This window comes from Bacillus suaedaesalsae (assembly GCF_016890225.1).
Lineage (GTDB): Bacteria > Bacillota > Bacilli > Bacillales > SA4 > Bacillus_BS > Bacillus_BS suaedaesalsae.
On sequence record NZ_JAFELM010000036.1, the window covers coordinates 57,672 to 173,014 of the forward strand.

Below are 115,343 nucleotides of genomic sequence, written 5' to 3' on the forward strand. Positions count from 1 at the left end.
ATTGGTAAAATGGACGATGCACTCATTGATAATTCATCTAATCCTAATGCCAGCAATATAGGTGTTGCTTTTTTCTCCCCAGCCATCTCACCACACATACCAGCCCACTTTCCTTCCTTGTGGGCAGCCTCAACGACCATGTTTATTAGCCGTAGTATTGAAGGATGATATGGTTGATACAAATAGGACACTCGCTCATTCATACGATCTGCTGCCATTGTATATTGAATTAAATCATTTGTCCCGATGCTAAAGAAATCAACTTCTATCGCAAATTGGTCAGCAATAATCGCAGCTGAAGGAATTTCTATCATCATACCAATTTCAATCTCATCGGAAACTGATGTTCCTTCTTTTTGCAACTTTTCTTTCTCTTCTAAAAGTATAGCTTTTGATTGTCTAAACTCTTCAACTGTTGCAATCATCGGAAACATTACTTTTAAGTTACCGTATTGACTAGCACGTAGTAATGCTCGGAGTTGAGTTCTAAAGATGCTCTGTTCATCTAGACATAAACGAATAGCACGGTACCCTAGAAATGGGTTCATTTCTTTTGGCAAATGCATATATGGAAGTTCCTTATCTCCCCCGATGTCAAGCGTACGAACAACTACTGGCTTTCCTTCCATTCGTTCAAGTACTTTTTTATATGCATCAAATTGCTCTTCTTCCGTTGGAAGTGAGTCACGTCCCATATATAGAAACTCTGTACGATACAACCCAATGCCTTCAGCACCGTTATTTAACACACCTTGAACGTCTTCTGGGGTACCAATGTTTGCAGCTAACTCTACATGATGGCCATCCTTCGAAACCGTTTGCTCTTGTGTCAACTTTGCCCACTCTTCTTTTTGTTTCTGATAGTCACCGTGTTTTTGTTTGTATTCTGCTAACTCCGCTGCAGTTGGATTTACAATGACGAATCCATTTAATCCATCAACGATGAGCATGTCACCATTTTGAATAGAACTAGTTACAGCCTTTGTCCCCACAACTGCAGGAATTTCCATTGACCTAGCCATAATCGCTGAGTGAGACGTTCTGCCACCTATATCTGTTGTGAATCCTTTGACAAAGTTTCGATTAAGTTGTGCCGTATCAGATGGTGTTAAATCCTCTGTAACAATAATCACTTCTTCTGATATCAAGCTTAAATTCGGAATGCTCACACCTAATAAATACCCTAGAATACGTTTCGTTACATCCCGTATATCTGCAGCACGTTCCTTCATATAGTCATTATCCATTTGCTCAAACATTTGAACAAACATCGAAGAGACTTCTTGGACGGCAAATTCTGCATTAACTTTTTCAGTCTTAATTTTATCCTTGATGGGATTTATAAGCTCTGGGTCACTTAACACTAAAAGATGGGCAGCAAATATTGCTGCCTTATCCTCACCAAGTTGTATATTGGCTATTTCTTTAATCTTTTCTAAATCCGTGTTCGATTTCTGAAGTGCTATTACAAGACGTGCTAGCTCAGCCTCTACATCACTGACCTCAGATTTTTCTATATTTAGATTTGGATGCTCCAGTTTGTATGCTTTTGCAATCGCAATTCCACCAGATGCAGCAATCCCTGTTAGTTGTTTCATTTCTATTCCCCTAAACCTTCTCTTTTCATCGCCTCTTCAACGGCTGCGATCGCCTCACCTGCGTCCGACCCTTCTGCAGATACAGTAATTTTGCTCCCCTTTGGTACACCTAAAGACATAACGCCCATAATAGACTTAAGGTTAACTGTTCTTCCGTTATATTCTAAGTTGACCTCACTATCAAACTTACCTACTGTTTGTACAAGTACCGTTGCTGGTCTTGCGTGTAATCCTGATTCGCTTGTAATTGTAAATGTTTTTTCTGCCATATTCATTCTCCTTTAATTCGATTAATCAATCTAACACAAGTTTAACGCAAAGCATGAAAAGCTATTCATATAACAAAACTCCGCCTTTCAATTGAATGAAAGGCAAAGTTCTCGGGGATCCATTATTTTACTTCTTTCTTCCAAAAACCAACCATAAGTGCAGTCACGATTGAACCAATCGCAATGGCTAACAGGTAAAGGAATGGATTACCGTTTACTGTCCAAAATACGAATAGTCCACCGTGTGGAGCAGGTAAACCAATTCCAAATAACATAGACAAAGCTCCAGCTAGAGCAGATCCAACGATGATAGATGGAATCACTCTACCAGGATCTGCTGCTGCAAAAGGAATGGCACCCTCTGTAATAAAAGAGGCACCCATAATATAGTTTGTCTTTCCAGCATCACGTTCTGCTTGAGTGAACTTTCTCTTAAATAAAGTTGTTGCTAATGCTAAACCTAGCGGAGGAACCATACCTCCTGCCATAATCGCAGCATGTGGCGCAAAGTTCCCTGCATCAATCATAGCAATACCGAATGTAAACGCAGCTTTATTGATTGGGCCACCCATATCTACTGCCATCATTCCACCGAGAAGTAATCCCATTAAGACTAAGTTTCCTGTACCAAGCCCTTGCAACCATGCAGTTAATCCTTCATTTAACGCACGAACAGGATCAATAATAACAAACATCATCAGTATTCCAGTCAAGAGAATCCCAAATAGTGGATATAATAGAACTGGCTTAATACCTTCTAATGACTGTGGTAGTCCCTTGAACAAATACTTTAATAGAACAACTAAATATCCTGCTAAGAAACCAGCGATAAGACCACCTAAGAAGCCAGCCCCACCTGTAGCTGCCATAAATCCACCGACCATACCTGGAGCAAACCCTGGTCTGTCAGCAATACTCATCGCAATAAACCCGGCAAGTACAGGAATCATTAATCCAAAGGCATTTCCTCCACCGATTGTCATTAAAGCTTCAGCAATCGGATGATAGCTTGGGTCGTTAGGATCAGCAGATTTGATTCCAAAGAAGAATGAAAGGGCAATTAAGATACCTCCACCTACAACAAATGGCAGCATATTTGAGACTCCATTCATTAAGTGCTTATAAAAGCCTGAGCGCTCAGAACGCTCTCCCCCGTCACTATCCTTTTCAGTCGTTGAACTTTGTAAAATAGGTGCATCACCAGCTGCAGCTTTGTTTAAAAGCTCTTCTGGCTTGCGAATTGCTTGTGTAACTGGAACTTGAATCACGGGCTTACCTTTAAAAGGTGTTAAATCTACCTTTGTATCAGCAGCCACAATAATTGCCGTTGCTTTTTCTATTTCACCAGGAGTTAATCTGTTTTTCACTCCACTTGAACCGTTCGTTTGTACCTTAATATCTAGACCTAGTTCTTTCGCTTTTGCCTTTAGTGAATCTGCAGCCATATACGTATGAGCAATCCCAGTTGGGCATGCCGTAACAGCTAAGATTAAATCAGATCCCTTTGATACTGGTTGATCATCCGGCTCTTCAGCTGCTTCTTTTTCGTCAATTGCTCTCAGCACATCTCCTACTGTTGTAGCAGATTCAATTTTTAAACGGAACGCTGGGTCCATTAAAAAGGAGGATAGGCGAGATAATGTTTCTAGATGCTCATTATTCGCTCCTTCACTTGCTGCAATCATAAAGAACAGATGACTTGGCGCCCCATCTAACGCTTCATAATCAATGCCTTCTGTTGAACGACCAAATGCGATGGCTGGAACCTTTACAGCATTTGTCTTTGCATGAGGGATGGCAATTCCCTCACCAATTCCTGTTGTACTTTGTGCTTCACGAGCTAATATGGCTTCTTTATATTTTTCTTTATCGTTTAAGCGGCCAGCAGAATCAAGTTTATCTACTAATTCCTGAATCACTTCTGCCTTTGTTTTTGACTTTAAGTCTAATAGGATTGTATCTTCTCTTAAAAGTTCTGTTATTTTCATTTTCTTTCCCCCTTATTCCACTACTTCTATCTCAATTTGTAGTAGAATCTTCTCCACATCTTTTTTCTCACATAAGTCAGCTGAAAATGCTGTCGCTGTGCCAGAAGCTACACCGAAACGGAAAGCATGTTCAAACGTTTCACCTAAAGTGAGTGCTGCTAAAAAGCCCGCTACTGTTGAGTCTCCAGCTCCTACTGAATTTTTCACTTCACCCTTTGGAACTTGTGCAGTCACAACCATATGATGACTTACTAATACAGCACCTTGTCCGCCCATTGAGATGATGATGTTTTGCGGACCTCTTTCTAATAGCTTCCTGCCATATTGAATAGCCTCTTGCTTTGTTTCAATTTTGGCCCCTACAAGCTCTCCTAATTCATGATGATTAGGCTTAATTAAGTAAGGCTTGTATTGCAGTACTTCGTGTAACAATGTCCCAGATACGTCTGCGACTAAAGGAATCCCCTTCTCATTACAAAGAGTGGCAAGGGATTTAAAGAATTCTAGTGATACAGATGGTGGAAAACTTCCTGCTAGAACAAAGTAATCTTTCTCAGTAAGGGAAGAAACTTGTTCGTACAAAGCTTCTTGGTGGTCTTTAGAAATGATAGGCCCACTGCCATTTATTTCTGTTTCCACATCCGCTTTCAATTTGATGTTAATTCTAGTTGGTTCTTCGTGTTGAATAAATGAAGTTGAAATGGATTCTGATTGCAAATAACTTTTTATATAGTCACCTGTAAATCCACCTACAAAACCTAGGGCAACACTATCAATTCCGAGCCGCTTTAAAACACGGGAAACATTAATTCCTTTACCACCTGGATAAAACGCCGTTTCATTCGTTCGATTTAATTCCCCAAGTTTTACGTCTTCTACTGTAACTACATAGTCAATCGAAGGGTTTAATGTACATGTGTATATCATGCTGTCACAACCTCTATTGATGTTTTACTTTTATATTTTGAAAGAATTTCCGCATCTATATCATTTGTTAAAATAGTAGCTTCATTCAAATTTGCGACTTTTGCAAAGGTTACTTCATTAAATTTTGTATTATCAGCTAATACGTATGTTTTTTGTCCAAGATGAATGGCAAGCCCTTTAATGCTTGCTTCTTCGGGATCTGGAGTTGTAAATCCATATTCTAGGTGAATTCCATTTACACCGATAAACGATTTATCGAAACGAAATTCCTTCAACCCATTCATTGCCCCAGCACCAACTAATGCCTTTGTTTTTTTCTTGATATAACCGCCTGTTAAGAAGGTTGTTATATTTTGATCCAAAAGTGCTTCAAGGTGTGTGAGTCCATTCGTTACTACTTTTATTTCCTTTGCTTTTATATGTGGAATCATTTGAAATACAGTTGTGCCTGCATCAAGATAAATACAATCACCATCATGAATTAAACTTGCTGCATAGCGAGCAATCGCTTCTTTCTCATGGAGGTTTTTGGTAGATTTCTCTGAAATACTTAGCTCTTCACCCTTTTGAGTAAGTAAAGAAGCTCCTCCATGAACACGCTTTAATTTTTTATCTTTTTCAAGTTGATCTAAATCACGGCGGATTGTAGATTCTGATGTATTCGTTGCTTCTACTAAATCCTGAAGCTTGATAACATGCTTCAACTCTAACAATTCCAAGATAATACGATGTCTCTCCGGCGTGAGCACGAGACCACCTCCTCATAAATCAACGAGTAACCTTGATTCCATCATAATGAAATCCCTTTCAACTTTCAATCATTTTCTATCATTTTCATTCAAAAAGAATCAGTTTCGTTCACAAAAACGTTCATGAATAACCAAGATCAACTAAACAAACCTATTTATGGGAACAAATAGCGCATGCGCCCCGTTTAGCCTCAGGCAAAGCAAATGTTCCGGTGTCCCTCTTTTTATATGACCTTAGGCTGGGTGCTGGAGCTCGATTAAGACTACACAAAAACATAAGGTGCACTCCATACTTCTTAAACTGAATGAAAAAGCTGTTAGAGTTCCCCCTAACAGCTCTTCCTCATTATTTGTGGTGGCGATGTTTATGACGATCCCACTTAGGTATATAATTATTTTCCTCTAGTTCCTTCATATGTAATTCCATTTTTTCAAGAATGAACTTTCCTTTTTCCTCTGTAAATACACCATATTCAACATACTTTGAAACTACCTCTTTTTTCTTCTCATATACCTCGCGATGTAACGCAGCAAGTTCTTCCTTTTGTTCAGCTGTTAACGTTACCTTTGGAGCTTGCTTTTGCTGGTCTGTATTGGCTGCTGCAGATGAACATGTGATAGATAAAGTGACTAGCATCATCGAAACAATCGTCATGAACTTTTTCATCAATTATTCCTCCTTTAATCATTCCTCTTTTAAGATGATTTGTTAAATTGAAGGAAAACATGCATAAAATAGAAAAAAAGTGCTAAATACTAGCACTTCTTCCAGTGAGAAACGAGAAATAATTCTTTTTATATAACGTTGCAATTTTATTCAGGAGAAACGCTGGGATTCTTTTCGGAAATAATGGTAACGAATAATATTTCGTATAAGCCAATTTCAAATCCCCCCATTGGCTGCATTGTTTTCTTTGTCTAAATCTTGCTACATCAATGAGTATAATTTTTTCATCTTTTGTAATGAATATATTTCGCAAATGGATATCTGAAGGATTCAAACCTCGGTCACTAGCAAGTTTCAAGGCTCGGTCAATCTCGTTTATATGCCACGAGGTGATTTTTTTCCCTTTTGTTAAACAAGTGAATAACGTCATTCCTTCGATATAATCTATGACAATATAATTGTTGCCTTCTGCATATAAGCTTGGAAAATAGGCTATACCCTCTAACTGTCTATATATCTCAGCCTCTTCTTTTGCTATGACAACAAATTCAGGAAAGAAAATTTTTATGACTTTCTTTGTATGTTTTATTCGAAAAACAAAAGCACTTCTTCCTTCCCCAACATATTGTAAGGAAGGGTCAATATTGAGTAGTGTCATGGTGTCACCTTTTCGTGAAAACACAACACTTGCTGCAAGCTGTTCGTATGATTTCATGTGTTTCCCTCCAGGTTTGTGACAATACAGTATATGTCTTACATATAAAAAGAGGCACTTGACCTATAAAATAGAGTACAAATGTCTTATGGTCTATTGTACAACTTATTTCTTATTGGTGCCAGGCACCACCCGGATTTTGTCGAATTATCTTCATTGATTCCAAACAAAAAACCACGGTTTTTAGGCCGTGGTTTGAATTATATGTTATTGGTTTTGGGCTAAATGAAATTCTTTTTTAATTTTGGTAAGTAATTCTGGATTTGTTAATACGTCGTACGCTGTTAGTGCCATTGTTTTGGCACCAAGGATCATTCCTTCGCGGCCCATGTCGCTCATGGCTGCTTGTTGGAATCCTGGTGTGTGGCATGCGTGTTTTTCAGTTGTGATTTGGACATATGGGTGAATGGCAGGTACAACTTGGCTTACATTTCCCATATCAAGTGAACCTGTATCTCCTTCGCTTGAATAAATTTCTTCTGGGTTTACTCCAAGTGAGAGAAAATTTTCTGTAAATGTTTCAGATAGCTTGGTGTTTGTAATCATATCGTCGTATGAGAATTCATAGTTTGATATTTCAACATTTGCTCCTGTTGCTAGTGCTGCTGCCCTGGCACATGCTTTTACTTTTTCTACTACTTCATTTACATACGTGCGGCTGGATGCTCTCACATAAAACTGAGCAACTGCATAATCAGGTACGATGTTTGCAGCTTTTCCACCTTCCGGAATTATACCGTGAATTCTCACGTCAGATTTTACATGCTGTCTTAATGCATTGATGCTATTGAACGTCTGAATCACGGCATCTAAGGCGTTGATCCCTTCATGCGGGGCAGCTGCTGCATGTGCTGCTTTTCCGGAAAATTCAAATTGAATCGCATCCATTGCGAGTGAGCTTCCACTTTTTCGATAATGATCAAGTGGATGAACCATCATCGCAACATCTAACTCATTAAATACTCCAGCCTCTGCCATTGTAACCTTTCCACCACGAGTTTCCTCAGCAGGGGTTCCATACACGATCACCTTACCTCCCGTTTCATGGAGAACAGAACTAAGCCCAATACCCGCCGCAACAGCTAACGTACCAATTAAATTATGACCACATGCATGACCAAGACCAGGTAGTGCATCATACTCTGCCATAAATCCAATGGATGGACCAGGTTTTCCGCTATCATAAACTGCTGTAAATGCGGTCTGCAAATCACAAGTACCTATTGTTACATCAAAACCATGCTTCTGAAGTTTATCTGATAACACCTTACACGCCTTAAACTCCTCGTGCCCCAGCTCCGGGTTATTCCCGATATACACACTAATATCATAAAAATCACCTTTAAGTTCCTCAATTGAATCAAGTATTCTACTCTTCAAGTTCACCATGAACGACTCCTCCTCCATTTCAACCTTCTTTCCTTTATAGTAAAACAAACTACACCATTTAAGCTATTTATTTTCACTAAACAAACGTTTGATTAATACCTCACTTTCACACTTTAAAGGAGTGGGGGCCTGGCCCCCACTCCTTTAAAGCGTTAAAAAGCCCTGTTCACAGTTTATCGTGAACAGGGCTCCTGAGTTTATTATTTTAAACCTGCTTCAATCTCTTTCACCATTTCAGATACTGAGATTAAACCTCCACCTGAAAGGTACCAGTAGTTAGGGTCAAGGTACACTATGTTATCGTCTTTGAATGCGTTTGTTCCTTTTACTAAGTCATTATCAATTGTTTGTTTTGCAGATGATTGACCACCAACTGCAGCACTACGATCAATAACGAATAAGTAATCAGGATTCTTCTCAGCAATGTATTCAAATGATACGTTCATTCCGTGAGTTGAAACTTCAATTTTTTCATCAGCAGGCTTCACACCGAATACATCATGAATAATACCAAATCTTGAACCAGCGCCATATGCACTAATGTTTCCTTCGTTCGCTAATACGATTAAACCAGTTTTTCCATCGTTTGTAGCTTTTTCATTTAAAGCTTTAATCGATTTTTCAACTTTAGCAAGCTCTGTTTCTACTTCCTTTTCCTTACCAAAAATTTCACCTAATTGCTTAGAGTTAGCAGTGAACGATTCCATGTATTTAGAAGTATCTACACCCATAAAAATTGTCGGTGCAATTTCTTGTAAATCTTCATATAGGGCTTGTTGTCTTCCAGAAATAATAATTAAATCCGGAGCAATTTCACTAATCTTTTCAAAATCAGGTTCTTTTAAGCTTCCAACATTCTCATATGTGCTTTCTGTGAATTTTGAAAGATATTGAGGAATGTTTGCTTGAGGTACACCTGTTACTTCCACACCAAGCTTATCTAATGTATCTAGTACTCCAAAATCAAATACAACTACTTTTTCTGGGTTTTTCTTTACAGTTGTTTCTCCTAATTGATGTGTAACTGTAATTTCTTTTACTTCTTCTGTCTTTGTCTCATCTCCAGAAGCTGTAGCTGAAGCTGTTTCAGTTGTGTTCTTTGTTGTACTGCTTCCGCAAGCAGCCATGATCATTGTAAACGTTAATAGTAAAACAAAAAGCATCATTTTTTTCATTTTTTTCTCCACCTTTGTTTTTATATTTTATGAAAAATAAACTGCAATCTTCTTCTTATTAATCTCTTGAATATCAATATCCATATCATAAACATCCTTTAAAACAATCGAATCTATGATTTTATCTGTCACACCTTCTTGAACTACTTTGCCATCCTTTAAGGCTACAATGTAGTCGGAATAGCTAGAAGCAAAGTTAATGTCATGCAGAACGATTACAATCGTCTTACCTAACTCATCTACCATTCTACGAAGTACCTTCATAATTTGAACAGAGTGCTTCATATCAAGGTTATTTAATGGTTCATCTAAAAGGATGTATTCCGTATTTTGAGCGATGACCATCGCAATGTATGCTCTTTGACGCTGACCTCCACTTAATTGATCGAGAAACTTATGCTGCATATCTTCGAGCTCCATATACTGAATGGCTGCATCAATTTGCTCCATGTCTTCCTTCTTTAAACGACCCTGTGAATAAGGAAAACGTCCAAAGCTTACTAAATCCCGAATCGTTAAACGAATGTTAATATGGTTCGTTTGTTTCAAAATTGAGATTTTCTTAGCTAAATCATTACTTTTGTATTCGCCTACCTCTTTACCATCAATTAGGATCTCTCCCGTATCCTTTGAAAGAAGTCGACTAATCATTGATAAAAGTGTACTTTTCCCTGCACCGTTCGGACCGATAAAGGAAGTAATCTTTCCTTTTTCAATCTGAATTGATACATTTTCGACAACACGTTTATTTCCATATTGTTTTGAGACATTCTTGACTTCTACCATGATTTATTCTCCTTTAATAGTAGATAGATAAAGTACACTCCACCAATAAAGTTAATGATGACACTAAGAGTTGTTGAGAATGTAAATACTCTTTCAACAATCAGTTGACCACCAACTAAGGCAATGATACTGATAAGTATGGAACCTGTAAGTAAATGCTTATGCTGATGTGTTTTTAAAAACTCATGTGCGACATTGGCAACAAGCAAGCCTAGGAACGTAATGGGACCTACTAGCGCAGTAGATACTGAAATTAAGATAGCTACAACGATTAATAATCGTTTAACTACATAGTCATATTCGACTCCCAGATTAATTGCCTGCTCTTTTCCTAGTGATAACACATCTAGGAATTTCGTAAATCTCATTACATATACCATTACAGCTGCAACCGTGATAAACGAAATCAATAGAAGGTCTGTGTTAATGTTGTTAAAACTAGCAAACATTCTGTCTTGCACAACTAAGAATTCATTTGGGTCTATTAATACTTGCATGAATGTTGTAATACTGCCGAAAAAGGTTCCAAATATAATACCTACTAATAATAGAAAGTAAATATTTTGTCCTTCTCTCTTAAACAGGAACTTATACAACAGACCTGCAAAAAACACCATTAATAATACAGAAAGAAAAAAATTAAGGCTTGGGTTCATAACAGTCAAATTCATGGATCCAAATAGAAAAATTAAGAACGTCTGAATCAACATGTACAATGAATCTAAACCGATAATACTCGGAGTTAAGATTCTGTTATTGGTTATCGTTTGGAATATCATTGTAGAAAAGGCAATGACTGCTCCAGTTAATACGATTGCTAATATCTTTTCGGTTCGTCTTGGAAGTACATAGTCAATATTTGGACCTATATCAATAAAGAGAAAAATTGCGATTAATATAATGGATAAAATGGCTAATATAATGAGTTTCGCTGTTTTATGCATAAGCTTTTTTTCCCTTCAAGATGAGATACAGGAATATCCCACTTCCAATGACACCAACCGTGACACCAATTGGTATTTCATATGGATAAATAATGACTCTGCCCAGAATGTCACATAGTAGTACGAATATCGCTCCAATTAAGGCTGTATGTGATAAGCTGTTTTTCAAATTATCTCCCTGATACATGGTGACGATGTTAGGAATGATGAGTCCTAAAAACGGAATCATTCCTACAGTTAAGATTACTAGTGATGTGATCAATGCAACGATGATGAGCCCGAAATTGACTACAAATTTGTAATTGAGTCCTAGATTAATAGCAAATTCTTCTCCCATTCCAGCAATCGTAAACTTATTTGCATACAGATAAGCAATAATGACTAACGGAATCGAAATATAAAGTAGCTCGTATCGTCCCTGAATGCTCATGGAAAAATTACCTTGTAACCATGATGACATGTTCTGGATCAAGTCATTTTTATAAGCAAAGAAGGTTGTAATCGAGCTAATGATGTTACCGAACATTAACCCTACTAGTGGTATGAAAATCGTATCTTTGTATTTCACTTTATCTAGTATCTTCATAAAGATAAACGTACCTAATAAAGCAAAGGCAAAGGCAACAAGCATTTTCACAATAGGGCTAGCAGCTGTGAAAAGCATTAATGATACTAAGATTCCCAATCTTGCAGAGTCCATCGTTCCAGCAGTTGTAGGCGAAACAAATTTGTTTCGAGTTAGCTGTTGCATGATCAATCCACAGATACTCATACTCACGCCGGCAATAAGAATACTGACTAACCGTGGAAAGCGACTCACAACTAAGATTTGAAACTGATCTTCACTCAAATGAAAAAGGTCCAATGGCGAGATGCTTTTGACTCCGATAAATAAGGAAGTGAGTGATAATATTATTAGTAATATAAATAGATATCTCTTTTTCATAACTCTATCCTTCCATTCGTATGTACGTTTCTCGAAATCCCTTTCATTTTTTTGCGAAAGAGAATCATTATCAATCAACTGCAAAAAAAATAGATAAAGAGAATCATTATCAATGATAAACAAAAAATAATAAGGTTTGCACAACCCCAATACAAATGATAATCATTCTTAATTAATCCGTCAATACTTATTTATAAAAATACTTGTTACAACAAGTATTTTTATAAATAAGTATTAGCTTAGGTTTTTTCTAATTTTGTCTAATACACGTAAACACGTTGCCATATCTTGGTTTGTAATACCTATACTTGCTTCACTAACTGTTTTGCTGGCATTGAATAAAAGTGAATTCATCATGTCTTTGGATGCATCGGTTAAATAGATAATATTCGTTCTACCATCTGTCGGGTGTGATACTCTCTTAACAAGATCCCGCTTTATCATATTGTCAATTAATCGTGATGTACTAGGCTGGTCCTTCTCATTAATAATCGATAATTTTTGCTGTGTAAGTCCATCCTCTTCATATAATCGAAACAAGACTTGCCACTGCTCATGTGTGACAGGAAGTCCATCCTTCCTGAAATTTTGATTTAAACGGTTTGTGATTAATCTACTTGCATGAAACAACTTATATCCTAATGATTCATCTAATTTATATTTCTTATAATCCATTTCATACCAACCCCATTAATAAATTATTTATATTATACATTCTCCTTTCACATATAGATATATGAGTCGAAAAACTCCCCATAAAATTATCTTTAATTAAAAATAAATCATTGACGAATTCAAAATACTGTCATATAATTTATCTCATAATCATATATCTTGAATTAAAGATATACAAATTAAAAATAATAAAAAGGCAGGTAATAAACTATGACAGTTTCAAATTGGGCATTAGACGCAAGTCACAGCAGTGTAGATTTTTCAGTAAGACATATGATGATTGCACAAGTAAAGGGTTCTTTTAACGAATTCTCTGCTTCTATCTCTGCAGATCCACAAGATTTAACAACAGGTTCTATTCAATTTAATGTTGAATTAGCAAGTGTTGACACACGTAGTGAAGATCGTGACAACCACCTACGTTCAGCTGACTTCTTTGAAGTTGAGAAGTATCCTACAATGACTTTCTCTTCAACAAACATTGAAAAAGTTGATGAGGATGAATACAAAGTAACAGGAGACCTTTCACTTCACGGTGTAACTCGCCAAGAAACATTTACTGTAACGTATGAAGGTACTGGTAAGGATCCATGGGGTAACGAAAAAGTAGGTTTCAGTGCAGAAGGTAAATTAAACCGTAGTGACTATGGTTTAACTTGGAACGCTGCATTAGAAACTGGTGGAGTTCTTGTTGGAGACCAAATTAAAGTATCTCTACAAATCCAAGCTGCAAAGGCATAATTTATCATGCAAATGGCTAGTACCTTCTAAAGGTGCTAGCCATTTTTTATTCCCCTCACGCTTGCCAGTGCCACTGAATACAATGAAGTATTCTACTTGGATTTGGTGGTGTTTTTTCATCATGAAGCTTCCTACTATTCTATCTGGCCCAATTTTGCGAAAGGTAGATTCTACCGGTATTCACATTTGGTTAGCAACAAGCTTTCGCCTACAAATGAAGGGTGAATTATATCAAATTCATCAAAAAGAAGATTCAACTTATTCCTATCAATTACTAAGTAATCACAGTGAAGTGAAAACGATTCATTTAGGAAAAAACCTATATATGAATCTAGTAAAAATATCACCTGTTACCAAAAGCTTTCCTTCCGATGTTTTACTAGGTTATAACCTTCTGTTTAGTAACGGTACGAAAGTTTTTGATTTAAGTGATTATGGTCTTCTTACACCGAACTCTCCAGATTCAATCGTTTACGGTGAGCTTCTCTATCCTTCTTTTTTTATTAATAGCAGTGAAAACTCAACTCTATTATATGGTTCATGCCGGAAGTTCCATGGAAAAGGTAATGACACGCTAGTTAGTGGTGATCTCCTTCTCCTGGAAACATACCTTGATTTAGAAAAACGGCCTCACTCTTTATTTTTATTAGGAGATCAAATTTATGCAGATGATGTAGCAGATCCGTTATTTTCAATCATTACAAAATTAAGCAAGAAGTTAATTGGAAAACGTGAAGTTCTCAGTAATCTCGACCAGCGATTAAAGGATGAACCCTTTTCCACCAGTATCAATCAAATTAACGGACGACAATTTATTATGAAAAATTTTTGTTCCTTTACGTCAAGTAGTGCACAAAATCATCTAATGAAGTTTGGTGAATTTGCAGCGATGTACTTGTTGTCGTTTAGTCCAGCACTATGGGAATATCTACAGGCAAACAACATGTACCCTACTTTCGAAGAGGAAGTGGCTAATAACAACGTTTATTATATGTTCCCAAACACAGAACCCTATGCTTCAGAGAGGCTTAAGGAACATCAAAAGCTCGAGGCACGCTACAATGAGCACTGGGAAGACATTCAATCTACCATTACAAATTTTACGAATGTTAGAAGATTACTAGCCAATACGCCAACATATATGATATTTGATGACCATGACATTACAGATGATTGGAATCTATCTGCAGATTGGGAAACACATGTATCTGAATCACCTCTAGGCAGTCATGTCGTTACAAATGGTCTTGCTGCCTATTGGGCATTTCAAGGGTTCGGAAACTCACCTGAAGATTTTGATGCCAGCTTTCTTCGAACGATGACGAGATATTTTAAAAAATTTACGGTTAACTCCTCTACTTATCATCAATGGAAGGAGCTTTTAACAAACTTTCAATCGTGGCATTTTGTTGCACCAACCGTTCCTAAAACATTATTTCTCGATACGAGAACGAGAAGGGATTTTGACTTCATTCCAAAGCCTATAAAAATTGGAAATATGATGGAGGAAAATTTACGTGGCCCTATTCTCATTAGTGATCATGGATGGCATGACTTAACGAAGAGCTTAGTAAAAAGCGGCTGGAGAGGAAATCAACCACTTGCCATTGCTTCTCCTACTCCTTTGTATGGAATTGGGTTAATTGAATCAGTATTGAATTCATATGTGTACCCTATGCGTGCTCTCGGGATACCAGTTGACCATGCTTTAGATTATGAAGCCTGGAAATACAACGGGAAAGGTTTTAGTGAATTTTTACGTCACATTTTCACATGGAAACCAAGTACATGTATTATCCTTTCAGGAGATGTCCATTACGCCTCTTCATTAAGAACGACCGTACAATCACAATCGGGCGAAGAAGCAACGATACTTCAATTCACAAGCAGTCCCATCAAAAACATGAGCTTCGCAGGTATTTGGGGATTTCTAATGAAAAGTGCAATATGGTTCAACACATTAAAGAGGAAAAAGAAAAACCTTCAACGTTTTTGTATGAATGACTACCAAATGATGCTCCAAAATAAAAACACGAAAACTCCCCTCCTTTTTCATTGGAAGGAAACGATTAAATATTTATCCACGAGTACCGACTCTATTATTGAAACGAATAACAATATCGGACTACTCAGTCTCACTGAACACTCAGCACAAAATTCTTTATTATCGTATAGAGACTTTGAGAAACATGAGACCGCTTTTGATGTTGTTACACTAAAGGATGGGGTATAAAGTCAACCTAGTAAGATTAGTGTCAATGGTTCACAAAGGCTTAGAGATATACGCTTCTAAGCCTTTGTTCTCAGTAAGTTGTATAACATTTTCTTTTTACTATAACCTCTTACACTACTTCTAGAACAGATAACTCTTTATAAACAAGCTGACTGTCTATAGACAAAACCTCTTTTGGTTTTGGACCAAACCACTCAAGTGAGGCATCAAGGTCCCTTATTAACGGTAAAAGAGTGCTGTAATCAACAGCCCCTTCGAATAGATGCGTCATCCCTACTCTTGATCCATACGCAGCATACACGTTATTAGGTTCAAAGACAGAGAGCTGATTTCTAGAACTAATATTCTTTAAATGAACATGTGAGATAAACGGCTTTAGCTTTAAAAAAGCCTCCACTACATCACAACCAGATTCCCAGACGTGTAGGGCATCAAAATTAATCCGTAGTGCAGGATGATCGACTTCTTCTATAAGCCGAAGAGTAGCAGGAACTGAGTCTGCAAGTGTTGACGGATGTGTCTCAATTACAAGCTGTTGACCATATTGGTGAACATATTGTGCAGCAAACTTCAGTTGCTGGGTAACTTCTTTATACATCTCTGGTGTTACTTTTTCACTTCCAATTTGTCCGGCAAAAACCCTTAACTTAGACGAATTAAATGTTTTGCCCAGCAATGATAAATCTGCTATATGTTCCTTCATCACATCAAATGAGTCTGTGAAGGGAACATATCCACTAATCATGCTCACTGGCAAACCATTATCGTTAAACAGGTTGTGATTGTTCCATCCTTCTTCTACTAAGTGCTTGGCATGGATTCCCCACATTTCAACTCCTTGAAAACCGCACTTACTTGCCCATTCAACTAATTCATGAATGGAAAACAGATGATGGCGGAACGAAATTGTACAAAATGAAAGCTTCATGTCATCACTTCCTCCATTCTATCTATTGTGCACGTACTTGTTCGCATAGTAGCCACTTGTTATAGCAATCTACTAAACCTTGTTTTATCTTAAACTCTCGTGCATTCTGTTCATCTAACTTGTTTTGGATAAGTGGTATCTGATTATAGTCACTAGTCATGGCGAGTTTCATAGCCCGGTATTGAACCGTTGTGTATCCTTTAACGAGTAGTTCAATCTCGTCACACCATAATTCAAATTCCATTTCTTCCATACTAATTTTGTTTGCAAAGTAGGCAAAGGCATGCTCATAGGCATATTTACGGATTGCCAGCACTGGTAGCTGCTTAAGAGCATTACCTAACTCTGACAAGTGATGCTTTCTATCTCCAACTGTATAAGCCTCAATAATAGAGCTGACTGCTTCTGTCATAGGATTATAGCTTCTCTTTAAGCATGTATTAAAATACGCTTCAATCGTCTCGTTCGTAGGTTGATTAATTTCTTTTGCATCAAAATAGTAGCCTCCTTTAACAGAAGGCTCCCTAATAGCTGCTAAGATTCTCTCCTTTGGCAAGGCTCCCTCCCATCTAAAATCAGGATCAAACATAAACCACTCTTCGGGATCATCAGTAGTCTCTAGCATGACATAATGAGGAAATGGACTTTGGTGAAACTTATTTTCTCGCTCAGGTAACTTTGAGAGATCGAGCATGACCATTACATGACGATAGGATTCCTTCTCTTCCATCATCTCAACAAGCTTTTCTATATTTTGCTGCTTTGATATACTTTCGTCATACCATTTCTTAACACGTATCCCATACAACAGTTCATACCATTTACAAAAATAATCGTGACTAATGTTTTCGGAATGATATGTAAGCTCCATTTTCTCTGTGATATCAAAGTCTGCATCCCACACACCAAAGTAGTAGGGCCTGTGATCTACATCTGTTGCCTTTTTTATGACCTCACACACGCAGCTTACGAAACAATGTACTTTGATCATGCCACTCCTCCATCAACCAAACTCCTTCTATCTTTTATAAAATCTATTAAGCTCGCTACAGTCTCAAAATCTTTTGGATTTAATGTATGATCAGGAATCGTTACTCCAAGCTTCAACTCTAAAAGAAGTATAAGTTGAAGTATCATAACAGAATCTAAATAAAGGTCCTGATTAAGTCGAGCTTGTTCTGAATAGAGAGAAAGGGTTTCTATATTCAGCTCAGTTTGTAAGATTTCATAAATAACATCGTTAATTTCTTGTCGATTCATACTCCATCTCCTTTACTAGTTTCCTACTGATTTTCCCGTTCGGTAGAGTGGGTATATAATCTACTTGATGAAACTGGATAGGGATTTGATGTGGTGCTAGACGCATTTTGCACCACTCTCTCAGTTGGATAGGATCAATCCTTTCACAAGCAGTAAATGTCACGCAAACTCGTTCGCCAGCAAAAGAATCTGCTTTTTTATACACAACCGCTTCCTCTACTCTTGGTTCTTGTAATAAGACATCTTCAACTTCCTGTGGATATACATTCAAGCCGGCAACATTGATCATATCGTCCATCCTACCTAATAAACAGAGAAGTCCGTCCTCATTGACATATCCGATATCTTTTGTATAGACAACTGTACGCCCTAGTTGAACTACTATCTCCTTTGGCTGCTCCTGTTTCCCCGTCTCTACTATAAGATGTGACAAAGGTAAACCCATTTCAGAGGGATGACTTACATCCGGATGAATGGAGATACACCCGACCTCTGAACATCCATATTGTTGATAAACATGGGTACTAGCCCTATGGAGTAATGAGAACCAAGAATCTGGAAAGAACATTCCTGAAGTCATCACAGCATGAATTCTTTGCTTTGAAGGAAGCAACTGAACAAGTGTATGTATGAAAGTTGGGCTACCATATAAGACATGCTTAGGATATTCCTTACATTTGTTAATCGTGTAATGAGGATAAAGATTCGTAATGATCACTGGTTCTACATTTCGTTTGAGTGCAGCTAACACCCCACTTATTAATCCAAAGGAATGCGTAATTGGACATGTGATAAGTGGTGTAACATCCACACCAAAGGGAAGCTGTCTAACATAGCTATCAAGCTCCTCTTCAATGGACTGCCATGAACGTTCTATGCACTTTGGCTCCCCAGTTGTTCCAGAACTCATTTGTACTAATACACCCGATTGTTCCTCTAGATCATTTGGTAAATATATTACTTCTTCCAAGGAACCATACAATAAGAGATGACAGCTTGCTTTTTCTGCCTGTCGAAGGGCTGCCTCTTTCGGTGTGGATGGATGAATCGGTGCGAGTGATCCTCCTTTTTCCTTTATATATAAGCTGAGTGAAATAAAATGGAAGGGATGAGTTAGACAAACCCCAATTCTTTGGTTAGAACATTTTTTAAGAGCATCTAATTGATCAAAGGTGCAAAATAATGCTTCAACATCTTCACTAGTAAAATAATCATCATTTATATACAACAAGCCTTTTTCCTCCTTACAGTGTGGCAAATGGATTCGAAATTACATGGCGAAATTCTCCTTTTTCTCTATGTAATTTCTTTGCTAGTAACGATTCTGCATAAATGTTTCCTTTTTTATATCCAATCGCAGCATGCCTTCTCCTCATCTCTGGAAATCGTGCAAGATGGGATTCTATTGCCGAGTCCACCATGCTCAATTGGTTACTTTCCGAAACGCCGTAGTAATGTTCTATGAGCATCATGAATTCCGAGAGATTAAAAACAAATAATGTATCCATTAAAAGTTCTCTTAAAGCTTCAATAGAAGACATCCAATATGCTTCATCATCCTTTGCCTCCTTGTAAAAAGGATGAAGGTCTCTAAAATTCGGCTTATTATGTGGGTGAAGTAAAAATTCCTCGTTGTATTCTATGCTTTCATGAAAATCTCGCAGAATTATTCGCACTGGCCAGCCCTCACGGTGAACAAGAATCATGTTTTGCGCATGTGCTTCTACAGCTATACCGTGGCAGGCTAGTAGGTGCCAAGTAGGAACAATTGCCACATTAATAAGCTGCATGATCCAAGCTTCCACTCCATAGTCATTTATCCAATCATTTATAAAGGGGCGACTGTCTTCTTCCATTAGCGAAATAGCAGTGAACGGTATTGCCTTCTCACCCTCTTCCAAACATGAGCTCACACTTTGTCTCCATATGACGTTAAGCTGATCTAATAAATATGATTGAATTTCGGGAGAATCTTTTAACACCACACCTCCATACTCCTCCAGTATGCTGAGTCTTGCTTCTACGCTTAAATATTCATCACTTTTAATAATCGTTCGAAGCCATGTTGAAATAGCTCTTGCTGAGTAGATGGAGTGAACAGGTATGGTTCGTTGGGAAGATGTGTTAACCATGTTTATCGGCAGTTTGACAAATGCTTTTCTATTATTGGTTTCATTCCAAAGAGTACGAACTGATTGAGTGGCCCGATATCGGTCTCCAACTTGACCGAGCGGTATGATTTCCTTCTTCTTTAGTAATTGAATCATATTTTGATCACTCAGTAGCTTCTTCCACTGCCAAGGATGGACAGGGAAAAAGATATAGTTCTTCACGCTTCCCCCTTTATCACGTAGCATCCGTTGTAACTGTTGTAAAACACTTTCTCCTAACTCATCTCTCCAAAAGGATTCCTCATTAGCTGCCAAAAGCTGTGCCTTTTCCTTTTCTACTGCAATCCACTGCAGTTGAAATGAATGCCCATATTCTGGACCGTACATCTGATGGTCCTGCAGTGAGAAATTAGTTCGTGCTTTAAAGCATGGATGATAAGGATGGCCTTCTATGACAGCTGATTCTAACTCTTCGTAGGATAGCAATCTTCTATTTTTAATTTTTTTATAGTACTCACTTAATACTATTGTCTGCTCCAACTCTTTCAGTAACTGGCTCTTCATATACTCATCACCTGGAAGTTCATGAACAATTTTTTGTAGCATTGTCTTCTCTTTATCTTTGTCTAGGTTGTTCGCTACTTCCTTTAACGACTTAATATTTATACTATAGCGATCAAAGGCTCTTTTCCTACCTTCAACGGAAAATACTCTGCTTTTCCCATATATGTTAAACTGCATACTCCCATCAACCTTACATTCTTCTTCCACAACCAGTAAGCATTCAAAGAGTATTGCCTCTACTAATTGACGAATCACTCTAGCCTCTGCTGCACTATGAATTTCCTGAGCTTGCTGCATAGGCATGCTCCCTTCTCTGACTGCTATGATTTTGAAGAGGATTAGGAATGGTTGTGTATACAGCCTGTTCTAGATTTGCTGTCAACTCATCTACATTATGCAAGCTTGTGAGTAGATTGGCTTTATATGCCAGCTCTTCATTCGTTAACAGAGCTTGAATTAATTGTTTGCCCACTCCAGATAAATCCTTTTGTAAGACAGCCAACTTATCACATACACACTCTACTAAGTCTGTTTCCTCTATTAATTCATCCACTCCAAATCTATGAATAATAGAGAATAGATGATTTACAATCATATAATAAGTAAATCGTTCGTTAATAATCGTCTCATCATAAAATAACTCTAGTGTTTCCTTCAAACTTGGTTCATATGATGTTAACTGTTTCTTATAACGAGTTGATAAATAATAGCCTTGATTATCTCGGTAATAAAAAATCGATGGATATCCATCTTTTGAAATCGACAAAATACTATTTTGCTGATGTGCTTCTAAAGCAATACCATACTGATCATAAAGCTGGAGTAGCGGAATGATTACACAATCAAAATATGTGCTAAACCATTTCAAACTTACCTCCTTTAGTGAGGTACCTTCTGAGTGAGATATGTCTTGAATCAGGTTCTTAAGTGGTGAACTTTGTCCTGGTAATGGTTCCTGCACTAAGGCCGCTATTGATATTCCATTTGCATCGTCCTGAAACACATTTTTTCGCAAAATTAGTTCAAATCCTGATTCTTTTTGCTTTGGGAAACGAACCGTCAAATATGCTGGATCATCAATGACTTGGAAAGAAGGATAACTTTCCACAAAGTCAATGGTACGTATTAATTTACTCATGATAACCCCTGCTTTTAGTTCACTCATTTTGTTCACTCGCTTAGAATTTGTGATCTTCACTGGAATAGAAAACTTTAACATCCACTTTTTTTCCTGATGATAGACAGTTCGAATTGAAGAAGTGGGTACTACGTAACAACCCGCTAAACCTATATTCGTAATAAGTCCTTCTTTCATTGCCTTCTTAACTGATGGTTGATGAAGCAGCCACTGTGCTTGAAGTGGATGAACCGGAATATAGATGTCATCATGCAGAGTGAGATCTTCATCTTCTAGAAATTCTTGAATCAATATACTAGGAGCCAAAAGCTCTGCTGAATCCTCTTCAATTAAGGAGCGGTCTATACGAAAATAGTACAATTGAAAGCGTCCACAAAGTTCAGGTGAGAAGAGCTCATGCTGCCAATCACTCATGCCTTGACGGCTCTTGGGTGTTGGATGCAGCCAATGTCCAAATAATAAGGATTGCTCTGTTTCTATAAAACTGGCATGTGGGCTATACATATAATGCGAGTCATTTTTCCTTCTCGTAATAAATAGTTCCATTAGTTGAAGGCTGTTTATTAAGCGAAGCGTCAGCTCCTCGTATTTGGAATCAAACTCAAGCACACATTTATTTGTTTTCTGTAAGTGAAGCTCATAAATGAAAAGGAGCATCATAGACAGGTAGTTTTCTTGTTTCCAACTTTTTTGTTCATTCGAATACTTAAAAGCTGTACCAAATGTATGTCTTCCAGTTTCAGACTTATAGTTAACTTCAATTGCATAATGTAGCTTTTGGTTCGGTAATGTAATCTCAACGATTTCTTTCCCTGTTATATGTTCAGGCACTATATTGCCTAGAATCCAATCTTCTCTTTTCAACCACCTACCCTTATCAACTTCTCTCAAATATCCGTTCGTAAATGCTTGAAATGAAGCAAATTCAGCAATTTGTCTTGGAGACTGTTGCATGATAAACCTTCCTTCCTTGGGTCTATGGTCCTAATAGATGAGAACTATTCTCAGTGAAAAACAAAAAAAATATAGATGTTTTATTATGAAGATGGTTCTTATTTTCATAAGAACCATCTTCACAGTAGTTTTATTCACCTAATAGAATAGCTTGAATTTCCTTTAGACCTTTTTGCCTTTCGATTGGATCCCAAAAGCCCCATGTTGTTGAGAGGGTATGTACATTCTTATTTTTAACAGCTGTTAGATTATTCCAAACTTCACCTTGTGTGACAGTATCGTAAAACTCACCACTATTAAAATAAGTGACATCAATAATATGATCAGGATTGTACTTTGCAAGTCCTTCAATGGATATATTTTCGCCAAAATCGTTTGGAAGCCCTTCTGCAGGAGTTAGCTGTAAATCCTCAAATAATAGGGAGTTCGTTGCATGATTGATTAAGCCGTACACACGGATATCCTTTTTATTGATTGCTACTGCCATGAACTTCTCTTCCCCAACTTTTTCTTTAATATTCTTACCTATCTCTGCTGCTTCTGTCTCTAAGTCCTTAATAACCTTTTTACCTTCTTCAAGTTTCCCTACTGCTTCGGTTACCTTAAGATGATCTTCCTTCCAATCTCCTCCAACCTCAACTACCACAGTTGGAATTGTTTCAGATAATTGGTCATACAAAGGTTTGTACCTGTCACTAATAATTAATAAATCAGGATTTAATTTAACTATTTCTTCCGGGTTAATTTCATCTGCATATGGCAATGGTGTTACTCCTTGTAGTTCCTCTACTAAATGTGGTGGAAACTCATTATCATAAGCCATCACAGCAAATGGTTTTACGCCTACTGATACAAGTGATCCCTCCCATGATACATGCGACAAAAGGATTACCTTCTTAGGATCTTTTGGAACTTTCGCTTCACCATACAAATGCGAAACAGTTATCGTGTCATTTGCATCTTCCTTTTCATCCGATGTGCCTTGGCTTACCTCAGTGGATTTTGTGTCATTTTCTCCACTGGATTTCATTGAATTATTACCGCAACCGGCTACAAAAATTACCGTGAGCAGTAGAATACTTAACATACTTAATAAGTTTTTCATGATTATCCCCCTGAATGTGAATGATTTTCATTATCAATGATAAGTATTATCAATTAGAATGAACATAGCCATTTTCAACAACTTGCATGGACATTCTTATCATCCAGCTAATCACTCAACATGTTTGGTAAAAAATTGATAAAAATCATGAATCATGTGCTTACGCCCAAGCGGTCCCCATGGGTCCCACTCCAAACTATTCGGAAAGAAGACTTTCTTTTGCTCGGAAGCCTTTAACCTTTTCCATTGTTCCGTTGAAGTAATTTTTTGTACATCACATTCGTGACTCCATAAGATTAATATGTAATCAGGATTTATATTGCAGAGTTCTTCAAGACTAATTGTGACATAATAACTTTCCGGTACCGAAGGATGTGGAGTAAAGCCCAGCGTCTGGTAGAAAAATTGGACAAAGGCATGATGATTTCGCCCATATAAGCGAATTTCATTTTCCCGAATCCAGATGATTACCCACTCCCCGTTTCTCATTTTAGAGGATAAGCACCTTTTTAAGTTATCTTCAAGCTGCTCTATTTCACCAATAATACGTTTTACTTTATACTCCATTCCAAACAGTAAAGCCAGCTCTTTTAAATAACCTTCCCAGTTTGAGTGTTGTGGAATCGAAATTAAATTTGTTTGCTGTGTCCATAATGAGCTCTGCTCATTACTCGGATGAAGAACTGTTTTTATAATCACGTCAGGATGAGATTGTATTATTTCATCCCGATTAAATGGCTTTTCTGCATTCAATAAGTATGTGCCTTCTAGCTCCTCCACTAAGTATGAGGGTATTCCCTTTGTTAATGGGTATGTAGTTGGATAGGCTGGAGCCGCAACAGGTTGAATACCTAGTGCTACCAAACAATCTTGTAAAAAAAGTTGACTGACAACGGCTACTTTCTTTTCTCTTCTTTTAATGAACTCCGCCGGAGGTATTCCTACATGTTTTTTAAAGAATCGACTAAAATAAAATTCATCCTGAAGACCAATTTGGTGTGCTATTTCCTTTAATGTCATATCAGTTCCCTGTATTAAAAGCTCTTTAGAACGTCTTACTCTCTCTTTATTCATGTACTCCTTTGGTGTTAAGTTCATTTTCTTCTTAAACGCCCGGGTAAAGGAAGTAGGCGTCATTCCAACTTTCATGGACAGCTCACCTATCGAAACACTTTCGTAAAGGTGTTGTTTTATGTAGATAGCTACTTCCTCTATTCCATCTACTGCTGATTGATCCGTTACAACTTCAAAGAGGCTCCAGATAAGTTGATAATATCTGCATTTTTCTGAGATGGATGTTGCCTGTTGCAGTTTTAATAGCTCTTTCCACGTTGGGAGTATTTTCACCTGTGCTACTTCAGCAAAACAGAAACCATCCGTAATCGTTAAAGATGAAAGTAAGTCCTCTCCCATGTCTAGTTTGTATATCGTTAACTTTGATACCGCAGTTATCACTTCTGAAGTTCTTACTAGTTTTGTCATGCCTCCTTTAAGCTCTTCCACGACATCAAAGTGAGAAAGCCAACCTGTTCCTTCAACGATGTAAATTAACAATCTGTCACTACATAAAGAATTCAGTGTATACTGCTGACCTCTTAGTATCGTTAAGCAATCAACCCGTGTGAAAGTTGCTGCTTTCTTTGTTGTGGACAAATAAGTCACCCTCTTCATTTAAAATTTATTGACAAAGTTAGGAAATAAATAGTAGATTAGTAGTCATCAATGGTGAAAATGATAATCATTTTCACTAAAAAAAAGGAATGATGAATATGTCCAGCAGTCCTCATTCAGAAGTGAAAAAAGAGGATACCTTTGCTCCAGGTTCGTTTGCCGTTAAGCTGAAGTGGCCGTTACTAGGGTTAATCTTTGTATGTATAAGTTTTATACTTTCTATCGGTTTTGGAGCAATTCCCATCTCATTTAAGGTTATCCTTGACTCATTTCTTTCCTTCCAACCCGATAATATGGAGCATCAGTTAATTCGTGAGGTTCGATTACCGAGAGCGATTACGGCATTACTTATTGGAATAGCACTTGCGGCGGCTGGCGCTATAATGCAAGGTATTACTCGCAATCCGTTAGCCGATCCATCAATCATTGGAATCACACATGGAGCTGGCCTTGCCATTGCTATTTATCTCGCAGTATTTTCCACTGGTTCGTATTGGGTACTTCTTATCTGGTCCTTTGCCGGATCTGCAATTGCTGCGTGTATCGTTTTGGCTTTTACAGTCATATCGAAGGATCGAACATCTCCTGTAACGTTAACACTAGCTGGTGCTGCCCTTAGTATGCTTTTTAGTGCATTGTCTACAGGAATTGCCATTCATTATCAATTATCACAAGATTTAAGCTTTTGGTTTGCAGGTGGTCTATCTGGAACAAAGTGGATGCACGTCACTATATTAATTCCTACTGTGATTATTGGACTCATCCTTTCAATGTGGATAAGTAGACCTTTAACAATTTTATCAATGGGTGAGGATGTTTCGAGCAGTCTTGGCCAATCGAATGCAAAGATTCGAATCATTGGACTTCTAGCAGTTATTATCCTCTCCGGGATAGCTGTTTCGATAGCTGGAATGATTGGCTTTTTAGGTCTCATTATTCCACATATTGTACGCTTACTCATTGGCAGTGATTATAGGTGGATCATCCCTTGCAGTGCAATATGCGGGGCACTTCTCCTTATCATTTCAGACATCGGGGCAAGGATGGTTAATCCTCCGTTTGAAACGCCAGTTAGTGCCATTACTGCCATCTTAGGTGTACCTGTTTTCTTATATTTATCTCGCCAAAAGAGGAGGTCGTTGTAGTGAATAACCGTTCCTTTTCCATACGTCCCTTGGCATGGATGGTATTTTTTTCTCTGCTTATATGTGTAATTTTTGTTACCAGTTTATCCACTGGTGTTTTATCCATTAGTGTTCGTGACATAATACTGACTATTTCAGGAAATGGATCTGCTCAGCAGGAGCTTGTTCTCTTTGAACTCCGATTACCGAGAATGATACTTGCCATTTTAATTGGAGCAGGTCTGGCTTTATCGGGTGCCATATTACAAGGATTGTCTCAAAACTCCCTTGCGGATCCCGGTATACTTGGAATCAATGCAGGGGCAGGTCTGGCTGTTGTTTTATGTATATACTTTTTGCAAAGTCAGTCTGATAGTATTGTCTTGCATTCTCCCTACTTCCTCCCTCTGTTTGCATTTATAGGAGCGATGACTACTGCCGTTCTTATTTATGTTTTCTCGTGGAAAAAAGGAGTAGATCCCGGTCGCCTGCTGCTAGTAGGAATTGGTATTAATGCATTATGCGGGGCATTACTTATTATCTTCCAGCTGAAAATGGATCCAAGAGATTTTCAAAAAGCAACCATATGGTTGATAGGGAGTATTTGGGGAACGCAATGGAATTATGTATATGCACTACTACCATGGCTGCTACTGATTGTGCCAATTTCCTTTTTCAAAAGCAGAACTCTTAATGTATTACTTTTAAGTGATTCTATTGCAAAAGGACTTGGTATGAAGGTTGAATGGCAACGGGCCTTTTTACTTTGTACTTCAGCTGCACTTGCTGGAGCTTGTGTTTCTGTTGGGGGAGGAATCTCTTTTATCGGTTTACTTGGACCTCATCTCGCAAGACGTCTCATAGGCTCTAACTATTACATTCTGCTTCCACTTTCAGCTTTAATTGGTGCGTTACTCGTCTTGTTGGCTGATTTAATTGGGAAAAATCTATTAGCACCCGCAGACATTCCAGTTGGTGTAGTTATTTCAATTATTGGTGCACCCTATTTGTTAGTTATGCTCCTTTCTAGAAAAGGAACATCTTTGAAGGCATAAAAGGGAGGTATCTCCCTTTTAACCTATTTCTTGTGGATCTTTATATGTCTTTTGACCGAGCATGTTGTATACTTGCTGGTTACCTTCTAATATGTACGCCGGTCCTGGTTTACCTTGATTTTCACGATGTCCTTGGAGATGGATTTCACTCGTTTCCCATGCCTTCCAATTTTCTTCAGATTCCCACCGAACGAGCACGATTACTTCTTCATCGCCTCTTCTTTGTTTCTTTTTAAACACACTTAAATCAATAAAACCCGGCTGTTCTTCAATTACACCACGTCCTGCAAATCGTTCCACCATCTTATCTGCATGACCTTCAGTCACTTTAAATGATTTTAATTGTAAAAACATGAATATTCCCTCCTTTTCTTAATACGTTCATTATAAATGAGAATAATTATCATTTTCAATACATTTTTACAATTATTTGCTTTTTTTGAATTGAATGCTAGTTTGGTAGGTTATTATTTGTGCTTAAAATTCTTCAACTCTTACCAAGACTCTAATATTTTACTGGTAATAAAAAAGAGGATGTCCCATAAGTCTTGAATCGTTGACTTTGGGCTATCCTCGCTTTTGTATTACTCTATTCCGTCAATACTAATTTTCTTTACCGGTAAGAAGTCTTCACCAGTGTCCAAGTAACTAATTTGAACACGATCCCCTTCTTGCAAATAAATTACCAGGGGTTCATTTTCAGATGAAACAATAAAGTTTTGACGAGTATTTAACAAGAATGAGACGACTGTGTAATCCCCATTCTTTTCCTTATACACTCTCTCTATCGTTCCACTCGTTTTCTTTTCCTCCGCATCAGAGCTGCCATCTACGGTACTTCCTCCTCTTTGAAGCGATGTTTTGTACTTTTTCAATGCATCGTTTGGAGTATTACCATATACAGAGATTTCAGGATTTGCTGCAGATACAATGAAGTAATTTTGCAAGAATCCGTTTGAATCTAATACTGGTGCTAACCAGCTAGCTTCTCCATAGAAGTTATACAGAATCGGCATCGCTCCATGCCACTTTTTCTCAATGAACTTCTTTTCTATAATCTGTAAGGCACCTTCAGAATCCATATACGATTCTTCTAGATTTCCAGTATAATACGTTGCTTTTCCGGTTCTTCCATTTGTGAGAGAGTACCCTAACATCGAATCGACACCCTCTTTTGGACTTGAAAAGTCAGTGAAGTAATACATATCTCCCGCTTCATCAAATATCGGGCTGACATTTGCCTCTGTACCTTCATCAGAAGGCAGCTTCACATCTGTTTTCCCAAAAATACTGTTCCAAAACCCGTGTACATAGTTTCCAAAATAACTATTTTGTAAGCTTACAGCTTCCGGGGAAACAGAACCATCTATAAATGCTGGAACTTCAGATAACGGATACAACTCCGCCCGACCGCTTTTAGGATTTACGACGACAACTCCCTTTGCAACAAACCCGTTTCTTGCAGATACAAACTCACCAAAGGTTCGAATGTAATGTGGAGCTCCTTCATCATCAATCTCTAATTGTGGATCACCATAAAAAATATATGTCGGATATTCCATTCGGATTTTTCTATCTATATTTTTATGGAAATAAGCAGATGGAGTATAATTCATGTCTGCTTTAATGAATTTAGGATTTGCTGATGAATCAGTGGCACTTAAACTAAAATAACCTGGAATTTTATCTCCATTCACCCATTTAAAAAATCCTGAAAACTCAACTGGTGCAATATATACAAATTCTCCATTGATCTTTTGAATTTGCAGGTTGCCAAGTTCATAGTAACTCGTATTCGGGACCTGACCAAATGCTTTTCTCATCTTATTACGAGCAAATTGAGGTGGTACACTTGCAGGAGTTTTTGAGTCATCGAATGCTGTAATCTCTGTTTTTTGATCCATCTTAGCAATTTCGTACTTCTCATTTGCGTTAAATATTGTCGCCGATAACATATAAATCGCCAAAAACAGCGTTCCAATAAATAAGACGGCCTTAAACACTCGTTCTTTTCCAGAAGCTAAGAGTGCTCCTGCACCGGTAATCACAATTGAATACATCCATAACGATGAAAAGTTCCGATCCAGATTACTGAAGTAGTAGAAAGCAAAGGTTAAAGGTATGATTAGAACTAGTGTAAAAATAAATCCAGATTGTCTATACTTGCTTTTCTCTTTTTTCTTATGATTCGTGAAGGGTAGCACAATGATTGCTGTAACTAACCCAACAATTAGGGAAAATAAAAATATATTGCCCATTTACGTTCTCCTTCCAAAACTGAGTTAGTAGTTTATACGTTTCTATCTTCTCAAAAGTTTCATTTAATTTTCCAATAGATTAACAACTATTTTTTCAAACGGAATATTCTATTTAGGATTTTTATATGATACATTGGATGGGGTTAGTGGTTTTGGAGAAACTTGGATAAACTGGTATTTATTTTGTGAAAAATTGTTGAATCCTACTTAACACTACATACGTATTACATGACAGGTATACAAAGGAGGGAAAGGTTTATGGAAAGTAAAACAAAGAGGCTTCTTGCAGGAGTTACAGCAGCTGTTGTAGCCGGTAGTTTGGTTGGTTGTTCAGATGCAGAGAATCGTACTGCACCACCTACTGATACAGATTGTGATGAATGGGACTGGGATAATAGTGATGGCGTATGGGAATGTGATGACAACTCTTCACGTTACTACGGACATTTTTTCTACGGTGGAGGCTTTTTTCGAAGCAAAAGTGCCTTATACTCAAGTCCTTCTTATAAAAGCTATAAGAGCAGCTCCAGTTTTCAAGGTGGTAAAGGATTCGGAAGTGGCAGTAGCTTTAGCGGAAGTTAATCATGATATTAGTTGGGAGGAAATAAAAAATGGGTAATCTGTTACAAAGCTTTTCTATTTATGCATTAACGGCATTGGGAGTATTTATTGCGGCAATGTTAATAATCGTCTTGGTTACACGTCATAAAGAGTTTGAATTAATTGGAAAAGGAAACCAAGCTGCCGCTTTATCATTTGGTGGTAAACTACTTGGTATTGCCTTCGTTCTTGGTTCAGCTATTACAAACTCTGTTTCGTTATTAGACATGGTTATTTGGGGTGTAGTTGGACTTGTCGCTCAATTACTATTCTTCTTCATCTCAGAACTCATTACGATTCGTTTTAGTATTTCAGATGCTATTGAAAAAGACAACAAGGCTGTTGGTATCTTATTATTGCTTTTATCTTTATCTGTTGGGTGGATCGTGGCAGCTTGCTTAACTTATTAAACTATAAAAATCTGCCCCATTTCTAATGGGGCAGTACTTTTATTCTGTTACTTTCGTTACATAAACTACATAACATTTACGGTCTTCATCCATTTCAGCTGAATCTCTGACCATTTGGCCATAGCCTGGAACTTCAATGACATCTTTTAGCAAATAGCGAATTGCCTCCCAATGTGTGTTCAGTTGAAACGTATGAAGAAGGGTCATCTCTCCAATATTTCGATATTGCCTGATTTCCATATGAATTCCATTTGGGTATGTTTTCTCATTCGAAAATTTTGTGGCCGCTCCTTTTTCTTGAATAATTAATACTTCTTCATCTCCAGCCATTTCATTTGAATATAACTCATATTCTCTTCCATCCTTAATAAAAAACTCACAAAGCTGACGGGCATATATTTCATCTTGCTCAATTGTAGAGGTAGAATATTCATAAAAAGGGATATACGACGTACCTGATTGTATGTAATACACCATTGTCTTCACTATAGATTCCTCCCATTTCTTAATATAAAAATCATACCATTATTGACCTATCGAAAGAAACCGATAATGTATAATGGAACTTACTAGATAACAAAAGGTGTTGGTTACATTGAATTTACAAGAACATATCGATAAAAGAGAAAAATTTTATCATCAAGTACCGGAATTTTGGGCAGATTTATACGGCCAAGAATATGGTCTTTACGATGTTCACCTTGTAGACAAGGAGTTCGTGCGTCAAGCAAGAGAATTCGCTCATAAAATGGGACAGCTTTTTTTCAAAACAGCCAGTCTACTTCGCTCGGAGACAATTGGTGAAGAAACATTTTTAGAAATGGGGTATCCAAAGGAAACCATTAAGTTTATGAGACAAGTTGGGATCTCTGCCGAAACTGTAATTGGACGGTTTGATTCCGTTTTTGTTGAAGGTACTCATAAACTATTAGAATTTAATGCAGATACTCCCACTTTTATTTACGAGCTTTTTAGAATGAACGGTAGGGTTTGCGAAGAGTTTGGGTATAAAGATCCTAATGTGAATGAAGAAGAAGTATTGAAAAATACCGTGCAGCAAGCAATCAAAGATTCTTATAAATTATTAAATCGCTCTCACTACCCTAACATTGTATTTACCTCACACCACGACCATGTGGAGGACCGAAATACACTTCTTTATTTAATGGAGCAATCAGGACTTCGGGCAAACTACGTCCCTCTTCACGAACTAACCATTATAAAAGGTGAAGCATTGCTTGATAACGAAGGTCGTCCCATAGATGTTTTATATAGGCAAACGTTTCCTATTGAGAGTTTAATTTTAGATGAAGATCACGAAACTCATGAAAAAATCGGATTACAACTGATGGATCTAGTACTTAAGCGGAAACTTGCAGTTGTAAATCCTCCAAGTGCCTTTTTATTACAAAATAAAGCCGTCATGTCGGTTATATGGGGCTTGCATGAAGAACAATCACCGTTCTTTTCTGAAGAGGAACATAGTTGGATTCAGGAGCATTTTTTACCAACGTATCTTGAGCCAGATGCATTTTTAAAAAATAAAGTGAAGTTTGTGAAGAAGCCTATCTTTGGTCGCGAAGGTGATACGGTTGAAATCTTTGATGGAAGTGGAATGAAAGTCGAGGAGGAATTGCAAAAAAGCTATACTCACTACCTCTCTGTGTATCAAAAATACGTTGATTTACCGAAAACAACATTTAAAACGGTTAAAGGTGTAACAGAAGGTCACATCATGGTAGGGACATTTTTATTAAACGGTGAAGCAAGTAGCATAGGGTTTAGAGTCGGTCACCAAATAACAAACAACCTTAGTTATTTTCTACCCGTTGGAATGAACAAGTAAGGAGGAGTTTTATTGTTTTTCTTTGCGAAGTTTTGGCAGCAGGTTATGAATTTAAGTTTTTTCGTAGTCTTTATTTTTACTTTTATTATTCTTTCATTGTCTGCAGGAATGTTTTATATCGTAGAACCCGAGACATTTCCTACGTACTTCGATGCTTTTTGGTACACAATGACAACCGCAACAACGGTCGGATACGGTGATTTTTATCCAACGTCTACGTTAGGCCGGGTCATTGGAATGTTCTTTTATATATACGGTATTTTGCTATTAACCATTTTTATCGGAAAAATGCAAAGTTCGGTTATTCAATACAAGAGTGCACGGGAGGAAGGAAGAATGGATTTTCATAAAAAGGATCATTTTGTATACATTGATTGGTCGAAGCGAACGAAAGAAGCAATTGATGAAGTGCTAACGGCTGATCCAACGTGTCATATTGTTTTAATTGATGAGGCGTTAGAAAAAATTCCGTACGATCACCCACATGTTCACTTTATCTCTGGAGATCCTTCTGAGGAAAAAACGTTACTAAGAGCCAACATATTAGAAGCGAAACGAATTGCCATATTTTCAGATGATTCCATTGATAAACCAACACTTGCAGATGGAAAATCATTATTAATTGCAACCGCAGTTGAATCGCTATCAGAAAAGCACGGCAAAAATTTACATACGATTGTTGAAGTGATGAAGGAAGATAACATCCCTAAATTTAAGCATGTGAAAGTGGATGACTTTATCTTATCAAATGAATCAGTTTCTAGATTAATCGCAAATGCTACAATTAACCCTATGTCGAGCAATATTTTTAATCAGTTGTTGAGTAAACAGTACGGTGAAGATTTATATGAAATTCGAAGAAAACCTCATTGGAATACGTACCGAGATGCGGCAATGGAGCTATTTGAACAAGGAGCTACCCTTATCGCTGTCGGCATGCATATGGATGTGGCGAAGCGAGCGAATGAACATTTAGCAGATTCAGATCGCTTGTATATTGTGACGAGTGGTGAAAAGGCGAAGAGTTTGATGTAATATATAACAAAGTCCCTTCTCTGTTGGTGAGAAGGGACTTTAATTTGTTTATCTAGCTTTTTTTCTACGGAAAAACCAAACGATAAATGTAATACCACCAATAGCGATGAGTGCATACGCAATGTTAGAGTAGATGTCCATGTAATATAGGATATCTTCCCATGACTCCCCTACTGCTGCTCCTACACATACAAGTACGATGTTCCAGATTAATGTCCCGATTGTTGTGAAAACGAGGAACAAACCAAAGTTCATATTGGACATCCCTGCTGGAATGGAAATGAGGCTTCGAATTAATGGAATCATTCGGCAAAATAAAACCGTCCAATAGCCGTATTTATCAAACCATGCATCCGCTTTATAAATATCATCTTTGGATACTCGAAGAATGTGTCCCCAGCGGTCTACGATTTTCTCAAGGCGTTGAACATCGAGTAAACGACCTACACCGTATAAAATGATTGCTCCGAGAACTGAACCTAGTGTGGCAGCGATGATGACTCCAGGGATGGTTAAATCCGTTGTTGTTGTCATAAAACCACCAGCTGTTAACACTACTTCCGATGGAATCGGCGGGAAGATGTTTTCTAATGCAATCAATAGTAATATTCCAATATATCCGAACTGCTCCATAAATTCCGTAATCCAAGTTTGCATGCTAATCCTCCAAAATTACATTAAAGTTGTACTAGTTGTTTTAGTTCCTCGTCTATTTGATATGCTTGTATGTTTAAACTTATGCTTGTTTTATGAGTTACTTGTCTTCTACTACATGTTATTGTATCAAAGATTGTCTTATTTGCTAGCCTTTTATAAATTTTCTTCATTTGTAATGGGGTGAGTGTTGGACGGGGAAGCATGATCTGGCGATATTTTTATTTTTTTGGCGAAGTCCGCTTTTTTTCTGGCGATTTCAGAATTTTTTTGGCGATATGCTGCTTTTTTCTGGCGAAATTTTGATTTTATCAGCTTTTTGTAAATATTAACCATATTATAACTCAACCCAAAAAGAACTACCTAGCAGGCAGTTCTCTTTTCGATGCAATCGTATTTACTATAAAATTAACGAGTTTTTCAGCCTCAATACCTCTATCGTCTTTTAACGCAGAAAACTCAGTAACTTCCAATCCGACTAGTCTAGGATCCTTCAGAAGTTCTTTTAGTAACATAGAACATTCTTGGTATGTTAGTCCTTCTTTGCTTGGTGAATATGCTGCTGGCATTTCTTTTTCATTGATGACGTCAACATCAAGATGGAGCAGTATTTTCGTATCTTTTCCACACTTCTCTAACACTCTTTGAACCGCAGCGTGAATTCCGAACTGTCTTAACAAGGGAAGAGAGATTGGATCAACTGCTGTTTGAGTGTAACCGGTTTGACATCCAATTACAGTGAAGTTATTCGCACTAAGGTGTTTTGGCCAAAATATATTTGCGTGTGTCAGAAACCACAACCCCATCGCAGCAGCTCCTACACAGTTCTCCGGCTCAGGAGCCACATCATCAACATGGGCATCGATTACAATAACATGAACATCCTCACCAAACTTCTCTGTTAAATTTGTTGTCGTCCCGACTATGATACTACAATCTCCTCCGAGAATCAGCGAGAATACATTCTCTTCAAATAGCTTTGCTTTTGTAAGTTCTTCCCACACCAACCTCGGTCCTGGGTAATGACGAATCGGTGGGGTATTATGTCTTGGCAAAAAGTTCGGAAGGGTAATATCGCCATAATCCGTCACCTCTGATACTTCCTCCAACTTGCTAATAAGTCCCGCTTCCCTCAAAGCCATTGGACTCAACTCAGTACCCGAAAACAAAGCTCCCATATTCGTCGGTACCCCTACAACATTAACCTTCATGCCCAAACCCCTTTAACAATTTACTACTTTAAAGGAATGGGGGCCAGGCCCCCATTCCTTTAAAGTGTTGAAGTGAAGAGGGGTATGATTTTGTCATACCCCTAAAGAATGATTTTATTTTTCAACGTATGCCCATTTGTATGATACTTCTGGACCGAAGGAGTGAATGGGTACATTTTTTACGAATTGTTTTTGTAGTAGTGATGTACCACGTTGGTAAAGTGGTGCTATTGCTGCGTCTTCTTCTAACAGGATTCTTTCTGCTTCTTGAATTGCTTCAAAGCGTGCAACTTGATCGCCTGCTAATGTTGTTTTTGCATCGTTGATCAACTTATCGAATTCAGCGTTCGAGTATCCCATCTTGTTGTGTCCACCGTCTGTTACCCAAAGATCCATAAATGTCATGGCATCTTGATAGTCGGGCCCCCATCCAGATAATTGGATATCATAATTCATGGCATCATCTATCTCTAAACGTTGCTTGAACGGTACGTTTAATAGCTTGATTGTTAAGCCAGGTAAATTTGTCTCCAGCTGATTTTTGAAATACTCTTGCGTTTTCATCGCTGTTTCAGTGTCTCCGCCTAATAACTCAAGCTCAATGGAGCTTTCTCCTAATGCTTGTAATCCTTTTTCCCAATGCTCTTGGGCGACTTTTACATCACCATTTAAAAACTCAGGATTTTTCACGCGGAAGTCTTCTCCTGTATCTGGGTGTGAAACAAAGTCCTTTGGTACTGCAAAATAAGCTGGAATTGAACCGTTATTTAAAATAACATCTGTAAAACCTTGCTTATCAATTGCCATACTAATCGCTTTACGAATATCTACATTGGCCAGTGCCTCACGCGTTTGATTGAACTTAAAGAAGAATAGCGTTGGCTCTCCATACGTTACTAAATCTTCATGATCTATATATTTTGATACATAGTCAGAAGCCAAGCCTTGAGTTCGATCAATCTGTGCTGTTTCATATAAACTCACTGCTGTTGCAGGGTCTTTTACGACCTTTACCACTACTTCATCTAGCTTTACAGTTTCTGAATCCCAATATGATTCATTCTTTACTAGCTTCCATCCTTCTTCATGCTGCCATTCTTCTAATGTAAAAGGTCCGTTATAGATTAAGTTCTCACTTTCTAGTGCATAGTTTTCACCTTGCCCAGTACGGAACTCTTCATTTTGTGGTAAAAATACCGCAAACGTTGTAAGTGATAAGAAATAAGGTGTTGGTTTTTCAAGTGTGACTTGTAATGTTTTTTCGTCTTGTGCAACTACACCTAAGTCTTCTACTTTCATTTCACCTTCTGCAATCTTAGCTGCGTTTTTAATATCACCCATGATGAAGTTATACTGTGATGCACTGTTTGGATCTACTACTAAACGCCATGCATATACGAAATCATGTGCAGTTACGGGTGTTCCATTTGACCATTTAGCATCTCGTAGTTTAAACGTATACACTAAACCATCTTCACTTACTTCATGACTTTCAGCTATTCCAGGTGTCGGTTGGTTATTTGTGTCTAAACGATATAACCCTTCAAATACTTCGTTCATTACTTGGAACGCTACTGCGTCAGTACCTTGAACAGTATCCATTGTTGGAATCTCAGCTGTTTCAATTGTGCGAATCACTTGTTTTACTTCACCAGCTTCATCTGAACCATTCTTCTTGCCTTCATTACTAGTTCCTCCGCTACATGCTGTAAGGAACATACTTAATAGAAGGGATAAAGCTAAAAGTATTGACCCTTTCTTGTTCATTGATTCTACCCCCTAGCTAGACTTTCCAGGTGAGCAAATTTTATATCTTTCCATTATGATCACATCTTAATTGAATCTCTTATTCCGGCATGATGAGATTGTAATTTAGGGAGGTTACAAGTCTATCCAACCGGTCGTTTGGTATTCGACTTAAGACATTTTCTTAATGGTTGCTTCTGGATGTTTTTATCATATCGCCTTCCTTCACAATTGTAACCAACCAATTGGATATTACTTAACCAACCAATTGGTTAATATTTTATTAATATAAGGAATTTATAGATAAACTGATGAAATAATTGGTGTGGAAATTACCAACCAATTCGGTTATACTATAATAAATAGAATATAATGGAATTTTATATAGGAGGTTTCACGATGAACGTTGTGGTGAACACAGAGTTAAAGGTTCCTCTTTACAAACAAATCGCCCAGCAATTAGAGTTACATATTTTAAATGGGGAATTAGCAGCAGGATCGATTTTACCGACTGAACGAGATTTAGCTCTACGAATAGGCGTGAATAGAAGCACAATCACCACTGCTTACAATGAACTTAGACAAACAGGACTTGTTTATTCTAAACAAGGAAGCGGCACCGTGGTTAGTGAACATATATGGGATATTGTTCCGAAAAATTTAATTAACTGGAATCATTCTCGTAATGTAACGTTTACTCCAACACAGCCTTTAACGAAACGAATTTTAGAAGTTAGTAAACATCCAGAAATCATTAATCTTGCAAACGGAACTTTACCTTATGAACTACCCGAACACCAGGTAAAGCAAATTTTCTCAAACTTATCTGATGCGTATAAAAATGAATCGAATTCTTTCATAGATTGGAAAACGAGAGAAGTGTTGAGTTCACATTTAAAGAAAGATTGGCACCTTCCTACATCGCCTAACAATATTTTATTAACTTCAGGAATCAACCAATCTATGCTTTTACTCATTCATTGCCTGCTTAACCCAGGAGATGCAATCGCTGTAGAGGGGCCTTCTTACACATACACAGTCAAACTTTTCGCATCATTTGGAATTAAAATTGTAAAATTACCTGTTTATGAGGATGGAATTAATCCAGAGGAAGTTCGCGAATTATATAAGCGTCACCGAATTCGAATGCTTATGACAACACCTACCTACCAAAATCCGACCGGGGTGGTAATGAGTCTTGAAAAACGAAAAGAACTGCTAGCTGTAAGTAATGAATTAAAGATTCCAATTATCGAGTTCGATTGCACAAGCCCTTTGAATTTCGCGACTGAACCAGTTCCACCATCACTTTATGAATTAGATGAAACGAACGAACTGGTGATTCATATTGGTAGTTTCACAGATACGCTTGGACCGAATATAGAATTAGGCTGGATCCTTGGATATCATACAATCTTCGAACATATAAAAGATGCAAAATATCAAATGGGTCTCGGACCGTCACGCACGACGATGCAGTTTACCGCGGCATATATCCAAAGCGGATTTTGGAACGGAAATCTCCAAACATTGAAGGACACATTAAGTCATAGAAGTAATCTTCTCCATTCATTCCTTCAACAATATGTCGGCGATAAAATTACGTATCAACGTCCACTAGGCGGTCTAAATTATTGGTGCTCACTCAATATGGATTTACATCATGAGAATGAATTAATGGAAGCATGCATTCATCAGGGAGTCATTATTGTACCAGGAACTGTTTACGGGGCTGAAAAGGGATTCGTTCGTTTTTCAATTGCGAATAGTGAGGACAATCAAATTGAAGAAGGTGTGAAGAGATTTAGTAAGGCGCTTAAGAATATTAAGAAGTATGTTTAACCACAAGATAAACGGCCCTCCACTGGAAGGCCGTTTAAACTATTTTTGAACATAAACAGAGACAGAACCACCATTCACAAAAAATTGTCCCCATCCATCACTGTTAATTGTAACTGTATTTGTACGATTGCCGGTCATATCATACCAAACTTCTCCAGCATTTCGAGTTCCTACATACATCCATTTCGATCCGCCTGGTCCATCTGTAATGAGAGTTGCGAGACCTGAATTTACGCGAGAACCCTCCCCTTCTCTTGTCCATCCAACGATATCCCAATGATCTAAGTAATCATGTTGTGTGCCATAGGCATAGTTTTTACGAGCTGTTAAAAGTGGATCAATTTTAGATTTCAACGCTGGAATTTCATAACTCGTGTTTCCATTCGTACCATAATAATCCCCGTAAAAAACAGAAGGATATCCCTGGCCACGAGTTAAAATAAAGGCATACGCCAAAGGTTTAAACCAAGAGCTTACGACTGATTCAAGTGACTGACCTGGCTGAGAATCGTGATTTTCAACAAGAGTCACTGCAAGTGTAGGATGACTCGCCACAACTGTGCCATTTAAAATATTTCTCATATCGTAATTCCCGTTGCTAGTTGAAGCATAATGGAAATTGTAATGCAAAGGTGCGTCAAATATAGAATGATTATAATTTGTTTTAGCTAAATAGTTATTTAAAGCATTGATATCATTTTGCCAGTATTCAGCGACTGTAAACATCTCTTTCCCAGTTTGTGCTCTAACATGGCCTACCCAATCACGTAAATAATCATGTTTTATATGTTTAACAGCATCTAAACGAAAACCGTCTAATCCGAGCTCTCTCGCATACCATGTTCCCCAGTTTTTCATTTCGTTCGCTACGTCTGGATGACTAAAGTCTAGATCAGCATACATGAGGTAGTCGTAGTTTCCTTTTTCTCCAGAGACCTCCCAATCCCATGCCTTTCCAGTACCTCGAAACTTATAAACTCGATTCAAATCTCTTCTTTCATCCCAATCAGTTCCATCAAAATGATACCATCTCCACTTAAAGCTAGAGTGGGTATTTCCACGCCCTGGAAAGTTGAATCCTGTCCATGCATCAATTTGATAGTCACCTGATGATTCAATATTTCGGTTGTTTGGATCTACTTCAACAGCCGTTACGGCCTCTGTATAATCCGCTCCACCTTTATGATTCATGACCACATCGCCATAAACTTGAATATTTTGGCTATGTAAAGCAGAAATAGCTGATTTCAATTGTGACTTCGTACCATACTTCGTTCGGATTGTTCCTTTTTGATTGAACTCTCCTAAATCATATAAATCGTAAGCACCATAACCGACATCATTTTGCGTTGTACCTTTATAAGCAGGCGGTATCCAAACTGCTGTTATACCTTTACTTGCTAGATTTGAAGTATCATTTTGCAATCGTGACCAGTGAGCACCATCATTGGGTACATACCACTCAAAGTACTGCATTAAAGTTCCGTTATTAGATGTTGCTGCATTTGCTGGCTGTTGGCCAGCAAAAGAAGGCAATAACAAAATAAGAGCTAGAATTAATAATAAACCAATCTTAAACTTTTTCATTTCTATCTCATCCTTCCAATAAGTTTATGAAAACGTTTGCACGTTTATAAATATTATTATAATTGGCATTTATGTCCCTTGATAAGTCCAATATTCTCATATTCTAGTTAAATCGTTCTAAAGATAGATATGTAAAAAATAAGAAATAGATTTTATAGACTATATATATAAAACTCAATAGTTACATAGTTGGAATAATGTTATGACTGTAACTGTGTTGTAACTGAATGCGGTTAGTCTAATGTAGATTTTTAAAAAAGAGGAGGAATCTATATTGTTAAAAGTAAAACAGGCAAGGCATCTTTTAATTATTTTAACGCTTCTCATCTCTTCCCTAATTCCCTTTACCTCTACTACACTCGCTGCAGGTCAATTTCTCTCGTATAGTCACAATAATAAATCGTATAAAGTTTACGTCCCAAGTGGATATCAAAGTGGAAATCCCGTTCCTATGGTTGTCATGTTACATGGGTGTACACAAAATCCAGACCAATTTGCCACAGGAACAAAAATGAACGCAATTGCTGAAAGAGATACCTTCATTGTCGTTTATCCTGACCAACCTTCTTCTGTTAACCAAAATAAGTGCTGGCAGTGGTTCTTATCTGGACATCAGTCACGCGGGGTTGGAGATCCAGCTCATATCGCAGGAATTACTCAAAAGGTGAAGCAAAACTTCTCTATTGATTCGGAAAGAGTGTATGTTACAGGATTATCTGCCGGGGCAGCGATGTCTGTCATTATGGGAGCAACTTATCCTGATATATTTGCTGCCATTGGGGTTGGGGCTGGACTTGAATATAAGGCAGCAACTTCTGAAATCAATGCATATAGTGCTATGTCTGGCGGTGGACCAAATCCTGTACAACAAGGAACTGCTGCATATCATGCAATGGGGTCGTACGCAAGGGTTGTTCCAACCATTGTTTTCCACGGCACATCCGATTACACTGTATACCCTGTTAACGGGCACCAAGTAGCCTCACAATGGGTACAAACAAATGATTTAGCTTCTGACGGGAATGATAATAACAACATTGATGATACTCCAGATGAAACAATTACAGGTCAAGTACCTGGTGGACGAAGCTATACAAAATATATTTATAAGGACACAACCGGAAAGTCGATCGTGGAGAAATATATGATCGAAGGGATGGGGCATGCATGGTCGGGTGGAGATGTTGCCGGTTCCTATACTGATCCAGGGGGACCAAACTCAAGTGAAATCATGTGGCAATTCTTCAAAAACAATCCGAAAAGTGGGGCTGATACAACTCCTCCAAAAACGACTCCGTCTCGAGCAGGTGGAACATTTTCAAGTTCTTTAACAGTCGAGTTGAATACAGATGAACCTGCTACAACTTACTATACAACAGACGGCAGTACACCAACTACCAACTCAACAATCTATACCACACCTATTTCCATTCACTCAACAACAACATTAAAATTTTTCAGTATTGACGGATTTGGAAACAAGGAAGCAGTGAAATCAGCATCCTACACAATCTCAAACTCTAGTGATACTACTGCCCCCATTACTACGGCATCACCAGCCGGTGGTACGTATGCAAATTCAGTAACCGTTCAATTATCGTCAAATGAATCCGCTACTACCTATTTTACAACGGATGGAACTACTCCTACTATGAACTCGACTAAGTACACAGGGGCTATAACTCTTACCACTAACACAACTCTTAAATTTTTCAGTGTGGATTCAGCAGGAAATATAGAAGGGACGAAGACAGAAACCTATACCATTACCAATACGAGTAATACAGTATCTTTCTCTAGTATTGGTCAAGAGGATGGGTTTGTTGGAATGTATTTAGCTGATGGACTTAGTAACACTGTACTCAAGGTTGGTGATAAAGGGATGAGTAACCTTGATACGTACAGGAGTATATTATCCTTTGATACGAGTGGATTGGATGATAGCGCAACAATATCGAGTGCAAAACTTCGTATTTATCGAAAAACAATGACCGGTACAGTTAATTCTTTATCACTGAGTATCATAAAAGGCTATTGGTCAACCTCGAGTAATCTCGAGCAATCAGACTATGGAGCAACGCCTTCATCTAATGGAGCGCTCGATATATTAACTATGGCTGTTCCTTCTGTCAACAATTCCTATACAGAAATTTCCATCCCGATAAGTGCGTTAACATATGTAAACAAAAATGGACGTACTCAATTCCGAATAAAAGGAAATACATCTGCAAACTTTGCTTCCGATGTGTTAGAGCTTTATGGAGGTGAGAGCGGGATATACGCACCACAGTTGATCATTACAACGAACTAAAATAGAGGTTGGGACAAAACTAAAACACGATACTCAAAGACGAACAATTTCAAATTAGATAGCCTTTTAATACAGCTGTTAATATCCGTGCAAGACTTCGCTTTCCGCGGGCGGTTGGTGAGCAGTTCCTCCCTGCGGGGTCTCACCTAACTCGCTTCTCCCGCAGGAGTCTTCGTCTTACACTCCAATTAACAGCTAAAACATACTTAAAACAAAACTAGTCTCTAACAAAACAAATAAAAAAATCCGAACTCATTCAAATCCTATTAAACGAATTTGAGATGATTGTTCGGATTTTTCTTCGCCGAAAATACTTTTGGAACAGCCTCTACCAATTACTCTTTCACAAACTCCTTTGTACTTCTCACCGTATCAATTGGACGAACGAGCTTTTCGATTTGTTCGCGTTTTGGTTCAAGGAATGGCGGAAGTGATAGCTTTTCACCAAGTGTTTCGTATGGTTCATCTCCCATAAATCCAGGACCATCTGTTGCAAATTCAAATAATATTTGTGGAGCTACTCTTACATATAAAGACTCGAAGAAATATCGATCTACATGACCTGATGTTTGGAAACCGAATTGCGGAATACGGTTAATCCATTCATCTAAAGCTGCACGATCTTCTACTCTGAAAGCAACATGATGAACAGTTCCGAATCCTTGTCTTGCAAGAGGAAGAACCGTATTATGTTCGACAATTACTTGTGCACCGTTGCCCCCTTCACCTACTTCAAATAAATGAAACGGTCCATCACTTGCAATTTCCTTAAATAATAAAACTTCCTCCAGCACCTCTTTAAAATAATCAAAATTTGAAATTCGAATAAAGGTTGGCCCAAGTCCCGTAATCGCATACTCTAACGGAATCGGCCCCTTCTGCCATGGTGTTCCAGTCGCTACTCCTTCATTGAATTCATCTGAAATAAGCTGATACTGTTGACCATCAAAATCAACAAAGGAAACTGTCTTTTTTCCAAACTGTTCTTTAATTCCTGTATGCTTCACATCAAGTTGGTCAAAACGCTTCACCCAATACTGTAACGCTTCATCAGTTGGTACCCGGAACGATGTTTTCGAAATCTCGTTCGTTCCATGTGTCCCTTTTGCAATACCAGGGAAATCGAAGAACGTCATATCCGTACCAGCACTTCCTGTATCGTCTGCAAAGAATAAATGATAGGTTTGGATATCATCTTGATTTACTGTTTTCTTTACTAATCTCATTCCTAATACATAGGTGAAAAATTCATAGTTCTTCTCAGCACTACTTGTAATGGCCGTAACGTGGTGGATTCCTTTTAAATGATTCAAAATATCTCCTCCAATTTGGATGTCTATATTTTATAGTTTACCTTATTGTCCCTATTATTACTCTTAATTAAAATATCTTTAACTCGAGATAAATATATCATGTTTTTTTTGCATCGTCAAATTATACATAGTTTCATTGGAAAGCTACACTGTAAAACAAACGCCCAAATTCATATTGTTGGGGTTTTATCTATTCCATTCTTCTAGTTTTAGCATAGGTTAGTTAATGGAAACAAGGAGGTGATTAGATAAATGAGTGAAGCAGTTGGAGGTACAGGATTCGGATACGGCGGTGGATTCGCCCTTCTTGTTGTATTGTTTATTCTTTTAATTATTATTGGATCTTCTTATGTAGGTTCAGGATACTAAAAGAATCACCTGTCTTTATTACAAGAAAAGTGTATATGGAAAAAACTGAATTGAGTTCTATAATCAATCCGAGTCTTATCATGAAAAAAGCTATCAGATTATTGATAGCTTTTTTCTACATTCTTTAGGGTCCTTTCGATAATAAAATCCTTCATCGGTTGTCATAAAAGATTACCAGTGTTTCCCTCGCCTCGGCCAACGTGTTGTAATCTTCTAGGCGGTTCTATCATAAAATGGGTGATAATCACATTCTATAGTGCACGATTTGCGAAGGTGTAAAGAAATGATTCGGGGAGTGTATTAAAATGAGTGTACTAGTTTTAGGTGGAGCAGGATATATTGGGTCACATGCAGTTTATCAATTAATAGATCAAGGGGAACATGTAGTAATTATTGATAATCTAGAAACCGGACATAGAGAAGCGATTCATCCAAAGGCAAGTTTTTATGAAGGAGATATACGAAATATCAATTTCCTTCGCTCAGTATTTGAAAATGAAACGATCGACGCTGTTATTCATTTTGCTGCCAATTCACTTGTTGGAGAATCAATGGAAGACCCGTTAAAATATTTTGATAACAATGTATACGGAACACAAGTATTGCTTAAGGTTATGGTTGAACATAATGTAAAAAAAATTGTATTCTCCTCCACTGCAGCAACATATGGAGAACCAGAAACAGTACCGATTACTGAAACTGTTCCAACACACCCTACGAGTACGTATGGTGAAACCAAACTTACGATGGAAAAATTAATGAAGTGGACAGAACAGGCTCATGACATCAAATATGTCTCTTTACGTTACTTCAATGTTGCAGGTGCAAGGGAAACAGCTGAAATCGGTGAAGATCACAGACCGGAAACTCACTTAATCCCAATCATTTTACAAACGGCGTTAGGTCAGAGATCTCATATTACGATCTTCGGTGAGGATTACGATACGCCTGACGGAACTTGTATTCGTGACTACATTCACGTTGAGGATTTAATTCAGGCACACCTTTTATCATTAAACTACCTAAGAAACGGTGGAAAAAGTGATGTATTCAATCTTGGCAGCAGCCAAGGATTTTCAGTCAAAGAAATGATTGAATCAGCAAGAAAAGTGACAGGTAAAAACATCCCAGCTAAAATCGGCTTACGTAGAGCAGGTGATCCAAGTGTACTAATCGCAAGTTCTGAAAAGGCGAAACAGACGTTAGGCTGGAATCCGACACGTACTTCAATTGAAAATATTATCGAAGATGCCTGGAGATGGCATTCTACTCATCCACATGGATATAAAAAGGTTGTGCCCAAATGATTTACCCTTCTTTCTCGTCTCAGTAGCGACGAGTGATCAAACAATAACCATTCATCCCTAATGGAATCCAACACACTAAATCGGACAAAACACTGTAGGAATGCTTCTACAGTGTTTTTCACTCTAAGATAGGAGTGCATTATGTGGCATCGGCAATTAGACCCATACAGAGTATCTTTAATAAAACAATCGATATACGCCTTCAGCTATTTAATTAGAAAACTCAACTATCTCAATTTGATTCCCACTAGGGTCTTCAATTATATAATAACTCCCTGGTGGACAAGGTTTTGGTTCATCAAAGAGTACTTTTACCCCCTTCGACTTCATAGCATTGAAATCCAGTTGAATATCGTTGGAAAGAATCCCTATTAATACGTTATTCCCGCTATTCGTTGTCTCTACTTCCTCTAAAACAATCGGTACTTCCTCGTGCACTAGACTTACAATTTTTTCTCCGTAATACTTGGAAACCTTAAAATCTAGTACAGTTGTATAAAATTCAACCGCTTCTTGTAAATTGACAACTTTCACTGTTAGTACACAGACTTTGTTTAACATTTTATCCTCCTATTTTAAAATCCTATCTATACTTAAATTAAACTTTTGAATTGTAATTCCCTGCAAAATGAAAAAAGAGTGCAAACAATTTTGTCTTGTTTGCACTCTAACTAGTTCTTCACTTATTCATATTTTTATAGTAGCTTTATACTCAATGGATATATATAAGGTTCTTCAGGCTCTGTGATTTTCTCCCATTTTGTAATCTTAATAATTGGCAGCTCCATGTCATTGTATGTTGTAAGTTCAATGACTCCCTCTGCCTTGATCCATGTATCTACATCAAGAGAAGAGGCTTCTGGAAACTCTGATAAGAATCCTATGATACTAGCATCTGCCACACAATGAGTAATAATAAATCTTGAAATAACCAATTGTTCCGGTGTGAAACCTTCTTCTTTATAGACAAACCCGTTTAATTCTATTTTTCTTCCCTCGTATTTGCTAATATCTTTGTGCATTTCCTCATAATAAGCATTATATACGAAGTCATCCATTTTAATAGTTTGGCTATCTTCTAGTTTACTTATTAATTGGTCATACTCTTCTTGAGAGATTGTTTTTTGGTTTTCTAATAAAGGACTTTCAAGAAAGCTTTCGTCTTCTAAACTATCAATTGAGCTACTTGTATCCTCTTGTGTAACATCTTGTTTCTGTTCAACGGTCTCTTTTTTCTGTTGTTGATTTGAAAGGATTGCCATCCCCCCTTTTTTGCTTGCAACTGCTGCATCAAGCGTCTTAGGTGGAAGGAAGAAACCTGTTAAAAGTGGGGTAATGATTACACAATAAGACACTAGTTTTTTTACATTAAATTTACTGTCCCCATGGTCGTGGGTACATGTATGATCGTGATGCTGACAATCATGATGATGTCCTTCTACTTTCGCTGTCCATATTCTTGTTACTTGTATAAAGAAAAGAATTAAAAATAATATAGAAGCGATCTGACTTAAAGCTTCATATTTCGGATTAATAAACTTTGTAATTTCACCTGTGAAATGCATGTTAAAAAGAAGAGCAGAAAATGCAAGTAGTATCAATGCTCTCACTGCCTGTTGAAAATGAAATTGCATGAATATCCCTCCTTATAAAAAGCTCTGTACGAGTAGTAACGTGACAAACACAACCGATGCTACTACTCCAAGTACGAACATAACAAATTTAAAGCGGAAAACACTCATCATTATTAGTGTATTCTTTAAATCTAGCATAGGACCAAAAATTAAAAATCCGAGGATTGAATGGGTCGGAAATAAACTACTAAAAGAGGCACCGATAAACGCATCTGCTTCCGAACATAACGATAAAACAAAGGCTAGTCCCATCATGACAAGCAACGATGAAACCACTCCACTTCCAGTTTCGAGTAACGCTCTTGCAGGCATAAACACCTGGATAGAGGCTGCTAATAGCGCACCAATAATAAGGTATTTCCCCATATCAAAAAACTCATCAACTGAATGCACAAGAACAGACCATAGTTTATTAAAGAATGATTGATGAGTGTTCTCAACAGCCGAAACTTTAATTATCTCCTTTTTAAACTGAGTACCCTTCACAAACCGACTAACGATAAAGGCAACGATTAGTGCGATTAAAAATCCTAACACCATTCTTAGACCCGCAATCTTAAAATCATTTCCAAATGCCATATAAGTGGATGCAATTACGATTGGATTAATGAGAGGTCCAGTTAACATAAACCCGATCGCCGCATAGATTGGTACACCTTTTGATACAAGCCTTCTCACAATTGGCACAATTCCACACTCACAAGCAGGAAATAATGCTCCAATGATACAACTCATGATGACTGCCAAAACTTTGTTCTTAGGAATCCATCTTTGAATATGTTCTTCAGTCACGAAGATTTGTATGATACCTGCTATTAAGACCCCTATTAACACAAATGGAAGAGCTTCAATTAAAATACTTAGAAAAATAGTATTTAAGTTTAATAACGAATCAGGCACCACATTTGAATATGTACTACCAGGATTAATAGTTAGCAAAAACAAAACAAATACAATTAATGCAACACCTGTTACTTCCATGATACTACCTCGTAAAACCCTTATCATTTTGCCCTCCTTAGTCCGAACCGATAATCGTAATTGTTACGTTTTATATTATACTATTGTCCATCTAATGTAAATGTTTAGTTGGACAAAGTCATTTTTATGCATTTTTTTACTTGTAATATTTTTTTTAGAGTATGATGTAAACCGCAAACAGAATTAGTCATGATTGGGATTGATATGGATCAAGAACAATTAACTTTGCGTTTGAATGACTGTTTATTATCAGAAGATGAAATGAATTTGGACTGGAAGTCTTTTAATGGCGAGGATTATTTTAGCATCATGAGAAAAAAATCTTCAGACTTTGAAACAAGCTTTAAATTAAATAGGGTTGACACAGGTGCTATGTATCTATTGTCTTTTTTTGAATTGATTGCAGGTTAAATGAACATTACTCACCCATTTTCATAGTTTATAGATGAATACCTAAATAATTTTAGGCGGTCGTAAGAATTGATATTACCTGCCATTGATGTTCAATTAATGAATGAACATTTGAGAACCCATGAAGGAGTTTTATATAAGCTACGAATTTATTATCATCATGCTAAGAATCCCATTTTAAAAGAAATCATCCAAAAGCAATACATGGTTATGTTGGACCACGTTAGAGTGATGCTGGAACTCCTGAATCCAAATCGAACTACAGATGTGAAACTAGCACCGATTCAAGTCGATATTGTTCCATCTCCTTTGGGAGGACCAATTGCTGACCAAGATAAACCACTCGCAATTGAGGGAAGAGCAACTGGACAAAATATGGCGAATATGAACTTTATGTCTGCACTGATGATGAAAAACTCCCATGTAAAAGCCATTCACAAAGAAATGGCATTGCAGCAATCACAACTTCAAGAATCGTATTCACGGTTTTTATCTACGGCGTTTAATGAAAAACCACCAATGTCCTCCCCAGAAGAACAACTAACTATTATAAATCGACATAAACATCTTTTGAAAAAGTCATAGAGAGGTAAAAAGTACTGAACTGCTTATCAGTACTTTTTTCTGCTCAAGCATATTCAATAGTCAAAAGGTGAAACTAATTGATGAACAGGAGGTGAACATATGAAAAAGTATATCGTATTCATTTCATGCTTAGTATTGATGTCATTCCCCGCACTGACTCACGCCCAAAAACAACTTAATTGTAACGAGTTGCAGCTGATTTTTAACACAAAAGTTGAATCTGAGAATGGCATTTGTTCAGTTGAAATGTTTCGTAAAACCATTGATGTAACACACATGGATAAAAAGTTATCACCGAAAACAATGGAACTTGTTTTCCACTTTTCCTTTGAGCAAGTTGATAACAAACATACGGCTGTTATGGGTGAATTGGCATTATTAGAGGAAGAAGTGAATCCAGTGATGGATGAATTGAGAAAAGGTGGTTTAGAAGTATCTGCTCTACATAATCACATGATTCATGAAAGACCAAGAATCATGTACATGCATTTTCAAGGAATTGGAGATATGAACAAACAGGCGAAAACCATTAAACGTGCAATTGATAAAACTTCTAAATAATAGTGAAAAAACAGCGTATACGCCTATACGCTGTTTTCCATTAAAGTCTCCCTATATAGTCTGGATTTCTTTCAATCCCTTGTTGTCCTGGTAACCAATTTGCTGGAACCACTTCTCCCGTTTTACGGTGATATTGTGTGGCTTGAATAATTCTTAAAATCTCATACACATTTCTGCCCACTTCAAGTGGGTTTACGAGTCTTGATACAATCGTTCCTTCTGGATCAATAATAATTGTGGCTCGAAATGCTGCCCCTGTTCTTTCATTCAGCACTCTATAAGCTTTACTAATGTTTTGTGTTCGATCACTAACTAAAGGATAATTTACTTTTGAAGCCAAAGAGGATTCTTCTGTAAATACTTTATGAGAATATACACTGTCAGTACTAATTCCAAGTACCTCCGTATTAATTTCCTTAAACTGATCATAAATAGCAGCGACCGCTGCCAATTCTGTCGGTCAAACAAAGGTAAAATCGCTTGGATAAAAGAATAGAACAACCCAATTTCCTCGATAGTTTTCAAGACTTATTTCTTTTATTTTCTTCTCCACATTATCATAAGCTTCCGCTGTAAATAATGGTGCAACATCTGTAGTTTGTGCGCAAAATGGCATCTTACATTCCTCATCCCGTCTTTTCAAATCCATGTTTTTCACCACCATCTCATTGCTTTACTTTGTTGCAAGAGCTTAGCTCTGCTTTTTCCCATTGCTCCACCTGTTCAATTGCTTGCTCTGGCGTGTAACCTCTTCCTACAAGAACACCAGAAAGAATGAACTCCTGAAACAAATGCGTTAAGTTAATTCCTTCATTTACTTCCTGAAGTGCCCTTTGCACTAAAGGATCCATATACTGCACCCATTGATTTGTTGTAAATTCATCTGGATTTACATGTCTATAAGGATAGGAGTTATAGTAATGAAACAAATTTTGATTGTATAGATGATGATACATATGATAATTCATATACCAAGCTCCCTACGATTCATTCAGAAATAGTATATGACTAGGTTTTTGTCCGCTTGCGCCTATTTATCGTCATTCTATAGAATAAAGACACTCCCATTCATCTAAGGAGTGTCTTTCACTTTCGGTATGAAATTAAAGATTTCTCTTGATTCGAAACTATCTACCAACCTATTTAACCAATCATAATAGTTTAACGCATACTTCAATTTTTCAAGATCTGCTTTTGCTTCTTCTTTTATCTGAGTGGATGTTTTAGGTTCATCTAATAATTCCTGTAGTTCACTTATTGATTTATTGATTGCACTCATGTTGGCTGAAATACCTACTCGCCATTTAATTGAAAAGAGATCAGTAAAGGTTTGGTACCAGTCATGTGAGCACTGATATAAATCTTTTCGACTACCCTTCACCCACACCTTTTCTACCATTTGCAAATCCTGTAATTGCCTAACAGATGTGCTCATGCTCGTTTTACTCATACCCAATTCGTCCTTCATGGAATCTAGCGACATTGGCTCATCCGTGAAATATAACAATCCATATAGCCTTCCGATCGATTCCGTAATTCCATAAAGATTCATATTTTGTGCTAATGATTCAATACAACGATTACGAGCTCTTTGTAGCTTTTCACTATCATTCATTCAATCACATCCCTGATTAGCTATACATACAGACTATCATAACAAAATTAAAAAGGGAAAATGATCATTTAAGAGGATTATGACGTATATCAGAACAATACTAAGAATACAGTACATATAGAACGTACAGAAAAAACTGTACGTAATTAAGGTAAAATATGCCTTAATATGCACTTTGAGTGTGAATGTAGGACTTTTATATAATGAATAAGTACCTAATCGTGATGACCTTGAGAGGTGAAAGAATGGAAAAAAACAGGAATGTAAAAATAAAAGTAGACAATGTAACGAAGATTTTTGGAAAGAATGTTAAACAAGCTATTGGGCAGCTGAATAGTGGAAACTCAAAAGAAGAAATCCTACGTAGTACCGGATGCACAGTCGGCGTGAATCAAGCTAGTTTTGATGTACATGCAGGTGAGATATTTGTCATTATGGGGCTATCTGGGAGTGGAAAGTCGACACTTGTTCGAATGTTGAATCGATTAATTGATCCTACTAGTGGAAAAGTGTTAATTGACGGTGAGGATGTCGTCAAAATGAATAAGGAACAATTACGTCAGGTACGCAGAAAGAAAATCAGCATGGTATTCCAAAAGTTTGCACTGTTCCCTCACTATACTGTTCTAGAAAATACGGAGTATGGGTTAGAAATACAAGGTATGAGTAAAGAAGAGCGAAGCCAAAAAGCAATGGAATCCTTACAATTAGTTGGATTAAAAGGGTATGAAAGTCAGTATCCAAGCCAATTAAGTGGAGGAATGCAGCAGCGTGTAGGGTTAGCAAGAGCACTAGCCAACAATCCAGATGTATTGTTAATGGATGAAGCCTTTAGTGCACTAGACCCACTCATTCGTAAGGATATGCAGGATGAACTTTTGGAATTACAGTCTTCTATGGAGAAGACAATCGTGTTTATTACGCACGACTTGGATGAGGCACTTCGAATCGGAGATCGAATTGCCCTTATGAAGGACGGAAATATTGTTCAAATTGGAACACCTGAAGAAATCTTGATGAATCCATCCAATCAATATGTTGAGAGATTCGTAGAAGATGTTGACTTATCAAAGGTGCTTACTGCATCTCATGTGATGAAGCGTGCAGAAACTGTTCAGATTGACAAAGGACCTCGTGTGGCACTGCAGTTAATGAAAGAACTCGGAATTTCCTCCATTTATGCAGTGGATAAGCAGCAAACGTTGCTTGGTGTTATAACCGCTGGGGATGCATCAAGAGCAGTAGAACAAAACCTTACGCTTAAAGAAATTATGAGAAAAGAGCTGACAACAGTTGAGCCTGATACATTACTATCAGATTTATTTGATAAAGTGTCCAACGCAGACATTCCAGTCGCTGTAACAGATGAAAAAGGTCGACTAAAAGGAATTCTCGTTAAAGGCGCTGTAATCGGTGCACTTTCTGGAAATGAGAAGCATATTAACACGGTAAGTCCTGGCACAGTTGAGGCCGCAGTAACTAGGGAGGTGAATTAAATGGAAGGAATGATTCCTAAACTCCCGTTAGCACCCTATGTTGATGGATTAGTAGAATGGTTGACTGATAATTTAGCAGGATTCTTCGATTTTATAACAATTGGATTGGAAGGGTTTGTAGATGGCTTAGTCGCACTACTCGTATTCATCCCTCCCCTTCTATTAATCTTAGCCATCGGTTTCGTCGCATGGAAAACGAGCCGTTGGAGAGTTGCATTATTTTCGGTCATTGGACTTTTACTTATCTTAAATCTTGGTTATTGGGAAGACATGCTTGAGACATTAGCTCTTGTGTTATCAGCTGTTTTTATTTCAATTGTCGTCGGTATTCCAATGGGTATTTGGGCATCACAAAAGGAAATGGTTAGAAAAATTGTGACACCAACCCTTGACTTCATGCAAACAATGCCCGCTTTTGTTTACTTAATACCAGCAATCTTCTTTTTTAATATAGGAGTTGTGCCAGGTGTGGTGGCATCTGTTATCTTTGCAATGCCTCCTACGATTCGTTTAACAATTCTAGGTATCAAACAAGTCCCGGGAGATATTATCGAAGCAACAGAGGCATTCGGTTCTACAACTAGGCAGCGTTTAGTCAAGGTACAGCTTCCATTGGCTATGCCTACGATCATGGCTGGTATTAACCAGAGTATTATGTTGGCATTATCCATGGTTGTTATTGCCTCAATGGTAGGAGCACCGGGCCTTGGAACAGAGGTTTACCGTGCTGTCACACAAATCAAGACTGGAATCGGGTTTGAAGCTGGTCTATCTATTGTCATTATCGCAATTGTTCTAGACCGGATTACTCAAAATATAGGAAACAAAAAACAAGGGGGAGAAGCGTAATGTTTAAGAAAATTATGGGTATAACAGCTGTATCGGTTTTATCTTTAGGACTTGCTGCATGTAGTGGTGCTGAAGAATCAGGAACAAAAGAAGCAGGATCTGTTGGAGAACAGGTTGAGTATGAAATTGTAGGAATTGACCCGGGTGCAGGCTTGATGAAACTTACAATCGAAAATGTTTTACCTGAGTACGGATTAGATGATTGGGAAGTTGTTGAAGGATCTGGTGCAGCAATGGCTGCCTCTTTAGCAAAAGCGTACAAAAATGAAGATCCGATTATCGTGACGGGCTGGAGCCCACACTGGAAATTTTCAGAGTTTGATCTTAAGTATTTAGAGGATCCAAAAGGGATTTACGGTGGAGCTGAAGACGTTCATACAATCGCTCGTCTAGGCTTAAAGGATGACCATCCTACAGCCTACTCTGTTCTAGGTAAGTTCCAATGGGAACCAGAACATATTGAAAATGTGATGCTGTTAATTAATGACGGAAAGTCTCCAGAAGAAGCAGCAGAACAATGGGTAAGTGAAAACGAAGATCTAGTGAGCAAGTGGACAGAAGGCGCTGAAAAGGTTGATGGCGATGAGCTTAAGTTACTTTATGTAGCATGGGATGATGTAATCGCTGGTACAAATGTTATCGGACATGTCTTAGTTAACCTAGGGTATGACGTTGAGTTCGTTCAAGTTGACGCGGGTCCAATGTGGTCTGGTATTGCTAGCGGTAGTGGAGATGCGATGGTAGGAGCTTGGTTACCTACAACTCATGCAGACTACTATGCTGAATACGAAGGTGAGTTTGAAGATTTAGGATCTAACCTTCATGGCACAAAGCTTGGTTTAGTTGTTCCAAGTTATATGGATATTGATTCGATTGAGGATTTGAAGGAATAAATGGGAAAAGCCAGTTCTTTTAGAGAACTGGCTTTGTTTTTTAAATAGATTCTGTGGTGTTAACCTCAATACTCTTTATTTTGGGTGAATTTATAGTAAACTCACCTTTTTCTCTCTTTAATTCTTCATAAAAGGCAGCTTTTGACGCTTGCATATATGGCATAATCCAAAGCATTCCAATACCTAGTGTAAAGATACTTAAAATAAACCATCCGATAAAACTTAAATGTAAGACGACGAAATCCCATTTATGACCGTCCATCAATCTTCTGCTTTCCGTAATGGCATCTGAGTAGTTAATATGGGGATTATCTCGATAAACATAAACTGTTTGTGAATATGCAATAGACTTAATAATTCCTGGAATAATTAAGAGTAACGTCCAAAGCATTGTTAATAGCCCTGTTAAAAACTGAAGCATAAAGCTATCAACTGCTAATTTTCCACTTTTATACGTTTGAAACATATGTGAAACCTTCGTTTCTTCTTTTCTAACCAGCTGTAAATAAAACCAAGCAACCCCAAAGGTTAAAGGTACAATTACAATTGTATGAACGAGTGTGAAAAGTGGATGTGCAATGGAAAAGATAGTCTCCGAAACATCTAATACCCCAACAAGAAGAAACTCGTAAATATAAATAATAAAAGTTTGTAGAAACAACGCTACTAATGTTGCCCCCACCGCTTTTCCCCAATTACTGGATAAGGATAGTCTAGCTTCTCTTTTAATCTCTGAATTTATCATGATGTACCCCTTTTAATAATCTATTTCTTTGCAGACTACCGATTACTCAAACAATAAATACTGTAGAGAGTATTGGTAGTCACCATCTTTTTATAAAATTTCAAATTATGTTCTCTAGCAATCTCTAGAGCTAAAGTACTAATCTCTTGGGTACACAACCTCATTAAATACTTCTTCTGTTGCTTGATCTTTATATAGTAAGGTTACTTGTGTATCCTCATAATTTGTCCCACTGTATAATTGATACATAGTACCAGCTACAGTATAAGGAATTGAAGCAAAAGCATCAAAGCTTTGTTCAAAAGCCTCTTGATTTACTACAAAAGTGAACTCTGTGAAAGAATCATTGTGAGTAATTTCTTTAATTGTAGGATATTCCCCACTAGTTGTTGTTTCTTTAATGGAATCAACAATGCTAGTTTCAAAGTCTATCATTAACTTCTCTTGAGTAGCTTGAGTCATTATGTAAGTTAATGAACCATCTTCATTTTTCGTAGCTTCCGTCACACCCGCTGTTTTTGCTTCTGTAATCATTGAGTCCAGATCCTGACCTTGTAGTAGATCAGCTGGTAACGTTAATTCGACTGTTTGTTCTTTTTCTTTTTTCTCTGCTCCATCTTTGCTTGCAGTTGATGAGCATGCTGTTAGGATGGTTAGTAGTAGTGCTATGAGTATATATGTTAGTTTTTTCATTTCTAATCTCCTAAGTTACTACACTTATATTTTGTAATTTGATTTTTTAATTATTTGATATTTTTTTCAGGGTACCTTGTTAGGCATAGGCTATCTCAAGGTTAAAAAGTAAATCTATCTACACCTAATCTTATAGTTCATGAAATTATCGCTTATTTTATAGTAATCTATTTAAGGGCAAATAAATTATCTAGTCTCGTAAATTTCTTTAAATTCGCCTGTATCGCTATTAATAATACAAGCAAAGTCTATTCCTCCAGCAACTATTATTGCTGTTAGTTCGCCCATAATGTAATAAATTTCATGAAAACAAATAGCATCTCTGATCTTATTAGGAATAGTAAATATTAACCTTTCCGTTCCATCTGCATTTAAAATAAATGCATTTTTCTTTCCAAATTCATCATAGGAACCTACTATCGCAAACCCTGACTTATCAGATAATTCTACAACACTACGTGGAACATTTTTAAATAGCTTTTCTTTATTTTCCCCCTCAAAAGTCCACGTAAAACTTTTTTCGTTTTCCTTCCATACAAAATCATTAATAATTCTCATTAGGACACCTCTCTATTTAATTTTATAAGGTCCACCTATTGGTATAAGTTTATCTCTGTCAAAATAATTTAATATTTGAACTTGATTTCCTCCACCAGGAAACAATATTCCATTATATTCTTGAGGCCCAACAGTTCCTATCTGTATACGAGTACCCTCTGGAACTAAAAACTGTTGGACTTTTGATACTTCTGGTTTAAACTCAGGAGTTACTGCTAGTTCATTCCTAACATAATTGACATTAGTTATTTCATCTAATGTACCCCATCCTCCCGGTTTCATTTGACCTTCAGACATTGCCATATTAATTTTTAAATCTTTAGGTGCTTTTATTGAAACTATCTCACTTCCATCTAGCCAAGGATTAGTTCCTTTGGGTGCTTCCAACAATAGTGGTTTATCCGTACCCTATGTTGTAATCTTGGAGAACACTAAGATAAAAAGAAACCTTGAGGCAGCTTTTCCAACTACCTCAAGGATATTTTAATAAATCCCTGGCATATAAGAGTTCAGTCTTACTAACTGACATCTTAACCTCTCATTACTAAAGGTTTCATCCGCATGTTTTATTATATCTTCTTTTAGCACTTTTTGTATTTCCCTAGATTCTAAAGACCCTGGGAACTTTTTATTACTGATAAAGTAACATAATAGAATGTCTACTCCTGTTTTAAACTTATCGAGTGGCTCATGATAAGTAACCCTCTGATTTATGATAAACTACATACTTTCTATTGTTGAACTTTCACAAGAAAATCTTCAAGTATTTTCTTTACTGCTACTCCTGATTTAGGGATTAACTCATTTACTCGATTTAGTATGGAGTGATTCTCTAATATCATTTTTTTACTTTCTGGGGTTGTAAAACTTCTTAGAGTATCAATACATATCTCAAATAATTCCTCATCTTCAATGCTGAGTAATGATAACAGAATCTGAAGTTCATATATATTGCAGCTACTATCCATACAATATGCTAGTTTTTTTTGCCATTCTAAAGGTTTGGTAAGCACTTTGCTTACTAACTCTTCCCAGTCACTTGAGCTAAACTTTGATAGTATTTCACTCGCAATTATACAACCATCGTCGTACCAAGAATCTATTGTTGTTTCAGCTGATATTAGATTATCTAAATCTTTATACATATTCATGATTATTCCCCTTCATTTTCTTAACATTAAAAACCTGATGGACGAGGTGCATTTACTGAACCTGTTGGATAAGAACTAGTTACGTTATCACCAACTTTAATGACATCAATTTCCACACCATTTACTGTCGTTCTATGCCAAGTTGCTCCATCTCTTAATCTCGTTGAAATTGCTGGTGTATCACCAACCTCAATTACACTATTAATTATTTGCTTATCACTCCATGTATCTGGAAAGAGTGTACTCTTTTTTAGTTTTGATATGTTGCCATCAGTAAATTGTTTAGTAAATACAACATTCTTTGTACCATCAGCATTAGTTGATAATACTTCAACTGCAAAATTATTATTAGCATTATTGATATTTGGCGAATGTCCACCAATTAAATCATTCTTTGGAACTTTACGTTGACCTTCTAATATCTTGACCTCCATATCTGTACTAATAACGGTCTTTGAATTAATTAAACTATTAGGATTACCCGTACCCTTAGTAACAATTGATCCACTAGGAGGTTTTACTGTGGTCCTATAGGCTTGACTTATAGCTCCTCCTCCAAAGATGGCGGTTGCAACACTAAAACTGTTTACCCAATGTTCAGCAGATAATGGATCATCAGGATTTATTGCCTTATTAACCATCTCTACTGCTCCAAAAGTCCAGTAATTCCAAGTATCATATGAAGAGTTCCCTAGATTATTCTTACGTTCTTTTGCTCCAGACCAGATACCATCTAACAATCCTATGGTCAAATAATTTGCAAAGTCATATGGAGAATCTAGTGCCCTGTCTGCCCGTGTATCTAATCCATTCCAAAAACCTTGTCCAATCTCTATAAAACTATTTTTGGATTTAACAATTGACTGCTTACCTTTTTTAAGGATTTCCTCAATATTAATTAATAAATTCTTCGAATCTCCTTGTGATCCTTTTCCATCATGAATACTTAAGTGACTCGTCAACAGTTTCGCTGTCAATTTCTCTCCATTCAAGAATCTTTCAACTGTCGTCACTGCATTCGGTGGAGCAACAAGCCCTGCGATGTACTCTTGGTTGACCTTCGCAATATCCTTGGCTGAGATGTCTACGTACCAATTATTCGTTTTAGTTTCTTGATATCTTTTTTCTTCTGGATCTCCAATTGCTTTTGGAATGTCCTCATATTGCATCCAGTATTTTTGATATTGATAATACCATATTGTTGTCTCGGTGTTGCGTAAATAATGACGGTAGGCTGTTCTTATGTCTTCTTTGCCTACAAGAATTGTATCACTTGTTATGACAGCTGGTCTTGAAGTTAATGGTGTCCATGTATGGTAATATTCGGAATTGTTGATGATTTCTTTCTCAACGTGACTTTCATAATTCCTTACCCATGATGGGATATCAACGGTTCCTCCAGTATCATTATCTTGAGCCGAATGTCCAGTTGGGTCCCACAAGTTCACAGGATTGTTCATTACATATGCATAACGGTTTTGTGACTGCGGGCTCATCAGTTCACCAGGATAGGTGTCTTCGGTCATGAAGCGTCCTGCGTTTGGATCGTACCAGCGAGCGTTCATGTCCACTAATCCAGTCTTGCCGTCGTACAGCATGCCTGTATATCCATGATGGTTATAAGGTGATGTAATTCCAGTAAAGATTCCACCGAATGCATCGTAACGATATCGTTCAATGATGTCGCCATGACGGTCTGTCGTTTCAGATACTGCACGTTGTCCATCGTATTGATAGTACAACATTCCCCCAGTAGTCTTTAAATCTGGGTCATGAGCCGGATTTGATAATCCGTGATTACCAAACATTTTACGTGATGTTAACTGACCGTTTGGACCTTTGTAATATTCCGCATATGGTGAACCCGCTGCGCTGTATTCTTTATGAAGGTTTGTAGATAATCCTTCATATAGGTACGTCGTTTCTTTGTGGTATACATGAGAGTTACCATTTTCACCAGAGTTCTTGTATAAACCAATTTTCTTGCCTTTGCCCGGGTTATTGAATTTTCCGTTTCCAGGAGCTTGGTCTTTACAGTTGCCCTTGCCTTTTCCGTTGTTGCTCTTTTCTTTTCCTTTACCGATTCCGTCAAGGTCTTTCCATGACATCTCTTCACGGTAAATTCTACGGCCAAACGCATCATACGAATAGCTCGCATAACTTTCGTCTTCGAATTCAGCTAAGACTAGCTTGTTTGCTCCGTTGTAAGAGAACGTGACGATTCCTTCATCAGTTGAACGGCTGATTAAGTTACCGTCTTTGTCGTACTCGTACGCATTCTCATTTTCAGAGATTAATTGATTGTTAGCATTGTAGGAATATTTGAATTCCTCGTCGTCTGTCTTTGCTGTTAGACGGTTTCCAACTGCGTCGTAGGAATATTGAACTTGGCTAGTTGGGTTCATTAGGTAATCAGGCTGTTCGTCTACTTTTTCTAAATCATCAAAGACGAACTCTCCATTTGGTCCACAAGATATTGGAGATTTTTGGTTCTTTCCTTTACCGTTATCATTGTTTCCATTGTTACCTTTGCCATTGTTTGGTTTATCGGTAGGTTTACCTGTTTCCTTATCTTTCTGTTTACCTGTCTCTTTATCAGCAGGCTTGCCCGTCTCTTTGTCAGTTGGTTTTCCTGTTTCTTTTTCTCCTGTACCTGGAGTCGGCTTACCAGTTTCCTTTTCTGTCGTCCCATCTGATGGCTTGCCTGTTTCCTTTTCCGTTGGTTTGCCCGTTGTTTTATCTTCTGGTTTTCCAAGTGCAGAAACTTGATCCATTGCTGCCGCTTCGGCCTTTGAGCCACCAAAGAACTCAGTAATCGTGTTCCAAACTCCCTTGAAGAAGTTGGTTACTGCTTCAACGGCAGACTTGAAGCCCTCGATGATGGATGAAATCACTCCACCCTTGTCTTCTGATTTCTTGTTATCTTGTTCAGCCTTTGTTTCTTTATCAGCTGTACTTCCACTTGCTTCTTGAATGACTTCGGAATCTTCAACTGTTTCCTCATCGGAAACTAGTTCCGTTTCAGCAGTTTTAGTGGATGTTTCCTTCGATCCACCTGTAAAGATGGCTTTTACTTTATCAAAGAATGACTCTTCCTCTGAATCGTCTGTCATGTTTTTGTTCTTCGTACCAGGCGGTGTATCTGCTGCGTTTCGAAGACTTCTAATCTTTTCTTCTGGATACGTTGCTTTCGTTAAACGAGATAGTGCATCATATTCAAAGGTTGACTTTGCTCCGTCTTCCTCTGTTTGCGTGATTCGGTTTCCATTCTTATCGTACTTATATTCATAAGATGAGAATACACCGTCTGAATTAGAGTTCGAAATCTTGGCAAGGTTTCCGTCTTTATCATACGAACGCTTAATTTCGTTGCCGTTTGCCAGCTCACGGTTTACCTCACGCCCCATTTCGTCATATCCAAAAGTAGAAATGTTTTCTTCTGGGTCCATGACACTGGTCATCTGGTTGCGTTCATCATACGTGTACTTTGTCGTACGGTCTTCGCTGTTTGTCACAGAAAGCATGTTACCAAGTGCATCATACTCAAAGTTTAACGACTTTTCCATCGTCACGTTTTGTTGCGATGTGATTCTTCCTAATTGATCGTACTGATATTTTTCATGGGAAGCAGGTGTTTTTGCTTCTGTTACTCTGCCTACTTTATCATACGTAAAGGAGTGCTTTTCATCACCATAGTCCACAGTCGATACAAGGCCGTTTGGTGTATACGTATAACGATCAATTGAACCTGATGGAGATGTTAGCTCCTTTAATTGACTTGCAGCATCGTACGTATAGGAAGTTGTAAGACCTAGAGCATTGGTTTCCTTCGTTGGAAGACCATTTTTGTTGTACTCATAGCTTCTGCTGTTTCCATTTGCATCTGTTAACGTTTTAAGTTGTCCTAGCGTCGTATAGTCATATGACGTATTGCTGCCAAGTGCATCCTCTACTTGTTTTAATAGATTCAGAGGATTGTACTGATACTTCGTCACATTTCCATTTGGATTTGTTTCCTGTGTTAGATTTCCTACTTGGTCGTACGTATAAGAGGAAACATTTCCTTTTGGTGATTTCTCTTCAATCAGTCGACCTAATGCATCGTACTTATAATTCGACTTCTCACCTGCTTTATTTTCAAAAGTGGTCAAATTGCCGACTTTGTCATACGTCCATTTCGTTGAATATCCTTTTGCATCTGTTTGTTCAACTGGACGACCTAATTCGTCATACTTATATTTCACGACTTGCTTTAAAGGATTCTTTTCACTTAAAAGATTCCCTTCCTTATCGTACGTATACGTTGTTTTGAAATTTAGTGGATCAGTTACTTCTGTTAAGTGTCCTACTTTATTGTAGGAGTACTTCCAGTTTTCTCCCCCTTGGTTCGTTCTCTTTGTCATACGTGAAAGAAGGTCGTAATCAAAGGAAGTGATACCAGCTTGTGGGTCTGTCAGTTCTGCAAGATTTCCACCTTTATCATACGCATATTTTGTCGTGCGATGCAGTGGATCAATTGCTTCAATGTTTCGCCCTAACGCATCGTATTTATACGACCAGTTTCCACCTTCAGCATCCTTTTGAGAGGTTAAGAACCCACTTGCATTATACGCATATGTTTCTATTCCACCATCAGGATTTGTTTGGCTCACGAGACGGTTTAATGCGTCATAAGCGAACTTTGTTTCGCCACCTACTGCATTTCTCATCCACGTTTGGTTTTTGTTCAGGTCATAACCAAACTCTGTTTTGTTTCCATTCTTATCTAGAATAGATAGAACATTGCCGACTGAGTCGTATGCCATTTTTTCACTATAGCCAAGTGCATCTTTTACTTCTACTACACGGCCTAGAGCATCGTATTGGTAGTTTGTTTTGTTACCAAGTGGATCGATGACTTCTGTTACTTGTTGTAAGGCATTAAATGATTGTTTAATGACACTACCAGTTGGATCTTTGATTTCCATCATCTTTTGATCATCTAAATACGTATAGCTTGTTGTTTCGCCTCTTCGATCTTTTTCAGAAAGAATTCGGTTTAGTAAATCATACGAGTAGTAGCTGCTGTTCCCCATTGGGTCTACAACTTCTTTTACATTTCCTGCTGGATCGTAAACTTGCTTAATGACGCCATCCATTGGATCCGTGATTTTTACAACACGGCCAAGGTCATCGTAATCATAAGAAGTAACGGCCTCGTTTGGTGCTTTCACTTCGGTCATGCGACCTGCTTTATCGTAAGAATACGAGGTTGCTTGATTCAGAGCATCGATTGTTTTTGTACGATTTCCAAGCTTATCATATTCATACTTTGTTACATGATTAGAAGGATCCGTCACCTTTAAAAGCTCACCATTTAAGTTGTACTCGAACAATGTCTTTTGCTCTAAGGCGTTTGTCACTTCTGTTACTTGCCCAAAGGCATCGTACTTGAAAAGAGTAGAATGATTTAATGGATCTGTTTGTTTTGTTAAACGTCCAAGGGCATCATAGTCCATCTTTTGAACGGCACCGTTCGGATATTTGATATTGCTTACATTTCCTAATGGATTGTAGCCGTATTCTGTAACCCCATTAAGTGGATCAATTGTTTTGTCCACACGACCTAGGGCATCATAAGATGTCTTGATGACTTGATTTAACGGATTGGTAATGAAAGCTACTTGTCCAGTTTTATCATAGGCAAATACTGTTTTTCCGTAAATGTCAGTCGTTGACGATAGTTTTCCATCGTTATTGTACTCCAGTACTGTCTCTTGCTTTAATGGATTAATCGTTTTTTTCAGACGTCCTAAGCTGTCGTATTGATATTCAGTAACAGCACCACTCGGATGTGTTTCTTTCGTTACCTGGTCTAAGCTATTGTATGCTTTCGTTGTCTTCTGATTTAAAGCATTAATCATTTCAGTCAGACGACCGATTGTGTCGTAGTTATACGTAACCGTCTCACCTTCAGCATTCGTAAAGGATACTAACTGTCCACGGTTATTATAGGAATACGTATAATTCGATTCATCTGGACGAGTGTAAACGGTTTTGTTTTGAGTCACATCATACGTCCATTTATGGGTATAGCCCATCGCATCTACATAATTCGTTAATCGATTTACATCATCATACGTAAACGATTGTACGGCTTGTGCTGGGCCTTTGACTGCCGTAACTCTTCCAAGTGCATCATACTCATACGAAGTTACATGCTTAAGTGGATTGGTTACAGATGTCATCGCGCCTAATTCATTGTACGCATATTCCGTTACGCCACCTGCCGGATCTGTTACCTTTGTCAGATTTCCGTTTGTGTCATAGCTGTAATACGTAAATTCACCTAGCGCATTTTTAACTGACGCTAAGTTTCCACCCTTGTGATACGTGTAATCTTCAGTAGAGTCGTTTCGCAGTTTCTTTTTTATTACCTGCTTAGCTGCATCATACTGATACGTTTCTGTTGTCTCATCATCGTATGTTTTCGTCGATAATAGCCCGAGGCTGTTATAGGAGTATTTTACAGACTGTCCTAGGAAGGATGTCTCTTTTGAAAGCCTGCCTATTCCGTCATATTCATACGTTTGGGTTCTTCCAATTGGATCCGTTATTTTCTTGATTTGTTGATCTGGGTAATATTCATAAGATGTTACACGGTTTAGTGCATCTTTTACAGAAGACACTTGCCCTTTTGGATTGTACGAATAGGTTAAGGTGCCTGCTGGTGATGAAACTGTTTCTACTCCGTATTTACCATACGTGTAAGAAGTAGTTCCTTTGACATTCGTTTGCTTTTCAATTCGTCCAAGTGCATCCCACTCAAACGAGTCCTTTTGTGAACCTGGTGATGTAATTTCTTTTAGTCTTCCTGCATCATCGTACGTATACGTTATCGCTTGCTGTGCAGGATTGACTATTTTACTTAAATCCCCATTGTTGTAATACTCGTGGGTTGTAACTTGGCCTTTTTTGTTGGTTAATGTCAGAATTCGCCCTGCTTTATCGTACGTATATTTTACACTTCTAGACTTATCATCTACTCTACTAAGTAGAAGACCGTCTGGATCATACGTATATGTTTCACTTGATCCATCAGGATTTCCTACGTACAGGAGCTCTCCCATCGCATTAGATTGATACGATGTTACTTCGTTCTTCGCATTTGTTACTTTTTCTAAGTTCCCATACTTATCATAAAGGAATGACATCGTTTGGTTCAGAGCATCCTTCGCCCAAACCATTTTTCCATTTTCAAATCCGTAAGTTGAGATAATACCGTTTTCGTTCTTTTGGGTTATGTTTCCGTTACTGTCATAACTGTAAACGGTTGATTGTCCAGTTGAAGTTGTAACAGATTCGACTGTCCCCCATGGTTCTTTATAGGTATAGGTAGTTGTAACTCCGAACTTGTCTGTATGTGTGTGCAGGCGATCTTTACTGTCATACGTGTAGCTTTCGGTCCCTGTTACACTTGTTGCAGACTTAATCTTCTTATTATCGTAATACGTAAAGCTAGTCACTTCATTTTTAGGGTTCGTAATTTTGACAGCTTTTTCGTTTGCGATGTCATACGTCCACTTTTCTCCAAGAGCATTGGAAACAACCGTTTTTGACAGCTTTCCACTTCCATCTGCCGTGTAGACGTAAGAATTAATAAGCTTATTATCTGCATCTTTTACAGACGTAACACGGTGGTTCCCATCGTAAGAATAGGATGTTGTTTCGTTCTCCGCATTTGTCATTCCAGAGATTCTACCTTGACTGTCATAACTATAGGTAACAAATTTATCTCCAGGGTAATTAATGGTTTTTAATCGATTATTTTCATAAGTAAATATATATTTTTCGTTTAAAGGATTTATAAGTTCAGTTATTAGATTACCATTCCATTTGATTTGGATGGTACGTCCTTTATTATCTGTAATATTTTCAACATGACCATTTGAATTATAAGAATAAGTAAGTGTATTACCAAAGCGGTCTGTTTCGGAAATCATTTTCCCTACTTTTACATCTTGGCCGCTGCGCCAAGGTGCATAGTAACCATAATACGTGATTTTTCTACCGTCTTTAGTTTGAACCACATATTGATATTGATCGATGCGAGTAAGAGTGTCTCCATTCTCACCTGCTTCATAATGACCTTTATGAAGCTCATAATTTGTCTTATCATCACCATCATAGTTCGTAACAAATGCCTCTGGGTCATCTTTTACAAACGAATAGTTAAGAGTTGTCCCGTCCATACGGAATTCCCCGATGGCATATTCCGCATACATTTGGAGCTTCGAATCTAGTTGTGTACTCCAACCCTTACCAAATGCTCCTACCTGTTCGTTATTACTCTTATACTCTCTCTTTATACCAAATGAAAGTAAATCCTCAGGTACAAAAATATCAGTTTCAGATAGTTCAAGATAACCAGATTCTTCATTTACTGGTGGATCCTGAGTGTCATTTTGAGGTGGCAATATACTAGCTTCTCTCCTTGGTGACACCTGACTATCCATACTTTCTGGTGAAGTATTCGGAAGCTGCGGCATAATTCCTTGAGCCGGGTTCCCTACTGGTTCATATGTGTTCGTTGGTGGCAATAAATTCAGCAGATTGTCAGGATTCGAATAAAAATCCTGTGCATATGCTTGTCTTTCTGCCAACGCTTGAACCGGATACGTCAGCACACTGCTTATAAACATAACCAGTGCCATGACGCTCATGGTAATTTTTTTTACCAAAACAAAAACTCCCTTCATTTACCGTAAAAGACAAAATCGCACTTTGAAAGAAAGCGATCTGGCAAACAAAGAAAGTTGGATTTGAAAATATGGAACTACGGAAACCCAGCCATCATTGCAGTTGTCCTGCTTTAGACCCGTGGTTTTGCGTCCCCGTTTTTCAACGAGTTTGCCCTTACCGATATATAGTTTAAAAGTCATGATGCTTTTCTACCATACAACAAACCGTGACAAAGTTTTACATATTTTTTAATATTTTGTTAAAATCAGTCTATTTAACTATACGATAAATAGGTACTACGGATTATTAATAAGAAAAAAAAGGAAAATTATAAGTATAACGAATCTTATCTAACAAGTGGTTTCAAATACTAATAGATGATACCTCTTCTTATAGGAAGAATTACAGAGATTACATGAGGAATAAAATAGGCACCAAAATAAAATCCCCTGTCTCTAGACAAGGGATTAACTATTATTGACGAAGATACTTTATCAATCTCGTCACCGTTTCATCTATATTTAATTCGTGTATAATCGTTTTGGCGACATCTTCGATAAGATAGTTAAAATAGTATTACACAATTTTCTGTATCTATTATTCATAACGTAATGATTCTATCGGATCTAGTTTTGATGCTTTACTTGCCGGTAACAAGCCGAATATAATTCCGATTATCATAGAGAAGAATAGCGCTCCTACTACAACTGGCCAAGCAATTAACGACGGCCAACCTGCGACAGCTGATATGATTGTAGCAATACTTGCTCCGACTATGATTCCGATTAATCCCCCTATAAAGGTGAGGACAATGGCCTCGATTAGAAATTGAGTTAAAATTTGTGGCCTTGTTGCTCCTAGTGCTTTTCGAATACCAATTTCTCTCGTTCTTTCAGTGACTGATACGAGCATGATATTCATTACACCAATTCCTCCAACAAAAAGAGAAATCCCTGCAATACTACCGATTATCATAATCATAATATTTGTCACTTGCCCGATTCCCTCTGCCAGCTCTTCCATATTTAACACTTGGTACGATTCCTCAGTATCGTGCATTTCGTTCAACAATTTGGTTGCCTTTTCTCCTACAATACTCAGTTCGTCCATTGAATCTGCTTGCAATGTCACTTGGTTATAATCACTCGTTCCAAAAATGGTTCTCCACGTATTCCAAGGCAAATATACCTCAACTGCCCCAAATGCAAGGAGTCCAGTTGGTTTTTCCAACACCCCAATAATTTCTACTGGCTGTTTTCCAATCCTAATGATTTCCCCTAGTGGTTCTTTGTCTTCAAATAGCTCTTCTTTCATTGTTTGACTGATGATGGCAACCCGTCTGCCACCTAGAAAATCTGAATCATCAAAGGACCGTCCACTCTCGATTTCAAACTCATTTACTTGAAAGTAAGATGAATTAATTCCAAATGTTGAGGAGTCTGCATTTTTTTCTCGATATCGGACATTAATAAACTGGGTGCTTGATGCTAATACCTCTTTTACTTCTGGAATTTGCTCGAGTGCACGAATATCTGCCTGAGTAAACGGTGCTTGTTGAAAGATATTAGGATTTGCCTGGATTTCTTCTTCTGTTGGCTGATAAAACACTTCTAACGTGTTTCCTGCTCCGACAATTTGTGATTTAATCATTTGCTCTCCGCCTTGACCAATTGCAACAACGATAATGACAGCTGCCACCCCAATAATAATACCCAACATCGTCAAGGCAGATCGCATTTTATGAGCTTTGACAGAAGCGAGAGCCATCATGATATTTTCTAAAAAACTCATTCAGTTTGGCTCCTCTCTTCATCACTTACGATTGCCCCGTCACGAACAACGATCGTTCTCCTCGCGTACTCACCTATCTCAGGTTCATGCGTAACAAGGACAATTGTCGTCCCTTCTTGATTCAACTTTGTGAATTGTTCCATGATGGAGAGACTCGTATTTGTATCTAACGCCCCAGTAGGTTCATCCGCTAATATAAGGCTAGGATTATTTACAATGGCTCTCGCTATGGCAACACGTTGTTTTTGTCCACCAGATAACGCATTGGGAAGAAAATCGGTACGACTAGCTAATCCTACTTTTTCTAATGCATAGGCAGCACGTTCTTGTCTTTCTTTTTTTCCGATTCCAGCATAAATCATCGGCAGCTCTACATTTTTTAACGCTGTTAATCGTGGTAATAACTGAAATTGTTGAAATACAAACCCAATAGATTGATTCCTTACTTTCGCAAGCTCTTCATCCTTGAAACTCGATATATCTGTTCCATTAAAGTGATAGTGACCAGAACTTGGTCGGTCTAGACATCCTATAATATTCATTAACGTAGATTTACCAGAGCCTGAAGGACCCATGATTGCTAAAAATTCACCAGAAGAGATAGATAAGTGTATATTTTGTAATATATTCACGTTCTCTTTGGCTAACGTATAGCTTTTCGTAATAGATTCGAGTTGGATCATCGAATCGTCACTTCCGATCCATCCTTTAGTTTTGCATGAGGACTTACAATTACGTTTTCTTCCTCTTTTACTCCATCTACAATTTCTATAAACGCATCTTGACTACTGCCCGTTTTCACTTCACGCTTACTTGTTTTTCCATCTTTCACGATATACACAAATTCCTTTTTCCCATCTTGAATAACAGCATCAATCGGCAATACGTGTGCCTTCTTTTTTTCCGTTTCAATCTCCATAATTAATTGGAATCCCGGCTTAAGAGGACTTGGGTTTTCGATCGTTACTTCAATTGGGTATTGAACAACTTCATTTCCGCTAGACTCTATGCCAGATTGTTGATTCTCTGGTATGGCTGAAACGAAATGAACGGTACCATTCCACGTTTTATCCGGAATTGCATCACTTGTAATCTCAACCTTCATTCCCTTTTCAATCTTCAAGGCATCATACTCAGATAAAACGCCACTAATCACGAATTGTGATAGATTTGCAATATGAATAAATGGACTTGTGCTTTGCTTGTTTTTTATCACTTTTTCATTAATTTTAAGTACAGTTCCATTTATGTCACTCTTTACTTTCAGATTGTTCTTTTGTTTTTCGTATAGATCTTTTTGTAGTAGGAGCTGTTTCAGATCTAGATTGGCTAGCTTTCTTTCAACTTCTAGCTGTTCGAGCTCTGGTTCAACTTGTTTTGCTGCCTCTTTTTTTCCTAGTTGCTTCGCCAGTTCCTTCTCGTTTTCTTTCACTCTAGCTTCTTTATCTTTCAAGCTATTAATTTGTAAGTAACTCGATTCAATCATAAGATTGTGCTTTTCTTGTTCAATGGTAAACTGCTCATTTACATAGGTGAAGAGCGGAGTTCCTGCCTCAACATTCTTTCCTTCTTCTACTACGATTTCGGATACTTCCCCATTCTCTGGTGCATAGTAGATGATTTGTTCATTTTCTAATGCTAAAGAGCCAGGAATCATGACTGTTGATTTTAGTTCTTTTTCTTCTAATATAGCAGTCTCTACTTTAAAATGAGTAGATTGATAGGATTTCACTATATTGATTCCTATAAAAACCGTGATGACGAGTATGATACCGACTGCAATCCAAATCTTTTTCACACTAAACACCTAATCCTTGCATGGCTCCGCCTACTCCTGCGAACACTAATCCAATAATTAAGAACACAATCGAAACACCCCATGCTAAACCTTTTGAAAAACCCGCTACCTTTTGCAATCCTATTGCAGAAAGTACAGTTCCCCAGATTGTAAAGACTTCAATAGCACCTAGCATTCCGCCAACGAAACCATCTACTGGAATAATTGAGCCAAGACTCGTTACGTAAATAGCAGGATTCCCACCAATTGCCCAGATTACAAGTGTATTAACAATCATACCCAAAGCCGAAACTATCATCAGGAATGTGTTCATTGAAAATAGCTGTTTGAATGTTACATCCGATGATACAATTTTCGCGATCACTAAATAGATGGCCGTAGAAATTAATATTCCGATAATGGGTCCAAGAACTCCCCCAATTAACATTGAAATTCTAGTAAATCCCTCCACTAACGCAAGCTCTTCTGCTGGTATTTCGTCACCTAGCAAAGTAGCGATATCTGTTGTATACGCTAATAGAGCACTAGCAGCAATAAACAATAACGTTATAATCGCCAAAGGTCCCCAAATACGAGGATTTAAGCGAACTTTCTCCAACTGTTCAGTTGGACTCCAAATCATTGCAAATAAAGATGGTTTGTTTGTGTTTTTTTGTACCTGTTCTTCCATGGAAGTAACCCCCTAAAATATATAGTCATAAAGTAGTACGTATTAGGCAGGGGAAAGTTTCCAATTTTTACTTTTTTTATTTATTACAGAGCATTTTTTCAAGTATAATTCAGTATTTATGTAGAGAAAGGGGAGTTTCAGCTATGTTATTCTATATCCCGGTACTCTCATACCTAATCGGCTCGATACCTTTTGCATTAATTGTAGGAAAAGTGTTCTTTAGTACAGATGTACGAAAACATGGGAGCGGAAATTTAGGTGCGACAAACAGCATCAGGATATTAGGCAAGAGAGCTGGTGCTGTAGTTATGATTTGCGATATTCTTAAAGGAATCGTCGCAACCTTGCTTCCAATACTCTTCAACGTGGATGTAAACCCTATGTATATTGGATTTATTGCAGTAATCGGTCATTGCTTTCCGATATTTGCAGGGTTCAAAGGTGGAAAAGCAGTGGCGACTACATTCGGTGTACTAGTAGTAGCAAATCCACTATTACTTGTTATTGCTCTTGGAACGTTTATAGCGGCGATATTCCTAACTAAATTTGTGGCAATTGGTTCAATATCAATCGGATTCATTCTTTTCGTCTACTCATTATTAACTCAAAACACTGCCGATAGTGTCTTCTTTCTATTTTTCTCGTTGTTTTTGCTGTATCTACATCGTTCTAATTTGAAAAATATAACTGCAGGAACAGAACCCAAGGTTAATGATAAAAATCTTAACAAGGACAAAGTGCAAAAAAAATAAAATAGCGTCTGACTTCGGTTTCTCACCAAGTCAGACGCTATTTCTTTAAGCTTGTTCTAATTTTGCAGGGTTATTTCTTTTTAGAGAATGTCTTTGCCATGCAATTGTCATGACTAGCGTCACTACTAAAAGTACGAGTCCAAGGATAAACGGGTAGATAATATTTACATCATATAACGCTCCTGCAAGTGTTGGACCGATTACATTTCCTAAACTCATATACGTATTATTCAGACCCATGGCAAAGCCTTGTTCATTACCCGCCATCTTCGAAATAAGAGTATTAAGAACTGGTCGAAGGATGGAAGTAGCCAGGAAAATTAAAAGTGTAACGCCAAAGAACAGTACATAACTGGAAGCAAATAATGAGAGAAAGAAACCAAGTGCAACTACTCCCAAAAAGATATTAAGAACGACTCCTTCACCAAAACGGTTCACAATTTTATCCACAACAAAAAGTTGCACAACCACACTAACAATACCGGTAGCTGTAATCATTACCGCGATTTCCTGAGGCGTTGCTCCAAACTGGTTATCAACGAAAAGGCCAAGAACGGATTCATAAGCCATTAAACCGAAGCTCATCACTAGTGTAATGATAAGAGGAACGAAGTATGGCATTTTTACGGATCGCACTAGTTTCCTAGCCATCGATTCTTCTTTCGGTAAGTCAATCCCTGCTGAAGGCTGCTTTGTTTGACTCTCTTTTAGAACAATCACTGAAAATACTACCGCTACAAGCGATACAATCGCTGAAATCAAGAAGGGCATTTTTAATCCAAAGTCAGCTAAAAATCCGCCAATCCCTGGTCCTACGACAATTCCTAATGACATAGAGGCAGACACAAAGCTGTTACCCTTTGCACGTTGCTCCATTGTTGTAATATCTGCTACATAGGCAAAAATAGCAGGTATGAGAAGTGCAGCCCCAATTCCACCAATTACACGTGAAATATATAGCCACCAAATTGAATCAAACGCATAAAAAACGAACATAGAAAGCGTTAATCCAATTAACCCAATAATAATCATAATTCTACGACCATATTGATCCGTCCATTTGCCGGCAATTGGAGAAAAGATAAGCTGTGCCCCTGCAAAAATGGCAATCATTAAGCCAGCTGCTGTCCCTCCTTGATTAATGGACTCCAAATACGCAGGTAAAATCGGAATGACAATCCCGAAGCTACCAATAGCGATAAACATATTGATCATTAAAACAAAAAGCTTTTTGCGCTGTTCTGCTGACATGTGGTGCACCATCTTTCTATATACATATAAATTACTTTCATCTTTTACGAAGTCTGCTACTTAGTATACACTGTTTCTATAAATTCCCACAAAGAATTAGTTTTAGTCAAAATAAAGAAGGGCAGTATTTTCCCTTTCTCATATACTCACTACATATTCAAAAATATGGTCTCACAGACAGACGTGGAAAGGCACTTTTTCACAAAAATAAAAAGGCCAACTACTGTTGACCTGAAATCCACCTATGTATGGTGGAGACGGTGGGAATCGAACCCACGTCCAGACATAACGGCACTTAAGCTTCTACGAGTGTAGTCGATATATTAGCGTTTCGCTAACCTCTTGGTCTATCGACAGGCTTTAAGGTAGCTAGTCTGGTTGTTCTCTTCCTTTGTCCTCAGACGGCGAACTCCGGCGTAGCCCACTTAGAGTGAGTCCCTTACCCTACCACATGGGCGATGGAGGGAGGAACCGCTATAGACTGTTATTAAGCAGCTAAAGCGAAGTTGTTGTTTGTTTTGCCAGTTATTGGCTTTGACGTTTTAACGAGGCCGATCCCCTCGACTCGCAACCTAAGCTCGAACTATCCCTGTCGAATCCGTAGCGTCCCCATTATAAAATGATAATGAGAATGTTACTTCTCTTATCAAAATGGAAATACGGGAAAGTATAAGCTTACTTGCTTATTCAATTGTCATGCCGTCTGTCTTCCCTGACGACAATTCTTATTATATCACATTGAAGTAGTAATACAATTGGTAGTTACTAGGTAGCTTTCCAAATGTAATATTTGATATTCTTACTTTTGACGTTCTCTGAAAGCACGTTCAATATCACGCTTTGCCTCTTTCTTCTTTAAGTCTTCGCGTTTATCATAATTCTTCTTACCTTTACCAAGACCAATTAAAACCTTGGCAAAACCATTTTTCAAATATATCTTGAGTGGAACTATTGTGTATCCTTCTTCCTTTGTGACACCAATAAGATTGGCAATCTGCTTCTTATGAAGAAGTAGCTTTCTCGTTCGTAACGGCTCATGATTATAACGGTTTCCTTGTTCGTATGGACTTATATGTAAATTATATAAATACATTTCACCATTAAAAACACGTGCATAGGAATCCTTTAAATTTAGCTTACCCGCTCGAACAGATTTGATCTCTGTTCCTTGAAGAACGATACCAGCTTCATATGTTTCTTCAATAAAAAAATCGTGCGTTGCCTTTTTATTTTGGGCAACAACTTTCCCTTCTCCTTTAGGCATCTGAGTACACCTCCCCCGTTACGTAGTACCCATTTTAGCAAATTATGTCTGTAATCTCAACGATAATGAGAATTCGACAAAATTCGGGTGGTGCCTGGCACCACCCGGTTTTTCTTTATATTCTTTATTCTTTATTTACGCTTCGGTTTGCGTTTTGCTTTTGGTGCGTTTTCGAAGTGTTTTTTCTTTTTCTTTGGTGGACGGCTGCTTGGTGATTTTTCGTCATTTTTGTTGTTTCTACCGCCAGCGCCACCGCCACCATTGCGGTCAGTTCTATTTCCGCCTTGGCCTTCGGTTTTGCTACCACCGCGACCGCCTCTTCCACCACGGCCAGTTCCGCCTCCTCCGCTTTTAATAACGGTAGGACGGTCTTTACGTTCGGTGGTACGTTTTGTACCTTTCATTCCGACGATTTCGAAGTCAATGGATCGTTCGTCTTTGTTGACGTTGACGACACGGACAGTGATTTCATCACCAATTCGGTAGATGTTGCCGGTACGTTCACCGATCATTGCGTACGAGCTTTCGTCATAGCGATAGTAATCGTTCGTTAAGTCGCTAACATGAACTAAGCCTTCGATGGTGTTTGGGAGCTCGACGAATAGTCCGAAGTTTGTAACAGAGCTAATGATTCCGTCGTATTCTTCACCAATTTTGTCTTCCATGTATTCAGCTTTCTTCAGCTCATCTGTTTCTCTTTCTGCATCAACCGCTCTTCGTTCCATGTTCGAAGAATGATCGGCAATGTCTGGCAGCATGTGATCCCATTTTGCCTTCGTCTTCTCATCAATCTTTCCTTCAATCACATATGTTCGAATTAAACGATGAACAATTAAGTCTGGGTAACGACGGATTGGTGATGTGAAGTGAGTGTAAAACTCTGTTGATAACCCAAAGTGTCCTAAACTTTCTGCTTCATAGCGTGCTTGTTTCATTGAACGTAATAATACCGTTGAAATAACAGGTTCTTCTGGAGTACCTTGCACTGCTTCTAACACTTGCTGCAGGGCTCTTGGATGTATCGAATTAGCTGATCCTTTTACGACGTAGCCGAAGTTTGTAATGAACTCGAAGAATCGATTTAACTTTTCTTCCTTTGGGTCTTCATGAATACGGTACATAAACGGCACGTTCATCCAGTGGAAATGCTCAGCTACCGTTTCATTCGCTAATAGCATGAATTCTTCGATTAGTCTTTCTGCAATCGAACGTGTACGAAGAACTACATCATAAGGCTTTCCTTCTTCGTCCACAAGCACCTTTGATTCCTTAAAATCAAAGTCGATCGCTCCACGTTCCATTCGCTTGTTTCTCAAAACTTTTTGAAGCTCACCCATTAATTCAAACATCGGAACAAGGTCTCGATACTTTTCACGTACCTCTTCATCTTTATCCTCTAGAATCGAGTTCACATCTTTGTATGTCATACGTTCAGTTGTTTTGATGACACTTTCAAAAATCTCGTGACTTACGACTTCACCATTGGAATTGACAACCATTTCACATGATAATGTAAAACGATCCACTTTAGGATTTAATGAACAAATTCCATTTGATAGACGATGTGGAATCATCGGAATCACTCGGTCTACTAAATAAATACTTGTTGCACGGTCTGCAGCTTCGACGTCAATCGGCGAGCCTTCTGTCACATAATGAGTAACGTCTGCAATATGAACACCAAGTTTATAGTTGCCATTTTCTAATTTTGTTACGGTTACCGCATCATCTAAGTCTTTTGCATCTGCACCATCAATCGTTACGATTACTTGATCTCGAAGGTCGCGCCTTTTTCCAATTTCAGAAATCGTATCTGGCACTTCATTTGCCTGTTGAATAGCTTCTGCAGGGAACTCCTGTGGTAAGCCATACTTATGAATAACAGATAGAATATCAATTCCTGGATCATTTTTATGACCAAGAATATGTACGACTTCTCCTTCTGCGCTCATTCGTCCTTCCGGATAAGTTGTAATACGAACGACTACTTTATGTCCGTCTACAGCACCCATTGAAGCACCTTTAGGCACAAAAATGTCATGAGTAATTCGCTTATCATCGACGACAACGAATCCAAAGCTTCTGCTTTCCTCGTATGTACCAACAACTTCCTTTACACCACGTTCAATAATTCGTACGATTTGCCCTTCTTCTCTTTGACCAGATGACTGTGGTTGTAATCGCACAAGTACTGTATCACCGTGCATCGCATTTTTTAAGTCAGATGGTGGAATAAAAATATCCTGTTTTTCTTTCTCTTCTGTCTGTACAAACGCAAAGCCCTTCGGATGACCAATTACTTTCCCGCGTATTAAGTTCATCTTCTCAGGTAGACCGTATCGGTTGCTGCGAGTTCGCACAATTAATCCTTGTTCTTCCATGTGCACTAACGCTTTCACAAAGTCTTTAAATGCTGAAGAATCTACTATACCAAATGCTTCTTCAAGCTCCTGAATGGTAAGCGGCGAATATGCCTCTTCCTTCATAAATACAAGCAGTTGGTTAATATGCTCTTGAATAATATCCATGTTTCACACTCCTTTTGTCTAAGTAAGTTTACAATTATGACCAATCTATACTTTCTAAGAAATGATAAACATCCTCATGTAATTGATCTTTTTCTTTATCAAATGTAATAATATGACCGGATTCTTCATACCATTTGATTTTTTTATCTACCGATTCAATGTTCTCGTAAATAATATTTGCACTATCTGTGTTAATCATATGATCATGACGGGATTGGACAACAAAGGTTGGCGCATAAATCATGTCTACATTGTCACGAACGTCTGCAATTAATGCTTGTAGTGCCTTTAACGTTTTCATAGGAGATTGCCTGAATTGCTCCATTTCCTGATTGATCACGTCTTCTGCTTTGCCTTCTTGTCGCTTATATTCCGCTGCATACTCTAATACGCCTTGATACATGATATCTTCACTTTTGATATACATAGGTGCACACATTGTTACAATTCCCTTTATTGGTACAGTATAACCCAACCTTAAAGAAAAAACTCCGCCAAGCGACAATCCAACTACAGCAATTTTGTCATAGCCTTTTTCCTTTAGAAAATTGTAAGCATCTTGTACATCCTGCCACCAATCGTCTGGACCGTATTTCACTAATTCTTCAGGTGGTACGCCGTGTCCACGATATTGAGGCCCATAACATGTATAGCCTTGCTTTTCTAGATATCTTGCTAACATTCGGCAGTCTGCAGAATTGCCTGTAAAACCATGCAAACATAAAACAGCACGCTCTCCCCCTTCAAAGAAAAACGGCTTCGGTAATACTCTTTTCACGAATTTTATCTCCTTTCACAGTTTAAACAAACGTTTGATTAAACGGTTCAAACCATTCGTATACTTGCCCTTGGCCACAATAGTATAGATATAACTAGTGTAAACCTAAACTATGATATGTATGTTTTATGTATTCAAAATAAAAAGGCGTTGGTATTCCAACGCCAGGTGAGTCGATCATTATACGCCGAAATACGCTACGGCAATTGTTAGAACGAAGAACAAAACGGATAGTACAATCGTTAAACGTTGTAACACCGCATCGACTCCACGTGCTTTTTGCTTTCCAAATAATTGCTCTGCTCCCCCAGAAATAGCACCAGATAAACCAGCACTCTTACCTGATTGAAGAAGTACAACTACAATTAGACCAATAGATACTATAATTAACAAGGTTACGAATAAAGTATGCACGAGATGACACCTCCTAAACGCACTTCACATTATCATAAAGATACCATAAAAACACAAGTTGGACAAGAAACTTTACTACTAATACAAGTTTATTTTCATAAATATATTACTTTTCAAATAATGCATTTCAATTGATATACATGTTCTTGCTCATTTTATCCATACTAGTGACGAGGTGATGAAATGAAAAATTTAACAGTCCTATCTCTTTTTATGAGTTTACTTTTTGTCAATTCGTCTGCTTTTGCTAGTACAGATTTGTCAAAACAAGAGTGCACTCGAAAAGTAGAACTCAAGATGGCAGAGTTTCAGCATCAGGTGATGGAAGACGTTTTCGCCAGCTATAACGAACATTATGATTTAACTCATAGATTAGAAGCAGTATCGTTTCATGATTTATCAAAGTTTAAACGTCTTCATACAGAAAAAGAGCCTGACATAGAATCATTGACTCCATTTTTTACTGGAGCCTCCATCGGAGAAAAGAAGCTGTTTCTTAATGAAGCGAACCGAGCTACTATGTTTTTTAAGGATTTAGAAGGTAATAATCATCGATTAACACTTAAGAAAAGCAAAAGTGGCTGGGAACAGTTGAATGAAGAAGTGAAAGCTGGGACAAAAATGGAATATAAGAAGCTTAAATGTGAGGAAGAACACCAGATGCAACAGTTTTTGAATGGGTTATTTAAAAGAAAAGAATAGATTGGGACGACTTTTATGATTTTTTGGGCGAGAATTGTATTTTTTCGGACGAGTTCTGCAGGAATTTGGACGAGATTCCAAGTTATTCGGACTAACTTCCATATAGTACCATAAAGGAAATTCGGGTGGTGCCAGGCACCACCCGAATTTTGTCGAAAAATATAATAAAAATGAGCGTCTCCCTCAAGAGACGCTCTTTCTTTATTATTTACGTAGGTTGTAGAATGAGCTTAGTCCACCGTAGTGTCCAGTGAAGCCTAATTCGTCTTCGATACGTAGTAATTGGTTGTATTTCGCTACACGATCTGTACGAGATGGTGCACCTGTTTTGATTTGACCAGCGTTTGTTGCAACGGCGATGTCAGCGATTGTGCTATCTTCTGTTTCTCCAGAACGGTGAGAGATAACGGCTGTGTATCCAGCACGCTTTGCCATTTCGATTGCTTCAAACGTTTCTGTTAATGTACCAATTTGGTTTACTTTGATTAGGATTGAGTTACTTACACCCTTTGCAATACCTTCAGAAAGCTTAGAAGTGTTTGTTACGAATAGATCGTCACCTACTAATTGAACTTTGTCGCCAAGGCGCTCAGTTAATAGCTTGTGCCCTTCCCAGTCGTTTTCATCTAAACCATCTTCAATCGAGATGATTGGGTATTTTGAAACTAGTTGCTCGTAGAAGTCAACCATTTCAGCAGATGTCTTCACTACACCTTCACCACTTAAGTGGTACTTTCCATCTTCTTTGCTGTATAGCTCAGAAGCTGCAACGTCCATTGCTAAGCGCACTTCTTCGCCTGGCTTGTAACCAGCACGCTCAATTGCTTCGATGATTGTTTGAAGTGCTTCTTCGTTTGATCCAAGGTTTGGAGCGAATCCACCTTCGTCACCAACAGCTGTGTTGTGACCTTTTTCTTTTAATACATCCTTTAAGCTATGGAAAATCTCAGTGCCTGTGCGTAATGCTTCTTTAAAGCTTTCTGCACCTACTGGCATTACCATGAATTCTTGAATGTCTACAGAGTTGTCAGCGTGAGCTCCACCGTTGATGATGTTCATCATTGGTACTGGAAGAGTTTTCGCGTTGAATCCACCAAGATATTTGTAAAGTGGTAGATCTAAGTAGTCAGCAGCCGCACGAGCAGCAGCCATTGATACACCTAGAATCGCGTTAGCACCTAGTTTACCTTTGTTTTCTGTACCATCAAGCTCGATTAACACTTGGTCGATTGCTACTTGATCTGTAACGTCCATTCCTACAACTGCTTCTGCGATTAAGTCGTTTACGTTAGAAACTGCCTTTTCTACACCTTTACCAAGGTAACGGCTCTTGTCTCCGTCACGTAGTTCAACTGCTTCATATTCACCAGTTGATGCACCACTTGGAACTAAAGCACGACCCATTGCACCTGATTCTGTATAAACTTCCACTTCAATTGTTGGGTTACCACGAGAATCTAATACTTCACGAGCATAAACATCAATAATAAATGGCATAATTGTGATCTCCTTTATAAGTAAATTTATTTAATTAATGAAATTCCAGTCATTTCTTTTGGCTTTTCTACTGAAAGTAACTCTAACACAGTTGGCGACAAGTCTCCAAGTTTCCCACCTTCACGAAGTTCAACATCTTTTTTCGTTACAATAACCGGAACTGGATTTGTCGTATGAGCCGTCATTGGACTACCTTCCATTGTAATAACTTCATCTGCATTACCATGGTCGGCAGTAATAATCGATAATCCACCTTTAGCAATAATCGCATCAACGATCTTCCCTAAACATTCATCCACTGTTTCTACCGCTTTGATTGTTGGCTCTAACATTCCAGAGTGACCAACCATATCAGGGTTTGCAAAGTTTAAGATGATCACGTCATGCTTATCTTGTGCGATTTCACCTAGTAGTGCATCCGTTACTTCATACGCACTCATTTCTGGTTGTAAATCATATGTAGCAACCTTTGGTGAATTAATTAAAATACGTTCTTCACCTGGAAACTCCTGCTCACGTCCTCCACTAAAGAAGAACGTCACGTGTGGATACTTCTCTGTTTCCGCAATTCGAAGCTGCTTTAACCCATTTTGCGCAAGCACTTCACCTAGTGTGTTATCAAGGTTTGTTGGCTTAAATGCAACATAGCCTTGGACTGTCTCACTGAAGTGAGTTAAGCACACAAAGTGTAAATTTTTCGGATGATGCTCACCACGATCAAAGGAACGAAAATCTTCATTTGTGAAGGTATTCGATATTTGAATGGCACGGTCTGGACGGAAATTGTAGAATATTACTGCATCGTCATCTTTTAGCGTTTGGACTGGTGTACCGTCTTCCTTCATGATCACAGAAGGTAACACGAACTCGTCATAGATCCCATTTTGATAAGAATCCTCGACACATTCAATTGGTGTTTTATACGTTGGTCCTTCACCATAAACCATCGAGCGATAAGATTTTTCTACTCGTTCCCACCGCTTATCACGGTCCATCGAGTAGTAACGACCAGATAACGTCGCAATCTCCCCAACACCGATTTCTTCTATTTTTTGCTGTAAATCTAGAATATATGTTTTGGCAGTTTGTGGACCGACATCCCGTCCATCCAAAAAGCCGTGAATATATACATTTTCTACGCCTTCTGACTTTGCCAGCTTTAATAAAGCATATAGATGTTGAATGTGGGAGTGAATTCCACCATCTGATAATAAGCCGAAAAGGTGAAGATTTGTCCCTTTTTTCTTCACATGCTTCATCGCTTCTATGAACGTATCATTCTTTTCAAACTCACCTTCACGAATCGCAACATTCACGCGAGTTAAGCTTTGGTACACGATACGCCCTGCCCCAATATTTAAGTGACCCACTTCAGAGTTACCCATTTGTCCTTCTGGTAACCCGACAGCTTCGCCACTTGCGATAAGCGTTTGGTGAGGATACTCGTTCCAAAAGCGATCAAAGTTTGGCGTTTTCGCTTGAGCAACTGCATTCCCCTTTTGCTCATCACGAAGAGCATAGCCATCTAAAATAATTAATGCAACTGGCTTTTTCGTCATTCGCTGGCAGCCTCCAGCAGCTGTAAGTAAGAAGAAGCTTCTAGACTTGCGCCACCAACTAGTGCACCGTCAATATCAGATTGTGATAATAGTTCTTTAATATTGGAAGGTTTCACACTTCCACCATATTGAATGCGAACTGAATTAGCAGCTTCCTCAGAAAACGCTGAAGCGATTGTTTGACGAATGAACGTACAAACTTCATTAGCCTCTTCAGAAGAAGCAGTCTTCCCTGTTCCAATTGCCCAAATTGGTTCATAGGCAATTACACTTTTCTTTACTTGGTCTTCAGTGAAACTAGCTAACGCTTTTTTAACTTGAGATCCAACTATATTGTTTGTTTCTTCTGCCTCACGTTGTTCTAACGTTTCCCCACAACAAATGATGGGAGTTAATCCGTGTTTAAAAGCAGCTAGTGCTTTTTTGTTTACAGATTCATCTGTTTCTCCAAACATTTCACGACGTTCCGAGTGACCGATAATCACATACTGTACTCCTAAGTCTGCTAAAGCAACAGGGCTAGTTTCTCCTGTAAACGCTCCGCTTTCTTCAAAGTGCATGTTTTGCGCACCGATTTTCACGGCTGTACCTTTTGTATCGTTTACTAGACTTTCTAGATATAATGCTGGAGCACATACTACCGATTCGATGTTGACTTCAGATGGTACGCGTCCTTTTACTTCTTCAATAAAGCTTTTTGCCTCGGAAAGTACTTTGTGCATTTTCCAGTTGCCTGCGATAATTGGTTTACGCATATGACACCTTCCCTTGTACTATTTATCGTTTAATACATGAACTCCCGGTAATACTTTACCTTCCATAAATTCTAGTGAAGCACCGCCACCTGTTGAGATGTGGTCCATTTGCTCTGCTACACCAAACTTTTCGACTGCTGCAGCGGAGTCTCCCCCACCAATTACTGTATATGTATCTTTCGCATCAGCTAACGCCTGTCCTACAGCCTTTGTACCATTTGCAAATGCTTCTAATTCAAATACTCCCATTGGTCCATTCCAAATCACAAGCTTCGAACCTAGAATAACATCACGATATATTTCACTTGTTTTCGGACCAATGTCTAGTCCTTCCCAATCGCTTGGAATCGAATCAATATCTACTACCTTTGTATTTGCATCGTTAGAGAAATCATCTGCAACAACTGCATCTACTGGCATGTAAAATTTAACGCCTTTTTCTTTCGCTTTTTCGATAAAGCTGCGAGCAAGGTCGATTTTATCTTCTTCAAGAAGTGACTTTCCAACTTCGTGGCCTAAAGCCTTTACGAACGTGTATGCTAAGCCACCACCAATAATTAAGTTATCTACTTTTTCTAGTAGATTTTCAATCACACCAATTTTATCTTTTACCTTCGCGCCGCCGATAATGGCTGTAAATGGGCGTTCAGGGTTCGATAAAGCTTTACCTAGTACATCCAGTTCTTTTTCCATTAAGAATCCTGCAACTGCTGGAATGTGATCTGCAATTCCTGCTGTAGAAGCATGTGCGCGGTGTGCTGCTCCGAACGCATCGTTCACATAAACATCCGCTAGCTTTGCAAATTCTTTTGAAAGTTCTGCATCGTTTTTCTCTTCGCCTGGATAAAAACGAACATTTTCAAGTAAGAGAACGTCGCCTTCGTTCAACTTAGAGATACCCAGTTCTGCATCTTCTCCATAAGCCTCATCAACCTTTGCGACAGGATTACCTAAAAGATCGCTCAAACGTTTAGCAACAGCATCTAAACGTAGTTCTTCCACAACTGCCCCTTTTGGACGACCAAGGTGGGAAGCTAAGATAACTTTTGCCCCTTGTTCTGATAAATACTGAATGGTTGGAAGTGCAGCGCGAATTCTCGTGTCATCTGTAACTTCTCCATCCTGCATGGGAACATTAAAATCTACACGACAAAATACTCTTTTTCCTTTAACATCCACATCACGAACTGTCTTCTTGTTCATTACACAGGACCCTCCTTTAGTAAATAAGAGAATAATTCATAGTTTGGTAAGAACCTTCTCTTTTTATCCCCCTAAGCTTGGTGTTGATTTAAATTATGTATGATCCAGCGAGAGATAATGCTGTACTAACATCTAGAAGGGGAGTAGGTGTTAGCCCATCTCCCCAAATCTTTCCATTCATTATTATAGACGTTGTACGAAAGTTTATCTACTAATTATAGTCCTTGTTTTACAATATATTCTGCTAGGTCAATCACACGGTGAGAGTAACCAGATTCATTATCGTACCAAGATATAACTTTCACTAAGTTACCTTCTAATACCATTGTTGATAAAGCATCAATTGTTGAGGAATGTGGATCACCATTGTAGTCACTTGATACTAACGGCTCTTCACTGTATTGAAGGATTCCTTTCAAGTTTCCTTCAGCTGCAGCTTTTAAAGCACCATTAATTTCTTCAGCAGTTACGTCTTTTTCAAGCTCAACGACTAAGTCAACTAACGATACGTTTGGTGTCGGTACACGCATTGCCATACCGTTTAACTTACCTTTAAGTTCTGGTAAAACTAATGATACTGCTTTTGCTGCACCAGTTGATGTTGGAATGATGTTTTCAGCAGCTGCACGAGCACGGCGCAGGTCTTTATGTGGTAAATCTAAAATTTGTTGGTCGTTTGTGTATGAGTGAACAGTTGTCATCATACCTTTTTTAATTCCAAAGTTATCATTAATCACTTTAGCAAATGGCGCTAAACAGTTAGTTGTACAAGAAGCGTTAGAGATTACATGATGGTTTGCAGCATCATACTGATATTCGTTAACACCCATAACTACAGTAATATCTTCGTTAGATGCAGGTGCAGAGATAATTACCTTTTTCGCTCCAGCTTCAAGGTGCTTCGCTGCATCTTCGCGGTTTGTGAAACGTCCTGTGGATTCAACTACGATATCAACACCAAGACCTCCCCAACCTAATTGTGCAGGATCACGTTCTGCCAATACTTTAATTTCTTTACCGTTTACGATTAAAGCATTTTCACCAACTGTTACGTCAGCATTTAAAACACCATGAACTGTGTCATATTTTAATAGGTGAGCTAATGTGTGAGCATCAGTTAAGTCGTTAACTGCCACTACTTCTACGTTAGCGTTATTTAAAGCTGCACGAAATACATTACGTCCAATACGTCCAAAACCATTAATACCAATTTTAACTGTCATTATTAGTTCCTCCTTAAGTTCAAAAACATCATTTATTCGTTAGGGATAGCCCCTTAACTAACTCATTTGCGGCACTTTCGTCAGTAATTAAAATCGTATCCTGACCTTTTTTCATAAAGGCTTGAATTGCCTTAGCCTTCGACGCACCTCCAGCAACAGCGATAACACATTTAGCATTCTTTAAATCGTCGAGTTGTATCCCTATTGTTTTGACTTTATGTACAACTTCTCCGTCTGAATTAAAGTAGTATCCAAATGCTTCTGCTACTGCTTCTCCTTCAAGAATTTTTTTCAAATTCTCTGGAGCAGTTCGACGCCGTTCAGCCATCGTTTTAGCATCTCCAATACCATGTACAACAATACTTGCTGACTTGATGTGGTTTAGCACTTCACTCACTGTTGGTTCAGCAATGATGGATTGATAGGCTTCCTCACCTACTTGATCCGGAACATACAGTAATCGATATGTTCCCAATGCCTTTTCGGCCATTTTCGCACAAATCGTATTTGCTTGATTTTCCATTTTTTCATCAAGACCACCGCGTGCAGGGACGAAAACAACATTTTTGAATCTTGCATCAGGAGTAATCATTTCAGCAACAGCTGCAATCGTTGTGCCACCCGTTACAGCTACTATCGCTTCATCTTCAAGGTAACTCTTCAAGCAAACCGCGGCTGCTCGACCCATTTCTTGCTTAGCAAATGGAGAGTAATCACTATTACCTGGAACAATGATGACATTCTTAATTTGTAATTTCTCCTGTAACTTCTTCTCTAATACACTAATACCTGCAACTTCCTTCATCATTTCCTCTAGTTCAAAGAGAACTTGATATCCGTCGTCGGTTAAAGCCATACCAGCAGAATTCATTACAATAAGTTCTTGTTCCTTAAGAAAGTCTACTTCACTGCGCAATACTCGTTCTGTTATGTCTAAGGCTACCGAGAGTGACCTTCTTCCAATAGGCTCATTCAGCCGAATATACTGAAGAATTCGATACCGCTTCTGCATAACTGTGAGTAAATCAGGTAATAATTTTTTTTGAATATCAATTAGAGTTTTCATCTTCAACTCCTTTTCGAGGTGAATTTTTTACTTGGGACCTAAATCGTCCCTATATGACGTATTGTGTCCCACCTACACCAAAAAAATTTACCCCCGGTACACATTCATTGTAACAGGAATAAATTCCTTATTCAACTCAAGAAACGCCCGTTTTCTCAAGTAAACGCTTTCTTATTAAATTTTTATCTAAAATCCCGTAAGAGATGACTTCTTCATCAATTTCAACGACCGGAATCATGACCTGATATAACTCTAGTAGTTCATCATCTTTATAAATATCCCACTCGATTAATTCGACAGGAAACTCATTTGCTAGTTCCTGTACGACAGCTTTGCCTTTATCACAAAGTGGACAATCAATTTTTGTATAGAAGTTAATTTTTACTGTATTCATATGGTTCTCCTACGTAAATTTTCTAGAGGATGAAGAAGGGATACGTAGTTGCTCGCGATACTTTGCAACTGTTCTCCTCGAAACCTTGAGCTTATACTCTGTTTCTAATTGAATTGAAATCTTCTGATCAGATAACGGTTTTTTCTTTTCCTCTCCCGTAATCATTTGTTTTATTATTTCCTTAACCCTAACAGATGATATCTCCTTATTATAAGTGGACTTAATCTTTGAGTGAAAAAAATACTTCAACTCAAACGTTCCAGCATGCGTTTGAACATACTTCCCTCTCACTGTACGACTAATCGTTGATTCGTGTAATTCAACATCTGCAGCAATTTCCCTTAACGTTAACGGCACTAGAAAAGCAACGCCGTATTGAAAGAACTCCTTTTGACGAAGTAAGATCGCCTGTGTAACGAGCACCATCGTTCTTTTTCGTTGTTCAATACTGTTATATACCCATTTTGCTTCATTATATTTTTCTTTTAAGTAATCAAGTGATTCCTTATCATCAATTTCCTGCTGCAAAGATAAATATTCATCATCAATGGTAAAAGCAAGATGAGCACGCTCATTGATTGAAACTTTGTAGCCATTTTCATCTTGTTCAATGAATACATCAGGAACAATATATGGAATGTCTACCTTTTTAAAATCTGCAGCTGGTCTTGGATTTAATGTTTGTAGCAACTGAAACACTTGCTGTACTTCTTCAATGGTAATTGCAAGCTCCTTGCTAATTTTGTCCCACTTTTTTTCTGCCAACTGAATAAAGTAATGTTCTACTACCTTGTGGGCAATGATACTAGTAGGAAACTTTCTATGCAGTTGGATAGATAAAGATTGCTGTAGGCTTTGAGCACCTATTCCAGCAGGTTCTAATTTTGCCTGAATATAGTGAAGTGCTTCTAGAAGCTCTGATTCAGAGTAACCCGACAGTTCACTTAACTCATCCATGCTGTCACGGATGTATCCTTCTTCATCTATTGAGTTCACTAAAAAGATGATCTTATTTTTCAATGCCGTATCAAGGTTTTGAACGTCAAGCTGAGATTTTACATAGTGATCTAACGAGGGCTGATCATGAGAGACAAGCTCTTTATCAATCTTCTTATTCAAACTCTTTGCTTTGTAAACTTTGTCATTAATCTTTACAAATGGATTTCTTAGTGACAAGTCGGTAATAAACTGCGAGAGCTCATAGGAAGAATACTGCAATAACGTGATGGACTGACGAAGTTCATTCGTTAAAGCTAGCTTCGTGACTTGTTGCTGCAAGAGACCTGTTTTCATATGTATCACCTCTCTACTATTTTACATGAAAATCACTTTTTCATATATGACTAGAATTTGTAAAGATAGGAGGTATCACCATGACAGATGTATTTTCTGTAGAATATTTTGCTGAGAATTTAAGGAAGCATGTAGAATTAAATGGAGAATTCAATGATCGCGTTGATGCAATGAACAGTTATTATCGTTCCATTGTATCTACGCTGATAAACGAAAAACTTTCGGCAACGTCAGAAACTCTCCACCGCATTCGTAATTTGGACGAAGCCTACACGATTATCAAATCACAAGAATTTTAACACGAGTACACCTCTATGCTTTATAATAGTAACTAAGTAAACAAGCTGGAGGTTATTATGCTACTCAACCCTATCGGCCGATTACGTATAATCGGATTTATTGAAGGAATGTCTTATTTAATCTTAGTTTTCATCGCAATGCCGTTAAAATATTGGGCAAACATTCCTATTGCTGTTTCTGTCACTGGCATGCTTCACGGAGTGTTTTTTGTCTTATTCATTCTAGCTCTTGCCCACGTATTTTTTGCATACCGTAAATCGTTTTGGTTTGGTCTAGGTGGAGTCATTGCATCACTTATTCCGTTCGGAACGTTTATTTTAGACAAGCGATTACAGAAAATGAATGAATAAACGATCTTCCTAGGAGGATCGTTTTTACTAGGGGAGGATTTTTTTATGAAACAATGGACGAGAGATACAGAGATTCATGCACCAATTGAACAGGTGTGGAAGCTTTTTGACGGTTCACTTGAAGATATGCAAAAAATTATGCCACAGGTAATCGAAAATAAACTCGTAACAGAAACAGAAAACAAAGTAGGTTCAGTCCACTTACAAACGTACAAAGAGCGTAATCGTACTCAAACGTATGAAGTGAAAACACTGGAGTATATGAATCAACCAGATCATAAGATTGTAAAGGTCGGATTCGTTATCGCGAATATGTTTGAAATTACGGCAAGGTATGAGCTAAAAAAATTGGAGGACAATAAAACGTGGTTCCAATACACAACAACGAATAAACCGCTTAAATGGTTTATTAAGGCTTTCCTATTACTTGCTAGTGATAAAATCGTTGTTCAATTTGTTGATCGTGTTAAGAGAGTTGCCGAAGAACAAAACGAGGCTGGGGCATAACTAAATAATTCATCCTCAAAGGCGAATAATATCTAAATTATTCTACCATTATATTTTTTCGTATCCTTTGTTATTTATTAATCAGTTAAGTGGAAGAACTAGTTCGTTCCATTGCACTGCAGACACTAGTTTTTTTAAAATACTATGCAAAATCAAACAAATTTATTGAAAGAAACAATTAAAGACCCGAACTATTAGGTGAATGATATTGTCTAATAGTTTGGGTTTTTATCATTGGCTGAAATACTTATGTCTCAGCCTCTTATTTTTTCTATCATAAAAAGAGTATGTTATGTAAAATAATAGGTAAAAAGATATAGCCAGGGGATTATTACTATGAAAAAAGTATTATTCATTCATCTTATAATTGGTAGCTTATTAATGGGAAGCACGAGTGTACACGCCGAGGTCACGGTTACAACTAAAAACAAGATTGAATCAACTGACGAACTGTTACCATTCCATCACTCCAGACCACGTAAAGCCGACATTACTCATACCGTCATTCACTTTATTAGTGATGTATCAAGAAATCCCACTAACCCATTTACCTTTCAAGACATTCATTCTGTGTATAAAGAGTACGGAGTGTCTGCTCATTATATGATTGATCGAGACGGTGAAATCTATCGCCTCGTGCCAGAAAATCGGGTAGCCTACCATGCTGGAAAAGGTTATGCTCATGGCTTTCCTAAATATAAAGATAACTTAAATGAAGTTTCGGTTGGCATTGAGCTTATGGCGGTGGGAACAGAGCAAGAAATGGATGCACTACTCCCAAAAGGTACCTACTCTAAAATCCACTCTTCTTCAATTGGATATACTGATGCTCAATATGAATCACTTAATCAAATTTTAGATAACTTGTATGAGAAATATCCTTCCATTGTTCGAAATAGGTGGCATGTTATTGGACATGATGAGTATGCTCCGGGGAGGAAGACAGACCCGGGGAGTTTGTTTGATTGGGGTAGGATTGGGTATTAAGGGAAAAGCCAAGAGCATGTGCTCTTGGCTTTTTTCTAGCTATAACTATTGTTTTACGCGCCCGGAGGGATTCGAACCCCCGGCAGACGTGGTACCGGAAACCACCGCTCTATCCGACTGAGCTACGGGCGCACGATTATGATTACCACACTGATTATACGTCACTTTGAATTGTTTATCAAACGAAAAAGTAACTTTTACATGTATTCAACATCCCAATCATAGTAAAGGAGACAATCAACAATTGTCTCCTTTACCTATCCCTATATTGTTACGTTATTTTTCATTTCCTGTCTTGATGTTTTGATAAAGAATAATTCATACACGACCGGAACAATCACTAGCGTTAATAATGTGGATGATGTAAGTCCTCCAATTACGGTAACGGCTAGACCTTTTGATATTAGTGTTCCTGATGAAGTGGTCATTGCAAGTGGAATTAACGCTGCAATCGTTGCAAATGCTGTCATTAGTATAGGACGCAATCTTGTTTTTCCAGCTTCAATGAGTGAGCTTCTTACTGTTAGTCCACGAGATCTGTTCTGACCTATGCGATCGACAAGCACGATTGCATTAGTTGTTACAATTCCAATTAACATGAGGAATCCGATCATCACACTTACAGATAAAGGCTCTTTTACAATAAATAATGAAACGAGTGAACCAATTGGTACAAAAATCAGTGATGATAAAATGATGAATGGAATTCTTGCTTTCCCAAAGGTCACTAACATCGTTAAATACACGAGTCCGATGGCTACGATGATGGCAATCCCGAGTGATTGAAAGATTTCAACCGTTTCGTCATTTCCTCCACCACTTGTTAACGATACACCTTCAGGTAATTTAATCTTTTCTAAACCTGACTTTACTTCTGATGAAATAGCCTGCACATCATTTCCTTTTACTTGACCAGAAACACGTGCGTAAACTTTCGTATCGAGTTTTTGTATGGAAGTAAAAGCTTCTATTTCCTTTACCTCAGCTATGTCCGAAAGCTTTACAGGACCTTTTTGTGAGAATATCGTAATGCTTTCAAGCTGATCCTTAGAATCTAGCTTTTCATTAAATGAAAGTTGAACAGATTGCTCTTTGTCATCTAAAGTTAATGTCCCGATACTCACTGGCATCGTTTGATCACTGACAGTACCAAGGATTTGAAATGCTGATAACCCGTATTCACTTGATTTCTTGGAATCAATATCTACTAGAAATTGCTTTTGCTTTTCACTAAAGTTGTTCGTTATATATTTAAGGTCATTATTTTTTTTCATATACTCTTCGACAATAATAGATGCTTCTTGTAATGCTTCTAAATCATTTGAGAATAAATCAACATCTACATTGTTGTTCGAAGGAGGACCTCCAGTTTCCAACTCTTGAACACTAATTTTAAGGTTACTTTTTTCTTGAACAGCAATGTCCTCGATTTTTCTCTCTAAATCTTTAATCGTTTTTTCAACATTCACACCATCTTTAAGATTTAAAAAATAACTTGCTTTGTTTTCAAGTCGTAAACCAGTTGCAAAGTCCCTTGATCCTATCGCTGCTGTCACATCTGCTATCTCTTGTTGTTCACTAAACATCTCCTCCACAAGAAGTGATATTTCGTTTGTGGTTTCCAATGAAGAGGATGAAGGCAACTCAATAGATGTCGTCAAAATTTTAGACTCTTCATTCGGAATGAAGGTGAAGCCTAATGAAGGTACAACTGCGAAAGATCCAGCCAACATGACAAATGAAATCAGTAGAATAATAAGCTTATGATTAAGAGATTTCTCAATCAGTCTACCGTAAAATCTTTGAAGTGCTCCTTCTTTCTCCTCAGCTGGTACCTGCCTAAATGAGAATTTAGCTAAAATAGGTACGATCGTGATCGAAACAAGTAAAGATGCTAATAAAGAGAAAATAATCGTTAACGCAAAAGGTAAGAAGAACTCCCCTGTAATTCCGCCAACAAATCCAATCGGAAGAAATACGACTACAGTTGTTAATGTAGAAGATGTAATGGCCTTTAATATTTCCTTTGTAGATTCAATAATGACCTTATCAGACATGCCTTCATTCGATTTCCGTACACGTCTAAAGATATTCTCGATTACTACGATACTATCATCAACAACACGCCCAACTGCGACAGCCATTCCACCTAACGTCATAATGTTTAGTGAAATATCCATTTGCTTCAGAAAGATTGCAGCAATTAATAGCGATAGTGGTATGGATACAACGGCAATGATTGTAGCTCTTGCATTACGTAAAAAAACTAAAACAGCAATGGAAGCAAATAGTGCTCCTAGTAATCCTTCTTTCACTAACGTACTAACGGATTTTTCAATATCCTTCGCCGAATCAATCCCAATTTCATAGTCTAATTGATCGTCATATTTCTTAAGAACGTCCATTACTTTATCAGCAATTTCAACTGTGTTCGCATCCTGCTTTTTCGTTATCGCCATTGAAAGAGACTCTTGTTGATTAAATCTAGCTAACTCACTTTTCTCCGTAACTGCTTTAATGGTTGCTACATCTTTTAAGAGAATAGGACTAGGTTGCGCTGCCGGTGCTCCTCCTCCGAAAGCAGGAGCCAGTTCTAATTCTTCCAACTTCGAAATAGAATCTAACTTTTCTTCAACACGAATAGGAATTTGAACTTCATTTTCAGTTATTTCTCCGGCTGGAAATGAAAGGAACTTATCGTTAATTTGATTTTTAATCATACTTAAGGAAAGACCCGCTTGTTCAGCTTTCTCTTTATCAACGGTAATTTGAACAAGGCTATCTGTTAATCCTGCAACTGACACATTATTAATGCCTTGAATTTTTTTGAGTTCAGGAATCACATTGTTATTCATTAACTCTTCAATGCTTTCTCCATCAGAACTGAAGAATGAAATATTATAAATCGGAAAAGCACCGAAGGATAATCGGTTTAGCTTGATTTCTGCTTCTTCAGGTAGACCTGCATCACTTACAGTTGAATTAATTTGTTGCTCTACTTTGTCTAAATCTGTATCAAAGGGAAACTCTAGATTAATTATTCCAATGCTATCATAAACAGAACTAGATACTTTTGTAACGCCTTCTATGGAATCTAATTGCTCTTCTAACTTAGAAACTACTTGTTCATTCACATCATCAGGTGATGCACCTGGATAGATTGCTTCAATCGTTATTTGTGGAAACTCAATTTCTGGAAATTGGTCTACTTTTAATTTTGAAAAAGAATAGATTCCTCCTAATACAAATAAAAATGAAATAATGAATACAGCAACTGCATTTTTCAAACTAAACCTCGTTAAAAAGTTCATCTTCTTGTTTTCCCTCCGCAAAATTATTTATTATATATAAATTAAACAAAACATATACAACTTCTATCAATTGATAGGTTACTTTCAAAAAAAGAACTTTAACACTTCTGTTTGTTAAAGTTTTTTAGTTAGTCATTTTTTTGATGGTGATAAACCATACAGAATAACATTTGTATAAAACCTTGCTTGTTCTTTTGCCATATTCTCTTTCATTTTGTAATCTGTATTCTTTGAAGATAGTAAACTTAATAGCAGGTAGGCTGAAGGAACGGGAAAAGATCCAAACTCGGTTGGGTTTCTGAGATTCTTTTCATTAATTCCTTTTTCAAATATTGAAGCAATTGGATCTTGATAAGATTCTAGCCACCACTTTTGGATAAGAGCTTGATGTTCCTGGCTTAATTCCTTTTCAATATCATGAAACATCTGTCCCATTGATGATGGTTTATTAAGTAAAATATAATACGCGACCTGAAAGATACACTCTTCAATATCATGGCCGAACCGCTTAATAATTCGATTCAATGCGTTTTGCATTTCAAACAACTCTGTTCTTAGGACTTCTAAATAAATGGCCTTTTTGTTAGCAAAATGGTGGTATAGTGTTGGCTGTGTGATACCACATGCCTCTGCAATTCTTCTTGTAGAAACAGCTCGATAGCCTAAATCCATAAATAGCTCATGTGCAACTTTAATGATTTTTTGATGTGTATGACTTGTATTTTGATCCATTATAAAATCCCTTTCAGGTTAGTGAAAGAAAAAACCTATCACTTGATAAGATTATAATAACCTAACGTTACATTCGTCAACCATCAATGTGCTGAAGCATTTACACTTTTTTTCGGTATACTTAGTATTTTCCACTGTGTATTCTTAATTTGCTTCCCTATATATAAAATTTGACCTAAATGGTAACTAAGATGAGCTATTTCTATTTGTATTGCCTGAAGAACACTTAGTGGTTGTCCTCTTAAAGTTACTGTTTTACTCAAATCATTTTCCTCAAGATTTTCTATCGATTCAAATAGTAACTTCCATCCACTTTCCCACTGTTCCATAATATGAAACTTTGATTCGAGTTTATCTACAAACTCTCGATCTCTGTCCCTATAAGATTTTTCACCGTCACTCGTTAATAAATCTACCCACCTTGAGTGCATATTACCACTTATATGTTGAATTAATATTGCGATATTATTTGATTCTTCATTTGGTTTCCAATGTAATTCTTCCTCTGACAATTGAGCAATCCCCAATTCCGCACGTTCTTTAAAGTGTCTAAACTGTCCAATAACAATTGACAGGTATTCCTTTTCAAAGTTAGCCAATTTCATCCCCCTAACTCCATTCCTATCCATTACCCTAGTGTAATCCTTATAGTAACATAAAATGATAAAGCCTTTCGTATGCTATTTCTGTCTTACTTTTTAATTTGTTTTTCGTTATTGATTTTTCAGGCATTCCTTTGATCAATTAATGAATAATTTTCCTTTGTTTTTATAAAATTAATTTTTTATCGATTTAAACATATGGAAATTTGGGTATGATGAATATGGAATGAAAGGTATGTTACTTCTCTAATCTGAATATCTATAAATCAAAGAGGTTTCGTTTGACCTTCATTGACCATAAGTTGTATGATAGGTACATAATATGAACTCATCTATAAAAGGAGGAATCATGGATGAATTTAATTCCAACAGTTATTGAACAAACAAATCGTGGTGAAAGAGCGTACGATATTTATTCTCGTCTGTTAAAGGACAGAATTATTATGTTAGGATCTGCTATCGATGATAATGTTGCCAACTCAATCGTTTCTCAGCTTCTTTTCTTAGCTGCAGAAGATCCTGATAAGGATATTTCACTTTACATTAACTCACCTGGTGGATCGATTACAGCAGGTATGGCGATTTATGACACGATGCAATTCATCAAGCCAAAGGTATCAACAATTTGTATCGGTATGGCAGCTTCTATGGGTGCATTCTTACTTGCAGCTGGTGAAAAAGGAAAGCGTTTCTGCTTACCTAATGCTGAAGTGATGATTCACCAACCACTTGGTGGCGCACAAGGTCAAGCGACTGAAATTGAAATCGCGGCAAAGCGTATTTTATTCTTACGTTCTAAGTTAAACGAAATCTTAGCTGAGCGTACTGGTCAACCGATTGAAGTGATCGAAAAAGATACTGAGCGCGACAACTTCATGACGGCTGAAAAGGCGCTAGAGTATGGATTAATTGATCAAATCATGACAAATTCACTAAAATAAGTAGTAAAGAGTGAGGAATTGTTCCTCACTCTTTTTGTTTGGGTATGATTTATGCATCGGTTCGGAAGTTTTTTGCGTCAAAACTAGAAGATATGCGTCATTTTGTACCATTTATACGTCAAAATAACCAATTTATGCATATTTTACTTATTTCCATAAAAAAGGACAGCTCTTACAAGCTGTCCTCTTGACTATTACATATCCTGTCCTACAAACTTTGCTAATGCTTCAATTGCTTCCTTTTCGTCTGATCCTTCTGCTAATAATGTTACTTCAGAACCAGTGCTAACAGCTAAGCTCATTAAGCCCATAATACTTTTTGCATTTACTTTCTTTTCATCCTTCTCTAAGAAGATTTCAGATGAGAAGCGGTTTGCTTCTTGAACAAACATCGCCGCTGGACGGGCTTGTAAGCCTGACTTTAGTTTAACTTCTACTTTCTTTTCTACCATACGTTTCGTTCCTCCTTATTTTATACTTTCCCCTGCTCGTAATTTGTCTGCAATTTCATCTATTTTACGAAGTCGGTGATTTATACCCGATTTACTTATGACTCCGCCAGTTACCATTTCCCCTAGTTCCTTTAGTGTTACCTCTTGATAATTGACACGAAGCTGCGCTATTTCTCGAAGTTTATCTGGTAATATTTGTAGTCCAACTGTACGATCAATAAATTTAATGTTTTCAACTTGTCTTATTGCAGCACCGATCGTTTTATTTAAGTTAGCGGTTTCACAGTTTACTAGTCGATTCACAGAGTTTCTCATATCTCGGACAATTCGAACGTCCTCAAAACGCATTAACGCTTGATGTGCACCGATAATATTTAAAAACTCTGTTATTTTTTCTGCTTCTTTTAAGTAGGTAATGTAGCCTTTTTTTCTTTCTAACGTCTTACTGTTCAACTCAAATTCATTCATCAATTCACATAGTGAGTCATTGTGCTCTTTATATAATGAAAAAATCTCTAAGTGATAGGAAGACGTTTCTGGATTATTAACCGATCCACCTGCTAAAAATGCACCACGTAAGTATGAACGCTTACAGCATTTTTTCTTTACAAGAGTAGAAGCAATCTCACGGATAAAGTCAAAGCCATTTTGCAGAATATGAAGATCTTCTAATATCATACGTGCTTCCTTTGATAAGCGAACGATATAGACGTTGTTCTTCTTAAGCCTCATTTTCTTTCGGACTAATAGCTCAACTGGGACATCGTAGCTCTTTTTCAGAAGTGTATAAATACGCCTTGCGATGGCGGCATTTTCTGTTTGTATATCTAGAGAAAGCTGTCTATTGGAGAAGGAAATGGATCCATTCATTCTAATTAGAGCAGCTAATTCAGCCTTTCCGCAACAATCCTTCACTTGAAGATTTGTCAGTTCTTTTTTCGTTTCTGATGCGAATGACAATTCTTCACCCCCTGAATACAAGTACTACAGCCATTGCAAACGGTTGTATTATGTCGTAGTACGCTTCCATTCTTTAATTTCTTCATAATCTTTTAAAATTTTGTACAGAAGTGATGCCACTTTATTTGTATCATGGCGAATGACATCTTCGTTGTATTGAATTATTTTATCATGAATAATCTCTAAACCTAAAGCAGTAAGTTTGTTAATGTCATAAATAACTGGTTTTGCTAGTTCTTTTGCGTACTTATCTTGGACAGAATGAGGAACTTCCTCATCGTTCACAAGAATTGTATCGATAAAAGAACTGCCCATATGACGATAGAGTGCTTCAACATGGTCACTAGCTGAATAGTTTAATGTTTCTCCTGCCTGTGTCATGACATTACAAATGTATACTTTCCTACCTTTGGCTTTCACGATTTCTTCGCCAATTTTCGGTACTAGTAGGTTTGGCAAAATACTTGTATATAAGCTTCCCGGTCCAATAATGATTAAGTCTGCACGCCTAATTTCCCGAATAGTTTCATATAATGGCTCAATTTTTTCAGGAGTTAAAAATACACGTTTGATTTTACTTCCGTGATAGGGAATTTTTGACTCACCCGAAACAATTGTGCCATCTTCCATTTCTGCATGAAGAACAACACTTCGGTTCGCAGCAGGAAGAACTTTTCCTTTTACATTTAGAACCTTACTCATTTCTCGGATGGCATGCATGAAGTCACCCGTAATATCAGTAAGTGCTGCTAAGAGAAGATTACCTAATGCATGACCTGAAAGCCCATTTCCTGTTGTAAAACGGTGTTGAAACAGTTCCACAACAAGTGGCTCCACATCAGATAAAGCAGCTAGAACATTGCGAATATCACCAGGAGGAGGAATATCTAATTCATCACGAAGGCGCCCCGAACTCCCGCCATCATCAGCTACCGTAACAATCGCCGATAAGTGCACAGGATATTCCTTTAGCCCACGAAGTAAGACAGGTAAACCTGTTCCACCTCCAATGATGACAATACGAGGTAATTTTGGATTGACCATCAGCGACGTTCCTTTCTCCTTTCAATATCACGATGCGAGATATGAGTTTTGTAATCTTCTTCAAAATGGTGTCCGATTTTTTCAGTAAGTGCTACAGATCTGTGCTGTCCACCTGTACATCCAATTGCAATGACGAGCTGGCTTTTTCCTTCTCTTTTATAATGTGGCAGCATGAACGTTAATAAGTCGATTACTTTTTCTAGGAATTTGTTCGTTTCGTTCCATTTCAATACATACGTTGAAACTTCTTCATCTAAGCCTGTTTGTGGTCTCATATGATCAATGTAGTGAGGATTTGGTAGGAAGCGTACATCAAATACTAAATCAGCATCAATTGGGATTCCGTATTTAAAGCCAAATGATAAGACATTTACTGTGAAAACTTGCTTACTATGAGCAGCAAATTGAGAAGAAATTTTTTCTCTTAGTTCACGTGGTTTTAGATCTGACGTATCTAAAATAATTTGAGCACGGCCCTTTAATTCTTCTAACAACTCTCGTTCTAACCCAATTCCCTTAAGCGGAGACTCATTTGGAGCTAATGGATGTGAACGTCTTGTTTCTTTGTAACGTGTAACAAGTGCGGCATCCTTTGCATCTAAAAATAAGATTTGCGGTGTTATCCAAGATTTTTCAGATATATCATCAAGCGCTTCTAGTAAGCTTTCAAAAAAGTCACGTCCACGCAAGTCCATGACGAGCGCTACTTTGTTCATTTTACTGCCGGATTCCTTCATTAACTCTAAAAATTTTGGTAGTAGTGTTGGAGGTAAGTTATCAACACAGAAATAACCTAAATCTTCTAAGCTTTGGATGGCAACCGTTTTTCCGGCACCAGACATTCCCGTAATTATGACCATTTGTACATCTTGTACAGCCCCAGTACTCATAAACTTTTGCCTCCCTCATGAAATGTATTAGCTAGGATCTAAACGATAAGAAAGTAATTCAAAATCGGGTGTATACGTGAACGTCCCGTATATAATCCCTGAAGCTCTAGATACGAAGTCAATGATATGATAATCACCAGGAGCCATCGGCAAAGACGCAACTTTCTCTAATTCATGCCACGCGATTTTCCCTTCCTCTGACTCGTCTACATTTTCACCATGATAATCTGTTGCAAGGAACGTAAACATCATCCATTCAGAAACTGTCTGTCCGTTCTCTTGAATAATGATCGTAAAGATTCCCTTTAACGTCGGATCCTTTAGGAATATCCCCGTCTCTTCTCTATATTCTCGCACGACTGTATCTCTAACCGATTCACCCGGCTCCATTTTCCCACCAGGAGCAACCCACCAGCCACGTCGTGGTTTTTGTAGTAACAATACTTCATTATCTTTTAGCAAAACACAATTTGTTACTCGTTGCACTCTTCTCACCTCACTCGTAGTATGCTTTTTGTCCGCATATATTGTTATGTTCATTATACTATTATTCATTTGCTACAACAATGAACGGAATATGTTGAATTTGAAAAGAAATTTCTATGTACTATGTATGAATTGTTTAATACGTGATGGTACTCATGCGTTTTGTATTTGAACATATTTTCCGGCATATATGCCTGAATGCCAAAAAAAGAGGCACGGGATATCCCGTGCCCAAAACGTCTATCTATAAAAGGGGGTCAATTACTTAGGTATATCATATCCTAAATATATTTCATCCATGTTACAACAGGGTTAAAACCTCGTTACTAATTACCCTTTAAGTTTTTCCATTAATTCTTCTACGTAGTGCTGTGCACTTTGAGCAGCGATTGAGCCGTCTCCAGTAGCGGTTACAATTTGTCGTAAAGTTTTTTCACGAACGTCTCCTGCTGCAAAAATACCTTCTACCTTCGTTTCCATACGGTCATTTGTTTCAATATATCCCATGTTGTTTGTAATACCTAGGTTTTCAAATGGCTTTGAAAGTGGAAGCATCCCAACATAGATGAAAACACCGTCTGCTTTAAATTCTAGTTCTTCACCAGTTTGTGTGTTAACTAATGTTAAACTGCCCACTTTTTTGTCTTGTTCGTTAATTTGCTTAACTGTATGATTCCAGATGAAATCAATCTTTTTATTTTCAAATGCACGGTCTTGAAGTATTTTTTGGGCCCGAAGCTGATCACGACGGTGAACGATTGTTACTTTAGAAGCAAAACGTGTTAAGTATACACCTTCTTCAACAGCAGAGTCCCCTCCGCCAACAACAACAAGCTCTTTATTTTTAAAGAAAGCCCCGTCACATACTGCACAATAAGATACACCACGTCCACCTAGCTCTTTTTCACCAGGAACACCAATTTTCTTGTATTCCGCACCAGTCGAAATAATGATAGAACGTGCTTTATATTCTTTTTTACCAGCGATGACAGTCTTATATTCCTCACCATCAATCACTTCTTTAATATCGCCATAGGCATATTCAGCACCAAATTTCTTCGCATGCTCAAACATTTTCGTCGATAGCTCCGGCCCTAAAATATGGTCAAACCCAGGGTAGTTTTCAACTTCTTCTGTATTCGCCATCTGTCCACCTGGAATACCACGTTCCAGCATTAACGTGCTTAAATTTGCACGAGATGTATATACGGCTGCCGTCATCCCGGCAGGACCCGCCCCAATAATAATTACATCATAAATCTTCTCTTCAGACATCTTCTTCACTCCTTAGCTCATTCCTGCATGATCACTGTTATTAATATAAACAAATCGTTATACCACTATCCTATAAAAGTCAGTGTAAAACGTCTACAAATTTGCTCAAAGTGTATCGACAAGTGCCAGGCACCACCCGAAATTTGTCGAATAAAAAGAGGCTGTTCCTAAAGTCATGAATAGATGACTCTTGGGACAGCCTCTTTTTATTTCTAATAGGTAATAAATTGTTAAATTTAATAGGATGTCCGTTCCATTCCGCTCCAGACACTTGCTTTCCGCGGGGAGAAAGTCGATCCTCCTCGGCTTTGCCTGCGGGGCCAGAGACCTTTTCTCTTGCTCCCGCAGGAGTCAAGTGTCTTGCGCTCCATTACACTAAGTAGTAGATAGGAAATTACATTAGAAAAGTATTACTACAACAAAACAATTCAAAAAAAAAAATTGTTTTTAATATCCACAACAACATACCCATTTTATTACGAAAACAACAAAACAAAATAGCTGACTTTAAAAGGTCGTCATTTAACGACCTTTTGAGTCAGCCTCTAGTTTTGTAGGTATGATAACAGCATTGTGATGTACTTGCTTGTTGTGCTTGTAGAGATGTTGTAGGTTTCGGAGACTGCCTTTTTTGTTGGGGCAGCACCGTGTTTTTTTAGGTACATATATTCTACGGCTGCAGCGAGTGCTGATGTATTTCGTAGCTTCTCGACTGGCAGTTGGGGTAGTAGCTGGAACCATACCATTAAAATATTGGATAAGTCCATATCGTTTTGGTAACGACTATATAATAAGTCTGCAACTAAGAAGCCTTTTTGGAATAGCACTTCTTCTACGTGCTCTAGTTCATGACTTTTTTGCTCTTTCATTCTTAAGTAGTACGTCAAAATTTCTTTCACAGCAAAGGTTTCAAGGTCTTCTTCCGTACGTTCCCATGGTGCTAAGCCTTTTTTATCAGGCTGGGCTATGAGTACTTTTTTCCAACTTTGCTCAGCAAGCTTCTCATGCTTCATGTGATAGGCTGAATAGGATAACCAGTAAAAGAATGTTGCATCACCCTCGAAGCCTGAACGTTTTAACGACAGCAACCATGGAAACGCAAGGTCATATTTTCCTACCATTCCAAAGGTCGCTCCTAATTTATAACGATGTTCAATCAAAATCGGGTGAACATTTTTCAACTGGCCAACTAGCTGCTCTACCTTTTCGTCTTCTCGCAAATAAAAATAAATCACAAGTTTATTACACAAGGCATGTAAGTTGCCTGGATTCTTTTCCAACACATCATCTAGTAAGCTCAATGCTTTCTCTACTTCACCGATGTAAAAATGAGCTAGCGCTAAGTTATTATGAGCAGACCAGAACTGCGGGTGCCCCTCTAACAACTCATTAAACACATCAATTGCAGCGTGAAATTCTCCCGCTTCCATCAATTGACGAGCATGATCTTGTAAAAAAATCACATCATCTTCATCTTCGTCTCCATCCGCCTCAATTGACAACACATCAAGTAAATCTTCTGTATCTTCAATAAACTCGCCGTCTGGTGCAAGTTGAACGTATTTCAACGCATGTTTCTTTGCCTCTTGGAATAAACCAAGATGAGCATAATTGCTAGACATAAAATAATAGCACTCTACCATATCTGGATCCAATTCTTCTATCACAATACGTAAGTATTCAATGGAAACTTGATATTGACCTGTATCGGCTAAAACAGCCGCCAGCTGACAAAGAATAAACGGTTCTTCTGGGTCCAGCTCATGAGCTCGCTTCAACAAATATATTGCTCGCTCATACTCAAAGTTTCTATATGCACGTAAGCCCTTCTTAAAGTAATGCTCACTATCTATATGAAAGGGAAGTATAATTGCCTTTTCCTTCGTTGCCCCTATCTTACTCATCCGATCCTCCGTTCCCTAAACCTGTAACGGTTTTACGCATCTATAATCGAACTATAAGTATAACACACTTACAACAATGGTGACAGATAGGGAGCACGTTATGGTGAAAATTGTCGAGGGATAACGATCTTCTCGTATTAGAAAGACTAAGCTAGCACCATGTCCTTGACGCAGGTGATAGCTTAGTCTTTCTAATAAATTATGATAACTCAAAAAACAAAGGCTAGTGCTTAGTCAATTGACATTACACTAACCTTACTCAGCGGGTACTTGTTCTTCATAAACGGTTGCTTTCTTGCATGATGGACCAATATTTCCTCAAATCTATGAATGATTAATAAAGCGACTTGACTCATAGTAATAATGCTTACGAAAAGAGCGTGGTTAAAATGAACTACTTCTTATGACGTTCCGCTAATGCCTCTAACACTCTGTCAAACGGTAGCTTTTGCTCCTGGAACAAAACCAGCAGATGGTAAAGCAAATCGGCAACTTCCCACGTTAACTCTTCTTGGTCACGATTTTTCGCAGCGATGATCACTTCACTTGCTTCTTCTCCAACCTTTTTAAGAATCTTATCCACGCCTTTTTCAAACAAGTACGTAGTATAAGCACCTTCTGGCATTTCCTTTTCACGCGCTGCAATGACTCGTTCCAACTCATTTAAAATTGCAAATCGGTCTTCAGTAGTTGCCTTTTCCCCCTCTAACACCTTTGTAAAACAGGAGTACGTCCCATTATGACAAGCTGGCCCTGTGGGAATAACTTGAACAAGAATTGAATCTTGATCACAATCATATGTCATAGATACGATTTGTTGTGTATTTCCGCTCGTTGCACCTTTGTGCCAAAGCTCCTGACGTGATCGACTATAAAACCACGTCTCCCCACTTTCTAATGATTTCTCCAAAGACTCCTTGTTCATATAAGCAAGAGTGAGTACTTCCTTACTGACCGCATCCTGTACGATGGCTGGCACTAGCCCTTTTTCATCCCATTTGATATTCAACGAATACTCACTCCTTTTTCTTTTAGATAGCTTTTTACTTCCTTAACTGATGTTTCTTTATAGTGAAAAATCGAAGCAGCCAGTGCAGCGTCTGCCAAACCCTCATCGAAAACTTGTGCAAAATGTTCAGCATTTCCCGCTCCACCAGAAGCAATAACTGGGACTGTCACTGCGGAACTAACAGTTTTCGTTAATTCCACATTAAAACCAGACTTTTCTCCGTCCTTATCCATACTTGTTAGCAAAATTTCTCCCGCACCACGCTTCACAGCTTCCGTCGCCCAAGCAACAACTTCCCATTCTGTTGCATTTCGACCTCCATGTGTATACACCCGCCATGATTGAAGTTCTTGATCGAAACGAGCATCAATGGCACAAACGATACATTGTGACCCAAAGAAAGTCGCACCTTCATTAATTAAGTCCGGGTTTAGTAAAGCAGCAGTATTAACAGATACTTTATCTGCCCCAGCTCGTAGAATACGTTTCATATCCTCAAGCGAATTGATTCCACCGCCAACGGTAAATGGAATAGCAAGCTGCGAGGCTACTTGTTCAACTACTTCGACCATCGTTTTGCGTCCTTCATGAGAAGCAGAAATATCTAAAAACACAAGTTCATCTGCCCCTTCTTCATCATAAAACTTAGCGAGTTCAACTGGGTCTCCTGCATCACGCAATCCAACAAATTGCACTCCCTTCACTACTCGGCCATCCTTCACATCTAAACACGGTATAATACGTTTGGCTAACATAGTTCCACAGCTTCCTTGACCGTAAATTGATTCGTATAAAGAGCTTTACCGACAATTGCTCCAGTCACTCCAACTGACTCAAATTCCTTCAGTTTCAATAGGTCTTCGAGTGAACTAACTCCACCAGAGGCAATAACAGATTTCCCTGCTAACTTGGCCAGTTCAGCCACAGCCTTAATATTTGGACCCGATAGCATACCATCAGTGGCAATATCGGTAAAGATAAACGTCTCTGCACCATATTCAATAAGCTTTAGTGCTAAATCTGTCGCCTTTACCGAAGACGTCTCAATCCAGCCTTCTGTTGCAACATACCCATTTTTCGCATCCAAACCGATCGCAATTTTCGAACCATACGTTTGAAGCATCTCTTTTACGAAAGAAGGATTGTTGATCGCTGCACTTCCTAGTATCACTCGATCTACACCATTGTTTAAATAGTACTCAACATCTTTTGCTGTTCGAATCCCTCCACCGATTTGAACCTTAGCAGAAAGCTCCTTTGCTACCTTCAAGACGTATTGGTTATTTACCGGTTTTCCTTCTTTTGCACCGTCAAGGTCAACCATGTGAATCCAGTTTGCCCCTTGCTCTGCAAAAAGAGAAGCCATGTCAAAAGGGGAATCTCCGTACACCGTTTCTTTCTCATAATCGCCCTGTAGCAACCGTACGCATTTCCCACCGCGCATATCAATTGCCGGGTATATTGTGAAATTTGACATCTACTCTCTCCCCTTTTCCACGATTTTCGCAAAATTTTGAAGGATCTCAATCCCAAGATCCCCACTTTTCTCTGGGTGAAATTGTGTACCAAACACATTTCCTTTTCCAACTACAGCCGGAACGTTGACATCATACTCGCTAGAAGCTAATACAACATCCTTATCTTGTGTACTCACATGATACGAGTGCACGAAGTAAACATAGCCTTGCTCAACACCTGATAAAAGTGGACTCTCATGATGAAACTTTAATTCATTCCACCCCATATGCGGCACTTTATAAGGAGTTCCTTCTTCATCTTCACCACGGAACCGAACAACACGACCTTGTAAAAGTCCGAGACCCTTTGTTAAACCGTTCTCTTCACTTTCCTCAAACAACAACTGCATCCCTAAGCAAATACCAAGTAATGGCTTTCCTTGCGAAACTTGCATCTTAATATATTCCGTTAACCCTGTTTCATTTAAAATGTGCATCGCATCTTTAAACGACCCTACTCCTGGCAATAGGAGACCATCAGCTTTCACAAGCTCATTGTGATCACCGGATATCATGTATTTATAATTCAAACGTTCAAGAGCTTTACTGACGCTAAATAAATTTCCCATTCCATAATCGATAATTCCGATCATTTATAACATTCCCTTCGTTGATGGAACCCCCTTAATTCGTGGGTCAATCGTCGTTGCCTCATCTAATGCGCGTCCTAATGCTTTAAAGATAGCTTCAATAATATGGTGAGTATTTTGACCATAATGTACGATCACATGCAGGTTCATGCGAGCTTCTAATGCAAGCTTCCATAAAAACTCATGAACAAGCTCTGTATCAAATGTTCCTACTTTTTGACTTGGAAATTGTGCGCGAAACTCTAAATGAGGACGGTTGCTTAAATCTACTACGACTTGCGCGAGTGCCTCATCCATCGGAACAAAGGCATTTCCGTATCGTTTAATTCCTTTTTTATCGCCAAGAGCTTCTTTTAACGCAATTCCTAAACAAATTCCAATATCTTCAGTTGTATGGTGGTCATCAATTTCGATATCACCGTTGGCGTCGACAGTTAAATTAAATTGTCCATGCTTTGTAAACAGATCGAGCATATGATTCATGAAGGGAACGCTTGTAGCTAGGGATGATTGTCCTTCTCCATCTATCGCAAAGTTCAACCTAATTTGTGTTTCATTCGTATTACGTTCAATGACGGCTTCGCGTACAGTTGTCATTTCGTTTCCTCCAATCGGTATTCTACTGCTCTCGCATGTGCTTCTAATCCTTCTAATCTTGCAAAGGCTGCTACCTTATGACCGTTTTCCAGCATCGCTTGTTTGCTATATGAGATAATGCTCGATTTTTTTGTAAACTCATCTACATTTAACGGACTTGAAAATCGTGCCGTTCCATTCGTTGGTAATACATGATTCGGTCCTGCGAAATAATCACCAATTGGCTCTGAGCTGTAACGACCTAAAAAGATTGCACCTGCATGACGAATTTTCCCTACTAGTGCCATTGGATCTTCTGTTATGATTTCAAGGTGTTCTGGTGCCAGCTCGTTCACTAATTCGACGGCTTCATTCAACGTATCTGTTATATAAATTGCACCGTAGTTTTCGATCGACTTACTGGCAATTTCTTTTCTTGGTAAAGTTTCTAGTTGTTTAAATACTTCAGCTTTCACTTCATTTGCTAGAGAAATAGATGAAGTAACGAGAACACTCGATGCGCGTTCATCATGCTCTGCTTGTGACAGTAGATCTGCTGCTACTTCCTCTGGTCTAGCTGTTTCATCTGCTAACACGACGATTTCACTTGGACCTGCAATCATATCAATGGCCACCGTTCCAAATACCTCTCGCTTCGCAAGTGCTACATAAATGTTTCCTGGACCTACTATCTTATCAACCTTCTCAATTGATTCCGTTCCGTAAGCTAAGGCTGCAATCGCTTGTGCTCCTCCAACTTTATACATCTCTTGAACTCCTAATTCAGAAGCAGCGACTACTACACCGGCTGGTAACTTTCCATCCTTTTGTGGTGGTGAAACCATTACAATTCGTTTCACACCCGCAACTAATGCTGGAATCACGTTCATCAATACGGATGATGGGTAAGCCGCTAACCCTCCTGGTACATACACACCTACCGAGTCTAGCGGCGTAATTTTTTGTCCAAGGATTGTTCCATTTTCATCCGTCGTAATCCAAGATTCTCGTTTCTGACGTGCGTGATAATCCTTTATATTTCGAGCAGCCTCTCGGATAATTTCTAGCATATCTGCACCGAGTTCATTGTAGGCAGTTGTGATTTCTTCTTCTGTCACACGAAGTTGGTTAAGCTTTACTGCATCAAACTTTTCGGTAAGGGAAAACAGTGCCTCATCACCCTTACGACGAACATCTGCGATAATATTGACAACTGCTAGCAATTGCTCCTGTGTACCTTGTTCGATTGTTCTTTTCAGCGTGGCCGCAACCGGATTTTTGATAATGTTCACTGTTCACCCTCTCCTCTCGTAACAACTTCTGACAGTCTCTCTACTAAGTCATCGATTATTTCATGCTTAACACGGTAGCTCACCGGATTCACGATAACTCTCGTTGTAATGTCTACTATTCTTTCTAGTTCAACTAATCCGTTTTCTTTTAACGTTTGACCGCTTGAAACGATATCTACGATTCTATCTGCCAATCCAATTAAAGGCGCCAGCTCAATAGATCCGTTCAGTTTAATGATTTCAACCTGTTCTCCTTGTTCGCGGAAGTAGCCTGATGCAACATTTGGATATTTGGTCGCTACTTTCGGGGCAACATCCTGCAGTTTCGCGTTCGGTAGTCCAGCCACTGCGAGATAGCATTGACTTATATTTAAATCAAGCACCTCGTACACATCTCTTTCTTCCTCGAGCATTACGTCCTTACCGGCGATTCCTACATCAGCTACACCATGCTCAACATAGGTAACCACGTCCATTGGTTTGGCAAGAATGAACTTCATGTTTGCTTCTTCTATGAAAAGAATGAGTTTACGAGATTCATCGAACTCATGAGGAAGGGGATAGCCCGCTCTTCGGAGGAGTTCTGCCGCTTCTTCAAATATTCTTCCTTTTGGCATGGCAATTGTTAATACTGAATTCAACGGTTATCCCTCCCTGCTGCTCCGATTAAATACGTAACTTCTTTGAATCTGCTCGTATAGGAATCAATCCGCTCTACACCCGATAGTTCCTGCATGACAACTTTTTTTCCTTGTTGTCTTTTGTCTGCTACATAAGCAAGAGCTTCTCTTCTTCTCTCCTCGCTAAAAATCACACACTCTAGTTGCCTAGATTCTTGAAGTTCAGGTAGAGCTTCAAGTAAGTAGTCCATTCGAATGGCAAAACCTGTCGCAGCTGCTGGACGCTCAAACTTTTCTAACAACTCATCATAGCGACCGCCAGAGCAAATTGGATACCCTACGTTCGCTGAATATCCCTCAAATACAACGCCTGTATAGTAGCTCATGTGTGATACGAGATTTAAGTCAAGTTTGATCGATTTCATTACTCCGCATACTTCTAACGATTTTACTACGTTCTCCAATTCTTTTAATGCTTGTAACGCCTTTTCTCCTTGCACAAGCTCACTTGCTTGCCCAATCACATTTTCTTTACCACGAAGCTGCATAAGTGCAAATAGCTTCTCTTTGTCAATCGAGGATAAAGACAGCCCTTTAATATGCTCTCGATAGCCAACGTAATTTTTTTCATATAAAAATCTTCTTAATTCAGAAGCTCGTTGTTCGTTACCCAGAATTTCAAGAAATAATGCGTTCACAAATCCGATATGTCCGAGTGCAACCGTAAACTCTGATAAACCGGCATCTTGTAGTGAAGAGATCATTAACGCAATGACTTCAGCATCTGCACTTGCCGTTTTATCACCAATCAATTCGACACCGATATGTTCAAACTCTGCCGGTCTTCCACCTTCACGCTGCTGGGCACGAAACACATTCGTTGAATAGGCGAGCCTCAGTGGATACCCACCAGTATATAACTTTGAAGCAGCAAGTCTAGCGATTGGAGCCGTCATGTCAGGTCTTAATACAAGAGAGTACCCTTGTTGATCCATTAACTTAAACAACTGCTGATCCAATATCGCAGACGCCTCACCTACCGTCTCATAAAACTCTAAAGTCGGCGTCTCTAAAAATTCATAGCCATAGCCTTCCATAACCGAAGCTACTCTTTTACGTACTTCTTGCTTTCGTCTATATAAAAGAGGTAACGTATCCCTCATCCCAACAGGCTTTTCAAACGCCTTTCGCTTAGACAAAACCAACACAACCTTCCATCAAGTAATCATCTCTATTTTCAGAATCCTTTAGTTCGCTAATATGGTAATAAATTAAAGTTATTTGTATTTTACAATTTATGATAGCTCTCGTCAACTCAAAAACCCCCTGTGCCTGTCACCTGTCGAAATCGACAGGTGACAGGCACAACCCGAAATTTGTCGAAGAGCAAAAGGCGCAAGCGCCCCGTTTTGCCTCAGGCATAGCAAATAACCCGAAGAGAATAAAAGGGTGCTACTATCCCTTTTCTTCTCTTCGGGTTATTTGACCTCAGGCGGGCTGGGCGCTGGAGCTGGATTCAAACGACCCCACACATAGTTATACACAAGTGATTTATTTTATAATTTCCTAACAACAAAAAAAGCTACAAACAAAATTAATTGTTTGTAGCTAACGGGTTTTCTTTATCTCGTTGTTCCATTTCTTCTTTTGTGTAAATGACTTGCATCGGGTTTCCGCCTACGAATGCCCCAGGTGGGACATCACGGTGTACGAGTGTGCCAGCCGATACGATGGCTCCGTCGCCGATGACAACACCTGGCAGTATCGTCGTATTCGCCCCAATCATCACTCCACTGCCGATTTCAACATCACCTAGGCGGTATTCTTTAATTAAATATTCATGTGCCAGGATCGTTGTATTGTAGCCGATAACGCTATTTTTCCCCACGCTGATTTTCTCTGGAAACATGATATCAAGCATGACCATTAATGCAAAGGCCGTTTGATCGCCTACTTTCATTCCCAGGAAGTTGCGATACAACCAATTTTTCACCGGTAAAAACGGTGTATAACGGGCTACTTGAATAACGATAAAGTTCTTCACAACCTTCCAAAACGGAACGGTTTTATAGATGTGCCATAATGAATTCGCTTCTTTAACAGGATAACGTTCAGTTCTTCTCACTTTCGTTCTCCTCTAAAATGGCTAATAAATCTTTCATATTGTGAAGCATGTAATCCGGGTTATAAGTCTCCAGGAATTCAATGCCCTTTAGTGACCAGGCGACACCCGCTGTCAAAGTCCCTGCATTTTGTCCCGCTTCAATATCATGATAATTATCGCCAACCATAATCGCTTCCTCAGGCTTTGCATCTAATAGAGCTAACGCCTTTTCAACCGGTTCAGGATGAGGCTTCGCATGTTCCACATCATCCAACGTCACTACCACATCAAAAAACTGATCAAGCTTTGTCAGCTTTAACCCCATATTCACCGTGTTACGAAGCTTTGTCGTCACAATACCCAGCTTATAGCCCTTTTCATGGAGAGCCTCAATTGTTTCATATACACCCTCAAACTCACGAACTAATTCGTCATGGTGAGATAAGTTATGTGTACGATACGTATCAATCAATTCCTGTACGCGACTCTCATCAATTGCCACAAACGTATCAAATAATGGAGGTCCAATAAACTGAATCGCATCCTCACGTTGATACTTACCAGGATAATAGTGTTCTAACGTGTGTAAAAACGAAGCAATAATTAACTCATTTGTATCAATTAATGTTCCATCTAAATCAAATAGTAAAGTATTAACCTTCATACGTCGGTGCTTCCCTTCTATTCACCCGCTGTGCTCTGTTCCAAATAAATGCCACAATGACCGTTAGCAAAATCGCAACCGATAAACGAATCAATAACAATGGCAAAACTGGTATGCCTAGCGGAATAAAAATTAAAGTATCCTCTACAACAGCATGACACGCAACAAGGAAAATAAACGCAAGTGTTAAATCTTTTTTACTTACCCCGTCTTCCTTCGCTGCTTGAATCATGACACCTGCTCCAAACGCTAATCCAAACAATAATCCTGCTGCAAGTGTGGTAGATGTGTTCTCCTTCATACCAAGTGCTCTCGTAATAGGTGCCATCCATTTTGAAAACACATCAATCCATTTTAAATCTTTTAAAATTTGTATGACAATCATTAACGGTATCACGATGATCGCTAATTGGAAAATTCCTAAAAGTGCTTTTGAAATCGCATCCCAAACGATAGGTCCAAAACCAGTGGCTACTTCTGAAGACTTAGAAATGAGTCCATATTGAGCCAGTTCACCGCCACCGTTCCATACTAGATTAATAACAGCAGCCGATACAAACGCTAATCCTAAACGAACCGTAACAGCAATCCAAACACTTACTCCAACTCGCTTTGCAACGGATGATTCTATTAAAAGATTGTGCGAAAAAGATAACATAACGGCTAGTATAAACACTTCTTTTACCGTCAAATCAAGGGAAAGAATGGCTCCAATAGCTGCATACAAGTTCAAAAAGTTACCTATTACTAACGGAATCGCCGCATCCCCCGAAAGACCAATCAACTTCATCAATGGCGTGATTGCCGTTGTCACCCATCCTAAAATTGGCGTATATTGCAGCAAAGTCACGATTAACGTAATTGGGAAAATAACCTTTCCTAACGTCCATGTAGTTGAAAGCCCAACGAAACAACCTTTTTTAACGCTTTCCCACATCATCTTCTCTCCCCTTTTATGTGCACTCTTCTAGTTGTTATCAGAATCTAGATATCTTTTATTCGAAAGTCCTTTTACTCTTCTATAAATGAGTAATCCAAGTGCTAATAAAAATAATCCAATGGAAATCACTTGGGCAATACGTAATGCTTCTGTCAGCATTAAACTATCGGTACGTAAGCCTTCTATAAAGAATCTGCCTACCGAATACCACATCACATACGTTAAAAATAATTCCCCACGACGTAAGTTTACACGGCGTAACAAGAGGAGTATGACAAACCCAACGATATTCCACAACGATTCATATAAGAACGTTGGATGATAATACACACCGTTTATATACATTTGATTCACAATAAATTTAGGTAAATAAAGTCCTTCTAGAAACTGTCGTGTAACTTCGCCACCATGTGCTTCTTGGTTCATAAAGTTTCCCCAACGACCAATCGCTTGACCTAAGATAATGCTCGGTGCACCTATATCTGCAACTTTCCAAAAGGAAATACCACGCTTCCTAGTAAACACTACCGCTGTCACGATTGCTCCAATGAGCCCGCCGTGAATCGCCAGACCACCTTCCCAAATCGCAAAGATTTTTGAAGGATGATCAAGATAATAATCTAGCTTGAACAGCACATAGTAAGCTCTAGCTGAAAGAATCGCAATCGGAATTGCCCATAACACTAAATCAACAAACACATCTTTATTGAGTCCTCTTCTTTGTGATTCTCGAACGGCAAGCCATAAACCAAGCATCGCTCCAGTCCCAATAATCACGCCATACCAATAAATCGTTAATGGACCTAATTCAAAAAACACCCGGTCCAATTGTGGGATATTCCCTTCCATCTACTCAACTCCCCATTACATATCTTCGTTTTCTCCATCATCTATTACACCAGTTAACTTATTTGAAAATTGCTCAGCTGCATTAATCCCCATTCTCTTTAAACGATAATTCATCGCTGCAACCTCGATCAGTACAGATAAGTTACGACCAGGTCTTACTGGAAGCGTCAACCTTGTAATGTCTGTATCAATGATTTTAATTTTTTCATCATCTAAGCCAAGGCGATCATATTGTTTCGTTTGGTCCCATAGCTCTAAGTTTACAACAAGTGTAATTCGTTTATAAGAACGTACTGCTCCTGCCCCGAACAATGTCATTACATTGATAATTCCCACACCGCGAATTTCAAGAAGATGCTGAATTAACTCAGGTGCACTTCCAACTAACGTGTCTTGATCTTCTTGTCTAATTTCTACACAGTCATCCGCGACTAAGCGATGTCCACGCTTTACTAACTCTAGCGCAGTTTCACTTTTACCGACACCGCTTTTTCCGGTAATCAATACCCCTACGCCATAAATATCAACGAGTACCCCATGAATGGCTGTTGTAGGTGCAAGCATACCTTCCAAATAGTTCGTTAATCTACTCGATAGTCTCGTTGTTTTCATAGAAGAACGTATGACAGGTACTGCTTCACGCTCTGCAGCTTCTATCAACTCCTCTGGAACCTCAAAGTCTCTTGAGATTATAATACCGGGAGTAATATCTGTACAAAGCCTGCTCATTCGGTCACGCTTCTCATCAGGTGTAAGCTGTTCAAAAAAAGACATTTCCGTCTTACCGAGCAATTGAATTCGTTCTGCGGGATAATACGCAAAATAGCCTGCCATCTCAATACCTGGACGAGATATATCACTCGTTGTAATTGGCCTGTTTATTCCGTCTTTTCCACAAACTACCTCTAGCTGAAATTTCTCAATTAAATCTTTTGTACGGACCTTCACCATATGTAACCTCCTACTAACTTCTTCATTTTATTTTGAAGTAAGAGCATCTTTTACTATACATCGTATTGTACCATTAATCATTTAGGAGAAGAAACGCTTGAGTAGGAGTTTGGGGTACCAGTTAATGTATATTATCAATTTTTAATCTTGGACAAACATAACCTTATATCCATATATCACATTAAATCCAAAAAATTAACTCGAGAATAGTATGTAAAAGTATGAACAATTCCTTATAGCACAAGCTAGTAGAAACACTACATATTTAATGAAAGGTGTAAAAGATGGAAATCAAAAAAGAAAAAGTAGTAACTGAATTTACTTTATCGTTAAATCCAGCAGAATACCGCATCATTTTAGATTCCTTAACTTCCTATTTAGATTCCCTGCAACAAACATTACAGAAAGATAATCAGTATAATATGTTTGATAACACAGATTTTCAAGAACAAACAATAAAAGAGACACAACAATTAAAACAACAATTAGAATCTGAGTATAGCAATGAGTGGATTAGTGAGTAACTTTTACATAGGTAGAGAAAATGGGAATACAAGAGGTAATAAATTGTTAATTTTAAAATGATGTCCGTTCCATTCCTCTGCAGACACTTGCCGGATACCGCGGGGAGAAAGTTGAGGGTTATTTTCACTATCGTGAAAAAACCTACCTCCTCAGCTTCGCTTGCGGGGTCTCAACCTTTTCTCTATCTCCCGCAGGAGTCAAGTGTCTTACGCTGCATTTCACTATGTAGAAGATAGTAGATTATCTTAAAAAGATATTACGAAAACAAAAAGGCTGACTCAAAAGGTTGTCATATAACGCCCTTTTGAGTCAGCCACTTTTACATCATTTACTTTTTATTCTTCTTATTCTCAGATAAAGGCTCGATGACTACCTTTTGAATAAGCAAATTTAGGATGGAGATTACAATCGCAGCTAAAACAGCCATACCAAAGCTCTCAATCACAAACGAATCACCCATTAGTGATTGTGTCATCCAAAGTGTAATCGCATTGATGACAAATAAAAACAAGCCTAGAGAAACAACCGTTACTGGTAGAGTTAACAAAACTAAGATAGGTTTGACGATTACGTTTAAAATCGACAATATGAAACTTGCTATAATAGCAGCACCAACGCCCTCTAAATGAAACGATTCAAAATAACCGGCCACCACTATTAACACTAAGCTATTAACTAAGATGGACGAAAGCCATTTCATTAATGCAACACATCCTCCTCATTTGGAACAACTAGCATCCAAACGATATATACAATTAAGAACGTACCGAAACTTAACAATAACCCTATTACAAATAAGATACGTAAAAGCGCAGCGTCTATACCTGTATATTCAGCTAACCCACCGATAGACCCCGATATTTTTCGATCTTTTCTAGACCGATATAACTTTTTCATTTTACTTCACCTCTTTTATTAAAATCGACCCTGTTT

111 protein-coding genes, 1 tRNA gene, 1 other RNA gene and 1 riboswitch (2 of these 114 cut by a window edge) are annotated in these 115,343 nt (G+C 38.1%); of the genes, 26 read left to right on the top strand and 87 right to left on the bottom strand.

Annotated features, from left to right (window positions below):
• The 13 genes from ptsP to JR050_RS14770 all read right to left on the bottom strand — a co-directional run.
• Positions 1–1,598, bottom strand: partial view of a phosphoenolpyruvate--protein phosphotransferase gene (gene ptsP, locus JR050_RS14710; RefSeq protein WP_204204260.1) — the 5' portion only. It extends 127 nt beyond the left edge of the window; the window shows 1,598 of its 1,725 coding nt (coding positions 1–1,598); it begins with the start codon at positions 1,596–1,598; its stop codon lies beyond the left edge, outside the window.
• Positions 1,599–1,600: 2 nt separating this feature from the next.
• Positions 1,601–1,867 (bottom strand): phosphocarrier protein HPr, encoded by a 267-nt coding sequence (locus tag JR050_RS14715; RefSeq protein WP_204204261.1) that lies wholly within the window; start codon positions 1,865–1,867, stop codon positions 1,601–1,603.
• Between the two features lie 122 nt (positions 1,868–1,989).
• Positions 1,990–3,855: a PTS fructose transporter subunit IIABC gene (locus JR050_RS14720; RefSeq protein WP_204204262.1), complete on the bottom strand. Its 1,866-nt coding sequence runs from the start codon at positions 3,853–3,855 to the stop codon at positions 1,990–1,992.
• A gap of 12 nt (positions 3,856–3,867) precedes the next feature.
• Positions 3,868–4,782 carry a 1-phosphofructokinase gene (gene pfkB, locus JR050_RS14725; protein ID WP_204204263.1) on the bottom strand — a complete coding sequence of 305 codons (915 nt, stop codon included), beginning with the start codon at positions 4,780–4,782 and terminating at the stop codon, positions 3,868–3,870.
• The gene (locus JR050_RS14730; protein ID WP_204204264.1) at positions 4,779–5,531 is read right to left on the bottom strand and encodes a DeoR family transcriptional regulator; all 753 of its coding nucleotides are present in this window, start codon (positions 5,529–5,531) and stop codon (positions 4,779–4,781) included. The genes pfkB and JR050_RS14730 overlap by 4 nt, the downstream gene beginning before the upstream one ends.
• A 346-nt stretch (positions 5,532–5,877) precedes the next feature.
• Positions 5,878–6,198 (bottom strand): DUF2680 domain-containing protein, encoded by a 321-nt coding sequence (locus JR050_RS14735; protein ID WP_204204265.1) that lies wholly within the window; start codon positions 6,196–6,198, stop codon positions 5,878–5,880.
• Between the two features lie 82 nt (positions 6,199–6,280).
• The gene (locus JR050_RS14740) at positions 6,281–6,913 is read right to left on the bottom strand and encodes a protein kinase family protein (protein ID WP_204204266.1); all 633 of its coding nucleotides are present in this window, start codon (positions 6,911–6,913) and stop codon (positions 6,281–6,283) included.
• Positions 6,914–7,120: 207 nt separating this feature from the next.
• On the bottom strand, positions 7,121–8,302 hold the full coding sequence (locus JR050_RS14745) for a M20 family metallopeptidase (RefSeq protein ID WP_430392890.1): 1,182 nt from the start codon (positions 8,300–8,302) through the stop codon (positions 7,121–7,123).
• Positions 8,303–8,502: 200 nt separating this feature from the next.
• Complete coding sequence (locus JR050_RS14750) at positions 8,503–9,477, bottom strand: siderophore ABC transporter substrate-binding protein (RefSeq protein WP_204204267.1); 975 nt, start codon at positions 9,475–9,477, stop codon at positions 8,503–8,505.
• A 27-nt stretch (positions 9,478–9,504) separates the two neighbouring features.
• Complete coding sequence (locus JR050_RS14755) at positions 9,505–10,263, bottom strand: iron ABC transporter ATP-binding protein (RefSeq protein WP_204204268.1); 759 nt, start codon at positions 10,261–10,263, stop codon at positions 9,505–9,507.
• Positions 10,257–11,207, bottom strand: a complete 951-nt coding sequence (locus JR050_RS14760; protein WP_204204269.1) for an iron chelate uptake ABC transporter family permease subunit — start codon at positions 11,205–11,207, stop codon at positions 10,257–10,259. Before JR050_RS14760 ends, JR050_RS14755 begins: the two co-directional genes overlap by 7 nt.
• Positions 11,200–12,153, bottom strand: a complete 954-nt coding sequence (locus tag JR050_RS14765) for an ABC transporter permease (protein WP_204204270.1) — start codon at positions 12,151–12,153, stop codon at positions 11,200–11,202. The genes JR050_RS14760 and JR050_RS14765 overlap by 8 nt, the downstream gene beginning before the upstream one ends.
• Positions 12,154–12,387: 234 nt before the next feature.
• The gene (locus JR050_RS14770; protein ID WP_204204271.1) at positions 12,388–12,828 is read right to left on the bottom strand and encodes a MarR family winged helix-turn-helix transcriptional regulator; all 441 of its coding nucleotides are present in this window, start codon (positions 12,826–12,828) and stop codon (positions 12,388–12,390) included.
• Between the two features lie 210 nt (positions 12,829–13,038).
• On the opposite strand from JR050_RS14770, the gene JR050_RS14775 reads away from it, so the two are divergent.
• Complete coding sequence (locus tag JR050_RS14775; RefSeq protein ID WP_204204272.1) at positions 13,039–13,569, top strand: YceI family protein; 531 nt, start codon at positions 13,039–13,041, stop codon at positions 13,567–13,569.
• Positions 13,570–13,690: 121 nt separating this feature from the next.
• The gene (locus JR050_RS14780; RefSeq protein WP_204204273.1) at positions 13,691–15,802 is read left to right on the top strand and encodes a metallophosphoesterase family protein; all 2,112 of its coding nucleotides are present in this window, start codon (positions 13,691–13,693) and stop codon (positions 15,800–15,802) included.
• Between the two features lie 109 nt (positions 15,803–15,911).
• Here JR050_RS14780 and JR050_RS14785 read toward each other — a convergent pair whose 3' ends face one another.
• The 8 genes from JR050_RS14785 to JR050_RS14820 form a co-directional block, all read right to left on the bottom strand.
• On the bottom strand, positions 15,912–16,730 hold the full coding sequence (locus JR050_RS14785) for a sugar phosphate isomerase/epimerase family protein (protein WP_204204274.1): 819 nt from the start codon (positions 16,728–16,730) through the stop codon (positions 15,912–15,914).
• Positions 16,731–16,752: 22 nt separating this feature from the next.
• The gene (locus tag JR050_RS14790) at positions 16,753–17,721 is read right to left on the bottom strand and encodes a DUF6005 family protein (RefSeq protein WP_204204275.1); all 969 of its coding nucleotides are present in this window, start codon (positions 17,719–17,721) and stop codon (positions 16,753–16,755) included.
• Positions 17,718–17,990, bottom strand: a complete 273-nt coding sequence (gene asbD / locus JR050_RS14795) for a petrobactin biosynthesis protein AsbD (protein WP_204204276.1) — start codon at positions 17,988–17,990, stop codon at positions 17,718–17,720. Before asbD ends, JR050_RS14790 begins: the two co-directional genes overlap by 4 nt.
• Entirely contained in the window at positions 17,971–19,221 is a 1,251-nt protein-coding gene (locus tag JR050_RS14800; protein ID WP_204204277.1) for an AMP-binding protein, read from the bottom strand. Before JR050_RS14800 ends, asbD begins: the two co-directional genes overlap by 20 nt.
• A 13-nt stretch (positions 19,222–19,234) precedes the next feature.
• Positions 19,235–20,962: an IucA/IucC family protein gene (locus JR050_RS14805; RefSeq protein ID WP_204204278.1), complete on the bottom strand. Its 1,728-nt coding sequence runs from the start codon at positions 20,960–20,962 to the stop codon at positions 19,235–19,237.
• Positions 20,937–22,757, bottom strand: a complete 1,821-nt coding sequence (locus JR050_RS14810; RefSeq protein ID WP_204204279.1) for an IucA/IucC family protein — start codon at positions 22,755–22,757, stop codon at positions 20,937–20,939. The genes JR050_RS14805 and JR050_RS14810 overlap by 26 nt, the downstream gene beginning before the upstream one ends.
• Positions 22,758–22,887: 130 nt before the next feature.
• A complete protein-coding gene (locus JR050_RS14815) occupies positions 22,888–23,862 on the bottom strand; it encodes an ABC transporter substrate-binding protein (protein WP_204204280.1) in 975 nt (324 codons plus the stop codon).
• Between the two features lie 111 nt (positions 23,863–23,973).
• Complete coding sequence (locus JR050_RS14820; protein ID WP_204204281.1) at positions 23,974–25,515, bottom strand: AraC family transcriptional regulator; 1,542 nt, start codon at positions 25,513–25,515, stop codon at positions 23,974–23,976.
• A gap of 116 nt (positions 25,516–25,631) precedes the next feature.
• On the opposite strand from JR050_RS14820, the gene JR050_RS14825 reads away from it, so the two are divergent.
• Both JR050_RS14825 and JR050_RS14830 read left to right on the top strand, forming a co-directional pair.
• A complete protein-coding gene (locus tag JR050_RS14825; protein ID WP_204204282.1) occupies positions 25,632–26,678 on the top strand; it encodes a FecCD family ABC transporter permease in 1,047 nt (348 codons plus the stop codon).
• Positions 26,679–26,716: 38 nt separating this feature from the next.
• A complete protein-coding gene (locus JR050_RS14830; protein WP_204204389.1) occupies positions 26,717–27,712 on the top strand; it encodes a FecCD family ABC transporter permease in 996 nt (331 codons plus the stop codon).
• A gap of 18 nt (positions 27,713–27,730) precedes the next feature.
• Here JR050_RS14830 and JR050_RS14835 read toward each other — a convergent pair whose 3' ends face one another.
• Together JR050_RS14835 and JR050_RS14840 are read right to left on the bottom strand one after the other, a co-directional pair.
• Positions 27,731–28,066 carry an antibiotic biosynthesis monooxygenase family protein gene (locus tag JR050_RS14835; protein WP_204204283.1) on the bottom strand — a complete coding sequence of 112 codons (336 nt, stop codon included), beginning with the start codon at positions 28,064–28,066 and terminating at the stop codon, positions 27,731–27,733.
• Positions 28,067–28,296: 230 nt separating this feature from the next.
• A complete protein-coding gene (locus tag JR050_RS14840) occupies positions 28,297–29,970 on the bottom strand; it encodes a hypothetical protein (RefSeq protein WP_204204284.1) in 1,674 nt (557 codons plus the stop codon).
• Between the two features lie 258 nt (positions 29,971–30,228).
• On the opposite strand from JR050_RS14840, the gene JR050_RS14845 reads away from it, so the two are divergent.
• The gene (locus JR050_RS14845; protein WP_204204285.1) at positions 30,229–30,552 is read left to right on the top strand and encodes a hypothetical protein; all 324 of its coding nucleotides are present in this window, start codon (positions 30,229–30,231) and stop codon (positions 30,550–30,552) included.
• A 29-nt stretch (positions 30,553–30,581) separates the two neighbouring features.
• Positions 30,582–30,980 carry a DUF350 domain-containing protein gene (locus tag JR050_RS14850; RefSeq protein WP_204204286.1) on the top strand — a complete coding sequence of 133 codons (399 nt, stop codon included), beginning with the start codon at positions 30,582–30,584 and terminating at the stop codon, positions 30,978–30,980.
• Positions 30,981–31,019: 39 nt separating this feature from the next.
• Here JR050_RS14850 and JR050_RS14855 read toward each other — a convergent pair whose 3' ends face one another.
• Positions 31,020–31,466 (bottom strand): RNA helicase, encoded by a 447-nt coding sequence (locus JR050_RS14855; protein WP_204204287.1) that lies wholly within the window; start codon positions 31,464–31,466, stop codon positions 31,020–31,022.
• A 109-nt stretch (positions 31,467–31,575) separates the two neighbouring features.
• On the opposite strand from JR050_RS14855, the gene JR050_RS14860 reads away from it, so the two are divergent.
• Together JR050_RS14860 and JR050_RS14865 are read left to right on the top strand one after the other, a co-directional pair.
• Positions 31,576–32,826: a glutathionylspermidine synthase family protein gene (locus tag JR050_RS14860; RefSeq protein ID WP_204204288.1), complete on the top strand. Its 1,251-nt coding sequence runs from the start codon at positions 31,576–31,578 to the stop codon at positions 32,824–32,826.
• A gap of 12 nt (positions 32,827–32,838) precedes the next feature.
• The gene (locus tag JR050_RS14865) at positions 32,839–33,861 is read left to right on the top strand and encodes a potassium channel family protein (RefSeq protein ID WP_239454418.1); all 1,023 of its coding nucleotides are present in this window, start codon (positions 32,839–32,841) and stop codon (positions 33,859–33,861) included.
• A gap of 48 nt (positions 33,862–33,909) precedes the next feature.
• Here JR050_RS14865 and JR050_RS14870 read toward each other — a convergent pair whose 3' ends face one another.
• The 4 genes from JR050_RS14870 to JR050_RS14885 all read right to left on the bottom strand — a co-directional run bounded on the left by JR050_RS14870 (position 33,910) and on the right by JR050_RS14885 (position 37,493).
• Positions 33,910–34,518, bottom strand: a complete 609-nt coding sequence (locus tag JR050_RS14870) for a DedA family protein (protein WP_204204289.1) — start codon at positions 34,516–34,518, stop codon at positions 33,910–33,912.
• A gap of 153 nt (positions 34,519–34,671) precedes the next feature.
• Entirely contained in the window at positions 34,672–34,851 is a 180-nt protein-coding gene (locus JR050_RS14875) for a hypothetical protein (RefSeq protein ID WP_204204290.1), read from the bottom strand.
• Positions 34,852–34,874: 23 nt separating this feature from the next.
• Positions 34,875–35,726 carry an arginase family protein gene (locus JR050_RS14880; RefSeq protein WP_204204291.1) on the bottom strand — a complete coding sequence of 284 codons (852 nt, stop codon included), beginning with the start codon at positions 35,724–35,726 and terminating at the stop codon, positions 34,875–34,877.
• 114 nt (positions 35,727–35,840) lie between these two features.
• The gene (locus JR050_RS14885; protein WP_204204292.1) at positions 35,841–37,493 is read right to left on the bottom strand and encodes a peptide ABC transporter substrate-binding protein; all 1,653 of its coding nucleotides are present in this window, start codon (positions 37,491–37,493) and stop codon (positions 35,841–35,843) included.
• Positions 37,494–37,871: 378 nt separating this feature from the next.
• Between JR050_RS14885 and JR050_RS14890 the strand changes: the two genes are divergently transcribed.
• Positions 37,872–39,314 carry an aminotransferase-like domain-containing protein gene (locus JR050_RS14890; protein WP_204204293.1) on the top strand — a complete coding sequence of 481 codons (1,443 nt, stop codon included), beginning with the start codon at positions 37,872–37,874 and terminating at the stop codon, positions 39,312–39,314.
• 39 nt (positions 39,315–39,353) lie between these two features.
• On the opposite strand, the gene amyS is transcribed toward JR050_RS14890, so the two are convergent.
• Positions 39,354–40,901 (bottom strand): alpha-amylase, encoded by a 1,548-nt coding sequence (gene amyS / locus JR050_RS14895; RefSeq protein WP_204204294.1) that lies wholly within the window; start codon positions 40,899–40,901, stop codon positions 39,354–39,356.
• A gap of 274 nt (positions 40,902–41,175) precedes the next feature.
• Here amyS and JR050_RS14900 point away from each other — a divergent pair, with 274 nt between their 5' ends.
• Entirely contained in the window at positions 41,176–43,212 is a 2,037-nt protein-coding gene (locus tag JR050_RS14900; protein WP_239454419.1) for an extracellular catalytic domain type 1 short-chain-length polyhydroxyalkanoate depolymerase, read from the top strand.
• A 335-nt stretch (positions 43,213–43,547) separates the two neighbouring features.
• On the opposite strand, the gene JR050_RS14905 is transcribed toward JR050_RS14900, so the two are convergent.
• The gene (locus JR050_RS14905; protein ID WP_204204295.1) at positions 43,548–44,525 is read right to left on the bottom strand and encodes a ring-cleaving dioxygenase; all 978 of its coding nucleotides are present in this window, start codon (positions 44,523–44,525) and stop codon (positions 43,548–43,550) included.
• Between the two features lie 252 nt (positions 44,526–44,777).
• Between JR050_RS14905 and JR050_RS14910 the strand changes: the two genes are divergently transcribed.
• Together JR050_RS14910 and galE are read left to right on the top strand one after the other, a co-directional pair.
• Positions 44,778–44,894 (top strand): YjcZ family sporulation protein, encoded by a 117-nt coding sequence (locus JR050_RS14910; protein ID WP_204204296.1) that lies wholly within the window; start codon positions 44,778–44,780, stop codon positions 44,892–44,894.
• Between the two features lie 305 nt (positions 44,895–45,199).
• Complete coding sequence (gene galE, locus JR050_RS14915) at positions 45,200–46,201, top strand: UDP-glucose 4-epimerase GalE (RefSeq protein WP_204204297.1); 1,002 nt, start codon at positions 45,200–45,202, stop codon at positions 46,199–46,201.
• Between the two features lie 210 nt (positions 46,202–46,411).
• Here galE and JR050_RS14920 read toward each other — a convergent pair whose 3' ends face one another.
• The 3 genes from JR050_RS14920 to JR050_RS14930 form a co-directional block, all read right to left on the bottom strand.
• Positions 46,412–46,762 (bottom strand): VOC family protein, encoded by a 351-nt coding sequence (locus JR050_RS14920; RefSeq protein WP_204204298.1) that lies wholly within the window; start codon positions 46,760–46,762, stop codon positions 46,412–46,414.
• Positions 46,763–46,896: 134 nt separating this feature from the next.
• On the bottom strand, positions 46,897–47,835 hold the full coding sequence (locus tag JR050_RS14925) for a TIGR03943 family putative permease subunit (protein ID WP_204204299.1): 939 nt from the start codon (positions 47,833–47,835) through the stop codon (positions 46,897–46,899).
• A 12-nt stretch (positions 47,836–47,847) separates the two neighbouring features.
• Complete coding sequence (locus tag JR050_RS14930) at positions 47,848–48,843, bottom strand: permease (protein ID WP_204204300.1); 996 nt, start codon at positions 48,841–48,843, stop codon at positions 47,848–47,850.
• Positions 48,844–49,005: 162 nt separating this feature from the next.
• On the opposite strand from JR050_RS14930, the gene JR050_RS14935 reads away from it, so the two are divergent.
• From JR050_RS14935 to JR050_RS14945, 3 genes are all read left to right on the top strand, one after another.
• The gene (locus tag JR050_RS14935; protein WP_204204301.1) at positions 49,006–49,227 is read left to right on the top strand and encodes a hypothetical protein; all 222 of its coding nucleotides are present in this window, start codon (positions 49,006–49,008) and stop codon (positions 49,225–49,227) included.
• A gap of 69 nt (positions 49,228–49,296) precedes the next feature.
• A complete protein-coding gene (locus tag JR050_RS14940; protein ID WP_204204303.1) occupies positions 49,297–49,812 on the top strand; it encodes a hypothetical protein in 516 nt (171 codons plus the stop codon).
• Between the two features lie 99 nt (positions 49,813–49,911).
• Positions 49,912–50,373, top strand: coding sequence for a DUF1259 domain-containing protein (locus JR050_RS14945; protein WP_204204305.1), 462 nt, complete (start codon positions 49,912–49,914; stop codon positions 50,371–50,373).
• 40 nt (positions 50,374–50,413) lie between these two features.
• On the opposite strand, the gene JR050_RS14950 is transcribed toward JR050_RS14945, so the two are convergent.
• From JR050_RS14950 to JR050_RS14965, 3 genes are all read right to left on the bottom strand, one after another.
• Entirely contained in the window at positions 50,414–51,022 is a 609-nt protein-coding gene (locus JR050_RS14950) for a peroxiredoxin (RefSeq protein ID WP_239454420.1), read from the bottom strand.
• 16 nt (positions 51,023–51,038) lie between these two features.
• Entirely contained in the window at positions 51,039–51,341 is a 303-nt protein-coding gene (locus JR050_RS14960; RefSeq protein ID WP_204204311.1) for a hypothetical protein, read from the bottom strand.
• A 104-nt stretch (positions 51,342–51,445) separates the two neighbouring features.
• Entirely contained in the window at positions 51,446–51,988 is a 543-nt protein-coding gene (locus tag JR050_RS14965) for a GbsR/MarR family transcriptional regulator (protein WP_204204313.1), read from the bottom strand.
• A 245-nt stretch (positions 51,989–52,233) separates the two neighbouring features.
• Here JR050_RS14965 and JR050_RS14970 point away from each other — a divergent pair, with 245 nt between their 5' ends.
• The 3 genes from JR050_RS14970 to JR050_RS14980 are packed head-to-tail and all read left to right on the top strand — an operon-like array spanning position 52,234 to position 55,226.
• A complete protein-coding gene (locus JR050_RS14970; protein ID WP_204204314.1) occupies positions 52,234–53,484 on the top strand; it encodes a quaternary amine ABC transporter ATP-binding protein in 1,251 nt (416 codons plus the stop codon).
• Entirely contained in the window at positions 53,485–54,333 is an 849-nt protein-coding gene (locus JR050_RS14975) for an ABC transporter permease (protein WP_204204316.1), read from the top strand.
• Positions 54,333–55,226 (top strand): glycine betaine ABC transporter substrate-binding protein, encoded by an 894-nt coding sequence (locus tag JR050_RS14980; protein ID WP_204204318.1) that lies wholly within the window; start codon positions 54,333–54,335, stop codon positions 55,224–55,226. Before JR050_RS14975 ends, JR050_RS14980 begins: the two co-directional genes overlap by 1 nt.
• Before the next feature lie 40 nt (positions 55,227–55,266).
• Here JR050_RS14980 and JR050_RS14985 read toward each other — a convergent pair whose 3' ends face one another.
• The 10 genes from JR050_RS14985 to yknW all read right to left on the bottom strand — a co-directional run bounded on the left by JR050_RS14985 (position 55,267) and on the right by yknW (position 71,353).
• The gene (locus tag JR050_RS14985; protein ID WP_204204320.1) at positions 55,267–55,971 is read right to left on the bottom strand and encodes a DUF975 family protein; all 705 of its coding nucleotides are present in this window, start codon (positions 55,969–55,971) and stop codon (positions 55,267–55,269) included.
• A gap of 138 nt (positions 55,972–56,109) precedes the next feature.
• A complete protein-coding gene (locus JR050_RS14990; RefSeq protein WP_204204321.1) occupies positions 56,110–56,664 on the bottom strand; it encodes a hypothetical protein in 555 nt (184 codons plus the stop codon).
• A 186-nt stretch (positions 56,665–56,850) separates the two neighbouring features.
• Positions 56,851–57,222 carry a hypothetical protein gene (locus JR050_RS14995; RefSeq protein ID WP_204204323.1) on the bottom strand — a complete coding sequence of 124 codons (372 nt, stop codon included), beginning with the start codon at positions 57,220–57,222 and terminating at the stop codon, positions 56,851–56,853.
• A 12-nt stretch (positions 57,223–57,234) separates the two neighbouring features.
• Positions 57,235–57,612 (bottom strand): hypothetical protein, encoded by a 378-nt coding sequence (locus JR050_RS15000; RefSeq protein ID WP_204204325.1) that lies wholly within the window; start codon positions 57,610–57,612, stop codon positions 57,235–57,237.
• 341 nt (positions 57,613–57,953) lie between these two features.
• The gene (locus JR050_RS15005; protein ID WP_204204392.1) at positions 57,954–58,367 is read right to left on the bottom strand and encodes a hypothetical protein; all 414 of its coding nucleotides are present in this window, start codon (positions 58,365–58,367) and stop codon (positions 57,954–57,956) included.
• A gap of 32 nt (positions 58,368–58,399) precedes the next feature.
• Entirely contained in the window at positions 58,400–67,093 is an 8,694-nt protein-coding gene (locus tag JR050_RS15010) for an RHS repeat-associated core domain-containing protein (protein ID WP_204204327.1), read from the bottom strand.
• A 96-nt stretch (positions 67,094–67,189) separates the two neighbouring features.
• A riboswitch (cyclic di-GMP riboswitch) is annotated at positions 67,190–67,277 on the bottom strand.
• A gap of 414 nt (positions 67,278–67,691) precedes the next feature.
• Positions 67,692–68,885, bottom strand: coding sequence for an ABC transporter permease (locus tag JR050_RS15015; protein WP_204204330.1), 1,194 nt, complete (start codon positions 68,883–68,885; stop codon positions 67,692–67,694).
• Positions 68,882–69,568 carry an ABC transporter ATP-binding protein gene (locus tag JR050_RS15020; protein ID WP_204204331.1) on the bottom strand — a complete coding sequence of 229 codons (687 nt, stop codon included), beginning with the start codon at positions 69,566–69,568 and terminating at the stop codon, positions 68,882–68,884. The genes JR050_RS15015 and JR050_RS15020 overlap by 4 nt, the downstream gene beginning before the upstream one ends.
• Complete coding sequence (locus tag JR050_RS15025; RefSeq protein WP_204204333.1) at positions 69,565–70,683, bottom strand: efflux RND transporter periplasmic adaptor subunit; 1,119 nt, start codon at positions 70,681–70,683, stop codon at positions 69,565–69,567. The genes JR050_RS15020 and JR050_RS15025 overlap by 4 nt, the downstream gene beginning before the upstream one ends.
• 1 nt (position 70,684) lies before the next feature.
• Complete coding sequence (yknW, locus tag JR050_RS15030) at positions 70,685–71,353, bottom strand: YknW family membrane protein (RefSeq protein ID WP_204204335.1); 669 nt, start codon at positions 71,351–71,353, stop codon at positions 70,685–70,687.
• A 143-nt stretch (positions 71,354–71,496) separates the two neighbouring features.
• Here yknW and plsY point away from each other — a divergent pair, with 143 nt between their 5' ends.
• Positions 71,497–72,105 carry a glycerol-3-phosphate 1-O-acyltransferase PlsY gene (plsY, locus tag JR050_RS15035; protein ID WP_204204337.1) on the top strand — a complete coding sequence of 203 codons (609 nt, stop codon included), beginning with the start codon at positions 71,497–71,499 and terminating at the stop codon, positions 72,103–72,105.
• A 45-nt stretch (positions 72,106–72,150) separates the two neighbouring features.
• Here the strand turns inward: plsY and JR050_RS15040 are convergent, their stop codons facing one another.
• The 6 genes from JR050_RS15040 to secG form a co-directional block, all read right to left on the bottom strand.
• Positions 72,151–73,356: an MFS transporter gene (locus tag JR050_RS15040; RefSeq protein WP_204204338.1), complete on the bottom strand. Its 1,206-nt coding sequence runs from the start codon at positions 73,354–73,356 to the stop codon at positions 72,151–72,153.
• A 249-nt stretch (positions 73,357–73,605) separates the two neighbouring features.
• Positions 73,606–73,967: a transfer-messenger RNA gene (gene ssrA / locus JR050_RS15045) on the bottom strand.
• 188 nt (positions 73,968–74,155) lie between these two features.
• Complete coding sequence (smpB, locus tag JR050_RS15050; RefSeq protein ID WP_204204339.1) at positions 74,156–74,620, bottom strand: SsrA-binding protein SmpB; 465 nt, start codon at positions 74,618–74,620, stop codon at positions 74,156–74,158.
• A 131-nt stretch (positions 74,621–74,751) separates the two neighbouring features.
• Complete coding sequence (gene rnr / locus JR050_RS15055; RefSeq protein ID WP_204204340.1) at positions 74,752–77,148, bottom strand: ribonuclease R; 2,397 nt, start codon at positions 77,146–77,148, stop codon at positions 74,752–74,754.
• Positions 77,149–77,182: 34 nt separating this feature from the next.
• Positions 77,183–77,926, bottom strand: a complete 744-nt coding sequence (locus JR050_RS15060; RefSeq protein WP_204204341.1) for an alpha/beta fold hydrolase — start codon at positions 77,924–77,926, stop codon at positions 77,183–77,185.
• Positions 77,927–78,106: 180 nt separating this feature from the next.
• Entirely contained in the window at positions 78,107–78,340 is a 234-nt protein-coding gene (gene secG / locus JR050_RS15065) for a preprotein translocase subunit SecG (RefSeq protein WP_204204342.1), read from the bottom strand.
• 183 nt (positions 78,341–78,523) lie between these two features.
• Between secG and JR050_RS15070 the strand changes: the two genes are divergently transcribed.
• On the top strand, positions 78,524–79,042 hold the full coding sequence (locus tag JR050_RS15070; protein WP_204204343.1) for a hypothetical protein: 519 nt from the start codon (positions 78,524–78,526) through the stop codon (positions 79,040–79,042).
• Between the two features lie 204 nt (positions 79,043–79,246).
• Here JR050_RS15070 and eno read toward each other — a convergent pair whose 3' ends face one another.
• The 8 genes from eno to rpoN all read right to left on the bottom strand — a co-directional run bounded on the left by eno (position 79,247) and on the right by rpoN (position 88,032).
• Positions 79,247–80,539: a phosphopyruvate hydratase gene (eno, locus tag JR050_RS15075; protein WP_204204344.1), complete on the bottom strand. Its 1,293-nt coding sequence runs from the start codon at positions 80,537–80,539 to the stop codon at positions 79,247–79,249.
• Between the two features lie 26 nt (positions 80,540–80,565).
• Positions 80,566–82,098 carry a 2,3-bisphosphoglycerate-independent phosphoglycerate mutase gene (gpmI, locus tag JR050_RS15080; RefSeq protein WP_204204345.1) on the bottom strand — a complete coding sequence of 511 codons (1,533 nt, stop codon included), beginning with the start codon at positions 82,096–82,098 and terminating at the stop codon, positions 80,566–80,568.
• Positions 82,095–82,853, bottom strand: a complete 759-nt coding sequence (tpiA, locus tag JR050_RS15085) for a triose-phosphate isomerase (RefSeq protein WP_204204346.1) — start codon at positions 82,851–82,853, stop codon at positions 82,095–82,097. Before tpiA ends, gpmI begins: the two co-directional genes overlap by 4 nt.
• A gap of 18 nt (positions 82,854–82,871) precedes the next feature.
• On the bottom strand, positions 82,872–84,056 hold the full coding sequence (locus tag JR050_RS15090; protein WP_204204347.1) for a phosphoglycerate kinase: 1,185 nt from the start codon (positions 84,054–84,056) through the stop codon (positions 82,872–82,874).
• 215 nt (positions 84,057–84,271) lie between these two features.
• Positions 84,272–85,279: a type I glyceraldehyde-3-phosphate dehydrogenase gene (gene gap / locus JR050_RS15095; RefSeq protein ID WP_204204348.1), complete on the bottom strand. Its 1,008-nt coding sequence runs from the start codon at positions 85,277–85,279 to the stop codon at positions 84,272–84,274.
• 28 nt (positions 85,280–85,307) lie between these two features.
• A complete protein-coding gene (locus JR050_RS15100) occupies positions 85,308–86,345 on the bottom strand; it encodes a sugar-binding transcriptional regulator (RefSeq protein WP_204204349.1) in 1,038 nt (345 codons plus the stop codon).
• A gap of 136 nt (positions 86,346–86,481) precedes the next feature.
• Complete coding sequence (locus tag JR050_RS15105) at positions 86,482–86,739, bottom strand: glutaredoxin family protein (protein WP_204204350.1); 258 nt, start codon at positions 86,737–86,739, stop codon at positions 86,482–86,484.
• Between the two features lie 9 nt (positions 86,740–86,748).
• Positions 86,749–88,032 carry an RNA polymerase factor sigma-54 gene (rpoN, locus tag JR050_RS15110; RefSeq protein ID WP_204204351.1) on the bottom strand — a complete coding sequence of 428 codons (1,284 nt, stop codon included), beginning with the start codon at positions 88,030–88,032 and terminating at the stop codon, positions 86,749–86,751.
• A gap of 80 nt (positions 88,033–88,112) precedes the next feature.
• Here rpoN and yvfG point away from each other — a divergent pair, with 80 nt between their 5' ends.
• The 4 genes from yvfG to JR050_RS15130 all read left to right on the top strand — a co-directional run bounded on the left by yvfG (position 88,113) and on the right by JR050_RS15130 (position 90,176).
• The gene (gene yvfG, locus JR050_RS15115) at positions 88,113–88,331 is read left to right on the top strand and encodes a protein YvfG (protein WP_204204352.1); all 219 of its coding nucleotides are present in this window, start codon (positions 88,113–88,115) and stop codon (positions 88,329–88,331) included.
• A 57-nt stretch (positions 88,332–88,388) separates the two neighbouring features.
• Positions 88,389–88,682 carry a DUF3817 domain-containing protein gene (locus tag JR050_RS15120; RefSeq protein ID WP_204204353.1) on the top strand — a complete coding sequence of 98 codons (294 nt, stop codon included), beginning with the start codon at positions 88,389–88,391 and terminating at the stop codon, positions 88,680–88,682.
• A 45-nt stretch (positions 88,683–88,727) separates the two neighbouring features.
• Complete coding sequence (locus tag JR050_RS15125; protein ID WP_204204354.1) at positions 88,728–89,189, top strand: SRPBCC family protein; 462 nt, start codon at positions 88,728–88,730, stop codon at positions 89,187–89,189.
• Positions 89,190–89,525: 336 nt separating this feature from the next.
• Positions 89,526–90,176, top strand: a complete 651-nt coding sequence (locus tag JR050_RS15130) for an N-acetylmuramoyl-L-alanine amidase (protein ID WP_204204355.1) — start codon at positions 89,526–89,528, stop codon at positions 90,174–90,176.
• A 56-nt stretch (positions 90,177–90,232) separates the two neighbouring features.
• Here JR050_RS15130 and JR050_RS15135 read toward each other — a convergent pair.
• From JR050_RS15135 to JR050_RS15150, 4 genes are all read right to left on the bottom strand, one after another.
• Positions 90,233–90,308, bottom strand: a tRNA-Arg gene (locus JR050_RS15135).
• 131 nt (positions 90,309–90,439) lie between these two features.
• Positions 90,440–93,487: an efflux RND transporter permease subunit gene (locus JR050_RS15140; protein ID WP_204204356.1), complete on the bottom strand. Its 3,048-nt coding sequence runs from the start codon at positions 93,485–93,487 to the stop codon at positions 90,440–90,442.
• A 132-nt stretch (positions 93,488–93,619) separates the two neighbouring features.
• Positions 93,620–94,219: a TetR/AcrR family transcriptional regulator gene (locus JR050_RS15145; protein WP_204204357.1), complete on the bottom strand. Its 600-nt coding sequence runs from the start codon at positions 94,217–94,219 to the stop codon at positions 93,620–93,622.
• A gap of 83 nt (positions 94,220–94,302) precedes the next feature.
• A complete protein-coding gene (locus JR050_RS15150; RefSeq protein WP_204204358.1) occupies positions 94,303–94,824 on the bottom strand; it encodes a DUF1572 family protein in 522 nt (173 codons plus the stop codon).
• A 350-nt stretch (positions 94,825–95,174) separates the two neighbouring features.
• Here JR050_RS15150 and clpP point away from each other — a divergent pair, with 350 nt between their 5' ends.
• Positions 95,175–95,762, top strand: coding sequence for an ATP-dependent Clp endopeptidase proteolytic subunit ClpP (clpP, locus tag JR050_RS15155; RefSeq protein WP_204204359.1), 588 nt, complete (start codon positions 95,175–95,177; stop codon positions 95,760–95,762).
• Between the two features lie 194 nt (positions 95,763–95,956).
• Here clpP and JR050_RS15160 read toward each other — a convergent pair whose 3' ends face one another.
• From JR050_RS15160 to hprK, 20 genes are all read right to left on the bottom strand, one after another.
• Positions 95,957–96,214, bottom strand: a complete 258-nt coding sequence (locus JR050_RS15160; protein WP_204204360.1) for an HPr family phosphocarrier protein — start codon at positions 96,212–96,214, stop codon at positions 95,957–95,959.
• Positions 96,215–96,229: 15 nt separating this feature from the next.
• On the bottom strand, positions 96,230–97,174 hold the full coding sequence (gene whiA / locus JR050_RS15165) for a DNA-binding protein WhiA (RefSeq protein WP_204204361.1): 945 nt from the start codon (positions 97,172–97,174) through the stop codon (positions 96,230–96,232).
• 48 nt (positions 97,175–97,222) lie between these two features.
• Positions 97,223–98,218 (bottom strand): gluconeogenesis factor YvcK family protein, encoded by a 996-nt coding sequence (locus JR050_RS15170; protein ID WP_204204362.1) that lies wholly within the window; start codon positions 98,216–98,218, stop codon positions 97,223–97,225.
• On the bottom strand, positions 98,218–99,108 hold the full coding sequence (gene rapZ / locus JR050_RS15175; RefSeq protein WP_204204363.1) for an RNase adapter RapZ: 891 nt from the start codon (positions 99,106–99,108) through the stop codon (positions 98,218–98,220). Before rapZ ends, JR050_RS15170 begins: the two co-directional genes overlap by 1 nt.
• A gap of 27 nt (positions 99,109–99,135) precedes the next feature.
• Positions 99,136–99,594, bottom strand: coding sequence for an NUDIX domain-containing protein (locus JR050_RS15180; protein WP_204204364.1), 459 nt, complete (start codon positions 99,592–99,594; stop codon positions 99,136–99,138).
• A 330-nt stretch (positions 99,595–99,924) separates the two neighbouring features.
• The gene (trxB, locus tag JR050_RS15185; RefSeq protein ID WP_204204365.1) at positions 99,925–100,869 is read right to left on the bottom strand and encodes a thioredoxin-disulfide reductase; all 945 of its coding nucleotides are present in this window, start codon (positions 100,867–100,869) and stop codon (positions 99,925–99,927) included.
• A gap of 545 nt (positions 100,870–101,414) precedes the next feature.
• A complete protein-coding gene (locus tag JR050_RS15190) occupies positions 101,415–102,773 on the bottom strand; it encodes a tetratricopeptide repeat protein (RefSeq protein WP_204204366.1) in 1,359 nt (452 codons plus the stop codon).
• A gap of 394 nt (positions 102,774–103,167) precedes the next feature.
• Positions 103,168–103,782 (bottom strand): bifunctional phosphoribosyl-AMP cyclohydrolase/phosphoribosyl-ATP diphosphatase HisIE, encoded by a 615-nt coding sequence (gene hisIE, locus JR050_RS15195; protein WP_204204367.1) that lies wholly within the window; start codon positions 103,780–103,782, stop codon positions 103,168–103,170.
• Positions 103,779–104,537 carry an imidazole glycerol phosphate synthase subunit HisF gene (gene hisF, locus JR050_RS15200; protein ID WP_204204368.1) on the bottom strand — a complete coding sequence of 253 codons (759 nt, stop codon included), beginning with the start codon at positions 104,535–104,537 and terminating at the stop codon, positions 103,779–103,781. Before hisF ends, hisIE begins: the two co-directional genes overlap by 4 nt.
• The gene (gene hisA / locus JR050_RS15205; RefSeq protein WP_204204369.1) at positions 104,531–105,259 is read right to left on the bottom strand and encodes a 1-(5-phosphoribosyl)-5-[(5-phosphoribosylamino)methylideneamino]imidazole-4-carboxamide isomerase; all 729 of its coding nucleotides are present in this window, start codon (positions 105,257–105,259) and stop codon (positions 104,531–104,533) included. Before hisA ends, hisF begins: the two co-directional genes overlap by 7 nt.
• A complete protein-coding gene (gene hisH / locus JR050_RS15210) occupies positions 105,260–105,892 on the bottom strand; it encodes an imidazole glycerol phosphate synthase subunit HisH (RefSeq protein ID WP_204204370.1) in 633 nt (210 codons plus the stop codon). It lies immediately after the preceding gene.
• Entirely contained in the window at positions 105,893–106,486 is a 594-nt protein-coding gene (gene hisB / locus JR050_RS15215) for an imidazoleglycerol-phosphate dehydratase HisB (protein WP_204204371.1), read from the bottom strand.
• On the bottom strand, positions 106,483–107,757 hold the full coding sequence (gene hisD, locus JR050_RS15220; RefSeq protein WP_204204372.1) for a histidinol dehydrogenase: 1,275 nt from the start codon (positions 107,755–107,757) through the stop codon (positions 106,483–106,485). Before hisD ends, hisB begins: the two co-directional genes overlap by 4 nt.
• A complete protein-coding gene (gene hisG, locus JR050_RS15225) occupies positions 107,754–108,374 on the bottom strand; it encodes an ATP phosphoribosyltransferase (RefSeq protein WP_430392891.1) in 621 nt (206 codons plus the stop codon). The genes hisD and hisG overlap by 4 nt, the downstream gene beginning before the upstream one ends.
• A gap of 20 nt (positions 108,375–108,394) precedes the next feature.
• The gene (locus tag JR050_RS15230) at positions 108,395–109,540 is read right to left on the bottom strand and encodes an ATP phosphoribosyltransferase regulatory subunit (RefSeq protein ID WP_239454429.1); all 1,146 of its coding nucleotides are present in this window, start codon (positions 109,538–109,540) and stop codon (positions 108,395–108,397) included.
• A gap of 431 nt (positions 109,541–109,971) precedes the next feature.
• Positions 109,972–110,502 carry a DapH/DapD/GlmU-related protein gene (locus JR050_RS15235; protein ID WP_204204375.1) on the bottom strand — a complete coding sequence of 177 codons (531 nt, stop codon included), beginning with the start codon at positions 110,500–110,502 and terminating at the stop codon, positions 109,972–109,974.
• Entirely contained in the window at positions 110,489–111,145 is a 657-nt protein-coding gene (ppaX, locus tag JR050_RS15240) for a pyrophosphatase PpaX (RefSeq protein WP_204204376.1), read from the bottom strand. The genes JR050_RS15235 and ppaX overlap by 14 nt, the downstream gene beginning before the upstream one ends.
• Positions 111,135–112,085 (bottom strand): nucleoside recognition domain-containing protein, encoded by a 951-nt coding sequence (locus tag JR050_RS15245; protein WP_204204377.1) that lies wholly within the window; start codon positions 112,083–112,085, stop codon positions 111,135–111,137. Before JR050_RS15245 ends, ppaX begins: the two co-directional genes overlap by 11 nt.
• Positions 112,086–112,112: 27 nt before the next feature.
• The gene (gene lgt / locus JR050_RS15250) at positions 112,113–112,934 is read right to left on the bottom strand and encodes a prolipoprotein diacylglyceryl transferase (protein WP_204204378.1); all 822 of its coding nucleotides are present in this window, start codon (positions 112,932–112,934) and stop codon (positions 112,113–112,115) included.
• 15 nt (positions 112,935–112,949) lie between these two features.
• The gene (gene hprK, locus JR050_RS15255) at positions 112,950–113,885 is read right to left on the bottom strand and encodes an HPr(Ser) kinase/phosphatase (protein ID WP_204204379.1); all 936 of its coding nucleotides are present in this window, start codon (positions 113,883–113,885) and stop codon (positions 112,950–112,952) included.
• Between the two features lie 284 nt (positions 113,886–114,169).
• Between hprK and JR050_RS15260 the strand changes: the two genes are divergently transcribed.
• Positions 114,170–114,409 carry a hypothetical protein gene (locus JR050_RS15260; RefSeq protein ID WP_204204380.1) on the top strand — a complete coding sequence of 80 codons (240 nt, stop codon included), beginning with the start codon at positions 114,170–114,172 and terminating at the stop codon, positions 114,407–114,409.
• A gap of 329 nt (positions 114,410–114,738) precedes the next feature.
• Here the strand turns inward: JR050_RS15260 and JR050_RS15265 are convergent, their stop codons facing one another.
• The 3 genes in view from JR050_RS15265 to JR050_RS15275 are tightly spaced (at most 1 nt apart) and all read right to left on the bottom strand, a layout consistent with a single transcriptional unit that may run on beyond the window.
• A complete protein-coding gene (locus tag JR050_RS15265) occupies positions 114,739–115,110 on the bottom strand; it encodes a phage holin family protein (RefSeq protein ID WP_204204381.1) in 372 nt (123 codons plus the stop codon).
• A complete protein-coding gene (locus JR050_RS15270; RefSeq protein ID WP_204204382.1) occupies positions 115,110–115,307 on the bottom strand; it encodes a PspC domain-containing protein in 198 nt (65 codons plus the stop codon). Before JR050_RS15270 ends, JR050_RS15265 begins: the two co-directional genes overlap by 1 nt.
• A gap of 1 nt (position 115,308) precedes the next feature.
• Positions 115,309–115,343, bottom strand: the 3' portion of a protein-coding gene (locus tag JR050_RS15275; RefSeq protein WP_239454422.1) for a DUF4097 family beta strand repeat-containing protein. Its footprint extends 1,075 nt past the window's final position; 35 of the gene's 1,110 nt are visible here — the last part of the coding sequence; the start codon falls outside the window, past its right edge; it ends in the stop codon at positions 115,309–115,311.

Bases quoted from the DNA above. Each gene is read 5' to 3' on its own strand.
- JR050_RS14995 (WP_204204323.1), bottom strand. From the start codon at position 57,222: ATGAGAATTATTAATGATTTTGTATGGAAGGAAAACGAAAAAAGTTTT.
- ppaX (WP_204204376.1), bottom strand. From the start codon at position 111,145: ATGAAGGTTAATACTTTACTATTTGATTTAGATGGAACATTAATTGAT.
- JR050_RS15100 (WP_204204349.1), bottom strand. From the start codon at position 86,345: ATGAAAACTCTAATTGATATTCAAAAAAAATTATTACCTGATTTACTC.
- JR050_RS14785 (WP_204204274.1), bottom strand. From the start codon at position 16,730: ATGAAGCTTTCATTTTGTACAATTTCGTTCCGCCATCATCTGTTTTCC.
- JR050_RS14765 (WP_204204270.1), bottom strand. From the start codon at position 12,153: ATGAAAAAGAGATATCTATTTATATTACTAATAATATTATCACTCACT.
- JR050_RS15260 (WP_204204380.1), top strand. From the start codon at position 114,170: ATGGAAATCAAAAAAGAAAAAGTAGTAACTGAATTTACTTTATCGTTA.
- JR050_RS14790 (WP_204204275.1), bottom strand. From the start codon at position 17,721: ATGATCAAAGTACATTGTTTCGTAAGCTGCGTGTGTGAGGTCATAAAA.
- lgt (WP_204204378.1), bottom strand. From the start codon at position 112,934: ATGGAAGGGAATATCCCACAATTGGACCGGGTGTTTTTTGAATTAGGT.
- JR050_RS14930 (WP_204204300.1), bottom strand. From the start codon at position 48,843: ATGATAAGGGTTTTACGAGGTAGTATCATGGAAGTAACAGGTGTTGCA.
- JR050_RS15190 (WP_204204366.1), bottom strand. From the start codon at position 102,773: ATGAGTAAGATAGGGGCAACGAAGGAAAAGGCAATTATACTTCCCTTT.
- hisB (WP_204204371.1), bottom strand. From the start codon at position 106,486: ATGACAACTGTACGCGAAGCCGTCATTGAACGTAATACGAATGAAACA.
- JR050_RS14890 (WP_204204293.1), top strand. From the start codon at position 37,872: ATGAACGTTGTGGTGAACACAGAGTTAAAGGTTCCTCTTTACAAACAA.
- JR050_RS14815 (WP_204204280.1), bottom strand. From the start codon at position 23,862: ATGAAAAACTTATTAAGTATGTTAAGTATTCTACTGCTCACGGTAATT.
- clpP (WP_204204359.1), top strand. From the start codon at position 95,175: ATGAATTTAATTCCAACAGTTATTGAACAAACAAATCGTGGTGAAAGA.
- JR050_RS14745 (WP_430392890.1), bottom strand. From the start codon at position 8,302: ATGGTGAACTTGAAGAGTAGAATACTTGATTCAATTGAGGAACTTAAA.
- amyS (WP_204204294.1), bottom strand. From the start codon at position 40,901: ATGAAAAAGTTTAAGATTGGTTTATTATTAATTCTAGCTCTTATTTTG.
- JR050_RS14975 (WP_204204316.1), top strand. From the start codon at position 53,485: ATGGAAGGAATGATTCCTAAACTCCCGTTAGCACCCTATGTTGATGGA.
- hisF (WP_204204368.1), bottom strand. From the start codon at position 104,537: ATGTTAGCCAAACGTATTATACCGTGTTTAGATGTGAAGGATGGCCGA.
- JR050_RS14825 (WP_204204282.1), top strand. From the start codon at position 25,632: ATGTCCAGCAGTCCTCATTCAGAAGTGAAAAAAGAGGATACCTTTGCT.
- JR050_RS14740 (WP_204204266.1), bottom strand. From the start codon at position 6,913: ATGAAATCATACGAACAGCTTGCAGCAAGTGTTGTGTTTTCACGAAAA.
- hisG (WP_430392891.1), bottom strand. From the start codon at position 108,374: ATGCCAAAAGGAAGAATATTTGAAGAAGCGGCAGAACTCCTCCGAAGA.
- yknW (WP_204204335.1), bottom strand. From the start codon at position 71,353: ATGGAAGAACAGGTACAAAAAAACACAAACAAACCATCTTTATTTGCA.
- JR050_RS14845 (WP_204204285.1), top strand. From the start codon at position 30,229: ATGGAAAGTAAAACAAAGAGGCTTCTTGCAGGAGTTACAGCAGCTGTT.
- JR050_RS14935 (WP_204204301.1), top strand. From the start codon at position 49,006: ATGATTGGGATTGATATGGATCAAGAACAATTAACTTTGCGTTTGAAT.
- gpmI (WP_204204345.1), bottom strand. From the start codon at position 82,098: ATGACGAAAAAGCCAGTTGCATTAATTATTTTAGATGGCTATGCTCTT.
- JR050_RS14830 (WP_204204389.1), top strand. From the start codon at position 26,717: ATGGTATTTTTTTCTCTGCTTATATGTGTAATTTTTGTTACCAGTTTA.
- JR050_RS14870 (WP_204204289.1), bottom strand. From the start codon at position 34,518: ATGCAAACTTGGATTACGGAATTTATGGAGCAGTTCGGATATATTGGA.
- JR050_RS15125 (WP_204204354.1), top strand. From the start codon at position 88,728: ATGAAACAATGGACGAGAGATACAGAGATTCATGCACCAATTGAACAG.
- rnr (WP_204204340.1), bottom strand. From the start codon at position 77,148: ATGGATATTATTCAAGAGCATATTAACCAACTGCTTGTATTTATGAAG.
- JR050_RS14850 (WP_204204286.1), top strand. From the start codon at position 30,582: ATGGGTAATCTGTTACAAAGCTTTTCTATTTATGCATTAACGGCATTG.
- JR050_RS15150 (WP_204204358.1), bottom strand. From the start codon at position 94,824: ATGAAATTGGCTAACTTTGAAAAGGAATACCTGTCAATTGTTATTGGA.
- rapZ (WP_204204363.1), bottom strand. From the start codon at position 99,108: ATGAGTACTGGGGCTGTACAAGATGTACAAATGGTCATAATTACGGGA.
- JR050_RS15230 (WP_239454429.1), bottom strand. From the start codon at position 109,540: ATGAGGGATACGTTACCTCTTTTATATAGACGAAAGCAAGAAGTACGT.
- tpiA (WP_204204346.1), bottom strand. From the start codon at position 82,853: ATGCGTAAACCAATTATCGCAGGCAACTGGAAAATGCACAAAGTACTT.
- JR050_RS14835 (WP_204204283.1), bottom strand. From the start codon at position 28,066: ATGTTTTTACAATTAAAATCATTTAAAGTGACTGAAGGTCATGCAGAT.
- JR050_RS15070 (WP_204204343.1), top strand. From the start codon at position 78,524: ATGAAAAATTTAACAGTCCTATCTCTTTTTATGAGTTTACTTTTTGTC.
- hisH (WP_204204370.1), bottom strand. From the start codon at position 105,892: ATGATCGGAATTATCGATTATGGAATGGGAAATTTATTTAGCGTCAGT.
- JR050_RS14775 (WP_204204272.1), top strand. From the start codon at position 13,039: ATGACAGTTTCAAATTGGGCATTAGACGCAAGTCACAGCAGTGTAGAT.
- JR050_RS14885 (WP_204204292.1), bottom strand. From the start codon at position 37,493: ATGAACAAGAAAGGGTCAATACTTTTAGCTTTATCCCTTCTATTAAGT.
- JR050_RS14810 (WP_204204279.1), bottom strand. From the start codon at position 22,757: ATGCAACAGTCTCCAAGACAAATTGCTGAATTTGCTTCATTTCAAGCA.
- JR050_RS14965 (WP_204204313.1), bottom strand. From the start codon at position 51,988: ATGAATGATAGTGAAAAGCTACAAAGAGCTCGTAATCGTTGTATTGAA.
- gap (WP_204204348.1), bottom strand. From the start codon at position 85,279: ATGACAGTTAAAATTGGTATTAATGGTTTTGGACGTATTGGACGTAAT.
- smpB (WP_204204339.1), bottom strand. From the start codon at position 74,620: ATGCCTAAAGGAGAAGGGAAAGTTGTTGCCCAAAATAAAAAGGCAACG.
- JR050_RS14760 (WP_204204269.1), bottom strand. From the start codon at position 11,207: ATGCATAAAACAGCGAAACTCATTATATTAGCCATTTTATCCATTATA.
- asbD (WP_204204276.1), bottom strand. From the start codon at position 17,990: ATGAATCGACAAGAAATTAACGATGTTATTTATGAAATCTTACAAACT.
- yvfG (WP_204204352.1), top strand. From the start codon at position 88,113: ATGACAGATGTATTTTCTGTAGAATATTTTGCTGAGAATTTAAGGAAG.
- trxB (WP_204204365.1), bottom strand. From the start codon at position 100,869: ATGTCTGAAGAGAAGATTTATGATGTAATTATTATTGGGGCGGGTCCT.
- rpoN (WP_204204351.1), bottom strand. From the start codon at position 88,032: ATGAAAACAGGTCTCTTGCAGCAACAAGTCACGAAGCTAGCTTTAACG.
- JR050_RS14980 (WP_204204318.1), top strand. From the start codon at position 54,333: ATGTTTAAGAAAATTATGGGTATAACAGCTGTATCGGTTTTATCTTTA.
- JR050_RS15145 (WP_204204357.1), bottom strand. From the start codon at position 94,219: ATGGATCAAAATACAAGTCATACACATCAAAAAATCATTAAAGTTGCA.
- JR050_RS14970 (WP_204204314.1), top strand. From the start codon at position 52,234: ATGGAAAAAAACAGGAATGTAAAAATAAAAGTAGACAATGTAACGAAG.
- JR050_RS14985 (WP_204204320.1), bottom strand. From the start codon at position 55,971: ATGATAAATTCAGAGATTAAAAGAGAAGCTAGACTATCCTTATCCAGT.
- JR050_RS14735 (WP_204204265.1), bottom strand. From the start codon at position 6,198: ATGAAAAAGTTCATGACGATTGTTTCGATGATGCTAGTCACTTTATCT.
- JR050_RS14990 (WP_204204321.1), bottom strand. From the start codon at position 56,664: ATGAAAAAACTAACATATATACTCATAGCACTACTACTAACCATCCTA.
- pfkB (WP_204204263.1), bottom strand. From the start codon at position 4,782: ATGATATACACATGTACATTAAACCCTTCGATTGACTATGTAGTTACA.
- plsY (WP_204204337.1), top strand. From the start codon at position 71,497: ATGTTATTCTATATCCCGGTACTCTCATACCTAATCGGCTCGATACCT.
- JR050_RS14880 (WP_204204291.1), bottom strand. From the start codon at position 35,726: ATGAAGGTTAATGTTGTAGGGGTACCGACGAATATGGGAGCTTTGTTT.
- JR050_RS14910 (WP_204204296.1), top strand. From the start codon at position 44,778: ATGAGTGAAGCAGTTGGAGGTACAGGATTCGGATACGGCGGTGGATTC.
- JR050_RS15265 (WP_204204381.1), bottom strand. From the start codon at position 115,110: ATGAAATGGCTTTCGTCCATCTTAGTTAATAGCTTAGTGTTAATAGTG.
- JR050_RS14720 (WP_204204262.1), bottom strand. From the start codon at position 3,855: ATGAAAATAACAGAACTTTTAAGAGAAGATACAATCCTATTAGACTTA.
- JR050_RS14840 (WP_204204284.1), bottom strand. From the start codon at position 29,970: ATGGGCAATATATTTTTATTTTCCCTAATTGTTGGGTTAGTTACAGCA.
- JR050_RS15005 (WP_204204392.1), bottom strand. From the start codon at position 58,367: ATGTATAAAGATTTAGATAATCTAATATCAGCTGAAACAACAATAGAT.
- JR050_RS14715 (WP_204204261.1), bottom strand. From the start codon at position 1,867: ATGGCAGAAAAAACATTTACAATTACAAGCGAATCAGGATTACACGCA.
- hprK (WP_204204379.1), bottom strand. From the start codon at position 113,885: ATGGTGAAGGTCCGTACAAAAGATTTAATTGAGAAATTTCAGCTAGAG.
- JR050_RS15040 (WP_204204338.1), bottom strand. From the start codon at position 73,356: ATGTCAGCAGAACAGCGCAAAAAGCTTTTTGTTTTAATGATCAATATG.
- JR050_RS15140 (WP_204204356.1), bottom strand. From the start codon at position 93,487: ATGAACTTTTTAACGAGGTTTAGTTTGAAAAATGCAGTTGCTGTATTC.
- JR050_RS15105 (WP_204204350.1), bottom strand. From the start codon at position 86,739: ATGAATACAGTAAAAATTAACTTCTATACAAAAATTGATTGTCCACTT.
- JR050_RS15015 (WP_204204330.1), bottom strand. From the start codon at position 68,885: ATGAGTTTTTTAGAAAATATCATGATGGCTCTCGCTTCTGTCAAAGCT.
- JR050_RS15270 (WP_204204382.1), bottom strand. From the start codon at position 115,307: ATGAAAAAGTTATATCGGTCTAGAAAAGATCGAAAAATATCGGGGTCT.
- JR050_RS15245 (WP_204204377.1), bottom strand. From the start codon at position 112,085: ATGATGTGGGAAAGCGTTAAAAAAGGTTGTTTCGTTGGGCTTTCAACT.
- eno (WP_204204344.1), bottom strand. From the start codon at position 80,539: ATGCCATTTATTATTGATGTTTATGCTCGTGAAGTATTAGATTCTCGT.
- JR050_RS14925 (WP_204204299.1), bottom strand. From the start codon at position 47,835: ATGCAATTTCATTTTCAACAGGCAGTGAGAGCATTGATACTACTTGCA.
- galE (WP_204204297.1), top strand. From the start codon at position 45,200: ATGAGTGTACTAGTTTTAGGTGGAGCAGGATATATTGGGTCACATGCA.
- JR050_RS15020 (WP_204204331.1), bottom strand. From the start codon at position 69,568: ATGATCCAACTCGAATCTATTACGAAAAGCTATACGTTAGCCAAAGAG.
- JR050_RS15170 (WP_204204362.1), bottom strand. From the start codon at position 98,218: ATGGTCAATCCAAAATTACCTCGTATTGTCATCATTGGAGGTGGAACA.
- JR050_RS14920 (WP_204204298.1), bottom strand. From the start codon at position 46,762: ATGTTAAACAAAGTCTGTGTACTAACAGTGAAAGTTGTCAATTTACAA.
- JR050_RS15090 (WP_204204347.1), bottom strand. From the start codon at position 84,056: ATGAACAAGAAGACAGTTCGTGATGTGGATGTTAAAGGAAAAAGAGTA.
- JR050_RS14875 (WP_204204290.1), bottom strand. From the start codon at position 34,851: ATGGTTAATATTTACAAAAAGCTGATAAAATCAAAATTTCGCCAGAAA.
- JR050_RS14750 (WP_204204267.1), bottom strand. From the start codon at position 9,477: ATGAAAAAAATGATGCTTTTTGTTTTACTATTAACGTTTACAATGATC.
- JR050_RS15160 (WP_204204360.1), bottom strand. From the start codon at position 96,214: ATGGTAGAAAAGAAAGTAGAAGTTAAACTAAAGTCAGGCTTACAAGCC.
- JR050_RS14960 (WP_204204311.1), bottom strand. From the start codon at position 51,341: ATGAATTATCATATGTATCATCATCTATACAATCAAAATTTGTTTCAT.
- JR050_RS15130 (WP_204204355.1), top strand. From the start codon at position 89,526: ATGAAAAAAGTATTATTCATTCATCTTATAATTGGTAGCTTATTAATG.
- JR050_RS15120 (WP_204204353.1), top strand. From the start codon at position 88,389: ATGCTACTCAACCCTATCGGCCGATTACGTATAATCGGATTTATTGAA.
- JR050_RS14945 (WP_204204305.1), top strand. From the start codon at position 49,912: ATGAAAAAGTATATCGTATTCATTTCATGCTTAGTATTGATGTCATTC.
- JR050_RS14805 (WP_204204278.1), bottom strand. From the start codon at position 20,962: ATGCAGCAAGCTCAGGAAATTCATAGTGCAGCAGAGGCTAGAGTGATT.
- JR050_RS14780 (WP_204204273.1), top strand. From the start codon at position 13,691: ATGAAGCTTCCTACTATTCTATCTGGCCCAATTTTGCGAAAGGTAGAT.
- JR050_RS14755 (WP_204204268.1), bottom strand. From the start codon at position 10,263: ATGGTAGAAGTCAAGAATGTCTCAAAACAATATGGAAATAAACGTGTT.
- JR050_RS14770 (WP_204204271.1), bottom strand. From the start codon at position 12,828: ATGGATTATAAGAAATATAAATTAGATGAATCATTAGGATATAAGTTG.
- hisA (WP_204204369.1), bottom strand. From the start codon at position 105,259: ATGTCAAATTTCACAATATACCCGGCAATTGATATGCGCGGTGGGAAA.